The sequence below is a fragment of the Pararhizobium sp. P1_E7 genome, assembly GCF_056405855.1.
Genome location: NZ_JBFUBH010000002.1, coordinates 57,672 through 170,906 on the forward strand (window position 1 = coordinate 57,672; position 113,235 = coordinate 170,906).

General features: G+C 61.0%; 106 protein-coding genes (2 of these 106 running past the window's edge). 57 read left to right on the forward strand and 49 right to left on the reverse strand.

Annotated features, from left to right (window positions below; translation table 11 throughout):
• On the reverse strand, window positions 1-847 hold the 5' portion of the coding sequence (locus AC1D17_RS02765) for a lipopolysaccharide biosynthesis protein (RefSeq protein ID WP_477564246.1). 407 nt of this gene lie to the left of the window's left edge; 847 of the gene's 1,254 nt are visible here — the first part of the coding sequence; it begins with the start codon at window positions 845-847; the stop codon falls past the left edge of the window.
• Window positions 848-1,127: 280 nt separating this feature from the next.
• Between AC1D17_RS02765 and AC1D17_RS02770 the strand changes: the two genes are divergently transcribed.
• Together AC1D17_RS02770 and AC1D17_RS02775 are read left to right on the forward strand one after the other, a co-directional pair.
• The gene (locus AC1D17_RS02770; protein WP_477563913.1) at window positions 1,128-1,814 is read left to right on the forward strand and encodes a N5-glutamine methyltransferase family protein; all 687 of its coding nucleotides are present in this window, start codon (window positions 1,128-1,130) and stop codon (window positions 1,812-1,814) included.
• A 53-nt stretch (window positions 1,815-1,867) separates the two neighbouring features.
• Entirely contained in the window at window positions 1,868-2,983 is a 1,116-nt protein-coding gene (locus tag AC1D17_RS02775; protein WP_477563914.1) for a hypothetical protein, read from the forward strand.
• Window positions 2,984-3,016: 33 nt separating this feature from the next.
• Here AC1D17_RS02775 and nadE read toward each other — a convergent pair whose 3' ends face one another.
• The 5 genes from nadE to AC1D17_RS02800 form a co-directional block, all read right to left on the reverse strand.
• Window positions 3,017-4,030 (reverse strand): NAD(+) synthase, encoded by a 1,014-nt coding sequence (gene nadE / locus AC1D17_RS02780; protein ID WP_477563915.1) that lies wholly within the window; start codon window positions 4,028-4,030, stop codon window positions 3,017-3,019.
• On the reverse strand, window positions 4,027-5,571 hold the full coding sequence (locus AC1D17_RS02785; RefSeq protein ID WP_477563916.1) for a class I adenylate-forming enzyme family protein: 1,545 nt from the start codon (window positions 5,569-5,571) through the stop codon (window positions 4,027-4,029). Before AC1D17_RS02785 ends, nadE begins: the two co-directional genes overlap by 4 nt.
• 26 nt (window positions 5,572-5,597) lie before the next feature.
• Window positions 5,598-5,876 carry an acyl carrier protein gene (locus AC1D17_RS02790; protein ID WP_477563917.1) on the reverse strand — a complete coding sequence of 93 codons (279 nt, stop codon included), beginning with the start codon at window positions 5,874-5,876 and terminating at the stop codon, window positions 5,598-5,600.
• Between the two features lie 21 nt (window positions 5,877-5,897).
• Window positions 5,898-7,844, reverse strand: coding sequence for an asparagine synthase (glutamine-hydrolyzing) (gene asnB / locus AC1D17_RS02795; RefSeq protein WP_477563918.1), 1,947 nt, complete (start codon window positions 7,842-7,844; stop codon window positions 5,898-5,900).
• A gap of 377 nt (window positions 7,845-8,221) precedes the next feature.
• Window positions 8,222-8,518, reverse strand: coding sequence for a hypothetical protein (locus AC1D17_RS02800; protein WP_477563919.1), 297 nt, complete (start codon window positions 8,516-8,518; stop codon window positions 8,222-8,224).
• A 428-nt stretch (window positions 8,519-8,946) separates the two neighbouring features.
• Between AC1D17_RS02800 and AC1D17_RS02805 the strand changes: the two genes are divergently transcribed.
• From AC1D17_RS02805 to AC1D17_RS02815, 3 genes are all read left to right on the forward strand, one after another.
• Complete coding sequence (locus AC1D17_RS02805) at window positions 8,947-9,423, forward strand: GNAT family N-acetyltransferase (protein WP_477563920.1); 477 nt, start codon at window positions 8,947-8,949, stop codon at window positions 9,421-9,423.
• A gap of 19 nt (window positions 9,424-9,442) precedes the next feature.
• Complete coding sequence (locus AC1D17_RS02810) at window positions 9,443-11,467, forward strand: beta-N-acetylhexosaminidase (RefSeq protein ID WP_477563921.1); 2,025 nt, start codon at window positions 9,443-9,445, stop codon at window positions 11,465-11,467.
• A 661-nt stretch (window positions 11,468-12,128) separates the two neighbouring features.
• Window positions 12,129-13,916: a methyl-accepting chemotaxis protein gene (locus AC1D17_RS02815; RefSeq protein ID WP_477563922.1), complete on the forward strand. Its 1,788-nt coding sequence runs from the start codon at window positions 12,129-12,131 to the stop codon at window positions 13,914-13,916.
• Between the two features lie 74 nt (window positions 13,917-13,990).
• Here AC1D17_RS02815 and AC1D17_RS02820 read toward each other — a convergent pair whose 3' ends face one another.
• Both AC1D17_RS02820 and AC1D17_RS02825 read right to left on the reverse strand, forming a co-directional pair.
• On the reverse strand, window positions 13,991-17,218 hold the full coding sequence (locus AC1D17_RS02820; RefSeq protein ID WP_477563923.1) for an efflux RND transporter permease subunit: 3,228 nt from the start codon (window positions 17,216-17,218) through the stop codon (window positions 13,991-13,993).
• Between the two features lie 39 nt (window positions 17,219-17,257).
• A complete protein-coding gene (locus AC1D17_RS02825; protein WP_477563924.1) occupies window positions 17,258-18,478 on the reverse strand; it encodes an efflux RND transporter periplasmic adaptor subunit in 1,221 nt (406 codons plus the stop codon).
• A gap of 187 nt (window positions 18,479-18,665) precedes the next feature.
• Here AC1D17_RS02825 and AC1D17_RS02830 point away from each other — a divergent pair, with 187 nt between their 5' ends.
• Entirely contained in the window at window positions 18,666-19,265 is a 600-nt protein-coding gene (locus AC1D17_RS02830; protein ID WP_477563925.1) for a TetR/AcrR family transcriptional regulator, read from the forward strand.
• Window positions 19,266-19,319: 54 nt separating this feature from the next.
• On the opposite strand, the gene hutC (AC1D17_RS02835) is transcribed toward AC1D17_RS02830, so the two are convergent.
• Window positions 19,320-20,087 (reverse strand): histidine utilization repressor, encoded by a 768-nt coding sequence (gene hutC / locus AC1D17_RS02835; RefSeq protein ID WP_477563926.1) that lies wholly within the window; start codon window positions 20,085-20,087, stop codon window positions 19,320-19,322.
• A 212-nt stretch (window positions 20,088-20,299) separates the two neighbouring features.
• On the opposite strand from hutC (AC1D17_RS02835), the gene AC1D17_RS02840 reads away from it, so the two are divergent.
• The 6 genes from AC1D17_RS02840 to solA all read left to right on the forward strand — a co-directional run bounded on the left by AC1D17_RS02840 (window position 20,300) and on the right by solA (window position 26,198).
• Window positions 20,300-21,118: a transporter substrate-binding domain-containing protein gene (locus AC1D17_RS02840; RefSeq protein ID WP_477564247.1), complete on the forward strand. Its 819-nt coding sequence runs from the start codon at window positions 20,300-20,302 to the stop codon at window positions 21,116-21,118.
• 138 nt (window positions 21,119-21,256) lie between these two features.
• Entirely contained in the window at window positions 21,257-21,979 is a 723-nt protein-coding gene (locus tag AC1D17_RS02845) for an ABC transporter permease (RefSeq protein WP_477563927.1), read from the forward strand.
• Between the two features lie 15 nt (window positions 21,980-21,994).
• A complete protein-coding gene (locus AC1D17_RS02850) occupies window positions 21,995-22,705 on the forward strand; it encodes an ABC transporter permease (protein WP_477563928.1) in 711 nt (236 codons plus the stop codon).
• Window positions 22,706-22,737: 32 nt separating this feature from the next.
• Entirely contained in the window at window positions 22,738-23,508 is a 771-nt protein-coding gene (locus tag AC1D17_RS02855) for an ABC transporter ATP-binding protein (protein ID WP_477564248.1), read from the forward strand.
• A gap of 2 nt (window positions 23,509-23,510) precedes the next feature.
• The gene (locus AC1D17_RS02860) at window positions 23,511-25,004 is read left to right on the forward strand and encodes an HAL/PAL/TAL family ammonia-lyase (protein ID WP_477563929.1); all 1,494 of its coding nucleotides are present in this window, start codon (window positions 23,511-23,513) and stop codon (window positions 25,002-25,004) included.
• Between the two features lie 36 nt (window positions 25,005-25,040).
• The gene (gene solA, locus AC1D17_RS02865; protein WP_477563930.1) at window positions 25,041-26,198 is read left to right on the forward strand and encodes an N-methyl-L-tryptophan oxidase; all 1,158 of its coding nucleotides are present in this window, start codon (window positions 25,041-25,043) and stop codon (window positions 26,196-26,198) included.
• 83 nt (window positions 26,199-26,281) lie between these two features.
• Here solA and AC1D17_RS02870 read toward each other — a convergent pair whose 3' ends face one another.
• The 4 genes from AC1D17_RS02870 to AC1D17_RS02885 all read right to left on the reverse strand — a co-directional run bounded on the left by AC1D17_RS02870 (window position 26,282) and on the right by AC1D17_RS02885 (window position 29,741).
• On the reverse strand, window positions 26,282-26,545 hold the full coding sequence (locus AC1D17_RS02870) for a hypothetical protein (protein WP_477563931.1): 264 nt from the start codon (window positions 26,543-26,545) through the stop codon (window positions 26,282-26,284).
• 165 nt (window positions 26,546-26,710) lie between these two features.
• Complete coding sequence (locus tag AC1D17_RS02875) at window positions 26,711-27,829, reverse strand: nucleotidyltransferase family protein (protein WP_477563932.1); 1,119 nt, start codon at window positions 27,827-27,829, stop codon at window positions 26,711-26,713.
• On the reverse strand, window positions 27,786-28,889 hold the full coding sequence (locus AC1D17_RS02880) for a serine kinase (protein WP_477563933.1): 1,104 nt from the start codon (window positions 28,887-28,889) through the stop codon (window positions 27,786-27,788). The genes AC1D17_RS02875 and AC1D17_RS02880 overlap by 44 nt, the downstream gene beginning before the upstream one ends.
• 285 nt (window positions 28,890-29,174) lie before the next feature.
• Window positions 29,175-29,741: a HutD/Ves family protein gene (locus AC1D17_RS02885; RefSeq protein ID WP_477564249.1), complete on the reverse strand. Its 567-nt coding sequence runs from the start codon at window positions 29,739-29,741 to the stop codon at window positions 29,175-29,177.
• A gap of 84 nt (window positions 29,742-29,825) precedes the next feature.
• Here AC1D17_RS02885 and AC1D17_RS02890 point away from each other — a divergent pair, with 84 nt between their 5' ends.
• Together AC1D17_RS02890 and AC1D17_RS02895 are read left to right on the forward strand one after the other, a co-directional pair.
• Window positions 29,826-30,089, forward strand: coding sequence for a type II toxin-antitoxin system Phd/YefM family antitoxin (locus AC1D17_RS02890; RefSeq protein ID WP_477563934.1), 264 nt, complete (start codon window positions 29,826-29,828; stop codon window positions 30,087-30,089).
• Window positions 30,090-30,152: 63 nt separating this feature from the next.
• Window positions 30,153-30,356 (forward strand): PIN domain-containing protein, encoded by a 204-nt coding sequence (locus AC1D17_RS02895; RefSeq protein WP_477563935.1) that lies wholly within the window; start codon window positions 30,153-30,155, stop codon window positions 30,354-30,356.
• 3 nt (window positions 30,357-30,359) lie between these two features.
• Here the strand turns inward: AC1D17_RS02895 and hutU are convergent, their stop codons facing one another.
• Genes hutU through hutI form a run of 4 tightly spaced genes read right to left on the reverse strand, consistent with a single transcriptional unit; the run spans window position 30,360 to window position 35,684 of the window.
• On the reverse strand, window positions 30,360-32,033 hold the full coding sequence (hutU, locus tag AC1D17_RS02900) for a urocanate hydratase (RefSeq protein WP_477563936.1): 1,674 nt from the start codon (window positions 32,031-32,033) through the stop codon (window positions 30,360-30,362).
• Entirely contained in the window at window positions 32,030-32,848 is an 819-nt protein-coding gene (gene hutG, locus AC1D17_RS02905) for an N-formylglutamate deformylase (RefSeq protein ID WP_477563937.1), read from the reverse strand. Before hutG ends, hutU begins: the two co-directional genes overlap by 4 nt.
• The gene (hutH, locus tag AC1D17_RS02910; protein WP_477563938.1) at window positions 32,849-34,384 is read right to left on the reverse strand and encodes a histidine ammonia-lyase; all 1,536 of its coding nucleotides are present in this window, start codon (window positions 34,382-34,384) and stop codon (window positions 32,849-32,851) included.
• A 49-nt stretch (window positions 34,385-34,433) separates the two neighbouring features.
• Window positions 34,434-35,684, reverse strand: a complete 1,251-nt coding sequence (gene hutI, locus AC1D17_RS02915) for an imidazolonepropionase (RefSeq protein WP_477563939.1) — start codon at window positions 35,682-35,684, stop codon at window positions 34,434-34,436.
• A gap of 98 nt (window positions 35,685-35,782) precedes the next feature.
• Between hutI and AC1D17_RS02920 the strand changes: the two genes are divergently transcribed.
• Window positions 35,783-37,123 (forward strand): formimidoylglutamate deiminase, encoded by a 1,341-nt coding sequence (locus tag AC1D17_RS02920; RefSeq protein ID WP_477563940.1) that lies wholly within the window; start codon window positions 35,783-35,785, stop codon window positions 37,121-37,123.
• Between the two features lie 230 nt (window positions 37,124-37,353).
• Entirely contained in the window at window positions 37,354-38,115 is a 762-nt protein-coding gene (gene hutC, locus AC1D17_RS02925) for a histidine utilization repressor (protein WP_477564250.1), read from the forward strand.
• Between the two features lie 15 nt (window positions 38,116-38,130).
• On the opposite strand, the gene AC1D17_RS02930 is transcribed toward hutC (AC1D17_RS02925), so the two are convergent.
• From AC1D17_RS02930 to AC1D17_RS02955, 6 genes are all read right to left on the reverse strand, one after another.
• Window positions 38,131-38,271, reverse strand: coding sequence for a hypothetical protein (locus tag AC1D17_RS02930; RefSeq protein ID WP_477563941.1), 141 nt, complete (start codon window positions 38,269-38,271; stop codon window positions 38,131-38,133).
• Window positions 38,272-38,312: 41 nt separating this feature from the next.
• Entirely contained in the window at window positions 38,313-38,552 is a 240-nt protein-coding gene (locus AC1D17_RS02935) for a hypothetical protein (protein ID WP_264223185.1), read from the reverse strand.
• Between the two features lie 279 nt (window positions 38,553-38,831).
• On the reverse strand, window positions 38,832-39,416 hold the full coding sequence (locus AC1D17_RS02940; protein ID WP_477563942.1) for a sarcosine oxidase subunit gamma family protein: 585 nt from the start codon (window positions 39,414-39,416) through the stop codon (window positions 38,832-38,834).
• Window positions 39,409-42,366, reverse strand: a complete 2,958-nt coding sequence (locus tag AC1D17_RS02945; RefSeq protein WP_477563943.1) for a sarcosine oxidase subunit alpha — start codon at window positions 42,364-42,366, stop codon at window positions 39,409-39,411. Before AC1D17_RS02945 ends, AC1D17_RS02940 begins: the two co-directional genes overlap by 8 nt.
• On the reverse strand, window positions 42,363-42,650 hold the full coding sequence (locus AC1D17_RS02950) for a sarcosine oxidase subunit delta (protein ID WP_477563944.1): 288 nt from the start codon (window positions 42,648-42,650) through the stop codon (window positions 42,363-42,365). Before AC1D17_RS02950 ends, AC1D17_RS02945 begins: the two co-directional genes overlap by 4 nt.
• A gap of 42 nt (window positions 42,651-42,692) precedes the next feature.
• Window positions 42,693-43,943 carry a sarcosine oxidase subunit beta family protein gene (locus AC1D17_RS02955; protein WP_477564251.1) on the reverse strand — a complete coding sequence of 417 codons (1,251 nt, stop codon included), beginning with the start codon at window positions 43,941-43,943 and terminating at the stop codon, window positions 42,693-42,695.
• A 90-nt stretch (window positions 43,944-44,033) separates the two neighbouring features.
• On the opposite strand from AC1D17_RS02955, the gene AC1D17_RS02960 reads away from it, so the two are divergent.
• From AC1D17_RS02960 to dhaK, 20 genes are all read left to right on the forward strand, one after another.
• Complete coding sequence (locus AC1D17_RS02960; RefSeq protein ID WP_477563945.1) at window positions 44,034-45,011, forward strand: GlxA family transcriptional regulator; 978 nt, start codon at window positions 44,034-44,036, stop codon at window positions 45,009-45,011.
• 74 nt (window positions 45,012-45,085) lie between these two features.
• The gene (locus AC1D17_RS02965; RefSeq protein ID WP_477563946.1) at window positions 45,086-45,781 is read left to right on the forward strand and encodes a helix-turn-helix domain-containing protein; all 696 of its coding nucleotides are present in this window, start codon (window positions 45,086-45,088) and stop codon (window positions 45,779-45,781) included.
• A gap of 112 nt (window positions 45,782-45,893) precedes the next feature.
• A complete protein-coding gene (locus tag AC1D17_RS02970) occupies window positions 45,894-46,799 on the forward strand; it encodes a class II glutamine amidotransferase (RefSeq protein WP_477563947.1) in 906 nt (301 codons plus the stop codon).
• 37 nt (window positions 46,800-46,836) lie between these two features.
• On the forward strand, window positions 46,837-47,523 hold the full coding sequence (locus AC1D17_RS02975) for a GltB/FmdC/FwdC-like GXGXG domain-containing protein (protein ID WP_477564252.1): 687 nt from the start codon (window positions 46,837-46,839) through the stop codon (window positions 47,521-47,523).
• 15 nt (window positions 47,524-47,538) lie between these two features.
• Window positions 47,539-48,867, forward strand: a complete 1,329-nt coding sequence (locus AC1D17_RS02980) for an FMN-binding glutamate synthase family protein (RefSeq protein ID WP_264223168.1) — start codon at window positions 47,539-47,541, stop codon at window positions 48,865-48,867.
• A gap of 106 nt (window positions 48,868-48,973) precedes the next feature.
• Window positions 48,974-50,281, forward strand: coding sequence for a type III glutamate--ammonia ligase (gene glnT / locus AC1D17_RS02985; protein WP_477563948.1), 1,308 nt, complete (start codon window positions 48,974-48,976; stop codon window positions 50,279-50,281).
• A gap of 161 nt (window positions 50,282-50,442) precedes the next feature.
• Window positions 50,443-51,327 (forward strand): formyltetrahydrofolate deformylase, encoded by an 885-nt coding sequence (purU, locus tag AC1D17_RS02990; protein WP_477563949.1) that lies wholly within the window; start codon window positions 50,443-50,445, stop codon window positions 51,325-51,327.
• 431 nt (window positions 51,328-51,758) lie between these two features.
• Window positions 51,759-53,084, forward strand: a complete 1,326-nt coding sequence (locus AC1D17_RS02995) for an ABC transporter substrate-binding protein (RefSeq protein WP_477563950.1) — start codon at window positions 51,759-51,761, stop codon at window positions 53,082-53,084.
• A gap of 100 nt (window positions 53,085-53,184) precedes the next feature.
• Window positions 53,185-54,153 carry a carbohydrate ABC transporter permease gene (locus AC1D17_RS03000; RefSeq protein ID WP_113529447.1) on the forward strand — a complete coding sequence of 323 codons (969 nt, stop codon included), beginning with the start codon at window positions 53,185-53,187 and terminating at the stop codon, window positions 54,151-54,153.
• Window positions 54,150-55,103: a carbohydrate ABC transporter permease gene (locus AC1D17_RS03005; protein ID WP_477563951.1), complete on the forward strand. Its 954-nt coding sequence runs from the start codon at window positions 54,150-54,152 to the stop codon at window positions 55,101-55,103. The genes AC1D17_RS03000 and AC1D17_RS03005 overlap by 4 nt, the downstream gene beginning before the upstream one ends.
• Window positions 55,100-55,303 carry a hypothetical protein gene (locus AC1D17_RS03010; RefSeq protein WP_477563952.1) on the forward strand — a complete coding sequence of 68 codons (204 nt, stop codon included), beginning with the start codon at window positions 55,100-55,102 and terminating at the stop codon, window positions 55,301-55,303. The genes AC1D17_RS03005 and AC1D17_RS03010 overlap by 4 nt, the downstream gene beginning before the upstream one ends.
• A 3-nt stretch (window positions 55,304-55,306) precedes the next feature.
• Window positions 55,307-56,404, forward strand: a complete 1,098-nt coding sequence (locus tag AC1D17_RS03015) for an ABC transporter ATP-binding protein (protein WP_477563953.1) — start codon at window positions 55,307-55,309, stop codon at window positions 56,402-56,404.
• Complete coding sequence (locus AC1D17_RS03020; protein ID WP_477563954.1) at window positions 56,397-57,407, forward strand: ABC transporter ATP-binding protein; 1,011 nt, start codon at window positions 56,397-56,399, stop codon at window positions 57,405-57,407. The genes AC1D17_RS03015 and AC1D17_RS03020 overlap by 8 nt, the downstream gene beginning before the upstream one ends.
• A gap of 74 nt (window positions 57,408-57,481) precedes the next feature.
• The gene (locus tag AC1D17_RS03025; RefSeq protein ID WP_477563955.1) at window positions 57,482-59,128 is read left to right on the forward strand and encodes a dihydroxyacetone kinase subunit DhaK; all 1,647 of its coding nucleotides are present in this window, start codon (window positions 57,482-57,484) and stop codon (window positions 59,126-59,128) included.
• Window positions 59,125-59,757: a dihydroxyacetone kinase subunit DhaL gene (gene dhaL, locus AC1D17_RS03030; RefSeq protein WP_477563956.1), complete on the forward strand. Its 633-nt coding sequence runs from the start codon at window positions 59,125-59,127 to the stop codon at window positions 59,755-59,757. The genes AC1D17_RS03025 and dhaL overlap by 4 nt, the downstream gene beginning before the upstream one ends.
• Window positions 59,754-60,155, forward strand: coding sequence for a dihydroxyacetone kinase phosphoryl donor subunit DhaM (dhaM, locus tag AC1D17_RS03035; RefSeq protein WP_477563957.1), 402 nt, complete (start codon window positions 59,754-59,756; stop codon window positions 60,153-60,155). The genes dhaL and dhaM overlap by 4 nt, the downstream gene beginning before the upstream one ends.
• Before the next feature lie 29 nt (window positions 60,156-60,184).
• Window positions 60,185-60,496, forward strand: coding sequence for an HPr family phosphocarrier protein (locus AC1D17_RS03040; RefSeq protein WP_477564253.1), 312 nt, complete (start codon window positions 60,185-60,187; stop codon window positions 60,494-60,496).
• Window positions 60,480-62,069 carry a phosphoenolpyruvate--protein phosphotransferase gene (locus AC1D17_RS03045; RefSeq protein ID WP_477563958.1) on the forward strand — a complete coding sequence of 530 codons (1,590 nt, stop codon included), beginning with the start codon at window positions 60,480-60,482 and terminating at the stop codon, window positions 62,067-62,069. The genes AC1D17_RS03040 and AC1D17_RS03045 overlap by 17 nt, the downstream gene beginning before the upstream one ends.
• A 1-nt stretch (window position 62,070) precedes the next feature.
• Window positions 62,071-62,481, forward strand: coding sequence for a hypothetical protein (locus AC1D17_RS03050; RefSeq protein ID WP_477563959.1), 411 nt, complete (start codon window positions 62,071-62,073; stop codon window positions 62,479-62,481).
• Window positions 62,482-62,561: 80 nt separating this feature from the next.
• On the forward strand, window positions 62,562-63,557 hold the full coding sequence (gene dhaK / locus AC1D17_RS03055; RefSeq protein ID WP_477563960.1) for a dihydroxyacetone kinase subunit DhaK: 996 nt from the start codon (window positions 62,562-62,564) through the stop codon (window positions 63,555-63,557).
• On the opposite strand, the gene AC1D17_RS03060 is transcribed toward dhaK, so the two are convergent.
• Window positions 63,558-64,889: an NAD(P)/FAD-dependent oxidoreductase gene (locus AC1D17_RS03060; RefSeq protein WP_477563961.1), complete on the reverse strand. Its 1,332-nt coding sequence runs from the start codon at window positions 64,887-64,889 to the stop codon at window positions 63,558-63,560. It abuts the gene before it with no gap.
• 107 nt (window positions 64,890-64,996) lie between these two features.
• Window positions 64,997-66,031, reverse strand: coding sequence for a LacI family DNA-binding transcriptional regulator (locus AC1D17_RS03065; RefSeq protein WP_477563962.1), 1,035 nt, complete (start codon window positions 66,029-66,031; stop codon window positions 64,997-64,999).
• A 130-nt stretch (window positions 66,032-66,161) separates the two neighbouring features.
• Here AC1D17_RS03065 and AC1D17_RS03070 point away from each other — a divergent pair, with 130 nt between their 5' ends.
• From AC1D17_RS03070 to AC1D17_RS03100, 7 genes are all read left to right on the forward strand, one after another.
• Window positions 66,162-67,193, forward strand: coding sequence for a Gfo/Idh/MocA family protein (locus AC1D17_RS03070; RefSeq protein WP_477564254.1), 1,032 nt, complete (start codon window positions 66,162-66,164; stop codon window positions 67,191-67,193).
• Between the two features lie 16 nt (window positions 67,194-67,209).
• On the forward strand, window positions 67,210-68,112 hold the full coding sequence (locus AC1D17_RS03075; RefSeq protein WP_477563963.1) for a sugar phosphate isomerase/epimerase family protein: 903 nt from the start codon (window positions 67,210-67,212) through the stop codon (window positions 68,110-68,112).
• Between the two features lie 74 nt (window positions 68,113-68,186).
• Window positions 68,187-69,419, forward strand: a complete 1,233-nt coding sequence (locus AC1D17_RS03080) for an ABC transporter substrate-binding protein (RefSeq protein WP_477563964.1) — start codon at window positions 68,187-68,189, stop codon at window positions 69,417-69,419.
• A 155-nt stretch (window positions 69,420-69,574) separates the two neighbouring features.
• Entirely contained in the window at window positions 69,575-70,477 is a 903-nt protein-coding gene (locus AC1D17_RS03085; RefSeq protein ID WP_477563965.1) for a carbohydrate ABC transporter permease, read from the forward strand.
• Window positions 70,474-71,301, forward strand: coding sequence for a carbohydrate ABC transporter permease (locus AC1D17_RS03090; protein ID WP_477563966.1), 828 nt, complete (start codon window positions 70,474-70,476; stop codon window positions 71,299-71,301). The genes AC1D17_RS03085 and AC1D17_RS03090 overlap by 4 nt, the downstream gene beginning before the upstream one ends.
• The gene (locus tag AC1D17_RS03095; RefSeq protein WP_477563967.1) at window positions 71,298-72,365 is read left to right on the forward strand and encodes an ABC transporter ATP-binding protein; all 1,068 of its coding nucleotides are present in this window, start codon (window positions 71,298-71,300) and stop codon (window positions 72,363-72,365) included. The genes AC1D17_RS03090 and AC1D17_RS03095 overlap by 4 nt, the downstream gene beginning before the upstream one ends.
• Before the next feature lie 168 nt (window positions 72,366-72,533).
• Window positions 72,534-72,929, forward strand: coding sequence for a winged helix-turn-helix domain-containing protein (locus tag AC1D17_RS03100; protein ID WP_477563968.1), 396 nt, complete (start codon window positions 72,534-72,536; stop codon window positions 72,927-72,929).
• Here the strand turns inward: AC1D17_RS03100 and modC are convergent.
• From modC to modA, 3 genes are all read right to left on the reverse strand, one after another.
• Window positions 72,904-73,971 carry a molybdenum ABC transporter ATP-binding protein gene (gene modC, locus AC1D17_RS03105; protein WP_477563969.1) on the reverse strand — a complete coding sequence of 356 codons (1,068 nt, stop codon included), beginning with the start codon at window positions 73,969-73,971 and terminating at the stop codon, window positions 72,904-72,906. The genes AC1D17_RS03100 and modC overlap by 26 nt on opposite strands.
• Window positions 73,968-74,669 carry a molybdate ABC transporter permease subunit gene (gene modB / locus AC1D17_RS03110; protein ID WP_477563970.1) on the reverse strand — a complete coding sequence of 234 codons (702 nt, stop codon included), beginning with the start codon at window positions 74,667-74,669 and terminating at the stop codon, window positions 73,968-73,970. Before modB ends, modC begins: the two co-directional genes overlap by 4 nt.
• 84 nt (window positions 74,670-74,753) lie before the next feature.
• Window positions 74,754-75,548 (reverse strand): molybdate ABC transporter substrate-binding protein, encoded by a 795-nt coding sequence (gene modA, locus AC1D17_RS03115; protein ID WP_477563971.1) that lies wholly within the window; start codon window positions 75,546-75,548, stop codon window positions 74,754-74,756.
• Between the two features lie 187 nt (window positions 75,549-75,735).
• Here modA and ung point away from each other — a divergent pair, with 187 nt between their 5' ends.
• A complete protein-coding gene (gene ung, locus AC1D17_RS03120) occupies window positions 75,736-76,437 on the forward strand; it encodes a uracil-DNA glycosylase (protein WP_477563972.1) in 702 nt (233 codons plus the stop codon).
• On the opposite strand, the gene AC1D17_RS03125 is transcribed toward ung, so the two are convergent.
• The 3 genes from AC1D17_RS03125 to AC1D17_RS03135 form a co-directional block, all read right to left on the reverse strand.
• Window positions 76,434-77,342, reverse strand: coding sequence for a DMT family transporter (locus AC1D17_RS03125; protein ID WP_477563973.1), 909 nt, complete (start codon window positions 77,340-77,342; stop codon window positions 76,434-76,436). The genes ung and AC1D17_RS03125 overlap by 4 nt on opposite strands.
• Before the next feature lie 128 nt (window positions 77,343-77,470).
• Window positions 77,471-78,793: an HlyD family type I secretion periplasmic adaptor subunit gene (locus AC1D17_RS03130; protein WP_477563974.1), complete on the reverse strand. Its 1,323-nt coding sequence runs from the start codon at window positions 78,791-78,793 to the stop codon at window positions 77,471-77,473.
• A complete protein-coding gene (locus AC1D17_RS03135; RefSeq protein ID WP_477563975.1) occupies window positions 78,790-80,559 on the reverse strand; it encodes a type I secretion system permease/ATPase in 1,770 nt (589 codons plus the stop codon). Before AC1D17_RS03135 ends, AC1D17_RS03130 begins: the two co-directional genes overlap by 4 nt.
• Window positions 80,560-80,910: 351 nt before the next feature.
• Here AC1D17_RS03135 and cobF point away from each other — a divergent pair, with 351 nt between their 5' ends.
• From cobF to AC1D17_RS03160, 5 genes are all read left to right on the forward strand, one after another.
• The gene (gene cobF / locus AC1D17_RS03140; RefSeq protein ID WP_477563976.1) at window positions 80,911-81,681 is read left to right on the forward strand and encodes a precorrin-6A synthase (deacetylating); all 771 of its coding nucleotides are present in this window, start codon (window positions 80,911-80,913) and stop codon (window positions 81,679-81,681) included.
• 139 nt (window positions 81,682-81,820) lie between these two features.
• A complete protein-coding gene (gene cobG, locus AC1D17_RS03145; RefSeq protein ID WP_477564255.1) occupies window positions 81,821-83,194 on the forward strand; it encodes a precorrin-3B synthase in 1,374 nt (457 codons plus the stop codon).
• Between the two features lie 2 nt (window positions 83,195-83,196).
• Window positions 83,197-83,829 carry a precorrin-8X methylmutase gene (locus tag AC1D17_RS03150; protein ID WP_477563977.1) on the forward strand — a complete coding sequence of 211 codons (633 nt, stop codon included), beginning with the start codon at window positions 83,197-83,199 and terminating at the stop codon, window positions 83,827-83,829.
• On the forward strand, window positions 83,826-84,563 hold the full coding sequence (locus AC1D17_RS03155) for a precorrin-2 C(20)-methyltransferase (RefSeq protein WP_477563978.1): 738 nt from the start codon (window positions 83,826-83,828) through the stop codon (window positions 84,561-84,563). The genes AC1D17_RS03150 and AC1D17_RS03155 overlap by 4 nt, the downstream gene beginning before the upstream one ends.
• Window positions 84,560-85,324, forward strand: a complete 765-nt coding sequence (locus AC1D17_RS03160; RefSeq protein WP_477563979.1) for a precorrin-3B C(17)-methyltransferase — start codon at window positions 84,560-84,562, stop codon at window positions 85,322-85,324. The genes AC1D17_RS03155 and AC1D17_RS03160 overlap by 4 nt, the downstream gene beginning before the upstream one ends.
• Here the strand turns inward: AC1D17_RS03160 and AC1D17_RS03165 are convergent.
• The gene (locus tag AC1D17_RS03165; protein ID WP_477563980.1) at window positions 85,288-86,058 is read right to left on the reverse strand and encodes a cobalt-precorrin-6A reductase; all 771 of its coding nucleotides are present in this window, start codon (window positions 86,056-86,058) and stop codon (window positions 85,288-85,290) included. The two genes, AC1D17_RS03160 and AC1D17_RS03165, sit on opposite strands and share 37 nt — an antisense overlap.
• Between AC1D17_RS03165 and cbiE the strand changes: the two genes are divergently transcribed.
• Window positions 86,042-87,298: a precorrin-6y C5,15-methyltransferase (decarboxylating) subunit CbiE gene (gene cbiE, locus AC1D17_RS03170; protein ID WP_477563981.1), complete on the forward strand. Its 1,257-nt coding sequence runs from the start codon at window positions 86,042-86,044 to the stop codon at window positions 87,296-87,298. The two genes, AC1D17_RS03165 and cbiE, sit on opposite strands and share 17 nt — an antisense overlap.
• 25 nt (window positions 87,299-87,323) lie before the next feature.
• Entirely contained in the window at window positions 87,324-88,088 is a 765-nt protein-coding gene (gene cobM / locus AC1D17_RS03175; RefSeq protein WP_477563982.1) for a precorrin-4 C(11)-methyltransferase, read from the forward strand.
• Here the strand turns inward: cobM and mnhG are convergent.
• The 6 genes from mnhG to AC1D17_RS03205 are packed head-to-tail and all read right to left on the reverse strand — an operon-like array spanning window position 88,083 to window position 94,137.
• Window positions 88,083-88,475 (reverse strand): monovalent cation/H(+) antiporter subunit G, encoded by a 393-nt coding sequence (gene mnhG, locus AC1D17_RS03180; RefSeq protein ID WP_477563983.1) that lies wholly within the window; start codon window positions 88,473-88,475, stop codon window positions 88,083-88,085. The genes cobM and mnhG overlap by 6 nt on opposite strands.
• Complete coding sequence (locus AC1D17_RS03185) at window positions 88,472-88,753, reverse strand: K+/H+ antiporter subunit F (protein WP_477563984.1); 282 nt, start codon at window positions 88,751-88,753, stop codon at window positions 88,472-88,474. The genes mnhG and AC1D17_RS03185 overlap by 4 nt, the downstream gene beginning before the upstream one ends.
• Window positions 88,750-89,238: a Na+/H+ antiporter subunit E gene (locus AC1D17_RS03190; protein WP_477563985.1), complete on the reverse strand. Its 489-nt coding sequence runs from the start codon at window positions 89,236-89,238 to the stop codon at window positions 88,750-88,752. The genes AC1D17_RS03185 and AC1D17_RS03190 overlap by 4 nt, the downstream gene beginning before the upstream one ends.
• 4 nt (window positions 89,239-89,242) lie before the next feature.
• Entirely contained in the window at window positions 89,243-90,868 is a 1,626-nt protein-coding gene (locus AC1D17_RS03195) for a monovalent cation/H+ antiporter subunit D (RefSeq protein WP_477563986.1), read from the reverse strand.
• A 6-nt stretch (window positions 90,869-90,874) separates the two neighbouring features.
• Window positions 90,875-91,210, reverse strand: coding sequence for a Na+/H+ antiporter subunit C (locus tag AC1D17_RS03200; RefSeq protein ID WP_477563987.1), 336 nt, complete (start codon window positions 91,208-91,210; stop codon window positions 90,875-90,877).
• Window positions 91,210-94,137, reverse strand: coding sequence for a monovalent cation/H+ antiporter subunit A (locus tag AC1D17_RS03205; RefSeq protein WP_477564256.1), 2,928 nt, complete (start codon window positions 94,135-94,137; stop codon window positions 91,210-91,212). The genes AC1D17_RS03200 and AC1D17_RS03205 overlap by 1 nt, the downstream gene beginning before the upstream one ends.
• Window positions 94,138-94,529: 392 nt before the next feature.
• Between AC1D17_RS03205 and AC1D17_RS03210 the strand changes: the two genes are divergently transcribed.
• Complete coding sequence (locus tag AC1D17_RS03210) at window positions 94,530-95,243, forward strand: response regulator (protein ID WP_264220085.1); 714 nt, start codon at window positions 94,530-94,532, stop codon at window positions 95,241-95,243.
• Window positions 95,244-96,512, forward strand: a complete 1,269-nt coding sequence (locus tag AC1D17_RS03215) for an ATP-binding protein (RefSeq protein WP_477563988.1) — start codon at window positions 95,244-95,246, stop codon at window positions 96,510-96,512.
• Window positions 96,513-96,778: 266 nt separating this feature from the next.
• Here AC1D17_RS03215 and AC1D17_RS03220 read toward each other — a convergent pair whose 3' ends face one another.
• The 6 genes from AC1D17_RS03220 to AC1D17_RS03245 all read right to left on the reverse strand — a co-directional run bounded on the left by AC1D17_RS03220 (window position 96,779) and on the right by AC1D17_RS03245 (window position 105,250).
• Window positions 96,779-98,194 carry an efflux transporter outer membrane subunit gene (locus AC1D17_RS03220; protein ID WP_477563989.1) on the reverse strand — a complete coding sequence of 472 codons (1,416 nt, stop codon included), beginning with the start codon at window positions 98,192-98,194 and terminating at the stop codon, window positions 96,779-96,781.
• A 367-nt stretch (window positions 98,195-98,561) separates the two neighbouring features.
• A complete protein-coding gene (locus AC1D17_RS03225; RefSeq protein WP_477564257.1) occupies window positions 98,562-101,147 on the reverse strand; it encodes a bifunctional diguanylate cyclase/phosphodiesterase in 2,586 nt (861 codons plus the stop codon).
• A 187-nt stretch (window positions 101,148-101,334) separates the two neighbouring features.
• Complete coding sequence (locus AC1D17_RS03230) at window positions 101,335-101,523, reverse strand: DUF3008 family protein (RefSeq protein ID WP_477563990.1); 189 nt, start codon at window positions 101,521-101,523, stop codon at window positions 101,335-101,337.
• A gap of 42 nt (window positions 101,524-101,565) precedes the next feature.
• Window positions 101,566-103,215 (reverse strand): cisplatin damage response ATP-dependent DNA ligase, encoded by a 1,650-nt coding sequence (locus AC1D17_RS03235; protein ID WP_477563991.1) that lies wholly within the window; start codon window positions 103,213-103,215, stop codon window positions 101,566-101,568.
• Window positions 103,216-103,218: 3 nt separating this feature from the next.
• Window positions 103,219-104,229 carry a ligase-associated DNA damage response exonuclease gene (locus AC1D17_RS03240; RefSeq protein ID WP_477564258.1) on the reverse strand — a complete coding sequence of 337 codons (1,011 nt, stop codon included), beginning with the start codon at window positions 104,227-104,229 and terminating at the stop codon, window positions 103,219-103,221.
• Between the two features lie 52 nt (window positions 104,230-104,281).
• Window positions 104,282-105,250: a nucleoside hydrolase gene (locus tag AC1D17_RS03245; RefSeq protein ID WP_477563992.1), complete on the reverse strand. Its 969-nt coding sequence runs from the start codon at window positions 105,248-105,250 to the stop codon at window positions 104,282-104,284.
• Between the two features lie 353 nt (window positions 105,251-105,603).
• Between AC1D17_RS03245 and AC1D17_RS03250 the strand changes: the two genes are divergently transcribed.
• Window positions 105,604-106,461 carry a hypothetical protein gene (locus AC1D17_RS03250; protein ID WP_477563993.1) on the forward strand — a complete coding sequence of 286 codons (858 nt, stop codon included), beginning with the start codon at window positions 105,604-105,606 and terminating at the stop codon, window positions 106,459-106,461.
• Window positions 106,462-106,496: 35 nt separating this feature from the next.
• Here AC1D17_RS03250 and AC1D17_RS03255 read toward each other — a convergent pair whose 3' ends face one another.
• From AC1D17_RS03255 to gltX, 3 genes are all read right to left on the reverse strand, one after another.
• The gene (locus tag AC1D17_RS03255; protein ID WP_477563994.1) at window positions 106,497-106,670 is read right to left on the reverse strand and encodes a DUF1328 domain-containing protein; all 174 of its coding nucleotides are present in this window, start codon (window positions 106,668-106,670) and stop codon (window positions 106,497-106,499) included.
• A gap of 113 nt (window positions 106,671-106,783) precedes the next feature.
• A complete protein-coding gene (gene lysS, locus AC1D17_RS03260; protein ID WP_477563995.1) occupies window positions 106,784-108,277 on the reverse strand; it encodes a lysine--tRNA ligase in 1,494 nt (497 codons plus the stop codon).
• 110 nt (window positions 108,278-108,387) lie between these two features.
• The gene (gene gltX / locus AC1D17_RS03265) at window positions 108,388-109,845 is read right to left on the reverse strand and encodes a glutamate--tRNA ligase (protein ID WP_477563996.1); all 1,458 of its coding nucleotides are present in this window, start codon (window positions 109,843-109,845) and stop codon (window positions 108,388-108,390) included.
• Between the two features lie 281 nt (window positions 109,846-110,126).
• Here gltX and AC1D17_RS03270 point away from each other — a divergent pair, with 281 nt between their 5' ends.
• The 3 genes from AC1D17_RS03270 to AC1D17_RS03280 all read left to right on the forward strand — a co-directional run bounded on the left by AC1D17_RS03270 (window position 110,127) and on the right by AC1D17_RS03280 (window position 111,571).
• Window positions 110,127-110,462, forward strand: a complete 336-nt coding sequence (locus tag AC1D17_RS03270; protein WP_477563997.1) for an ArsR/SmtB family transcription factor — start codon at window positions 110,127-110,129, stop codon at window positions 110,460-110,462.
• Window positions 110,459-110,953, forward strand: coding sequence for an SRPBCC family protein (locus tag AC1D17_RS03275; protein WP_477563998.1), 495 nt, complete (start codon window positions 110,459-110,461; stop codon window positions 110,951-110,953). The genes AC1D17_RS03270 and AC1D17_RS03275 overlap by 4 nt, the downstream gene beginning before the upstream one ends.
• A gap of 81 nt (window positions 110,954-111,034) precedes the next feature.
• Window positions 111,035-111,571, forward strand: a complete 537-nt coding sequence (locus tag AC1D17_RS03280; protein WP_477563999.1) for an SRPBCC family protein — start codon at window positions 111,035-111,037, stop codon at window positions 111,569-111,571.
• A gap of 299 nt (window positions 111,572-111,870) precedes the next feature.
• Here AC1D17_RS03280 and AC1D17_RS03285 read toward each other — a convergent pair whose 3' ends face one another.
• Entirely contained in the window at window positions 111,871-112,620 is a 750-nt protein-coding gene (locus tag AC1D17_RS03285) for a TerC family protein (protein WP_477564000.1), read from the reverse strand.
• Between the two features lie 146 nt (window positions 112,621-112,766).
• A protein-coding gene (locus AC1D17_RS03290) for an AraC family transcriptional regulator (protein WP_477564001.1) crosses the window boundary here: on the reverse strand, window positions 112,767-113,235 show its 3' portion. 371 nt of this gene lie beyond the right edge of the window; the window shows 469 of its 840 coding nt (coding positions 372-840); the start codon falls outside the window, past its right edge; it ends in the stop codon at window positions 112,767-112,769.

The window sequence follows — 113,235 nt, forward strand, 5'->3', positions numbered from 1 at the left end:
GGTCCATCGCCTTGTGAAGGCCATTGGCTGCCGCCCGCGCGGAGCCCGGGTACATCAGCCGGTTCAAAGCCTCGACCGAGAGATAGCTGCTTTCGAGAATCCGGCGGGCGACGCTGTAGCTCGCGACGATTTCGGCCGTCGTGACAAGGCTCAGCGTCAAAAGGTCGGCATTCTGGCGGATGGCCCGCAGAATGAAGGGTATGCTGAAATACATGCCGAGCGGCAGTTCTTCCCTGACGATCCCGTACCTGGGCCGCCCCAGTTTCGCCAGCGCCCGGATGCAGAAGGCGGCGACCAGAACATGGCAGGCAAATTGCCAGATGGCCCATTCGGCAACGGTCGAAACGCCAAATGCAAGGCAGGCCAGCGCTGCTGCGATGGTGCGCGCCACCGCAAAACCGACCACCGTCATATTGGCCGAGACGAAATTGGAATGGCCGATGAATATCTGCTCGGTCAGGACAATGACGCGCACGAAAATGATGTTGGTGATCAGCATCAGCGTCATCGCGAGGAGATTGAACGAGGGGTCGGGCGAAAGCGAAAAGAAAAACGGCAATATAGCCACGCCGAGCAGGACCAGCGCCACGCCGCTTACGGCCGTCAGGATGATATTGTGGCCCAGCATGAGCGGATACATCGAGGGATCACGCGCGACACGCCGGACCAGGCACTCCATGCCGCCAAGTCCGCAGAGGTGAACGGCAATGTTGCAGACGGCAGTCACGGCGACGAAGACGCTGAACTCGTTGACGCCGAGCGACCGGGCCAGAATGGCGAAGGTGAGCAGCTGGGCAGCGGAACTCATGATCAGGCTGCCGCCGGAAGCCATGTAGGACATGACCATCGACATCAGCGTTCGCTGCTTGGGCGCATGAAAAGCGTCCGCTGTCACCTCAGGTTCTCTCCTCTTGCAGGTATAGCTGTTCCGGTTGATTACCTGGCCAACAATACGTTCATTCCCTGCAGAGGTCGTTAATTTCGCCGTGAATCTGGCGGTGCGGTATCGGCGAATTCATATTGAGGTTAACACTTGCCATTATGGAATCGATTTCAGCTTATGTTTACTTCGCTACGGTATTGATTGCAGAAGGTTTTGGAGATTGCAGGTTGGAGTTGCGCGGGTGATGGACAAGGCACGTGTTGAGGACCGGAACGGAACGCCGCTGCATCGTTTCATGGGTGTCGATCTTGAACTGGCGCCCGGCGTCCTCGTTCCAAGAGAGGAAACCGAGCTTCTGGGCCGCACGTCGATCGGGTTGATCGAAGGACGGGCCGAAAATCCGCTGGTGATCGACATGTGCTGCGGCTCCGGCAACCTTGCGCTGGCAATCGCCACCCACATCCCCAAAGCCCGGCTCTGGGCTTGCGATCTCACAGACGAGACTGTGAGCCTTGCGAGGCGGAATGCAGAACGCTGCGGCTTTTCCGATCGCCTGAGCGTGATCCAGGGCGATCTGTTCGGTGGGCTCTCCGACAGGGATCTTGAGGGCACGATCGACCTGATCGTCTGCAATCCTCCCTATATCTCCACCCAGCGTCTCGAAGGCGATAGCGCGCATCTGCTCGACAACGAGCCGCGTGAGGCTTTCGATGGGGGCCCCTACGGTATTTCCATTCACCAGCGCCTCGTCCGCGATGCGCTTGCCTTTCTGAAGCCCGGCGGCTGGCTTGCTTTCGAATTCGGCGAAGGGCAGCACCGGCAGGCCGCTGCGCTGCTCGCCCGGGCGCGGGGATATGAGCCTGCGGCCTTCGCCGAGGATGCGGCGGGCCTTCCGCGCGTCGCGTTCGTCCAGAAACGGTCCGACGCGTGACGCGTCTGCGCTGACCCTCTCCGAAAAACCTTCTGCCGGAACCCGAAAAGCCGATGAGTGAAATCCGCGCGTTGCAAAGCTCCGACATTCCGGCCCTGGCAGGGATGTTTCAACGCGTCTTCCGCGACCCGAAAGCTCCCGCAGGCAAGGGGTTGGTGGACTATCTCAAGCATTTCTATCTCGATGCCCCCGGCCAGGATATCGGCATTGCGTCTCTCGTTCATCTCAATGACGGCGGCGAGATGACCGGTTTCGTCGGCGCTACCGGATTGCCTATGACGTTTCAGGGCAGGCAATTGCGGGCGGCGATATGCGGTTCGCTGATGGTCGAGGGACGGGACGCCGATCCGCTCGCCGGCGCGCGCCTTCTCAAGGCATTTCTCGCCGGGCCGCAGGACCTGTCATTCAGCGAGACGGCGAGCGAGGTGTCCGCCTCGATGTGGATGAAGCTGCGTGGGCTCGCCTTGCCGCAATATAGCCTCGACTGGCTTCGCATCGTCCGGCCGGCAGGCTTTTTTACCGAACTTGGCGCGAGCCGCATCAGCGCTGCGCGCCTTCTGCGGCCGCTGGCGCGCAAGACCGATGATATCCTGCGCCGGCGCATGAACCCTGACGATCTGCGATGGTCCGGTATCCCGGCGTCGTGGAGTGGACAGGGGAGCTTCAAGACAAGCGCCGTTTCCGTCGAGGCTTTTGCAGAGCTTTTTGTCCGCCTGACGGCGCGATACCGGCTCCGCCCCGATTTCCCGGGTGCTCAGCTTGCCTACATCCTGAGGGATGCGAAGTATGCGAGGGCGGAAGGCGATGCCGTTTTCTGCAAGATCGAGGCCCGCACCGGTGCCGTTGTCGGTGCATTTGCCTATCACGGAAATGCAGGCCGCATCGGCCGGGTTCTGCAGATCCTGTCGATCCCCGGACAGGAACGACAGGTTATCGATTGCCTGATCGCGCATGCAGCAGAGCGGGGACTGGTCGCCCTGCGCGGCCGCACGCAGCCGGATCTTCTCGAAGCCATGCTCGGCCGGCGTATCTCGTTTACGCACATCGCCTCAAGCGTCATCCATGCCAAGGATCCGGAGATCCTGCAGGCCTTTCAGAATGGCGACGGGTTCTTCAACGGGCTGGCCGGTGAACACTGGAGCCGGCTGGCGGTGGGCGATATCGACTGATCCGCCCTCCGCTGCCGCTCAACGCACCGTGGCTTACTTCGGTGCGATTTCGTTGACCGGCTCGACCAACTGCGGTGCAAGATGCAGGTAGCGTGTCGCCTTGCGCTTGGCGGCGATATCGGCCCAGACGCGTGACATCTGGTCAGCGGTCAGGCCGGCGGCTGCAGCAACGGTCTCTGCCGGCAGATTGTTGTTGAGGCCGTAAAGGCAGAGATCCATCCGGTCGTAGGGCAGGGAGAAATAGAACTCCTCCTGCGTTTGCTGCAGCGAATAGGTATCGGTCGTTGGCGGGCGCCTGCAGATTTCTTCCGGCACGCCGAGATAGGCCGCAAGCTGATAAACCTGGGTCTTGTAGAGATGAGCGATCGGCTTGACGTCGGCGGCGCCATCGCCGTTCTTGACGAAGAAGCCCTGATCGTATTCCAGCCGGTTCGGCGTGCCGATCACGGCGAAGTTCAGCCGGTCGGCATGGAAATATTCGAGCTGCTTGCGGGTGCGCTGCTTCATGTTGGTCGCAGCAACGATGCCGAGATAGACCGACGGCGTCATGCGCAGCCTTGTCTGCTTGCCGTCCGGGTCCTGCACGACGAGGTAGGAAATATTGTAGCCATCGCCTTCGAGAGCGCTGGAAATAACGATCTTCGAGGCCCACTCGCTGGTGTATTCCGGCACCAGTTCGCGGATGAAGGCATCGCGCCGATCATAACAGCCCATGGCCTGCAGCGATGGGCCGATATCTTCGACAACGCTGTCGATACCAAAGGTTTCGGCAATGGTGCGGCCCAGGCGCAGGCTTTCCGGATCGGAATCGTTTTCCGGCATGAACAGCGCGTAGACGTTCTTGGCGCCAACGGCACGGGCGGCAAGGGCTGCGCAGACGCTGCTGTCGATGCCGCCGGAAAGGCCGAGGACAAGCCCGCGCTTGCGCAAGGGACCGCGCAGCTGCTCACGCAGGGCTGCGACGATCTTGTCGGTTTCCTTGGCCGGGTCGATTGCCAGCGTCGCTGGCGAGAATGCGGCGGTGGTATCGGCTTTGTGCATGTTCATTCGGCAGCCTCCAGTGTTTCTGCGGCGAGCCTGCGGCTGACCTTGCCGGTATCTGTCTTCGGCAGTTCGTCGCGAAACTCGATGAGACGCGGAACCATGAAATCTTCCAGATGGGCGGCGCAGTGTTTGATGATGTCCCGCTCAGTCAACGCCGGGTCGGAGAGAACGACGATGGCTGCAATCGCCTGGCCGAGGACAGGATCGGGCAGGCCGATGACAACGGCTTCGGCAATGCCGGGGTGGCCGTGCAGCACAGTCTCGACTTCCTTCGGCGCGACCTTCTCGCCGCGTGTCTTGATGATGTCGTCCTTGCGGCCGACGAAATAGAGGAAACCTTCGTCGTCGGTGCGGAAGAGGTCGCCGGTGTAGAGCACTTTTTCCCAAGGATTGGGGCCGGGACGAAGCATCTTGCCGGTCGCCTCGTCGTTGCGCCAGTAGCCCTGCATCACGTGAGGCCCGCGGATCACCAGTTCGCCGGAGACGCCAGGCGCGACGCGCTGGCCGTTGTCATCAACAACGAAGGCTTCGGTATTGGGGATGGCGATGCCGACCGAACCCGGCCGGCGGTCGAGCTCGGCGGGAGGCAGGTAGGTGCAGCGCTTGCATTCCGTCAGGCCGTACATCGAATAGACGGTCGCGCGTGGAAACAGTTCGCGCAGGCGGGCGATATGGGAGGGTGGCAGCGCGGCGGCGGTGTTGGTGATGTAGCGCAGGCTCGGCAGGAAATCCGGCGCAAGGTCGCGCATCTGCAGGATCATCGCTGCCATGGTCGGCACCAGCGGGAAGCCGGTGACGTTTTCTTCGCGGATACGGTCGAAAATCGCCTGCGGGAAGGCGAAGGAGGCTTCGAGGACGATGGTCGCGCCAAGCTTTACCGCCATCAGCAACTGGTAGAGGCCATAGTCGAAGGCCAGCGGCAGGACGTTCAGGATGATGTCGTCAGCCGTATTTTCCAGATAGGTGGTAATCGAGGTGGCGGCCGCCTCGACATTGCGATGGGTCATCATGACGCCCTTGGGGCGCCCGGTCGAACCCGAGGTGTAGATCAGAAGCGCCAGATCGACATCGATACCGTGATGCTTCACGCTGCTCTCTGGAGCTGCAAGGCAGGTTTCGAAATCGGCGACGCCTTCCGCGGCGCCGGCGCCTCTGAATTTTGTCGATGCGACGAACAATGGCCGTGGTTCGACCGTCCGCGCTTCGGACACGACCGGCAAGAGCTTGCCTTGCGTGAGCATGCCCGCCGCCTCGCAGTTGCCGATCATGTAGGCGAGCTTGTCGGCCTTGGTCGATGGGTTGACCGGGACGGCGGTGGCGCCGGCCTTCAGGATCGCGAAGAGCGAGACCGCAGCCTCCCAGCAATTGTTCATGAAGACGAGGACGCGATCGCCGCGCACGATACCGCCTGCGGCAAGCGACGAGGCCAGCCGGGCGGCTGCCGCGTCAAACTCCGCATAGGTGAAGCGCTTGCCGCCGGCGACCAGGGCCATTTTTGCACCGTGTATACGGGCGCTGTTGTGCAGAAATTCCTCGACGCGCATCGTCTGTCTCCCGTCGCCCGATCGTGTCAGGCCGACATCTTCTTGAGTGCGGGCTCCTCAGCGTGCTTTGCAACGAAAGCCGTTATGCGCGCTACGGAATCGAGATTGGCGGGCACGATATCCGCATCGGCCATGACGAAACCGAACTGATCTTCGATGAAGGCGACGAGTTCGAGAACGCCGGTGGAATCGATGACTTCGTTTTCGATCAGCGATGCCTCGTCCTGAAGGTCGTAGGACGTGTCGCCGAACAGGAAGTTCTCGATGATGAAAGTCTTGATGCTGTCCTTGATGGGCTGGGTCATATGTTTTTCCTCAGATGAAGCTCAGGCCGCCTGGGCGCCAAGCGCCTTGGTGGCCGAAAAGGTCTCTTGCCAGAGCTGGGTTGATAGGATGCCGACGAAGGCGACATTGTCGCGATAGCCGGACGCCGGCTTCTCGCTGCATTTCTCATAAAGCTTCGAAACGGCCTTCGGATTGAAAAGGCCGGTTTCGGCGATGCTGCGCTCGCTGAACGCGTCGCGGACATAGTCCCGTTCGTTCATGCCGACGAAGGACTGGCTGTCTGGTGCCCGGTAGGGCTGCTTTGTCCGGCGTCCGATGGAGTCCGGAAGAAGGTCTTTCGTTGCCTCCCGCAGGATATGCTTTTCGACAAGCCCTTTGAGCTTCATCTCTGGCGGCAGACGGGTTGCGAATTCGACGAGACGATGGTCGAGGAACGGGAAACGTCCTTCGACGCCATGCGCCATGGCCATGCGGTCGCCCTGGCTCGACAGGATGTAGCCCGGCAACAGGAAGCGGCTTTCGAGATATTGTGCCTGATGCAAGGCGTGCCAGCGGCTGAAATCTTCAGGCAGCCGCGAGACGAGCTCGGCGGCTGCGTCATAGCCTTGAAGAGCCTGGCGAAGGTCGCCGGAGAAAAACAGCTTGGCGGCTGCCGTCCCCCGCAGCCGCGGCCGGTGCGAGAACAGCGGATCGTCCGGACTGTCGTCGCCGGCGCCGAAGAAGGCGGCCAGATACTCGGCCGATTGCTGTTTCAGCCCGGGCAGGTAGGCATAGAGCTTGCGAAACAGGTGTGGCCTGATCCGCGAACCGGGCTGGCGCGCGCAGAAGCGGCGAACGCGGGCTTCCTTGAAGATATCGTAACCGGCAAACACCTCGTCGGCACCTTCCCCGGTCAGCACCACTTTCAGGCCCTTTTCGCGAACAAGACCGGACAGCTGATAGAGCGGCGCCGGGGCCGTGCGCAGAATGGGGCGCTCGGTGAAGCGGATCACGTTAGGAAATGCGCTGGCAATATCGCCTTCACCGCAGGCAACCGCGTGATGATGCGTGCCGAGAGCCTGAGCCATCTGCTGCTGGAAAGCGCTTTCGTCGTGTTCTGCGCTGCCGAAAGTGACCGAAAACGTCGAGAGGCCATCGGGTGCCATGGGCGCTGCCAGCGCCGAGACGATCGATGAATCGAGGCCGCCGGAGAGGTAGGAGCCGACCGGAACATCGGCCCGCATCCGGATGCGTGTCGCATCGGTCAGAAGGGCGCGCAATTCTTCTGCCGCGGCGCGTTCGTCCGTATATGTGGCAGCCTCGCCCATATCCGGATATTGCAGCTGCCAGTACGGCTTGATCGAGACGCTGTTTTTCTCGGCGATAAGCAGATGCGCTGGCTCGAGCTCAAATATGTCGCGGAAGGCTGTGCGGGGTGCAATCGGCGCCCAGAGGGTGAAAATCTGGTCCAGCGCCAAGGGGTCCATCTCAGCCCGGACGCCCGGCACCTGCAGCAGAGCTTTTACCTCCGAGGCGAAATAGAGGGTCTTGCCGACCGTGGTGTAGAAGAGCGGACGAACGCCCGTGCGGTCGCGGGCAATGATCATGCGTTGCCGGGGTGCATCCCAGATCGCAAAGGCAAAATCGCCGTTGAGCAGGGACACGCAATCCGGTCCCATGCGCTCATAGAGATGCAGGATCACTTCGGTGTCGCTGCCGGTGCGGAACACGTGGCCCTGCGCCTTCAGGGTCTCCCGAAGTTCGACATAATTGAAAATCTCGCCGTTGAAGGCGATGGTGAAATTACCGCTGGAATGCGTCATCGGCTGCTGGCCATCGCCCAGGCCGACGATCGACAGGCGTGCATGGCCAAGGCCGATGGAAGGAGCGGTGAAAACACCCTGCTCATCCGGTCCCCGGTGCGCTATCGCGGCAACCATGCGCTGCAGCAACGGCTGCGCATCATGGGGCGCGACGCCATCTCCGAAGTAACCGCCAAATCCACACATGCAGCAAAATCCCCGACTTGCCCTTGACGGCCGCATAATGCCTGAAAAGCATCGGGGATGTGTTAATCTGGATCAGGATTCCGGAGCAAATTCCGGTATTTGGTCTCACGGTAAAGATTTGTTTAAGAATAATTTCGGCTTTTTACTAAAGTTTTAAGCAATGGAAAGATGGCCCTTGTTCTCTTATGGAATGCGCTTCTTCCCGCTCTGCCGCGCGCTTTCAGGGCGATAAAGATTATCGAGCGGGCGAGGCCATCTTTAAGTCCATGCAATCTTGGATGGATTTTGGTGGATACCGGGAGAGCTTTTGTCTGGCGCCTTCGCCCGGCGTCATGGTTAATCATTCCTGAATCGGTGGCAACGCGGTGCGTGTCTGCTCAATCAGGAGATCGGCCAGGAGATCTGCGAGCGGCGCTGCTTGGGACCGCAACGGTCTGATCGGCAAAAACGAATTTTGTTTTGGAGGCGCCGGATGTGACTTTATAGACGAACACGGCCGTCAGCAGAGGCCAGAAGGCACAGAAAATCATGCCCGCTACGCGGTGGGTGGACCACCGGCCACCATCTTTCTCGCCCTCGATATAAGTTGGTGCGAGATAAAGCAGGGCGATAGCGCCATAAACCAGCGCTGCAATCTGCAAGTTCGACATGATGGCGCGCTCCTCTTGTTTCATGTGTACGTTCGCAGGCCTATTCTGCAATTTGCGCGAAAGCGGGAGATAAGTCACTGCCGCAATAGGGGAAATTAACGATTTCTTAACTTAAGGTAAATTTCCATTCCCAGGCACGTCCCGTGCAGGCTTAAGCAGCGATTGCCCGCCATGTTTTGAAGCGCCTCACTTTGGCCTTGCCTTCGGCGATCACGAAATCCGGCCCGTTGACAGGTCTTCCCTTCTCAACCTAGGTTAAGTCAAATAGCTTGACTTAATGGGCGCTCAGCGAAACCTGAGGAGGAGTTCGTCATGGCTGCGATTGGGGAAGCTGTTGTCTTGGCGCGAACACGCGCGGTCATCGGTCCTGACTATGCAGAGGGAGAAACCGCCCAGACGTCCCGATGAGGTTTGGCGTTTTCCCGCGGCTCGAAAATCACACAGGGTTTCACATGGATTATCTGGTCAATCTTTCGCTGGTTAAGCCAGTCCCGGAACTTGATGCGCGCATGGAAAACGCCGGCGTCACCATCAGGCGCGCGCTTGCGCCGGAGTTCGAACTGGTAACCGGCTGGGTGCGGGAGAAATTCGGATCCGGCTGGGCGAGCGAGACTGCGGTGACTTTCGCCCGCCAGCCGCCCACCTGTTTTCTGGCAACCCGGGCGCAAAAGCTGATCGGCTTTGCCTGTCATGAATCGATCGCCCGCGGCTTCTTCGGGCCGACCGGGGTCGATGAGGCAGCGCGGGGTGAGGGTATCGGCCATGCCCTGCTTCTCGCCAGCCTTATGGATTTGAAGGTGATGGGCTACGGCTACGCGATTATCGGCGATGTCGGGCCGTCCGCCTTTTACGAGCGGACGGTGGGCGCGACGCCGATCCCGAACTCAGCACCCGGCGTCTATGCCGGATTGCTCAACAGCGCCGAATGACAGTTTTCTGGAGGAAATGATGACGATTGCGGCCAAGACCAAATATCAGCTGGAAACATTCTGGGTGCCTGCCGGACAGGATGAAAGTCCTGTTTATACGCTGACCTTGACCAACAATTCAGACCAGCCGCTTTCCGGCTTCAAGCTCTGCGTTTCCGGTCCGGCACGCATCGATCCGGAAGCCACCGTCGAAGGTGGCAGGCTGCTGAAGCGGCTGTCGAACCACTCGGAATTTGCGCCGCCGGAAGGTTTTGTGCTCAAGCCGGGCGAGACCTGGACCATCAAGGCGCATGGCATGAGCTATCATCCCAAGCATTGGACCGATGGCGCCAATGCCGGTTATGTCGTGCTCGCCGACAACAATACGGTGCCGGTCAGCGTCGCTCCGACCCGGGCGAAGGGCGACAATGCGGCCCTGACGCGCGGTGCCGTTGTTTACCCGGTTCCGAAGGTCGCGCCGGTGACGGTTTCCATCGTGCCGTGGCCGGGTGCCGTATCTGTCTCCGGCCAGTTGGCGCCTCCCGCCGGGCTTGCGCTCCGGGCCGATGGGGGCGAGGCGAACGCTGCCGCGCAGGCTTTCAAGGCGCTCGCAGACGGTTTGTTTCCCGTCGAGGGGATAGTCCGTCCGGTGTCCGAAGGCGGTTTGCCCGTTTCGTTAGCATCGGCGGATGGCTTTGCACCCGAGGCATACGGCATCAGGTTCTCCATATCCGGGGTGACGGTGTCGGCGAGCACACGCGCCGGCTTCCTCTACGGATTGATCACGCTTGGCCAGATCCTGCGCGGCGCACGGCTTCATCCCGAGACCTTCCTGTTTCCTGCATCCGGAGAGATCACTGACGAGCCGGCACTCAGCTGGCGCGGCGTGCATCTTGATGTTGCCCGGCAGTTTTACGGCACGGCGGAAATCGGACAGTTTCTGCGGATCATGGCCTGGAACAAGCTGAACCGGTTCCATTGGCATCTCTCCGACGATGAAGCCTGGCGCGTCGAGATCGATGCCTATCCGGCCCTGACCGACATCGGCGCCTGGCGCGGGCATGGCCTTAAAATCCCACCGCTTCTGGGGTCCGGCCCGCAAATCACCGGTGGCTATTATACCAAGGCGGCCATTCGCGACGTCGTGGCCCTGGCCGGAGGCCTGGGTATCGAAGTGGTTCCCGAAATCGACGTGCCCGGCCATTGCTACGCGATGCTGCAGGCGATCCCGGAGCTTCGCGATCCGCGGGAAGAAGGCAGCTATTTTTCCGTCCAGGGATTTCCCGACAACTGCATCAATCCGGCGCGTGAGGAAACCTACCGGGTTCTCGAGACGATCTTCGACGAGTTGATTGAGCTGTTTCCGTCGAAGATCATCCACATCGGCGCCGACGAGGTGCCGCTCGGCGCATGGTCCGGCTCGCCCGAAGCGTTGGCGCGCTTGCGCGATATCAGCGGCGAGGCCATGGCAACCGCCCATGCCGCGCGGCTGAACGTCATCACCAACACGCATGGCGCCGACGAGATCGACGGGTCGGGGGCAGCCGTGCTGCAGGCGGAGTTCCTGGCACGCATCCAGGCTTTTCTCGCCTCGCGCGGCTGCGTCACCGGCGGCTGGCAGGAGGCGGCTCATGGCAACGTCATCGACAAGGGCCAGTCGCTGCTGTTCGGCTGGCGGACGGTCGAAGCATCTGCGGCTTTGGCAGGCGAGGGTTACGACATGGTCGTCTGCCCGGGACAGGTCTATTACCTCGACATGGCCAACAGTCAGGCATGGTCGGAGCCCGGCGCCAGCTGGGCCGGATGGTCCGACCCGGAAAAGCTCTACACGTTCGATCCCGTCGAAGGCTGGACTGAGGCGCAGAAGAAGCACCTGCTCGGTGTGCAATGCTGCATCTGGTCGGAACCCATGACCGATCGCGGCGTGTTCGACCGGCTGGTCTTCCCGCGCCTGTCGGCGCTTGCCGAAACCGGCTGGACACTGCCGGGCCGAAAATCCTTCGCCCGCTTTGAGGCGCTGGTCGGGTTGATGCCGATTCTTTATGGGGTTTACGCCGAGAGCTAACATCTGCATTTTGCGGGAAGGCCGCGCCGGCCTTCCCAATCTCCCGAAGAATTTCGCAAGCAGATTACAGCCGCGCGGCCCTATCGGCCGCCACCTGCCTTTATTGCGCAAGGGCAATGCGGAGGTCATGAATATGACAAGATGCAAAAGCAATTAAAGGGTGTATTTTCTCGCCGGTTTTGGTGAAAAACGTTCCTGGTGAAGAATTACATATTGCGCCTTTTTTGGGTGTTTTTCGAATTTTAATCGATGTGGCAATCGAAACGAGAAGATAATCGAGGCGAAATTGTTTTTCATGCGCGGATACTTGGCGTTTTTTCGAGTGCGCATGCCGGAAATGGTATTCTTAAAAAAATGTCGCTAATATTAATTCTTCCTTTAGGACTAACACCAATAGTTGTGTTTATGCAGCCGGGTGACAGCCCGGGCATGATGCGGATGCATGGGGCCGGCGAATACCCGGCATGTCCTTATTCAGAAGGCTTGATCGGCTAGCGGGTGGTCCTGTGCGGGCGACGATCGCAGCCTTCAGGTTTCATAGCCATAAGAGACAACAACAAGAACACACCGACATTCGGGGCTCCGACTGGGCCGACGCATGCGCTTGTTGCTGCGCCCAAATGGCGCGAGAAAATTGATCAGATGCCCAAGGAGGCGTTTCATGAGCAAGCTTTTCCCATTTTTTGGTAGCGATGCAGCGGCTGTTCTGGCTGCGATGCACAAGTCACAGGCGATTATCGAGTTCGATCTCAACGGCAATATCCTCAATGCCAATCCCAACTTCTGTACGGCATTGGGCTATGATCTCGCGGAGATCAAAGGCAAGCATCACCGCATTTTCGTCGATCCGGCGGAAGTGGCCAGTTTGGAGTATCGCGAATTCTGGGCTCGGCTCGGCCGCGGCGAATTCGACCGGCAGCAATACAAGCGCATCACCAAGAGCGGCCGGGAAATCTGGATCGAAGCCTCATACAATCCGGTTTTCCGCGGCGGCAAGCCTTACAAAGTGGTGAAGTTCGCAACCGATATTACGGCGACCAGGCAGAAGGCGATGGAAGATGCCGGCAAGCTGAATGCCGTCTCCCGCTCGCAGGCGGTGATCGAATTCACGCCAACCGGTGAAATCCTCACCGCCAACGAGAATTTTTGCGGCGCACTGGGCTACCAGCTGTCGGAAATCCAGGGAAAGCATCACCGCATGTTCTGCGATCCCGCCTATGCTCAGACAGAGGAGTACCGGCAGTTCTGGGAGGGGCTCGGACGGGGTCAGTTCACTGCCAACGAGTTTCTGCGCTTCGGCAAGGGCGGCAAGGAGATCTGGATCCAGGCAGCTTACAATCCGATCGTCGATGGCAAAGGTAAGGTGTTCAAGGTCGTCAAGATTGCAACGGATGTGACCGAGCGCATGGGGGCGGTCGGCAGTCTGGCCAAGGCGCTGAAAAACCTGTCTGATGGTGACCTGACACAAAACCTCGACAAGCCCTTCGTTCCGACCATGGAAAAGGTTCGTCACGATTTCAATGACGCCGTGAGCAAGCTCCGCGCGGCGATGCATTCGGTTGGCTTGAATGCTCAGGCCATTGCAGCCGGTTCGACGGAAATCCGGTCGGCTGCCGACGATCTGTCCAAGCGGACGGAACAGCAGGCCGCCTCAGTGGAAGAGACAGCGGCAGCGTTGGAGGAAATCACCACCACTGTCGCCGATTCCAGCCGCAGGGCCGAGGATGCCGGCAATCTCGTGGCGGCCACGCGAGCAAATGCTGAACGCTCCGGCGCTGTGGTCCGCAACGCGATCACGGCGATGGGAGAGATCGAGAGTTCATCGCGCGAAATCTCCAATATCATCGGCGTCATCGACGATATCGCCTTCCAGACCAACCTTCTGGCGCTGAATGCCGGTGTGGAAGCAGCGCGTGCCGGTGATGCCGGCAAGGGTTTTGCTGTCGTGGCCCAGGAAGTGCGCGAACTTGCCCAGCGGTCTGCCAAGGCTGCGAAGGAAATCAAGGCATTGATCAACACCTCCGGCGAACAGGTGAAAAGCGGCGTTTCGCTGGTCGGTGAAACCGGCAAGGCCTTGGAAGAAATCGTCAAGCAGGTCCAGGAAATCAACACCAATGTCGTCGCCATTGTCGAAGGCGCACGGGAGCAGGCGACTGGCTTGAAGGAGATCAACCAGTCGGTGAACGCCATGGACCAGGGCACACAGCAGAACGCGGCGATGGTGGAGCAGTCGACGGCCGCCAGCCACAGCCTGGCCCGCGAAGCGGAAGCTCTGTTCTCGCTGATTGGCCAGTTCCGGGTTGGGCAGCAGGCGAATGCACCCCGGGCGGTGGATGCCGGGCATCATGCCCAGCCGGTTGCATCGCCGGCACGCAAGATGGCGGGTCAGGTTATCCGCGCCTTTTCCGGCAATGCCGCCGCCGCGCAGGAGAACTGGGAAGAGTTTTAAGCCGGCCGGTCTCGGCTGAAATGAAAACGGCGCCGCTGGTTGCGGCGCCGTTTTCTGTTGTATTGGCCGGTAATTCACTCGGCGGCTTCAAGCCCCGGCAACTGCGGCTGGGTATGCAGTTGCGTGACCGTCGCTGTTGGCGGGGCAGTATGGACACCGTTCTTCTTCAGCGGCCGGTTTCCGGTCATCGCACGCACCAGCGTGTAGAAGACCGGAGTGAGGAAGAGGCCGAACAGCGTCACGCCGATCATACCGGAGAACACGGCGACACCCATTGCGTGGCGCATTTCAGCACCTGCGCCGGTCGAGATGACCAGCGGCACAACACCCATGATGAACGCCATCGATGTCATCAGGATCGGGCGCAGGCGCAGGCGGCTGGCCTTGATGACGGCGTCGAAGGGTGTCGCCCCTTCGAACTCGAGCTCCCGGGCGAACTCGACGATCAGGATGGCGTTCTTGGCCGACAATCCCACCAGCACGATCAAGCCGATCTGGGTGAAGACGTTGTTGTCGCCCGCCGTCAGCCAGACCCCGCCCAGTGCAGCCAGAAGCGCCATCGGGATGATCATGATGATCGACAGCGGTAGCGTCAGGCTCTCGTACTGCGCTGCCAGCACCAGAAAGACGAGCAGGATCGACAGCGGGAAGATCAGGATACCGGTATTGCCGGCAATGATCTCCTGGTAGGTCAGCTCCGTCCACTCGAAGGTGACGCCTGCAGGCAGGGTTTCGGCAGCGATCCGTTCGACGGCTGCGCGGGCCTGGCCGGATGAATAGCCGGGTGCCGTGTTGCCGTTGATATCGGCGGAAAGGAAGCCGTTGTAGCGCATGGCGCGTTCCGGACCGGCACTCGAGGTGACGTTAAGCACCGCCGACAGCGGGATCATCTCGCCGGAGTTCGAGCGGACTTCCAGTTTGCCGATGTCTTCGGCCTGGGCGCGGTAGTTGGCATCGGCCTGCACACGCACGGAATAGGTTCTTCCGAACTTGTTGAAGTCGTTGACATAGACCGAACCCAGATAGATCTGCAGCGTGTTGAAGATCTCCGTCAGCGGAACATTCAGCTGGCGCGCCTTGGCCCGGTCGACGTCGGCATAGAGCTGCGGAACGTTGACCTGATAGCTGGAGAACATGCCGACCAGTTCAGGCGTCGTATAGGCCTTGGCCATGAAACCCTTCACGGCGGCGTCGAGCGCCTCGTAACCAAGGCCGGCCTTGTCTTCCAGCTGCAGCTTGAAGCCGCCGATCGCACCGAGACCCTGGACCGGAGGCGGCGGGAAGATGGCGCTGAAGGATTCCTGGATGACGCTGAGTTCCTGGTTGAGCCTTCCTGCGATTGCACCAGCCGAAAGATCCGGCGTCGTGCGTTCTTCAAATGGTTTCAGCGACAGGAAGACGATGCCGGCATTGGAGGAGTTGGTGAAGCCGTTGATCGATAGACCCGGGAAGGCGATGGCGCTTTCAACGCCTGGAACCTTCAGGGAAATATCGCTGATGCGGCGGATCACCTCTTCTGTGCGGTCGAGCGAGGCGCCGTCCGGCAGCTGGGTGAAGCCGACCAGATACTGCTTGTCCTGCGGTGGTACGAAACCGCCGGGCACGGCCTTGAAGAAGAACACGGTTGCGCCGACGAGCAGCAGATAGACGCCCATCATCAGGGTCTTGCGCGAGATAACGCCCTTGACGCCTGAGCTGTAGGCCCGCGATCCGCGCGAAAAGACGGCGTTGAAACCACGGAAGAACCAGCCGAACAGGACGTCCATGATCCGCGTCAACCGGTCCTTCGGCGCATCATGGCCGCGCAGAAGCAGAGCGGCAAGCGCCGGAGACAGGGTGAGCGAGTTGAAGGCCGATATGACGGTCGAGATGGCGATCGTCAGGGCGAACTGCTTGTAGAACTGGCCGGTCAGGCCGGAGATGAAGGCGAGCGGTACGAACACGGCGACCAGCACCAGCGCGATCGCGATGATCGGGCCGGAGACTTCGGTCATGGCCTTGTAGGTTGCCTCGCGCGGAGAAAGCCCATCCTCGATGTTGCGCTCGACGTTTTCGACGACGACGATCGCGTCATCGACGACGATACCGATCGCCAGAACGAGGCCGAAGAGGCTGAGTGCGTTGATCGAAAAACCCAGCATCTGCATCACCGCGAACGTGCCGATGATGGAAACGGGAACCGCGATCAGCGGAATGATCGAGGCGCGCCATGTCTGCAGGAAGATGATGACGACGATGACGACCAGCGCGATGGCTTCGAGCAGGGTATCGACGACCGCCTCGATCGAGGCGCGGACGAATTGCGTCGTGTCATAGACGATCTCGTAGTCGACATCCTGCGGCATCGACGCCTTGATTTCCTGCATGGTTGTGCGGACCTGATCGGCGATCTCGATCGCGTTCGATCCGGGAGCCTGGAAAACCGGAATGGCGACAGCCTGCTTGTTGTTCAGCAGCGAGCGCAGCGAGTATTCGGCCGAGCCGAGCTCGATGCGGGAAACGTCCCGCAGCCGGGTGATCGCTCCGGTCGGGCTCGTCTTGATGATGATTTCGCCGAACTCTTCCTCGCTCTGCAGGCGTCCCTGCGCGTTCACCGAAAGCTGAAGATCGACGCCCTGCTGGTTCGGCGACGAACCGATGACGCCGGCGGCAGCCTGGATGTTCTGAGCGCGGATTTCATTGACGATATCGGAGGCGGAGAGGCCCAGCTGCGCCATCTTCTGTGGATCGAGCCAGATGCGCATCGAGTAGTCGCCGGAGCCGAACAGCTGGACCTGGCCGACGCCGTCGATGCGGGCGAGCCTGTCCTTGACGTTGATCAGCGCGTAGTTGCGCAGATAGGTCATGTCGTAGCGGCCTTCGGGCGATGTCAGGTGCACGACCATCATCAGGTCGGGGGAGCTCTTGATGGTGGTGACGCCAAGGCGGCGCACCTCTTCCGGCAACCGCGGCTCGGCCTGGCTGACGCGGTTCTGGACAAGCTGTTGCGCCTGGTCCGGATCGGTGCCGAGCTTGAAGGTCACGGTCAGCGTCATCAGGCCGTCGGTGGTCGCCTGGCTGCTCATATAGAGCATGTCCTCGACGCCATTGATCGATTCCTCCAGTGGCGTCGCCACGGTCTCGGCGATGACTTTCGGGTTTGCGCCTGGATAGTTGGCGCGCACGACGACCTGCGGAGGCACGACGTCCGGATACTCGGAAATCGGCAGGATGGTCATGGCGATCAGCCCGCCAAGGAAGATGATGAAGGACAGGACGCCCGCGAAAACCGGGCGATCGATAAAGAACCTGGAGATATTCATGGCGTGATCCGCCCTTGTGCTGAAGTGCCGGAGAAAGGCTTAGTTGGTTATCGAGGCTTGCTGCCCGGGATTTGCCGCCGGGTTCATGGAGACCATTTCAGGCGCCACGAGCGCGCCGGGCCGGATGCGCTGCAAGCCGTTGACGATGATGCGTTCCTGAGCTTTCAGGCCAGCCGTAACGACCCGAAGTCCATCGGATTTCATGCCGACGGTGATTTCGCGATATTCGGCGGTATTGTCCGGCTTGACGACCATGACGAATTTCTTGTTCTGGTCGGTGCCGATCGCCCGTTCATGCACAAGCACGGCGTCTTCGGATTTCGCCTGGCCCATGCTCAACCGGGCGAACTGACCCGGCATCAAGGCGCCATTGGCATTATCGAACACGGCGCGCACGCGGATCGTGCCGCTTTCAGGATCAACGCTGTTATCGACGAGCTGAAGCTTGCCGCTCACGCCCGGCAGCCCGGCGACATCCATGCGCACCGGAACGCGGTCGATAAAGTTGCGGGCGTTGACCCCTTCCGGCAGCTCGGCGAGAATGCCCGAGACGATGCGCTCGTCCGCGTCGAAGCTTGCATAAATCGGGCTCAAGGACACCAGCCGGGTGAGGATTGGCGATGTGGGACCAGCAGCGATCAGATTGCCGGCGGTGATCTCGATCTTGCCGACGCGGCCGGTGATCGGGGCGCGGATTTCGGTGTAGCCGAGATTGAGCGCTGCCGATTGCAACACTGCGCGCGCCGCGCCGACTTCGGCTTCGGCACTCGCAAGGCCGTTCATGCGCTGATCGACTTCGCTTTGCGACACAGCATTGGACGCTAAAAGCTGGGTGCCGCGCTTGAGTTCGATGCGGGCAAGCGAAGCCCGTGCTTCGGCTGCGGTAACACTTGCCTGCGCGCGTGCCACTTCCGCTTGGAAGGGGGCGGGATCGATGGTGACGAGCAGATCGCCCTTGTTAACGATCGCGCCTTCCTGGAAATGGACCGACTGGATGGCGCCGGCGACGCGGGAGCGCAGCTCGACATGATCGACCGCTTCGAGGCGACCTGAGAATTCGCTCCATTGGGTCACGGATTTCGCCTCGACGACCGCAACGGAGACAGGCACCGCAACAGGCGCTGAAGTCGATGCGTCGGCCGCGTTGCCGCTGCCGGCCGGGCTGCCCTGCAGTTCGAAGTAGACTGTCGGCGCGATGGTCGCGACCGCAAGGACGAGGCCAGTGGTAAGAAGCTTGGTTCTGAAAGTTCCAAATGACATGGCGGCTATCCTGAATTTCTGCCCCGGGTGGTGGGCTGCCTTGTGCCCTTCGTGGGAGGTGAAGGATTTGGGCAAGGGTTGCATTGACGTTCAATACCGTTCGGTATAGAAATAAGTTCTTCAGCCGATCGATGTCAATCGAATTGTATACCGATCGGTATAAAAAAATTCGGGAGGGCCCACCCCCATGGGACGGCCAAGAGAGTTCGATGTCGACGATGCCCTTGAAACGGCGATGGAGTTGTTCTGGCGAAAGGGCTATGAAGGCACGTCGTTGACCGACCTGACGGAAGGCATGGGCATCACCAAGCCGAGCCTCTATGGCGTCTTCGGCAACAAGGAAGGCCTATTTCTCAAGGCATTGGAACGCTACGAGCGTACCAAGATGAACTTCTTCCATGAAGCCCTGAACGAACCGAAGGCACGCGATGTTGCCGAGAAAATCTTAAGGGGCTTTGCCGATTCCCAGACCGCGGAAACCAGCCCGAGCGGGTGCCTTGGCATCAATGGCGCGCTCGCCTGTAGCGAGGCTGCCGCCGAAATCCAGAAATGCCTGATCGAAAACCGGCAACGCGGTGAGCGGGAGCTGGGCAAACGGTTCGAGCAGGCCGCAAAAGAGGGTGACCTGCCTGCCGGGCACGAGCCCTATGATCTTGCCCGCTATATCATGACCATCTCGCAGGGGACCGCAATTCAGGCGGCCTCCGGCGCGGATCGCTCTGCGCTGTACCGCGTCATCGACATGGCGCTGCAATTCTGGCCCGAACCTGGCGCATCGCAGAACTGAATCAAGCGGTTACCTAAGTTCCATATACAACATAGTCAGTGTTTGCGGTCGGAATCACTCATCCGTCATCTTTCCGTTGCGTGATTCCAGCCGGTACCGGTTGCCGGGGTAGACCAGTCGCGCAAAGGATACGGCACGTTTCGATGACCATGTGCGGCGGCGAATGAGCAGGCACGGCTCCGTGCGCAAAATGACCAGAAGCTTGCATTCCCAAGGTTGCGGCATGGCGGCTTCGACGATGTGTTCGGACCCGCTCAAGGGCGCTTCGGCCGTCAAATAGACATTTGGTGTCTGGACCGTAAAGTCCTGTTCCAGGTAGCCGGGCGCTGCTTCCGGGTTGACGAAACGGTCTTCGATCTGGACCGGAACGCCGTTTTCGCTGTGCACGATCAGCGAATGAAACACCGACGCTCCGATCGGCAGACCAAGCGCATCGGCGACATCCGGGGCCGCGGTTTCCCGGGCCAAAACGATCACGGAAGCCTGATGTGTATGGCCTCGCTCATCGATCTCCTCGGCAATGTTGCGCACTTCGAACAGTTCGGAATAGCCCTTGCGCTCGGCGACGAAGGAGCCGACGCCCTGGATGCGCACAAGTTCGCCTTCGCTTGCCAGTTCGCGTAGCGCCCGGTTGGCGGTCATCTTGCTGACGCCCAGTTCCGCGACCAATTCATTCTCCGAGGGGACGCGATGTTTCGGCGGCCACTCGCCGCTCTGGATTCGGTCGAGGATCATCTGCTTGACGCCGGCATAAAGCGGCGAGCCGTCATTGTCGCTGGAGTCCCACTTTAACGGAGCGTTCTGGTCATTGCTTCGTTTCATATGCTTATTCCTTGGGCGGAACTAATTTTGCATTCAAATGCGGCCGCCCACTTGCATACCATAAAAATTAGCATATGGTACCATATACAACATGGATGTTCAGAGGCATTTTTCAGTCTCCCGTCCATCAGCTATTATAAAGCCGGCGCAAGATCGGTGGACGTCGAAAATAAACCCAGAGGAACGTGAACATGAATCTGTCAAAATTTCTGATGGCTGGTGCCGTCGCATTTGCAACGCTGTCCGCTCCGTTGGCGCAGGCCAAGGACTGGAAGACCGTTACCATTACCCTTGAAGGCGCCTATGCGCCCTGGAACCTGACCAATCCGGATGGCACGCTCGGTGGTTTCGAGCCTGAACTGGCCAAGTATCTCTGCGACCACATGAAGGTCGAGTGCAATCTCGTTGCTTCCGATTGGGATGGCATGATCCCGGCGCTCAACGCCGGCAAGTTCGATGTGATCATGGACGCACTGTCGATCACCGAAGAGCGCAAGCAGATCATTGACTTCACCATCCCCTACGCTGCCACCCATGCGGCTTTCGCGACCGCCAAGGATAGCCCGCTGGCAAATGCAGCCGGCACCGGAACCGTCGTCAAGCTCGACCCGGGCCAGACCGGCGTCAAGGAAATCGACGCGATGAAGGAAGCGTTTGCCGGCAAGACCATCGGCATCCAGGCCGCCACCGTCTATTCCAAGTTCATCTATGACAATTTCGGCGAAATCGCCACGGTGCGCGAATACAAAACGGGTGCAGAGCGCGACCTCGATCTCGAGACCGGCCGTATCGACCTTGCTTTCGACGATGCCGTCTACCTGATTGCCGCTTTCGAAAAGTCCGGCGGCGCTCTCGCCTTTACCGGTCCTGAAATCGGCGGCACGATCTTCGGCGTCGGCGAAGGCCTCGGCGTCCGCAAGGCCGATACCGATCTGCGCGACATGCTGAGCAAGGCCATCGAGGCCGCCCTCGCTGACGGCACGATCAAGACGCTGTCGATGAAGTGGTTCAAGACCGACGTCACGCCGTGATCCCAAGGTGGCCGCCGCTTGCTATTTTGCAAACGGCGGCCACACTTGCTGCGGCAGGCCGCCTTTCAGTGCGGCCTTCCATTATCCACTTGAAGATCGGGAATCCGGCCTTGCCGGGAACGACGGGACGCCTGCGGCATGGCATTACTTCAAATGATCGGATTTGGCCCCACCGGCTGGGGCGGGCTCCTTCTTGTGGCGGCCCTGATGACGCTTTGCGTCACCGCCGTGGCACTGTTGATCGGCGCTATTCTCGGCTCGCTCGTCGCCTGGGCCAAGCTCTCAGGCAGCCGGACACTGAGAGCGATTGGCGGCACCTACACCACGGTGTTTCGTGGCGTTCCCGAGCTGTTGATCATCTATCTCGTCTATTTCGGCGGATCGAGCGCCGTCACCGCCATTGGCACGGCGATGGGCTATGAGGGCTTTCTTGGGCTTCCGTCCTTTGCAGCCGGCGCGCTCGCGGTCGGCATCATCTCGGGCGCCTATCAGGCCGAAGTGTTTCGCGGTGCCTACCTTGCCATTCCGAAAGGGGAGCTTGAGGCGGCGCAGGCGATCGGCATGAACCGCGGCTTGCGCTTCCGCCGCATCATCGGCCCGCAGGTCTTCCGTTTCGCCATTCCGGGGATCGGCAATGTCTGGCAGCTCAGCCTTAAGGATTCCGCCCTCGTCTCCGTGACCGGTCTTGCCGATCTGATGCGCACCAGCCAGGTCGCGGCCGGCTCGACGCGGCAGCACTTCCTGTTCTTCATTGTCGGCGGCTGCCTCTATCTGATCCTGACCAGCTTCTCGGATCGTTTTTTCACCAGCGCCGAAAAGCGCGCCAATCGCAGCATGCCGACCAGCCTCGGCCAGGCCTGATCAAGGAGACGCGCGATGGACATCGCCTTCATGTTCGAGACCATGAAAACGCTGCTGGCTGCTCTGCCGATGACGCTGGCGCTGTTTTCCCTTTCCGTTTTCTTCGGTGGAATACTGGCGCTTGTCATTGTCTGGATGCGTGTCAGCGGCAACGCCGTCGCCCGCAACTTTGCCAAGGGCTACATTTTCGTTTTCCGCGGCTCACCGCTGCTGATCCAGATGTTCCTGATCTTCTACGGTCTGGGTCAGTTCGGCTTCATCCGCTACAGCTTCCTGTGGCCGGCATTGCGTGAACCCTTCGTCTGCGCCGTTCTGTCGCTGGCGCTCTGCACTGCTGGCTATTCGGCTGAAATTTTCCGCTTTGGCCTGCGCGCCATTCCGGCCAAGGAGATCGAGGCGGCGCGGTCCATCGGCATGTCCGGCTTCCTTTTGACACGCCGCATCCTCGCACCGATTGCCTTTCGCCACGCGCTGCCGGCCTATTCGACCGAAGTGGTCATGATGGTGAAATCGACGGCGCTGGCCAGCCTTGTCACCGTCTGGGAAGTGACCGGCGTCGCCCAACGGCTGATCTCGCAAACATACCGCACGATGGAAGTCTTCCTCTGTGCGGCCGCCATCTATCTCATTCTCAACTTCATCATCCTGCAGGCGATGGCGCTGCTTGAATACAAGCTGACCCCGCACCGCCGCGCGGCGCCCCTCTTTCCGGTGCCGCAGCGATGACCCCTACGACCCTCAACCAGACTGGAACGACCATGGCAGGCACGACCCGGCTTTCCGTCCGCAATATCCGCAAGAGCTTCGGCTCGCATGAGGTGCTGCGCGGCATCTCGCTCGAGGCCCGCGATGGCGACGTCATATCGCTTCTCGGCGCCAGCGGCTCGGGAAAATCCACCTTCCTGCGCTGTATCAATCTTCTGGAGATCGCGGATCACGGCGATATTTCCGTCGATGGCGAACTGATCCAGATGCAGCAGCGCGGCGGAAAGAATGTCCCGGCCGATCGCCGCCAGGTGGACCGCATCCGCTCCGAGCTGGGGATGGTGTTCCAGTCCTTCAATCTCTGGTCCCATATGACGATCCTCGAAAACGTCATCGAGGGGCCGGTGCATGTGTTGAAGCGTCCGCGCGCCGAATGCATCGCCGAAGCCGAAGCGCTGCTGGAAAAAGTCGGCATCGCCGAGAAACGCCATGCCTATCCGGCGCATCTGTCGGGCGGTCAGCAGCAGCGCGCCGCAATCGCCCGCTCGCTGGCCATGAAGCCGAAGGTGATGCTGTTCGACGAGCCGACCTCGGCGCTTGATCCGGAACTGGTCGGTGAAGTGCTGCGTGTCATGCGCTCGCTTGCCGAGGAAGGCATGACCATGCTGGTCGTCACCCACGAAATGAGCTTTGCCCGCAATGTCTCCAATCGGGTTATCTTCATGAAATCCGGCGAGATCGACAGTGACGGTGCGCCGGACGAACTGTTCGGCTCGGGCGGTTCGCCCAGCTTCCGTCAGTTCATCGGCAATTTCGGAGGCTGATCGTGCAAGACATTGTACTCGACGCGGCGCTCGACTGGCGCGCCGTGGTGGCGGTTGCCGATGGCGCAACGCTTTCTCTCTCCGGCAACGCCAGGCAGAGGGTGGAAACGGCCAGCCGGATCGTTTCGGCGATCGTCGAAAGCGGCGTGCGGGCCTACGGGGTGAATACCGGTGTCGGCGCACTCGCTGATACGGTTGTCGATCGTCCTTCGCAGAGCCGCCTGTCACGCAACATCATTCTCAGCCATGCCTGCGGCGTTGGGCCGTTGCTCGATGCCCGCGAGGTGCGCGGCATCATTGCGGCACAGATCGCCAATTTTTCCCACGGCCATTCCGGAGTGCGCCCGGCAATCGTGGAGCTGCTGCAGACCTTTCTGCGTCAGGACTGCATTCCCGAGGTGCCATCCAGGGGGTCGGCCGGTTATCTCAGCCACAATGCCCATATCGCACTTGTGTTGATCGGCGAAGGCAAGGCTCGGCTGAAGGGAAAGCCCGTTTCCGGTGCCGAGGCTTTAAAGACGCTTGGCGTCGCGCCGCTGGTTCTGCAGGCCAAGGAAGGCTTGAGCCTCGTCAACGGGACTGCCTGCTCCACGGGGCTTGGATCCGTGGCCCTGGCCCGGGCCGAACGGCTTCTTGATTGGGCAGATGCCATTGCCGCACTGTCGATCGAGGCACTCGGCTGCCAGATGACCGCTTTCGATGCGCCGGTGCTTGCCCTGCGCAAGTCGGCGGGAATCGAGAAGGTCGGCAAGACCCTGCGCGAGCGTCTCGCCGGTAGCGGCCTGATTAAAGCTGCCAAGGGTGCGCGGACGCAGGACGCCTTGAGCCTTCGCTCGGTTCCGCATGCCCATGGCGCCGGATGGGATGTGTTTGATTTCGCAAGCATAGTGGTGAATCAGGAACTGGCTTCCGTGACCGATAATCCGGCGGTTTCCGGTACGCCGGACGCGCCGGTTGTCTCGTCTGAGGCGCATGCTGTGGCGCCGGCTCTCGGACAGGCGCTGGATAGTCTCGCCATCGCACTCGCCCAGATATCGATGATGAGCGAACGCCGCATCGACCGCCTGGTCAATCCGCTGGTGAGCGGCCTTCCGGCCTTTCTCGCCGCCGATCCGGGCGCAGGCTCCGGCTTCATGATCGCCCAATATACGGCAGCCGCGCTTGCTGCGGAAAACCGGCGCCTCGGCGCACCCGCAAGCCTTGATGGCGGTATCACATCGGCGCTGCAGGAGGATTTCCTCGGTCATCCGACGGCCGCGGCCAACAAGCTTCTGGCGGTGATCGACAATGCCGAGCAAATACTCGGCATTGAATTTGCAGTCGCTGCACAGGCGCAGGATTTCAAGGCCAGTGTCGCGCCGCGGGCCAAGGGGACCGATGCGCTCTATCGCCATATCCGTCACGATGTGCCAACCTATGCCGACGACCGGCCGCTCGGCTGGGATCTGGAAAAGGCCCGCGATCTCCTGCGCGGATCGCCTCCTCCCAGTATCTAAAGCGCTCGCATCTGAAACTCCCGAAAGGATACTGCCATGACCGCCCATTTCGACGTTGCAGTTGTCGGCCTTGGCGCCATGGGAAGTGCTGCCATCGCCCATCTGGCTGCCCGAGGCGTGAAGGCGATCGGCATTGACGCCTATTATCCGGCGCATGCGCTGAGCTCGTCGCATGGCGATAGCCGGTTGATCCGGCTCGGCTATTTCGAGGACCCGTCCTATGTGCCGCTGTTGCAGCGCGCCTATGCCAATTGGCGGACGCTGGAGGCACGACTGCGCGAGGACGTCCTGACGACCACCGGCGTCCTGCAGATCGGCAAGCCTGACAGCAAGATCGTCAGCGGCACGAAGAAAAGCTGCGCCCTTCACAATCTGCCGCTGGAAATGCTGAGCCCGGACGAGATGCGCCGCCGTTTTCCGGTGTTTTCTCTGGACAGCGACGAAGTCGCATTGCTCGATCCGCAGGGCGGGTACCTCCGGCCGGAAGTGGCCGTCATGGGCCACCTGAAGCTTGCGGCGGCAGACGGCGCGACTTTGCATTTCGGCGAGAAGGTAACGGCGATCGAGCCGGGCGAGGGCGGGGTTGCCGTCGTTTCGGACACGGGACGCTATCGCGCTAGCAAGGTGATCGTAGCGACAGGCTCATGGATCGGTGAACTCGTGCCGTCGCTGCGCGATCAAGCGGTGCCGATCAAGCAGGTCGTTTCCTGGTACCAACCGGCCGATGGTTTCGTCACCATGCCGCAGCGCATGCCAGTGTTTATTCGCGACGAGGGTGAGAACGGCTCTTTCTTCGGCTTCCCGGCCATCGGGGTCGATGGCGTCAAGGTCGGCCGTCACGCGCATTTTCGCGAGCCGATCGACCCGAACCAGCCCAATCCGCCTGTCAATGACAGGGATACCGGTCTGCTCGACAGTTTCATCAAGCGCCGGCTTCCGTCCGCCGCAGGATTGCGGGTGCGCTCTGCCACCTGCCGCTACACGATGCTGCCGAGCGAGGATTTTCTGATCGACCTTTTGCCGGGCGACAAGCGCATCGTCGTGGCATCGCCCTGTTCTGGCCACGGGTTCAAGTTCACCAGCGTCGTGGGTGAAATTCTTGCCGATCTGGCGCTGGACAGCGGCACAGACCTGCCGATTGGCGCCTTCTCGTTTGCCGCAATGGACCGGTTTCTGGCAGCGCGGGCGGCGTGAGCATAGCCCATGGCGCTCGCGACCGCATCCGAAACGCGGACGCCATCCGTCGCGCCATAGGCGCGACAGCTGCTAAAACTCAATCAGCGCTTATAATCAGTTTTCCCAGTTTTCGCAGAATGTCCCGGAATACCGTCGCCACCGCCATTGCCAAAGCCGTTGTTGCCCTTGGGTTTGCCACCGCCACCGCCGCCGCCACCGGACTTGGCAATCGCATTCGATGTCAAGCTGGTCGACAGAAGCATAGTGATCGCCGGCGGCGTTACGGCTGCAAAGCGTCCACAGCTTTTTAGGAACTCACGGCGGCCATCCGTGTCCTCGTAAGCGTCGTTTACCTTCTTTTGCATATTTGCCTCCCCCCAATCTATGAGTTTATCTTTGCCAGGTAGCTACTGCAAAATGCATGTTCTTAAATGTGCAATCGCTAATGTACATCATAAGTACCCGCGCCGCCAGATACCAAATGGATATATTTGTGCGCAGTGTCGGTAGCGCCCGACATTGGCAAGCGCTTACGCCTTCCCCAGAGGCTTCGGCCGAAAGACCCGGCGAAACTCACGGGCGACGCGTTTCAGCTCTTGCCGGCGGGACGCATGAGATATGCCACCGTAGCGATCCCAGGATGGGTAGCTTACAATCTCGGATAGAAATGCTGCAATCGTCAGCGGATGCCGAAGGTAGCCCCTACCGAGCTGGAGTTTTCGGCGAAGGAATTGAAATCGCGGCAAAATCCCGATCTTCAACCTGGCGATATCGGGTATGCCAAAAAGAGCGTTGACCGTCAGAATCTGGGTATCCGTGGCGTTCTGCTCATATCCCGCCGCAAAGAGCGACCGGATTCCGGACCAATCGATCTCATCCGCCGACCTGGCGATGGAGACGATATCCAGAAGATGGCGTAGGTCGATGAGACCACGCCAATAGTCCCCGTCCTGGAATTGGTCATGCAGGATCAGATAGACGATCTGGGCAAATCCGGAGGGAATGTAGGCGTGGCCTTTTCCGAGATCCGACCTTGTGGAATTCTGGTAAAGCCATTCGATGTCCTTGAACGACGCTGGACCCTTGGGCCGGCAGTGCAGGTCGATGCTGCCCGCGTCGGAACCGCGCCCTAGCACCGTAGGCAGATGGGCTTCCGGGTCGCCCGGCCAAGTCCGGGCTCCGCCGTCGATGCTGACATCGTAGCCGATCGCCTGAAGCGCCTGGATGGCCTCTTGCATTTTCGGTGGCCGTACCATGAGATCCAGGTCGATCAGGATGCGGCCGCCAAAATTGGGTGTTGCCTGGCTCAGAAGGACCGCTGCACCCTTCATGATGACGGGCTCGATCCCCGCTTCGTTGAGACATGCCACCGCTTCTTCAAGCTGAGAATGCAGCATTGCATTGCGCTTGGCGTTGGACGTGTAGATGACGTCCAGATAGTCCCGCACTTCGTCGGGAACACCTGTTGGTTCGGCCGAATGGACGGCTGCGGCGAGTGAGGTGATCGTCATCGTCTGGTTTGCAAGAGCAATCACGCAGTCCCAGTCAACGTCGTCAGGAAACCTGCCGACCAGACATGAAGCGAGGCTGCGAAGACCCTGGAAATCAGCCCGCATCGTGGAACCGAGCCAGGGCTTGGGCGCCGTCATCCAGTTGTGAGTAGGTCAATTCGATCCCCCGCGCCGCATTCACCACGCCCAACATGCTCTCGAACTGCATCGTGCTCAACCGACGCTGCGGGTTGCTGGCTTCTGAAATAATCTTCGCGAGGACCTGCAGTGGCTCCACCGGTAATGTCCTTGCCTTGCCACTCCGCGTGCGGTTGAGGAGAACGATGGTCTTCAATGTCATTCCCCGATTGGCCTCGTGAGGCGTAAGCGGCAGGTAGCGCACCAGCTTGCCATCCAAACGCAGATGCACGGGATGCGAAAAAAGACTTTCGCGAATCTGTGGCAGCAGTTTCCATGAATGCGCCTTCACGGCCGACGCGAACGCAACCCCGCTGATCGTTCCGCCGGTGTGCAGCAGCGCGATGTCGTCCGCATAGACTTGAAAGCCGCATTGCATGAGCGCGAGGGCCAAAGTCGTCTTGCCGGCGCCGGGTGAGCCGCAGAGAAAAACCGCCCCAGAACCGTTTGCGAGAAGCGCCCCGTGGAGCGCCGTATTCATGTCGAGGTTCGCGATGAGCTCGTCGGTCAGAAGACCTTTCAGCGCCGGCACCGCTTCCCGCCGGCTGACGATCAACGCCTCTTGCCCCGGCCCTGCGATGCACACGCCGTTGCCGAATCTGGCCAGGGTATAATGTTTCGGCGCAGAACTGTTACGTGGACTGCTTGGAGGCAGCATAGGGCGCACCAGTTCCATCAGCGCCTCGTCGTAACAGCTTATGCGGATATCCCCGCCTGTGATGTCAATGAGTTCAGAGCGAGGCGGCGATCCATCACTCTCCTCGAACTCGACTTGCAGTAATCCTTGCCGGGACCAGAAGCGCAAATATTGTGTCAAATAGGCGCGCGCCGAGGGTCTCCTCATGCCTTCGCCGGCAAGGCTTGCCTCCAGCGTTTCGAACGATACTGGCCGGGAAAGTTCGGAGGTAATGAAGGCCGTGATTTCGTCGATCTCGAAGAGTTGTTGTGATGCCTCGACGAAAATCGTTCTGCGATTGCCGACGGAGCAGGGATGTCCACCGGCGGCGAGCCGAAATCTCATTGAGACGTTCCCTCGACCGGGGCAAAGCCTGCTTTCACATTCCGCACCCTCAACGAAGCGGCAGGATGGCGAGGATCTTCAAACTGAACTGCTTGCGCCCCCCAGAGGAGCCGCGCTTCCCGACTCGCTCAATCAGCACCGTATGTTAGCAGCATTCGCGGGAAGCACCACAGCATTCGCGGGAAGCACCACAGCATGATGCAGAGCCAATCAGAAATCTCGCCGGCGTTCTGCCGGACGTGTGATCTGCCATGTGCTGGGGCTCGTCGCGGCGGAGTGCAACTCTCAGCTCGCGGCGATGCGGATGAGGTAAGCCTCTGCCGGCATGTCGGAGGTGATCAGGACGACGCCCTTAAGAACGGCGCAATCGAGCCGGCCGAGCTCTTCGGCATGGTCTCCACCTTCGATCCGCATATTGCCGAGCGAAAGAAGCATCGTGACGCCGCCCTCGGCGTCCAGATGGTGCTGCCCTTCGACGATCCGCTTTTCCACCTGATGCGTCCATTGTCCGCGCCGGGTCATGACGTTCAGATCGACGATGGTACCTGATACCAGCCGCGCGGATGTCGCCGCATCGGCCGGGAAGGGCAGCGGCGCGGATGCTCTGGTCAACACGACGGGTTTGCGCCCGGCAATATCGAGTTCCATGCCTTCACCTTCGATGATCGACAGGGTGCGGTCGATGCCGGCAAAGACGGAGAACGGGCCGTCGCTTGCCACCGTTGCCATGCTGATGCGCCAGCCAAAGGTGGCGAGATCGGCCTCCGGTGGAAAGACCGCAATCTCGACTGTTTCGCCGCCGCCGTTTTTCCATGGCATGCGGCGATGGTCAGCGGCTCTCAAAACTCTGATCCGGGCGTGCGATTGTTCGTCGTGCATTGTAAACCTCATTGCTGTGGACCAAGTTTAGTGGACTAAGTCCGAAGGAGGGCGGTGATGGAAACGATCAATGTTCACGAAGCCAAGACACATTTGTCCCGCCTGATGGAAAAAGTGTCAAAGGGCGAATCCTTCATCATTGCCAAGGCCGGAAAGCCGATCGGAAAGCTTGTGCCCCTCGATGAGGCGGAAACACCAAAGAAGCGCCGGATCGGCTTCATGAAAGGCGAAATCGTCGTACCGGACGACTTCGATACGGTGATGGCCGATGAAATCGAAGAGATGTTTTACGGCAATCCCGACAAATTCAAACACCGATGAGATTTCTGTTCGATACACATATCCTGATCTGGGCAGCTGGCGATATCGATCTTCTGTCGACAGGTGCCAGGCTGCTCATTGAAGATACGAGCAACCACGGAGCTTCCCATTAATAGCAAACACGCAATTGCGATTGCGGGTCTGCCTTTGCTTCACAAAGACCTCTTCGATCGAATTTTGATCGCGCAGGCCGTTAGTGAGGGGGTGTCCCTTCTCACCTCGGATAAGACCGTCGCAAAATACGGCGGTCTTATCCGGCCGGTCTAGGCCTTAGTTGCCGAGAATACCCGGCAGGCGCAGGCCCTTTTCCTTGGCGCAATCGAGGGCGATGTCATAGCCCGCGTCGGCATGGCGCATGACGCCGGTTGCCGGATCGTTCCAGAGCACGCGTTCCAGACGGCGGGCAGCATCGTCGGTGCCGTCGGCGCAGATGACGACGCCCGAATGCTGGCTGAAGCCCATGCCGACGCCGCCGCCGTGGTGCAACGATACCCAGGTGGCGCCCGATGCGGTGTTGAGCAACGCATTCAAAAGCGGCCAGTCGGATACGGCGTCCGAGCCGTCCTTCATGGCTTCGGTCTCGCGGTTCGGCGAGGCGACGGAGCCTGAGTCGAGGTGGTCGCGGCCGATGACGACCGGGGCGCTGAGTTCGCCATTCTTGACCATCTCGTTGAAGGCGAGGCCGAGACGGTGGCGATCACCGAGGCCGACCCAGCAAATACGTGCAGGCAGGCCCTGGAACGCAATGCGCTCGGCGGCCATGTCGAGCCAGTTGTGCAGGTGCTTGTTGCCGGGTGTGAGTTCCTTCACCTTGGCGTCGGTCTTGCGGATATCTTCCGGATCGCCGGAGAGCGCTGCCCAGCGGAACGGACCGATGCCGCGGCAGAACAGCGGGCGGATATAGGCCGGCACGAAACCCGGGAAAGCGAAAGCGTTTTCGAGGCCCTCTTCCTTGGCGACCTGGCGGATGTTGTTGCCGTAGTCGAAGGTCGGGATGCCCATGTCCTGGAAGGCGATCATCGCCTCGACATGTTCGCGCATCGAAGCGCGGGCGGCCTTTTCGACAGCTTTCGGATCGCTTTCGCGCTTTTCCTTCCACTGAGCCATGGTCCAGCCCTTCGGCAGGTAGCCGTTGATCGGGTCGTGGGCCGAGGTCTGGTCGGTGACCATGTCGGGGCGGATGCCGCGGCGAACCATTTCCGGCAGGATCTCGGCGCAGTTGCCGAGCAGGCCGACGGACTTGGCTTCACCGGCAGCGGTCCAGCGCTCGATCATGGCCATCGCCTCATCGAGTGTTTCGGCGCGCGCATCGACGTAGCGGGTGCGCAGGCGGAAATCGATCGAATCGGGATTGCATTCGACGGCGAGGCAGCAGGCGCCTGCCATGACGGCTGCGAGTGGCTGAGCGCCGCCCATGCCGCCGAGACCGCCGGTCAGGACCCATTTGCCCTTGAGGTCGCCATTGTAATGCTGGCGGCCGGCTTCGACGAAGGTTTCGTAGGTGCCCTGCACGATGCCCTGCGAACCGATATAGATCCACGAGCCGGCGGTCATCTGGCCGTACATGGCGAGACCCTTCTTATCCAGCTCGTTGAAATGATCCCAGGTCGCCCAGTGCGGTACGAGGTTGGAGTTGGCGATCAGCACGCGCGGCGCATCCTTGTGGGTGCGGAACACGCCGACCGGCTTGCCGGACTGCACCATCAGGGTTTCGTCCTCGTTGAGATCGCGCAGCGTCTCGACGATCTTGTCGAAATCCGCCCAGGTGCGGGCGGCGCGGCCGATGCCGCCATAGACGACCAGTTCGTGCGGGTTCTCGGCCACTTCCGGGTCGAGATTGTTCATCAGCATGCGAAGCGGCGCTTCGGTCATCCAGGACTTTGCGGTCAGTTCGGTGCCACGGGCGGCGCGGACGTCGCGGATATTGTGACGAGGATTGGTCATTTGGTTCCCCTTTTGGTGTGTGCCAGTGTCAGCGCAGATGTTTCGATGCGCGCAAGAATGTCTTTCAGGTGAATGCGAAGTCTGGCCGCCTTGGCTTCGTCGTAGGCGAATGGCGGCGTCTCGGTCGTCAGATGGGTGGACTGCGCCAGCTCCATCTGGATTGCATGCACGCCGGTTTCCGGCCTGCCATAGTGTCGCGTGGTCCAGCCGCCTTTGAAGCGGCCGTTGAGGATGCTGGTATGGTCCGGTGCGCTGAGGACGACATCGACGGCTGCGTTCTGGATGGCCAGATCGCAGGTCTTGCCGCTGTCGGTGCCGATGTTGAAATCAGGCAGCGTGCCTTCGAACAGGAACGGAATATCCGAGCGGATCGAATGGCAATCGTAAAGCACTGCGATACCATGGATCGCTTTCACACGCTCGATTTCGGCTGATAGTGCCGCATGATAGGGCGCATGGAAATCGGCGAGCCGGGCGGCAATGTCGGCCTCAGCCGGTTCTTCGCCATCCTTCCAGATCGGGACGCCGTCGAAATCGGTGCCCGGAACGAGGCCGGTCGTGTTCTGGCCGGGATAGAGGCTGACGCCTTCCGGATCGCGATTGGCGTCTATGACGTAGCGATGGAAGGTGGCGCGCACCGTCGTCACGTCGGGCAGCAAACCATCGTAGAGATGGTGGATGTGCCAGTCGGTGTCGGCAAGGATGCGGCCATTGTCGTTCAGCTGCTCCCAGATCGCCGGTGGAACATCGGTGCCGGTGTGCGGGAAGCCGAGAATGACGGGTGATGACCCCTGTTTGACTTCAAAGACGCTCACTCAAGCCTCCAGAACCGGAAGGATGGCGGTGGACACTGCGGCGTTCAGCGCGCCGGTGGCGATAAGGTCGCTCGCTGCCTTAAGATCGGTCGCCATGTAGCGATCGATCTCCAGCGTCGGTACGACCTTGCGGACCGCACTGATGGCGCTCATCAGTTCCGGGCTGGTGATGAGTGGTGCGCGGAAGTCGATGCCTTGAGCGGCTGTCAGCGCCTCGATGCCGATGATGGCGAACAGGTTGTCGGTCATCTGCAGCAGGCGGCGGGCGCCGTGGCATGCCATGGAGACGTGATCTTCCTGATTGGCCGAAGTCGGCGTCGAATCGACCGAGGCCGGATGCGACATCTGCTTGTTTTCGGACATCAACGCGGCCGAGGTAACTTCGGCGATCATCAGGCCGGAGTTGAGGCCCGGCTTCTTGGCGAGGAACGCCGGCAGACCATAAGAGAGTGCCGGATCGACCAGCAGCGCGATGCGGCGCTGCGAGATGGCACCGATCTCGCAGATGGCAAGCGCGATCTGGTCGGCGGCGAAAGCCACCGGCTCGGCGTGGAAGTTGCCGCCGGAGACGACGGAATTGTCCGAGAGCACCAGCGGATTGTCGGTGACGGCGTTGGCTTCGATTTCGAGCGTGAGGGCAACGGAGCGCAGGAGATCGAGGCAGGCGCCGTCGACCTGCGGCTGGCAGCGGATGCAATAGGGATCCTGAACCCGCTCGTCACCTTCGATATGGCTTTCGCGGATCACCGAACCCTTGAGCAGGCCGCGCAGGGCGGCGGCAGCGTCGATCTGGCCCTTGTGGCCGCGCAACGTATGGATATCCGGATGGAACGGGGCTGACGAGCCCATGGCGGCGTCGGTCGACAGCGCGCCGGTGATCAGTGCGGACTGGGCCGCACGGTGGGCGCGGAACAGGCCGGCCAGCGCCAGAGCGGTGGAGGTCTGCGTGCCATTGATCAGCGCCAGGCCTTCCTTGGCGGCAAGCACCACCGGGGTGAGGCCGGCGCGCTCAAGGGCGGTGCGGCCATCCAGCTGCTCGCCGTTGAAGAAGGCTTCGCCTTCGCCCATCATCACGGCTGCCATATGGGCAAGCGGGGCGAGATCGCCCGATGCGCCGACGGAGCCCTTTTCCGGGATAACCGGGATGACGCCCTTTTCGAGCATGCCCTCGATCAGGCGGACGAGTTCGAGCCGGACGCCGGATGCGCCGCGGCCGAGCGAGACGAGCTTCAGCGCCATGATCAGGCGGACGATGTTTTCAGCCAGCGGCTGGCCGACGCCGCAGCAATGGGAAAGGATCAGATTGCGCTGCAGGATGGCGACGTCGGCGGCATCGATCTTGATGCTCGCCAGTTTGCCGAAGCCGGTGTTGATGCCGTAGACCGGCGCGTTGCCGGCGGCGATCTCGGCGATGCGGGCAGCGGCCTTCTCGATCCCCTTGTCGAAGGAGGGATCAAGACGGGCGGGCTCGCCGGCCCAGTAGATGGTTTCGAGGGTCGAAAGCGGGACCGAGCCCGGCTGAAGAATAAGTGTCATCAAGAAGTCCTCACCAATGCGCGGAGCCAGACTCACGCGTCTTTAAATTTCAATGTCCGTTGCGGACGCGCGCATGCAGCGGGTTAAAGCCCATGCGGTAGACGAGTTCAGCGGGCCGCTCGATATTCCATATGGCGAAATCGGCCCATTTTCCGGGTTCGAGCGTCCCCACTTCGTCGACGAGCCCCAGCGCGCGCGCCGCCTCCCGCGTCACGCCGGCGATGCATTCGGTGACCGTCATGTCGAACAGGGTCGCCGCCATGTTCATGGTCAAAAGCAGCGAGGTCAGCGGCGAGGTGCCGGGATTATTATCGGTGGCGATCGCCATCGCAACGCCCGTTTTGCGGAACAGATCGACCGGCGGCTTCTTCGTTTCGCGGATGAAATAGAAGGCACCGGGCAGAATGACGGCGACAGTACCACTCTTTGCCATTGCTTGCGCGCCGGCTTCATCGGTATATTCGAGATGATCTGCCGAGAGCGCACCATATTCGGCGGCAAGCGCTGCACCGTGAAGATTGGAGAGTTGGTCGGCGTGGAGCTTGACCGGCAGGCCATGTGCCTTTGCAGCGTCGAACACCTGCCGCATTTCGTCGGTCGAAAAGGCGATACCTTCGCAGAAACCATCGACTGCATCGGCCAGTCCTTGCGCCGCAATCGCGGGCAGCATCTCGTCGACGACCTTGGCGATATAGCCGGCCTTGTCGCCCTTGAATTCCGGCGGCAGTGCATGTGCGCCGAGGAATGTGGTGCGCACAGCGACATCGCGTTCTTCGCCGAGACGGCGGGCGGCGCGCAGGGCTTTCGCTTCGTTCTCGAGGTCAAGGCCGTAGCCGGATTTGACCTCGACTGTGGTGACGCCCTCGGCCATCAATGCGTCCAGCCGGGGAAGTGTTTGCCGCACAAGCTCGTCTTCGCTTGCTTCGCGTAGCGCGCGGACGGAGGAAACGATGCCACCACCGGCACGGGCGACCTCTTCGTAGGTGGCGCCCGCAAGCCGCATTTCGAATTCGTTGGCGCGGTCGCCGGCATGAACCAGATGCGTGTGGCAGTCGATCAGGCCGGGCGTGATCCAGCGGCCGCCGCAGTCGATGATCTCGCCAGTGTCGTCAACGGAGAACGGCAAGTTTGCTTCGTCGCCGGCGTAGAGGATGCGGCCGTCCTGAACGGCGATGACGCCATTTTCCACAAGGCCGAGACCCGGCAAGGCCGGGTTCAGCGTCGCAAGCCGGGCATTTCGCCAGAGGCGATCGCAAGCGGTTGACCGGTCGCTGTCTCGCGTTGATTTTATGGAAGACATCGTTTTCTAGCCTTTCCTTTTCGTGTTGTTATGTATAGACATAAAGAAAATGAACGCAAGTGTTTTTTTAGCTTATGTAGTCAGGAAGGGATGAGACCTTGACCAGCATTTATGTAAAATCGGCTCTGACGCCGGCGGGATGGCAGAAGGATGTGCGGCTGACGATCGCGGGTGACCGGATCGCCTCCGTCGAAGCGGGTGCTCAGGCCCAGGCAGGCGACGAGCGGCACGATATTCTGGTGTCCGGCATGCCGAATTTGCACAGCCACGCATTCCAGCGCGGCATGGCCGGCCTTGCCGAAGTGCGGGGCCCCGGCGCTGACAGCTTCTGGAGCTGGCGCAACGTGATGTACCGTTTTGCCCTGTCGATGACACCGGACCATGTGGAGGCCGTTGCCAGCCAGCTCTATATGGAAATGCTGGAAGCAGGTTTCTCGCGTGTCGGCGAATTTCACTATCTGCACCATGATATCGACGGTAGCCCGTATGCCGATATTGCCGAAATGGCGCAGCGGATCGCTTCGGCGGCTTCCCAGACCGGTATCGGACTGACGTTGCTGCCGGTTTTCTATGCGCATTCGACTTTCGGGGGGGCTGCGCCGAACGAGGGACAGCGCCGGTTTATCAATAATGTCGAGAGCTTCGGGCGGCTGCTCGATGGTTGCCGCTCCGCGGTCAAGGAATTGCCGGAAGGCCGTGTCGGCGTGGCGCCGCACAGCCTGCGGGCGGCGACACCGGATGAACTGGCTGCCGTCGTTGCCATGGCAAAGGACGGGCCGATCCATATTCACGTGGCCGAACAGGTCAAGGAAGTGGAAGATTGCATCGCCTGGTCCGGCGCACGTCCGGTCGAATGGCTGCTCGACAATGCCGGGCTCGATGGCCGCTGGTGCCTGATCCATGCAACCCACATGACCGACGACGAGACCCGCCGGATGGCTAAGAGCAAGGCGATTGCCGGTCTCTGCCCGATCACGGAAGCCAATCTCGGTGACGGCACGTTCAATGCAGTCGTGTTTGGCGAGGCGGGCGGCAAGTTCGGTATTGGTTCGGATTCCAATGTCCTCATCGGTATTCCCGATGAGCTTCGCCAGCTTGAGTATTCGCAACGTCTGGCGCATCGCTCTCGAAACGTTCTGGCGGCTCCGGGCCAGTCGACCGGCCGCGCCCTATTCGACGGTGCGGTCGAAGGCGGCGGTATCGCCCTGGCGGCTAAAACGGGGATCGCCGCTGGCAATCCGGCGGATTTCGTCAGCTTTGCGGCGCCGGATGGCGATCTGGCAGAAGACGCCGTCCTGGATTCCTGGCTGTTTGCCAACGGCACGAAACCCGACAGCGTTTGGGTGGCGGGCCGTAAACAGGTCGAAGGCGGACGGCATCACAGGCGGGACGAGATAGCGGCCCGGTTCCGCAGCGTGCTGCGCGAGCTGTTGGCCTGAGCACCCCATTCGCTACCACGTTTTTTCCAGATTGGCCGTGCCGAACACTTTCTGGTAGAGCCCTTCCGTTTAACCCGGAAGGGCTCTACTGCATAATGCCTTAGATCGGAATCGATTTAAGGAAAACTATGCAGCAGATTTAAAGTGCTACAGCGACCTTTGCGCGTCATGAATGACGCGCGGCGCTATAGAATCGGACAGGATTCGTTGAAGGTGAGAACGTGGTGAAATTGCAGGATACCGATCGGGCCGTTAAGGTGCCGCTTGCGGAAAGCACAGGTGACCTGTCGCTGCATCAGCGTATCCTCGGCGATATCGAGGATCGCATCCTGTCTGGCGAATGGCCGCCCGGTTTCCGTATTCCGTTCGAAGTCGAACTGGCCGAGCAATATAAATGCTCGCGGATGACCGTGAACAAGGCGCTCACCCAGCTTGCAAAAACGGGGCTGATCGAGCGGAGGCGCAAGTCGGGCAGTTATGTGACGCAGCCGCGCGCGCAATCGGCGGTGCTGGAAATCCGCGACATCAAACTTGAAGTTCAGTCGCTTGGTTTTACCTACGACTACAGGCTGACCGGGAAAACCCAGCGGCGCAGCAGCGCAGATGACAGATCGAGGCTTGGTCTGGCCGCGCCTGCTCCGGTTCTCGAGGTCACGTGCACGCATTTTGCGGGCAACAGGCCGTTTTGTGTCGAGCAGCGTTTGATCAACCTGGCGGCGGTTCCGGATGCGGCGGCGGAGACTTTCGAGGAGGTTGCACCCGGCCCCTGGCTTTTGAACCGGGTTCCATGGAGCGCTGCCGAACATACGATCCGTGCGGTGGCCGCGGATGCGCCGGTGGCGGCGGCTCTCGGTATAGCCGCGGGGACTGCGTGCCTGACGGTTGAGCGGCGCACGTGGAGCAATGGTGCGCATATTACCCACGTGCGCCTGATCTATCCCGGCGAACAGCATGCGCTGGTCGCCAATTTCACGCCATCACAGCCGAAGTGACGGGAAGCTTCCTGGTTACTTCTTCGGCTTTGCGCCGGAAAGCTTGGGAACTTCCTTCTGAGTGGTTGCCGCGAAAGGGGTGGCCACCTTGGCAGCAACCTTGTCCTTCTTCGGCTTCCTGACTTCCTTGTTGCTCTTTGCCTGTCCCTTGGCCATGTGCGGTCCTTCCTCGTTATGGAGGGTGAGCACTTGCGGCTCTACCCTCTGGCATCTTCCAGATTGTCTTCCGTCGTTACCCGTTCGTAGGTCTCGCCTTCGGTGCGAATCCGATATTGCGGCGAACCATCCCTTATGGGCAATGTTGCGAGAATGCGAAAAATCGTTTCGCCGCGCAATGACAAACCGACGGTGCTTTTCATCCGCACCTTTTGCCCGATCGAAAAGCGGTGCAGACGGGACTTGGGCTGTCCTTTGGGCGGGGCGGAGTTGGTAGGCATGGCCGTTCTCCTTGACATCAACAATGGAAATGAAAAACGGAGCCTGGCCCCGTTTGGTCATATCCGCTTTTCTCAAGGAGCGTCTGCCGGGTCGGGAACTGCCAGTCCATCCGTGGTCGTTCCCTGCCGGGCGCCGGCGGGAACGTTCATAGCGCTTATAATAGACGTCCCTGATCCCCATGGCGATACCAACGGTGGGTCAATCGAAAATATGGGTTGAGATGGGCGGGCCAGAGGCGTCTGGCCTGCTGCATAATTTTTCCTTAAATCGATTCCGATTTAAGGAATTATGCCGTCGTTGGTGCGCGCATCGATACCGAATTCGAGGCTCATCTGGATGAGTTCATCCCAGAGACTTTCGGCAAAGCCGCGCAGCACCAGAAGCTCGAAGCTTGCCGCTTCCGTCCGGGTAATGAGAGCCGAGATATGGCCGATCAAGGTCATTGCGGAATGGCCAACGGGGAATTCCGAGACAGCGAGATCGACCGCCGTACCCTTGGCGAGGACCGCTTCGACCGACGCGCCGCTGATGCCGATCCGGATGCGGCCATGGCCCTGATCGGAAATCGAGGCCTTGCCATCCAGATGCGGTGTCTTGGCAAAAATTTCCGCCGCGGCAAGAGGCTTGTCGCCGATGACGAACCATTGTCCGGGGCCATAGGGCCGCACGGCATGCGGCGTACCATCGCCAATCCGTGGGATCAGGCTTTGCAGGTCGCCGCTGTCGTGCGCGGCGAGAACCTGCAGCACATGACCTTCCGGCAGGGCCATAAGCGTGACCCGCTTGCCGGTTGACGGCGCGCCGAACGAGCCGGACTTGGCATCGGCAAGGGCAGGGCGGTGAAGGAGCGCAAAATCAACCATGGAGCTTTCCGTTTTCCGGATCGAAGAAGACCGGGCTGCACAGCACGGCCCTGGTGTATTCGTTTTTCAGATCATTCCAGACAGTGACGTGCTCGCCGTGGCGTTTGGGGCCGTGCTTGACCAGGGCCAGGCCGATGGTCGAGCCAAGGTTCGGCGAGTAGCAGCTGGAGGAGACGTAGCCCTGATCGTTTTCGAGCGACGGCACGGCACCTTCCGAGAGGATATGCGATCCGGTCTTGAATGTCGTCGCCGGATCGAGCGGCTTGACGCCGACGAGCGACAGCCGGTCCTCTGCCGTCAAACCTTCCCGTAAAAGCATCGCCTTGCCGATGAAGTCCGGCTTGGCCGTCGATACCATTTTCGCAAAGCCGAGATCAGACGGGATGACCGTGCCGTTGATCTCGGAATGGGTGACATGGCCTTTCTCGATGCGCATGACGCCCAGCGCCTCGACGCCGTAGGGGCAGATGCCATGCGGTTTTCCTGCTTCCATGATGGCATCGGCGATCGCTTCGCCATAACCCGCTGGAACGGCCAGTTCATAGGCCAGCTCGCCGGAGAAGGAGATGCGGAACAGCCGACCGGTCAGCTTGCCGCCGCAAAGCGAGACCTCCTTTGCGCCGAGGAATGGGAACGCCGCGTCGGAAATGTCCTCGTCCACCAGCGCCTGCAGGATCAGGCGGGATTTCGGTCCGGCAACGGCAATCTGCGCCCATTGGTCGGTCGAGGAGGCGAACTGCACGTCGAGCTCGGGCCACAGGGCCTGGGCGCAGAACTCCAGATGGTTCATCACGCCTGCCGCATAGGCTGTGGTCGTCGTCATGAAGAAATGGGTTTCCCCAAGGCGGCTTGTCGTGCCGTCATCGTAGATCATTCCGTCTTCGCGCAGCATCAGGCCGTAGCGCGCTTTGCCGACGGGGAGCTTCAGGAAGGCGTTGCAATAGACCCGGTTGAGGAACTCGGCGGCGTCCTTGCCAAAAATCTCGATCTTGCCGAGGGTGGAGACATCGCAGATACCGGCGTTCTTGCGAACGTTCAGCACTTCGCGATCGACGCTTTCGCGCCATGTGGTTTCGCCGGCTTTCGGGAACCACGAGGAACGATACCAGAGGCCGGTTTCGACGAAGACGGCACCGTTCTTCTTTGCCCAATCATGCAGCGGCGACTTGCGCACTGGCTGGAAATGCTTGCCCTTGGAAGCGCCGGTCAAGGCACCGAAGGAGAGTGGCGTGTAAAAGGGACGGAAGGTGGTGGTGCCGACATCGGCCGGCGAGACTTTTCGCGCTTCGGCCAGAATGCCGATGGCGTTGATGTTGGACAGCTTACCCTGATCTGTCGCCATGCCATTGGTGGTATAGCGCTTGGCAAGCTCGACATGGCCATAGCCTTCGCTGGCGGCGAGGCCGAGATCCTTCAAGTGCACATCGTTCTGGTAGTCGACAAAGGCCTTGCCTTTCGATCCATGAACCCGCCAGAGCGGCTTGGCGACCGTTGCCGTATCGGCCACCGGGACAAAAGCAGCGGTGGCATTCGAGAAACCGAGAGCCTTCAGGGCCGATGCGGCTTTTCCGGCGCCGTCTGCAAGGCAGGTTTCGATGCTGCCAACACCTGCGGCGGCGCCTGCGATGGTCAGCCCTTCCTGACTCTCCGGTGCGAGGAAGGCGGCCTTGGCATCCGACCAGACCGGTTTTGCACCGCGATGGCAGGCAAGGTGGATGATCGGGCTCCAGCCGCCGGACATGGCAAGGGCGTCGGCGTGGATCGTTACCGGCGCGCCGCCTTTGAGGACGGTGACACTGGTGAGCGCCTTGCCGCCCTTGGCATCCTGAACGAGGGCGCCCGGGAAGACGGGGGCGCAACCGCGCCAGGATGAAACGTCACCGGCGCGGGCATCGACGATGGCCGCGACTTCAAGGCCGGCAGCTTCCAGATCGGCGGCGGTCGCGTAGCCCGAGGCGTCGTTGGTGAAAATGACCGTGCTTTTTCCAGGCGCGATGGCCTGCCGGTTGAGATAGGAGCGCATGGCGCCCGCCATCATGACGCCCGGAATATCGTTGCCACCGAAAACCAGCGGACGCTCTTCGGCTCCGGAGGCGAGGATCGCGTGTTTGGCGGCGATGCGCCAGATGCGCTCGACCGGCCGGTTTGGGTTAACCGTGGCCGTGTTCTTCTGCACGCTTTCGACCGCGCCGAAGACATTGCCGTCGTACCAGCCAAAGACAGTGGTCCGGGAGAAAATGCGGACGTTGGGCATATCTGCCAGCTCAGCCAGCGTCTTTGCCAGCAGGTCGGCTGCGGATTTGCCGCCGACGGGCGCCGTTTCGGACAACAACGAACCGCCGGGTTCAAAGCCCTCGTCGGCGAGGATGACGCGGGCACCGGCGCGGCCGGCCGTCAGTGCGGCCGCGAGCCCAGAAGGCCCGGCGCCAATCACCAGCAGGTCGCAATGCGCCCAGCATTTTTCGTAGGCATCGGGATCGGGTTCGTAGGTGGCGCGGCCAAGGCCTGCTGCCTTGCGGATGATCGGCTCATAGACCTTTTCCCAGAACGCGGCAGGCCACATGAAGGTCTTGTAGTAGAAGCCGGCGCCGAGGAAGGGCGAGAGCAGGCTGTTGACGGCTCCAAGGTCGAAATCGACCGACGGCCAGCGGTTCTGGCTCTTGGCCGCAAGGCCGCTGTAAAGTTCGATCAGCGTGGCGCGGGTGTTGGCCTCGGTGCGTCCGCCTTCGCCGATCGTCACCAGTGCATTGGGTTCGGCAGCGCCCGCCGTCAGGATCCCGCGCGGGCGGTGATACTTGAAACTGCGGCCAACGAGCTGGCGGCCGTTGGCAAGCAATGCCGAGGCCAGCGTATCGCCGGCAAAGCCCTGCATGGGCTTGCCGTCAAAGGTGAAATTCAGCGGCTTGGCGCGGTCGATGCGGCCGCCTTTGGGAAGACGGTAGGAACTCATGCGGTCTCTCCCCGAGTGCTGGCATCCTGCGTGCTGGCGTCTGATACGGCATAGATTGCGTGGGTCATCGTATCGCGCTCGACCACCAGCCAGCGGCGGCAGCCGGATGTATGGTGCCAATGTTCCTTGTGGCGTCCGCGCGGATTGTCGCGCAGGTAGACGTAGGCGTACCAGGCATCCTCACCGGCATCCGGCTCCGGGCGGGCAATGCCCGCGTCGCCGCGAACGGTGAATTCTTCCTTGGGGCGCGGCCCGCAATGGGGGCAGGCGATCAGGCTGGCCATGTAAATTCCTCAGTGAAGATTGGGCCTCAATGCAGATTGGCCTCAATGCAAATTGGGTTGCGAGCCGACACCCTTTTCATCGATCATCCGGCCGCGCGCGAAGCGGTCGAGCCGGAAGGCGCGACCCGTCTCATGCGGCTCGTTTTTCGCGATCAGATGGGCGTAGCAGAAGCCGGAAGCGGGCGTGGCCTTGAAACCGCCGTAGCACCAGCCGGCATTCAGGTAGAGATTGTCGATAGGCGTGCGGTCGATGATCGGCGAGCCATCCATGCTCATGTCCATGACGCCGCCCCAGGAGCGCAGAACCCTGACGCGCGACAAGGCCGGGATCATCGCCACACCGGCCTCGGCGACATGCTCGACGGTCGCCAGATTGCCGCGCTGGGCATAGGAATTGTAGCCGTCAATATCGCCGCCGAAGACAAGGCCGCCCTTATCCGACTGCGAGACATAGAAATGCCCGGCGCCGAAGGTGACGACATTGTCGATGAAGGGTTTCAGCCCCTCCGAGACGAACGCCTGAAGCACATGGCTTTCGATCGGCAGCTTCATATCGACCATATCGGCGACAACAGTGGAATTGCCCGCCGCCGCCAGCGCCAGCTTGCCGCAGCCGATGAAGCCCTGGCTGGTCTCGACGCCGACGACGCGGCCATTGTCGCGCCGGATGCCGGTGACCTCGCAGTTCTGGATGATATCGACGCCGCGCGAGTCCGCGCCACGGGCGTATCCCCAGGCAACGGCATCGTGGCGCACCGTGCCGCCGCGTTTCTGCATCAGCGCGCCCTGGATCGGGAAGCGGGCATTGTCGAAATCGAGAAAAGGCAGCATCTGGCGGACAGTGTTGCGGTCGAGCAGGTCGGCATCGACGCCGTGCAGGCGCATGGCATTGCCGCGCCGCGTATAGGCGTCGCGCTGGGCGTCGGAATGATAGAGGTTGAGCACGCCGCGCTGGGAGACCATGGCGTTGAAATTGAAATCCTGCTCCAGCCCTTCCCAGAGCTTCATCGACAGCTCATAGAACGGATTATTGCCCTGCAGAAGGTAGTTGGAGCGGATGATCGTCGTGTTGCGGCCGACATTGCCGGAGCCGATATAGCCCTTTTCCAGCACGGCCACATTGGTGACGCCAAATTCCTTGGCCAGGTAATAGGCGGTGGCCAGGCCATGACCGCCGCCGCCGATGATGATGACGTCATAGTGGTTCTTCGGAACCGGGCTGCGCCATGCAGGCTTCCAGTCCTTGTTGCCGCGCAGGGCATTCAGAAAAACGGAAAAGGCAGAATAGCGCATGGCAATGGAATCCCGGTGAACCGTGGCGATCATGACAGGATTGCGCTTTAGTACTTGCAAAAAAGAGACGTTTTCCGCCATGATTGGGACATGGTGTCAGAAGACCTGAAAAACCTGCAGAAGATCGGCTTTATCCTCATCCCGGGATTCGCGTTGATGTCCTATGCCTCGGCGGTGGAGCCGTTGCGCGCCGCCAATCTTCTCGCGGGCAGGGACATCTATACGCTGTCGGCGCATGTCGCCGAAGGGAATGCGGGGCTGACGTCTTCGGGCATTCCCGTTCCCGCACTGCCGCTGCCGGGCCGTGGCTCCGGCTTCCATACCGTCTTCGTCTGCGCCGGCGGTACGCCGGTTGACTGGAATGTCCCGGCGGTTATGGCCTGCCTGCGCCAGCTTGCCCGCGACGGCGTGCGCATTGGCGGCATTTCCGGCGGCCCTTATCTGATGGCAGCAGCCGGATTGCTGGAGGATCGCGACTTCACCATTCACTGGGAGCATGCGCCGGCGCTGATGGAGGCCTTTCCGGGTCTTCTGCCGCGTCAGGCGCGCTATGTCCTCGACGGCAACCGCATCACCTGCGGCGGCGGGGTGGCGCCGCTCGACATGATGCACGCGCTGATCTCCGAGCGGATGGGATCGGATTTCGCCCGCCGGGTCAGCGATTGGTACCTGCATACCCACGTGGAAAGCTCCGGGGCGCCGCAGCGGGCGTCGCTGGCCGAACGATACGGTGTCAACCATCCCGGCCTGCTGACCGTGCTTGAGAAAATGGAAGCAACGATCGAAGCGCCGCTGGATCGTCAAACCATGGCAGCCTTGGCGGGCCTGTCGCCGCGCCATCTCGACCGGCTTTTTTCGAGGCTGATGGGGTCGTCCTTTCTCCTCGAATACCGCAAGCTTCGGCTGGACCATGCCCGACGCCTTCTGCAGCAGAGCCCGCTCTCCATCTCGGAGATCGCCTTTGCCACGGGCTTTTCCAGTGCCGGGCATTTTTCACGCAGCTATCGTGCCGCATTCGGTGAGCCGCCGCGCTCCCAGCGGCAAGGTGGCGGTGCGGACGCGCGTTGAGCAATATTCTTCCTGGTTGAGAAAATTTCACTGTCAGGATAGATTGGCCGTATTGCAAGCAGGGGGAGCGCCGCATGGCGAAGAAGCAGCCAATCACCGATATCGGCCGCGTGACGGATGACGAGAAGCCGGCGCTGAAGGCTGCCTTTTTGCAGGACCCGCATGCGCTGCGCGAACCGAAGGAAAACAATCTCGAAATCGCCATCGGCCACGAGGTGCGCGCCTTCCGCAAGAAGCTCGGCATCACCGTTACCGACCTTGCCACCGCCACCGGTATTTCGCTCGGCATGCTGTCGAAGATCGAGAACGGCAATATCTCGCCGTCGTTGACGACGCTGCAGTCTCTGTCGCGGGCGCTCGGCGTCCCGGTCACAGCCTTCTTCCGCCGCTATGAGGAACCGCGCAACGCCGTGTTCGTCAAGGCTGGCGAAGGCGTCGAGCTGGAGCGGCGCGGCACCCGTGCTGGCCATCAGTACAACCTGCTTGGTCATATCGACAACAACACGGCCGGGGTCGTCGTCGAGCCCTATCTGATCACGCTGACGGCGGATTCCGATACCTTCCCGGCTTTCCAGCACGAAGGCATGGAGTTTCTCTATATGCTGGAGGGCGAAGTGGTCTACCGCCACGCAGACCGGCTCTTCACCATGCAGCCGGGCGACAGCCTGTTCTTCGACGCCGATGCGCGCCATGGCCCGGAAGAACTCGTGAAGCTGCCGATCCGCTACCTCTCGATCATTTCCTATCCGCAGACGGGGACCAATATCTGATGATGCATTCCTTCAAAAATATTGCCTGATAAGAAAAAAACTTTCTTCACAGTTGAAATTGAAAACGGCAACTGCTATCCATCCTTCATCAACGAAACGAAGGATTGTCCCCATGTGCGGAATTGTCGGATTGTTTTTGAAGGACAAGAGCCTGGAGCCGCAATTGGGTGCCATGCTGTCCGATATGCTTGTCATCATGACCGACCGCGGCCCCGATAGCGCCGGCATCGCCATCTACGGCGCGCCCTCGGCCGGCCGCGCGAAAATCACCGTTCAATCGGCTGACCCCAAGCAGGATTTTGCCGGCCTTGAAGCGCTGCTGAAGCCGGTTGATTCAAGCGTCGCCGTGGAGCTGAAAAGCACGCATGCGGTCATCGAGACCAGTGCTGCCAAAGCCTCGGCGGTGCGGGATCTGCTGGCCCAGGAACGGGGCGGCATCCGGGTCATGGGGTCTGGCGACAGCGTCGAGATCTACAAGGAAGTCGGCCTGCCGAAGGATGTGGTTTCCCGGTTCGGCATTCGCCAGATGGGCGGAACGCACGGCATCGGCCATACCCGCATGGCAACCGAATCTGCCGTCACCACGCTTGGCGCCCACCCGTTTTCGACCGGCGCCGATCAATGCCTGGTGCACAACGGCTCGCTCTCCAACCACAACAACTTGCGCCGCGAGCTGGTCCGCGAAGGCATGACCTTCGAGACGCAGAATGACAGCGAAGTCGCCGCCGCCTATCTGACGGCCGAAATGGCCAAGGGCAAGGATCTCGGGCAGGCGCTGACCAGCGCGCTCGATGATCTCGACGGCTTCTTCACCTTCGTCGTCGGCACCAAATCAGGCTTCGGCGTGGTGCGCGACCCGATCGCCTGCAAGCCGGCCGTGATGGCCGAAACCGATCAGTACATCGCCTTCGGCTCGGAGTACCGCGCGCTCGTCAACCTGCCGGGCATCGAGAATGCGCGTGTCTGGGAGCCGGAGCCGGCAACTGTTTATTTCTGGGATCACGAGAAGGCGGCGTAACATGGACCTCAGCGTAAAACGAGAAAGTCTGGAAGCAATGCGGGTATTCGACCTTGCAAAAATGCCGCTGCGCGACCTGAACAGCGCCCTGCACGCGATTGCCCCCGGCACCAATGACACAAACTTCGAAGTCGTCAATCCGCGCGGCAGCCATGCCGTTGCCGTCGGCATCGACCAGCCTGTCACCGTCGACGTGCGCGGCAGCGTCGGTTATTATTGCGCCGGCATGAACGACGGCGGCGCCGTTACCGTTCATGGTTCCGCAGGCCCGGGTGTCGCGGAAAACATGATGTCGGGGACAGTTGTCATCGAGGGTGATGCCAGCCAATATGCCGGGGCGACGGGCCGCGGTGGTCTTCTGGTCATCAAGGGCAACGCCGCCTCGCGCTGCGGCATCTCGATGAAGGGTATCGATATCGTCGTTCAAGGCAATATCGGCCACATGTCGGCCTTTATGGGCCAGTCGGGTCACCTGGTCGTGCTCGGCAATGCCGGCGACGCGCTGGGGGATTCGCTTTATGAGGCCAAGCTGTTCGTGCGCGGCGAGGTCAAGAGCCTCGGTGCCGATTGCATCCAGAAGGAGTTGCGTCCCGAGCATATCGAAAAGCTCGCCGATTTGCTGGAGAAGGCAGGTATCACCGACGTCAAGCCGCAAGAATTCAAGCGCTACGGCTCGGCCCGCACACTCTACAATTTCAACATCGATAACGCTGACGCGTACTAAGGCAGGGAACCGTACATGAGCTATCACAACCCCTATACCCCGCCGCGCAAGTCAGCGACCTTCGACGATTATACGCTCGCAGAAATCCGCCGTGCCGCAGCAACCGGCATCTACGACATTCGCGGCGCCGGCACCAAGCGCAAGGTTCCGCATTTCGATGACCTTTTGTTCCTCGGCGCGTCGATCTCGCGTTATCCGCTCGAAGGCTACCGCGAGAAATGCGACACATCCGTCGTGCTCGGCGCGCGTCATGCCAAAAAGCCGATCGTTCTCAAGACACCGATCACCATCGCCGGCATGAGCTTTGGTGCTCTGTCGGGCAATGCCAAGGAAGCGCTCGGACGGGGAGCCTCCATCGCCGGAACATCGACGACCACCGGTGACGGCGGCATGACGGATGAGGAGCGCGGCCACTCACAGACGCTGGTCTACCAGTATCTGCCGTCGCGTTATGGCATGAACCCGAAAGACCTGCGGCGCGCCGACGCGATCGAGATCGTCGTCGGCCAGGGCGCCAAGCCCGGTGGCGGCGGCATGCTGCTCGGCCAGAAGATTTCCGATCGGGTCGCCAACATGCGCAACCTGCCCAAGGGCATCGATCAGCGCTCGGCCTGCCGCCATCCCGACTGGACCGGCCCGGACGATCTGGAAATCAAGATCATGGAACTGCGCGAAATCACCGATTGGGAAAAGCCGATCTATGTGAAGGTCGGCGGCGCGCGTCCCTATTACGATACAGCGCTTGCGGTCAAAGCCGGTGCCGACGTCGTCGTGCTCGACGGCATGCAGGGCGGCACGGCGGCGACGCAGGACGTCTTCATCGAGAATGTCGGCATGCCGACGCTCGCCTGCATCCGTCCGGCCGTCCAGGCGCTGCAGGATCTCGGCATGCACCGCAAGGTGCAGCTGATCATCTCCGGCGGCATCCGTTCGGGTGCCGATGTCGCGAAAGCACTGGCGCTCGGCGCTGACGCGGTTGCCATCGGTACGGCAGCGCTGGTTGCCATCGGCGATAACGATCCGCACTGGGAAGCGGAGTATCAGAAGCTCGGAACGACGGCCGGTGCCTATGATGACTGGCATGAGGGCAAGGACCCGGCCGGCATCACCACGCAGGACCCGGAACTTTCCAAGCGCCTCGATCCCGTCGCAGCCGGACGCCGCCTTGCCAACTACCTCAAGGTGATGACGCTCGAGGCCCAGACCATCGCGCGGGCCTGCGGCAAGAACCATCTGCACAATCTGGAGCCGGAAGATCTCGTTGCGCTGACGCTTGAGGCGTCGGCCATGGCGCAGGTGCCGCTTGCTGGCACCAGCTGGATCCCGGGCAAGGGAGGCTTCTGACCCGAATATGCCTTCGGCCGTTGCCCGATCTCCCAAGACTTGATGTTAAAGGTCAGGCAGCGGCCTTCTTACGAAAAAGTGTCTGAATAATCCAAAGGGGAACGCAGTGACACTCGATCTTGCTAGCTTTGCCAAAGACCGTGGCATCAAATATTTCATGATCAGCTATACCGACCTGTTCGGTGGCCAGCGGGCAAAGCTCGTTCCGGCTGAAGCGATTGCCGACATGCAGAAGAACGGTGCGGGCTTCGCCGGTTTTGCCACCTGGCTCGACCTCACCCCCGCCCACCCGGACCTGTTCGCGATTCCGGATGCGTCCTCCGTCATCCAGCTTCCCTGGAAAAAGGATGTTGCCTGGGTCGCGGCCGATTGCGTCATGGAAGATCAGCCGGTGGACCAGGCGCCACGCGTCATGCTGAAACGGCTGATTGCCGAAGCCGCCAAGGAGGGCCTTCGCGTCAAGACCGGCGTCGAGCCGGAATTCTTCCTGATTTCGCCGGATGGCGGCAAGATTTCCGACGAGTTCGATACGGCCGAAAAACCCTGCTACGACCAGCAGGCCGTCATGCGCCGCTACGACGTGATCGCCGAGATCTGCGACTACATGCTTGAGCTCGGATGGAAGCCCTACCAGAACGACCACGAGGACGCGAACGGCCAGTTCGAGATGAACTGGGAATATGACGACGCGCTGCAGACGGCCGACAAGCACTCGTTCTTCAAGTTCATGGTGAAAACGGTTGCCGAAAAGCACGGCCTTCGCGCCACCTTCATGCCCAAGCCCTTCAAGGGCCTGACCGGCAACGGCTGCCACGCCCACATCTCCGTCTGGGATCTGGAAGGCAGGACCAATGCCTTTGCCGACAAGGAAATGCCGTTCGGTCTTTCGGCCAAGGGCAAGACCTTCCTCGGCGGCATCATGACCCATGCCTCGGCGCTTGCTGCGGTTACCAATCCGACGGTCAATTCCTACAAGCGCATCAACGCGCCGCGCACCATTTCCGGTGCCACCTGGGCGCCGAATACGGTCACGTGGACCGGCAACAATCGCACCCATATGGTCCGAGTACCCGGCCCAGGGCGTTTCGAGCTGCGCCTTCCGGATGGTGCGGTCAATCCGTATCTGCTGCAGGCGATCATCATCGCGGCGGGCCTGAACGGCATCCGGAAGAACGCTGATCCGGGCCGCCACTATGACATCGACATGTACAAGGAAGGCCACACCGTCACCGGTGCGCCGCGCCTACCGCTGAACCTGCTCGACGCGCTCCGGGAATACGACAAGGACGAGGAACTGAAGGCCACGCTCGGAAAGAGTTTCTCCAGCGCCTACCTGAAGCTCAAGCATCAGGAGTGGAATGCCTACGCGTCGCATTTCACCGAATGGGAGCGGCAGACGACGCTCGATATCTGAGCGCCGGGCTTCGTTCTCGCACCAGAAGAGACGGTATGGCCTGTTCCTGCTATCCGATGTCGCGAAACGGATGGACGGGCAGGCCAGCGCCGCGCTAGCTTCCGTTTCACGATGCTGGGCCGGGAGGGCCAGCCAGGACCCAAAACGAAAGACTGACACCGATGAAGAGCTATGTTCTGACCGTATCGTGCAAATCCACCCGCGGCATTGTTGCGGCGATCACCGGCTATCTGGCGGACGAAGGCTGTTACATCACCGACAGCTCGCAGTTCGACGACATGGAAACCGGCCTGTTCTTCATGCGCCTGACCTTCATCAGCCAGGAAGGTGCAACGCTCGACAAGCTGAAGGCCGGCTTTGAGGCGGTGAAGACCCGTTTCGGAATGGAAGCCGATATCCTCGACAGCGAGCACCGCATGAAGGTGCTGTTGATGGTGTCGCGTTTCGGCCATTGCCTCAACGACCTGCTCTATCGCTGGAAGATCGGGGCGCTGCCGATCGAGATCGTTGGTGTCGTCTCCAACCATTTCGAATACCAGAAGGTCGTCGTCAATCACGACATTCCGTTCCACCACATCCCGGTGACCAAGGCCAACAAGCCGCAGGCCGAAGCCCGGATCATGGACGTGGTCGAGCAGACCGGCACCGAACTGATCGTGCTGGCCCGCTACATGCAAATCCTGTCCGACCAGATGTGCCAGAAGATGTCCGGCCGGATCATCAATATCCACCACTCGTTCCTGCCATCGTTCAAGGGCGCCAACCCCTACAAGCAGGCCTATGAGCGCGGCGTCAAGCTGATCGGCGCGACGGCGCATTACGTCACCGCCGATCTCGATGAAGGTCCGATCATCGAGCAGGACATCGCTCGCATCACCCATGCGCAGTCGGCCGAGGACTATGTTTCGATCGGCCGCGATGTCGAAAGCCAGGTCCTGGCGCGCGCCGTGCACGCCCATATCCACCACCGCACCTTCATCAACGGCAACCGCACCGTCGTCTTCCCGGCAAGCCCGGGCTCCTATGCCTCCGAGCGCATGGGCTGATTGCAGACGGTCTGACGGATTTTCCATCGCCTGTTCAAAACACCGCCGAAAGCTTCGCGCTTTCGGCGGTGTTTTTATTTTGAGCAATCCCTCGGGGATGGCCGGGGTGAACACTTTGTTTAGTTAAACATAATTCTTCTTGACGCAGATCCTGCTTGTTTGTGGTGCAGTGCAGCGGTTGCAGTGCAGCAACGATTGTCTCTTGTCATGTTGAGTAAAATGGATATCACTAAACATATTGCTCAACACGGCGGAGGTTAGGCCGATGGGCGAAGGGCGGGAGCTCAGCAGAATTTTGTGAGTTTGATGCCGTCCCCGGCAGGGGCAATGGCGCCGGTGATGTTTCCTGTGACGGAGACATGCAGCCGGGAAAATGCAGTCGGAATTCCCGAGGACGGCGTGGTGCCGGCCTCTGTATCTGGGAGGAATACATGCGGAGAATCACCAAGGCCCTTTTGGGCGCGACAACGGTTCTGACGATCTCGACGGCGCTGCCGTCCGTATCGCAGGCCGAACAATTGACCCTGTGCTGGGCAGCCTGGGATCCGGCCAACGCGCTGGTCGAATTGTCCAAGGATTTTACGGCCAAGACCAAGATCGACATGAAATTCGAATTCGTGCCGTGGACGAGCTATGCAGACCGGTTCCTCAACGAACTGAATTCGCACGGCAAGCTCTGCGACCTGATCATCGGCGACAGCCAGTGGATCGGTGGTTCGGCCGAGAATGGTCACTACGTCAAGCTCAACGAGTTCTTCGACAAGGAAGGCATCAAGATGGATGACTTCGTGCCGGCGACGGTTGTTGGCTATTCCGAATGGCCAAAGAACACCCCGAACTACTGGGCATTGCCTGCCATGGGCGACGTGGTCGGCTGGACCTATCGCAAGGACTGGTTCGAAAAGCCGGAACTGCAGAAGGAATTCCAGGAGAAATACGGCTGGAAGCTGGATGCGCCGAAGACTTACGACCAGCTGAAGCAGATCGGCGAGTTCTTCCAGAACCGCAAGATCGACGGGCAGACGGTCTATGGTGCCTCGATCTATACCGAGCGCGGCTCGGAGGGCATCACCATGGGCGTCACCAACGTCCTCTACGACTGGGGCTTCCAGTACGACAATCCGAAGAAGCCCTACGAGATGGAAGGCTTCGTCAACTCTGCGGATGCCGTCAAGGGTCTCGAATTCTACAAGTCGCTCTATGACTGCTGCACACCGCCCGGCAGCTCCAACGTCTACATGACGGAATCGGCCGACGCCTTCAAATCCGGCCAGGTGGCAATGCAGATGAACTTCGCCTTCACCTGGCCCGGTCTCTACAAGGATGAAAAGGTCGGCGGCGACCGCATCGGCTTCTTCCCCAATCCGGCCGAGAAGGCGCATTTTGCCCAGCTCGGCGGCCAGGGTATCTCGGTCGTTGCCTATTCCGACAAGCAGGAGCAGGCGCTGCAGTACATCAAGTGGTTCGCGCAGCCTGACGTTCAGGCAAAATGGTGGGAGCTTGGCGGTTATTCCTGCCTCAAGGCGGTCGTCAATGCACCGGGCTTTGCGGCCAGCCAGCCCTATGCGCAGGCATTCCTGGATTCCATGGCGATCGTCAAGGATTTCTGGGCTGAGCCGAGCTATGCACCGTTGCTGCAGGCCATGCAGAAGCGGGTCCACAACTACGTGATCGCCGGTGACGGAACGGCCAAGGAAGCCCTTGATGGGCTTGTCCAGGACTGGACCGAAACCTTCGAGGACGACGGCAAGATCTGAAAACGACCTTGGCGCAGGGGACACCTCCCCGGATGGCGGCCCGGACCGGCAATTGGCTGGGCCGCCAACTTGATCATGTCCATGAAGACCAGGTGACGCTTTGACACTTTCCCATTCTTCCATTGTCGACAAGGCGGCCGAAACGGCCGCGAAAGCGACGCCAGCGCCGATCGCGGTTCGCGTCAGGGGATTGTCCGACAGGGCAATCGCCTGGCTGTTCATCGCACCGGCCATCAGCCTGCTGCTTGCGATCAACATTTTTCCGTTGCTCTGGGCGGTGTACCTCTCCTTTACCAATTATCGTGCCAACCGGCCGAATGCGGTGGTCGAAGGGGTTGGTTTCCGCAACTACCAGCGTGTCCTGACCGATCCGGATATCTGGCAGGCGATGCAGACGACGGCGCATTTCGTCTTCTGGACGATCCTGCTGCAGATGCTGATCGGTTTTGCGCTTGCCTATCTGATCGACCGGAAATTCCGTGGCCATGCCTTCTGGACGACCATCGTGTTGATCCCGATGATGCTGTCGCCCGCCGTGGTCGGCAATTTCTGGCGCTTTCTCTATGAGCCGCAGATCGGATTGTTCGCCTATGCTGTGTCGTTCCTCAGCGGCATCCCGACATCGCAGATCCAGATGCTCGGCAATGTGTCGCTGGCGCCCTGGGCCATCATCATCGTCGATACCTGGATGTGGACGCCCTATGTGATGCTGATCTGCCTTGCGGGCCTGCGTTCGATCCCTGACTATATCTATGAAGCGGCGGAGGTCGACCGCGCCTCGGCCTGGCGGCAGTTCTGGTCGATCACCGTGCCGATGGCGCTGCCGTTCATCATGCTGGCCGTGCTTTTCCGCGGTATCGAAAATTTCAAGATGTTCGACATGGTGACGCTTCTGACGGGCGGCGGACCGGGGTCGGTGACCGAGGTTGCCTCCATAACGCTGAAGCGTGAGGCGTTCGAGACATGGGCGACCGGACGATCTTCAGCCTTTGCCATCGTCCTCTTCGTCGCCGTGTTCGGTCTCGCCAATATCTATGTCAAGGCACTCAACAAGGTGAAGCAGCGATGAGCGCGATCAATTCAGCCCATTCGGTTGTCGAGCCGAGCCCCACCAGCAAGCGCATCGCCGGTGCGATCGTTATCCTCTACGCGCTGATCACCATGGTGCCGCTTGCCTGGATTTTCTTGACCAGCATCAAATCGCCGCCGGACTCGATCAGCTATCCACCGAAGGTGCTGTTTTCGCCGACGCTCGAAGGTTATTGCAACCTCTTTACCACCCGGACCCGGCAGACACCCGACTATATCGCAGCCTTGCCGGCGCCGACGAGCACCTGCGACGAGGTGACCCGCAAGCGCAACATGGTGATCGCCGGTCCGTCGAACTTCCTGCCGCGCTTCGTCAATTCACTGGTGATTGCCTTCGGCTCGACCTTTCTTGCCGTCTTCCTCGGCACGTTGGCGGCCTACGGGTTCTCGCGCTTCAAGGTGCCGCTTGCCGATGACCTGCTGTTCTTCATCCTGTCGACCCGGATGATGCCGCCGATTGCGGTCGCCATCCCGATCTTCCTGATGTACCGCGAGCTCGGCCTGTCCGACACGGCGCTGGGGATGATCCTGCTCTACACCGCCGTCAACGTCTCGCTCGCCGTCTGGCTGCTCAAGGGCTTCATCGACGAGATCCCCCGGGAATACGAGGAGGCGGCGATGATCGATGGCTATACGCGGCTTCAGGCATTCTGGAAGGTCGTGCTGCCGCAGGCGACGACCGGCATCGCGGCCACGGCAATCTTCTGCCTGATCTTTGCCTGGAACGAATATGCGTTCGCCGCCCTGTTGACCTCCGGCTCGGCCCAGACAGCTCCGCCCTTTATCCCGACGATCATTGGCGAAGGCGGGCAGGACTGGCCGGCGGTTGCTGCCGGAACGACGATCTTCCTTGTACCGATCCTCGTCTTCACCATTCTTCTGCGCAAGCAGCTGCTGCGCGGCATCACATTCGGAGCGGTGCGCAAATGACCACGGACACGACGAAAATCGCCAGGAAGCGCCCCTTCTTTTTGCGCCGGGGGCCAATGGAAAACATTGCAACGGCATTGATCGCCATCGGCTTCCTGATGCTGTTCCAGCCGTTCGCGCTGATCCTCTACACCTATTCGCTGGTGACGCTTCTGGCGGGCACTGTAATGTTCATCATCGTTTCGAAATTTCCGGAGTGACCCATGGCTGAAATCCGGATTGAAAACCTGCGCAAGCAATTTGCCGACTTCACTGCAGTGCAGGATTCGAGCTTCACGGTCGGCGATGGCGAGTTTCTGGCATTGCTCGGTCCCTCCGGCTGCGGCAAGACCACAACTCTCAGGATGATTGCAGGCCTGGAACTGCCGACCAGCGGCAAGATCTATCTCGACGGCGAGGATGTGACCTTCAATCGGGCCAGCGCCCGCGACATAGCCTTCGTGTTCCAGCTCTTTGCGCTTTATCCGCATATGAACGTCCGCAAGAACATCGGCTTTCCGCTTTTGTCTCAGGGGTTGCCGAAGGCAGAGATCAAGGCGCGTGTCGAGGAGACGGCAAAGCTCCTGCAGATCAGCCATATCCTTGAAAAATCCGTTTCCGGCCTTGCCGGCGGCGACCGCCAGCGCGTGGCGCTCGGACGGGCGATCGTGCGCCGGCCGAAATGCTTCCTGATGGACGAGCCGCTCGGCACGCTCGATGCGGAATTCCGCGAGGTCATGGTCCATGAGCTCAGGGAGTTGCATAACCGCATCCATGCGACGACCGTCTACGTCACCCATGACCAGCATGAGGCGATGGCGATGGCCGACAAGATCGCGGTGATGAACCACGGCATCATCGAGCAGTTCGGGACGCCGCAGGAAATCTACAATTTGCCGGCCTCGATGTATGTCGCCGATTTCATCGGCTCGCCGCCGATGAATTTCCTGAAGTTCACGGCCGGTGTCCAGAGAGGCTCGCGCACCGTCTCGGTCGAGGGTGTCGAGATCGCGCTTCCCGAAGTGCATCAGGATATTGCCGTCGGTGAACTGGCGCTTGGCGTGCGGCCGGAGCATATCCGCATCAATGACAGTTCCGCCCTGCGCGGCTCGGTCTATGGTGCGGAATATCTGGGCACCAACCAGATTGTTGCCGTCGAGACCGGCAAGGGCCTGCTCAAGGCGCGCGTGCCGGCCGATCACACATTCCGGATCGGCGAGACAGTCGGGCTTGAACTGGATAGCGAAAAACTTTCCTTGTTCGACTGCGCCTCGGGCCGGGCGGTGAAATCATCCCTTTATACGGAGGCCCGTCATGGCTGAGGTGTCGTTGCAGAACATCAGCAAGTCTTTCGGCGAATCGGAGGCCGTGCGGAACCTGACGCTGACCATCCGCGACGGTGAATTCGTCGTGCTGCTCGGCCCGACCGGTGCCGGCAAGACGACGACGCTCAGGCTAATTGCAGGCCTGGAGAAGCCGGACACGGGGCGGGTGACGATCGGCGGACAGGATATGGCGGGTTCAGCGCCCGCTGGTCGCGACGTTGCCTTCGTCTTCCAGCAATATTCGCTCTATCCGCATCTGACGGTTTACGAGAACCTCGCCTTTCCACTGCGGTCGCCGGCCCGCCGTCTGGGCGCGGATGAAATCGATCGCCGCGTCCGCGAAGTGGCCAGGATGGTAAGGATCGATCACAAGCTCGAAAACCGCTCGACGCGGCTGTCCGGCGGCGAGATGCAGCGTGTCGCCATCGGCCGGGCGCTGGTGCGTAAACCGTCGATCTACCTGATGGACGAGCCGTTGTCCTCGCTCGATGCAAAACTGCGGGGCGAGTTGCGGCTGGAGCTGAAGCGCATCCAGCGCGAACTTGGCTCGACGCTGCTTTACGTCACCCATGACCAGATCGAGGCGATGACGATGGCCGACCGGATCGGCATCCTCAACGACGGGCAGCTCATCCAGCTTGGGACGCCGCGCGAGATCTACAGCAACCCCGTCAACCTGCATGTGGCGGCGCGTCTCGGCCAGCCCCATATCAACCTCATACCGGCCGGCCTTGTCCCCGGCGGGCGGGCGCCCAGCGGAACGAAGACCGTCGGCGCCCGCACCGAGCATCTGGAAATCCATGCCGGCAACGGCTCTGCCAATGCGGAGATCGACTGGATCGAGCATCTCGGCGATCAGAGCCATCTGCATCTGCGCATCGCCGGCCACAAGCTGGTGACGCTTGCCAATCCGTATGTGCCGGTCAGACCCGGCGACAAGATTACCTTGACGCTCAAGGATCCGCTCTATTTCGGATCGGACGGACAACGGCTTGTATAAACGACGCAGGAGGTTGCATCGCTTGCGCCATGGCGGAAGGATGCGGATCAGTAAAGAACTGGATGAGTAGTGCCATGAAACATTTCTTCAATCGCAGGGAAAACATCGTCACCGAGGCGCTGGACGGCCTGTTGCGAACCGCGCAGCCTGGAACGCTCGCCCGTCTCGACAGCTATCCCGATATCAAGGTGATCGTGCGGGCCGATTGGGACAAGTCCCGTGTTGCCGTCATTTCCGGCGGCGGGGCCGGACATGAGCCCTCGCATGCCGGGTTCGTCGGGCGGGGCATGCTGACGGCGGCAGTCTCTGGCGAGATTTTTGCGTCTCCCAGCGTCGATGCCGTGCTGACCGCGATCCGCGCCGTCACCGGCAAACCGGGCTGCCTGCTGGTGGTCAAGAACTATACCGGCGACCGGCTGAATTTCGGTCTGGCGGCGGAAAAGGCACGGGCCGAAGGGTTCGCTGTCGAGATGGTCATCGTCGCCGACGATATCGCCTTGCCGGAGATCAACCAGCCGCGTGGCGTCGCTGGCGCGCTGTTTGTCCACAAGATCGCCGGGCATCTGGCCGAAAGCGGCGAAAGCCTTGCCTCGGTCGCCGCGGCCGCCAAGGCGGTGGCGGCGGATATCGTTTCGCTCGGCGTCTCCTACTCGTCCTGCTCCATTCCCGGCCAGGCCTATGAGGAGCGTCTGGGAGAAAACCAGGGCGAGCTCGGGCTTGGTATTCACGGCGAGCCCGGTGTGGAGAAGATAACCGTTCAGGCTGCCGACAGCATCGTTTCGATCATGACCGAACGGTTGTCCACAGCGATGAAGCCGGACGGGCAATATGCGTTGCTGATCAACAATCTCGGGGCCGTTCCGCCGGTGGAGATGACGTTGATCGCCAATGCGGTGCTCGCGTCGTCCTTTGCCGCGCGGGTCGCACTGACGATCGGGCCGGGCCCGATGATGACCGCCCTGAACATGAACGGATTTTCGCTGTCTCTGGTCCGGCTGGACGCCGAGCGCGAGAAGGCGCTGCGTTCCGCCGTCGCGCCGCATGCCTGGCTGCCGGCGGTGGTGCCGCATGCCGTCGATATCCTGCCTGCTCCGAAGGTCGAAGCCATGGGAAAAGCCGCCCCGGCAAGCCATGATGCGGAAGCGGAGCGCGTCCTTGCGGTCATCTGCGAACGGCTGGTTGCGCTTGAGCCGGAGTTGAACCGGCTGGACGCCAGGGCGGGTGACGGCGACACCGGATCGACGGTTGCGACGGGTGCGCGCAGCATCCTTGCCCAAACCAAAAGCCTGCCATTTGCCGACCGGGCTGCCCTTTTTGCCGTGATCGGCGATACGCTGGCGACGGCGATGGGTGGTTCGAGTGGCGTTCTCCTGTCGATCTTCTTCACGGCGGCAGGCAAGGCAAGCGGGGATGGGGCAAACCTTGGCGCGTCTCTTCTGGCTGGCCTTGATCGCATGACCTTTTACGGCGGAGCCCATCCGGGCGATCGCACCATGGTCGATGCTCTCTCTCCAGCGCTGCATGCGCTTGGGATCACCGGTATCCGTGGCGCCGCCGATGAGGCACGCAAGGGTGCGCAGGCGACCAAGGCGATGCGCAAGGCGAAGGCCGGCCGGTCGGCCTACATCGGAGAGAGCGACCTTGACGGCGTCATGGATCCGGGCGCCCATGCCGTGGCCGAGGTTTTCGCTGCAGTTGCCGGTGTCCTGGAGCCCGCATGATCGTTATCGAACCCGGGCATGCCCATGATTGCGCAGCCTGGATGGGCCGCGTGATCGAGGCGTGCAGGGATGCCGTCGCCACCGAGGAAAACCGTCTCTGTGATCTCGACCGTGCGATCGGCGACGGCGATCACGGCACCAATATGCGCCGCGGACTGGAAGCACTGGCGTCTGAGCGCCAACGGCTCTCCGCGATGCCACTTGCCGAAGCGCTGATTGCCGCTGGCACGATCCTGGTGATGAACATCGGCGGTGCCGCCGGACCTCTTTACGGCACGCTGCTGCTGGAGATCGGCAAGGGGCTTTCAATCGACGGCCTGGAGTTTCCCCAGGTCTTTCGGCAGGCGGTCACCGCCGTGGCGCAACGTGGCAGGTCATCTCCGGGCGACAAGACGCTCTTGGATGTGCTTTATCCACTTAGCGAGGAATTGACAAAACACGCGCACCCGCAGCGTCTTGCCGAGAAAATTCAGGGTTTTGCCGATATGACGATTGAGATGAAGGCCTTGCGCGGGCGCGCTTCTTTCCTGGGGGAGCGTTCGGTGGGGCACATGGATCCGGGAGCTGCCAGTTGCGCGCTGCTTGCAGCGACGGTCTGCCGCGAATTGACAGAGGTGGGGGCAACATGACGGGCGGACGGGAAAATGTCGGGATCGTCATCGTCTCGCACTCGCCGCTCGTGGCGAGGGGAGCCGCCGACATGGTGCGCCAGATGGTCGGTGACACTGTGCCGCTTGCCTGGTGCGGCGGCAATCCGGCCGGCGGACTGGGAACCGATACGGGGGCGATCCTGAAAGCGATTGAAGAGGCCTGGTCCGAAGCGGGGGTTGCCATCTTCGTCGATCTTGGCGGCGCGGAAACCAACAGCGAAATGGCGGTCGAAATGATCGGCAAGGAGCGGGCGGGGCGGATTGTCATCTGCAACGCGCCTATTGTCGAAGGCGCTGTCATCGCAGCGGCGGAGGCTTCCGGCGGCGCATCGCTGGCAAAGGTGGTGGCAACGGCACAGGAGCTGTCTCCGACATGACCGACAAACGGCACGGTGTTTTTGGGGCAATGAGTTCGGTTGATGGCAATGCATCCGTCGAGCTGTTGATCACCCATGGCGTCGGCCTGCATGCCCGCCCGTCGGTGGTTTTCACCCGGCTGGCAAAGTCATTTCCCTGCACCATCGAAATCGAGGTCAACCGGTCCGGGCTGTGGCTGAATGCGAAAAGCATCGTCAAGGTGATGGGTGCGCGCATCCGCCAGGGATCGACGCTCAAGATCAGGGCCCATGGTCTAAGGGCCGAGGAGGCGATTGCGGTCCTTGAAGCCTTGTTCGTCAATGATTTTGCCGAGGAAAGACCGCATGTCCGGGGCGCTTAGGCTACAAGGGCAGGGCAATGGCTGCGGTCATGCGACCGGGCCTGCCCATGTGGCGGAAGAACCGCTTAGCCCTCACGGGGGCCGGGCTTCGCCATCGCTGGAGTTCGAAAACCTCGACCGGGCGATTGCCGGATCCGTCGCGGCACTTGAGACCCTGATGGCGGCAACCGATCCGGATAGTGCCGATATCCTTGAATTCCAGATCGAAATGCTGCGCGATCCGGTGATCGGCGAAATGGCTGCCGAGCAGATCGGCAAGGGACAGAACGCCGCCTTTGCCTGGGTTGCGGCACTGGAGGAGTACATTGCCGGGTTCGAGCAGTCGGAGGACGAGGACATAAGGGCCCGGGCCGCCGATATGATCGATATCCGCGACCGCGTGCTTCGCGCGCTCGAAGGCATACCCGCCGCTGATTTCCCGGCGGGGTCGATCTTCATCGGCCGGGACATGGCGCCCAGCCTATTTCTCGCGCATGACTGGACGGATGGCGGCGGAATTGCCCTTGAAGCGGGAAGCACTGCCAGCCACGTGGCGCTGCTCGCGCGTGCCAGAGGCGTGCCGATGGCCGTGGGCATCGGCAGTTTTTCTGTCGAGTCCGCAACGCCGGTTCTGGTCGATGGGGACAGCGGCCTTGTTGTCGTGCATCCGAACAATGCGGACATTGCAGCTCTGTCGGGGCGCGCTAAAGCGGCGGCCGAAATTGCGCCCGTCGTTGAACCTGCAGTCTCCGGGGCAGTGTCCGCCGGAGCTGTCGAGCTTCTGGTCAATATCAGCGGCATCGCCGATATCCGCAGTCTCGATGCCGGCGCTTGCGACGGTATCGGCCTTTTGCGGACCGAGTTTCTGATTTCGTCGGCCGCAGACCTCGCCAACGAGGAAAAGCAATTCCAGCTCTATTGCGAGACGGTGAAATGGGCGGCCGGCCGGCCGGTTACCGTCCGTCTTTTCGACCTCGGCGGGGACAAGCCGCTTGGTGGTTTCGGTGTCGGGGAGCGCAATCCCTTTCTCGGCCAGCGTGGTATTCGCCTGCTTTTGTCCATGCCGGTCATGCTGAAAATTCAGGCGAGGGCGCTTTTGCGCGCTGGAGCGTTCGGGACGATCAAGGTCTTGCTGCCGATGGTCACCGTCGCCAGTGAGGTCGAGGATACCAGGCGCCTGTTTGAGGAGGAGGCAGCCGCTCTTGCCCAAAGGCATATCGCAATCGGCATGCCTGCTATCGGCATGATGGTGGAGGTGCCGGCAGCGGCGATCATGCTCGATACGTTCGAACAGGCCGACTTCTTTTCGCTTGGAACCAACGATCTGGCGCAATATCTGAGTGCGGCTGCACGCGACAATTCACAGGTTGCCGATCTCCATCGGCAGACCGCTCCCGCCCTGCTGCGGTTGATTGCGCAAACAGTGGCCGTTGCGCAGGGCATGGGTAAACCGATCGGCATCTGCGGTGACCTGGCTGGTCAACCGGAGCACCTTCCATCGCTGATCGCCAGTGGTATTAGGCAGATTTCCGTTGCCCCTTCGCAGCTTGCAGCCGTAAAGACGATGCTTGCGCAGGCAGGGATGGGCGGCTGACATGGCACGCGATGCAAATGAAGATGCCATTGTGGCCTATAAGGCAATCCTTGCCTCGATAATCGACAACCGGCCATCCGGCACGCGGCAAAGGCTTGCGGTGGCTCTTGGCAAACACCGCAGTTTTGTCACGCAGATTACCAGTCCCGGATATGCGACGCCGTTGCCCGCCCGGCATCTGGCGACGATTTTTCAGGTCTGCCACGTCAGCAAGGCAGAGCAGGACCGTTTCCTGCAAGCCTATCAGCTGGCGCATCCGGGCAAGCTGCCCGATCTGGGCAATGCCGGAGGCCTGCGGCAGCTGACGGTCATGGTCGCCGATTTCGGCGACGAGAAAAAGAACCGGCTGCTCGACGAGGCGATCCAGGATTTCATTCAGAAGGTCGTGCTTCTTTCCGGGGAGGCAGACTGAATGGACTCCGTCACCAACCCGTTTCCCACGGCACTGGAAAATTCGTCCCGCTCGGATACGATTGCCGCCGGGAGCCGGAGATGAAGAAATTCATGAACAGCGCCGGGACGCTGGCGCAGGACAGTCTGGAGGGTTTTGTTGCGGCGCATGGCGATATCGCCATGTTCGGCGCGGAGCAAAAATACGTCCGGCGCCGGGAGCTGAGCCCGGGAAAGGTCGCGATCATTTCCGGCGGCGGTGCCGGCCACGAGCCGATGCACACCGGCTTCGTCGGGCACGGCATGCTGGATGCCGCGTGCACGGGCTACGTCTTTACCTCGCCGACACCCGATCAGATCCTGGCTGCCATCCGCGAAACGGACAATGGCGCTGGAACGTTGTTGATCGTCAAGAACTACGACGGCGACGTCATGAACTTCGAGATGGCCGCCGAGATGGCGATATCGGGCGGAAGGCATCGCATCGAGACCATCATCGTCAATGACGATATCGCCGTGGAACGCTCCGCAAGAGGGACGGGCCGGCGCGGGGTGGCAGGCACGCTCGTCGTCGAGAAAATTGCCGGAGCGGCCGCGCAGGCCGGGGCTCCGTTGGAGGAATTGAAGCTTCTGGGAGATGCCGTCGTTGCCGCAACCCGGACGATGGGGGTTGCGTTGAAGGGCACGACGGTGCCGCAGACGACGCGCGAGACATTCCTGCTTGGCCCGGATGAGATGGAGGTCGGTATCGGCATCCACGGGGAACCGGGCCGTTCGCGGGACAAGGTGACGGATGCTTCATCGATTGTCGCACTGATCTGTGGGCACATTCTCGATGACTTCGGCTCGCTTGACGGGCAACCGGTGCTGCTGTTCGTCAACGGTCTCGGCGGAACGCCGCTGTCGGAACTCTATCTCGTCTTCGGCTTGGCGCGTGCCTTTCTCGAGGAGCGCGGCGTCGTCATAGCCCGCAGCCTTGTCGGCACCTATGTCACATCGCTCGATATGGCCGGCATTTCCATTACCGTCACTCAACTGGACGAGCGCCTGACCCGTCTATGGGACGCGCCGGTTTTGACGGCGTCCTTGCGCTGGTAATCAGACCGGCGGTGCGATTTCGATCGGTGTGCCATCCGAAAAGCGGCTGAACCGGAAGGGCCTGGGATCGACGATCGGCGTGGTTCCCATCGCCAGATCGGCAGCGAGATGGCCGGCGCCCGGACCGATGCCGAAGCCGTGGCCCGAAAACCCGGTCGCAATAACCAGGCCGGGAAGGCTGTCGAGGGTGGAAATGACCGGGACCGCGTCCGGCGTGACATCGATCAGGCCCGCCCAGATCTGCTCCACTTTCGCATCGCGCAGCACCGGCAGTGCTTCCGTGGCCGCCCGCAACGCGTTCAAGGCGGCTTTGCCATCCGGAACAGGATCGAGAATCCGATGCCGTTCGAATGCGCCGGGGCGATCAAGGGGCACGGCGGAGATTTCGAACAGTTCCTGCCAGCTTCGGGCGCTGAGACCGAGCTGCACCGAGTCTCCCTCGGCTTTCCTTGCGGGTTGGAAATCGCGGAAGAAGGCAAAACTATCCGGCACCAGCGCATGCATGTTGATGCCGCCATTGGCGATGGTGTAGCCACCGTCCAGCCGTTTTCGGTAGGCATAGGTCGCGGTGGCGCCTGCGCCGTCGGGACCTCGGTTCACCGCGCTGGTTCGCAAAACCGAGTTGCGCACTTTCAATTGCGGCAGCCGGATATCGAGCCCCTTGCAGAACAGACGCGACCATGCGCCGCCGGCAAGCACGACAGCGGAGGTCTCGATACGGCCCTTTTCGGTGATGATGGCGCTGATCCGGCCGGCGCTTTTCTCGATACCGCGCACGGCGCAGCCTGTCAGGATGCGGGCGCCCGCCCGGCGTGCGCCCATCGCAATCGCCGGCACCGCCTTTTGCGGTTCGGCGCGGCCGTCGCTTGGCGTGTAGAGCGCCCCCCTGTATCGCTGTCCGGCGTCCAGCATCACGGCAGCCGTCTCTTCGGGTCCGATCTGGCGCGTGTCGAGCCCGTGCGCCTGAGCCAGTTTCAGCCAGGCGTCGCGGTTGGCGATATCCGTTTCGTTCTCGGAGATATAGACAATCCCCGAGCGGTGAAACCCGGTCTGGCCGGCAACGCGCGCGTCCAGCCCGTCCCAGATTTTCAAGGCCTCGATCGCCAGCGGAATTTCGCGCCGGTCGCGGCCCATGACCCGGACCCAGCCCCAATTGCGGCTGGACTGTTCGCCGCCGAGAACACCCTTTTCGCAGAGCACGACATCGACGCCGCGTTCGGCAAGGAAAAGCGCCGTGCTCACCCCGATGATGCCGCCGCCGATGATGACGACGTCGGCTTTTTGCGGGATGGCGTGGTCGGTTTCCGTGTGGTCGAGGGTGGGGCCGGGCATAGACGATGGTTCCGAATGTCAAAGAAACACATGTCCGATGTGCACGGTATATTGCCGTTGTTCAAGTCGCCAAGACTGGCTGGGGCACCGGAGCCATGTGCGTACAGTCAGGCAGGTAGGGAAAAGGCGTCGCTCTCGCCTTCGACAAGGTCTTCCGGCCAGATTTTTCGAAGATCCGCGTCCGGATAGAAATGGCTGAAGGCCGGCATGGTGGCGAGCAATGCTTCCGCGAGTGCGATGCCCAGATCGCGCCGCGACAGCGTGAAGCCGGTCAGGCTTGGCGACAGGAAATGTGATTGCGGGCTCTGGCGCCCGATGACGGCAATATCGCGGCCGGGTTTGAGGCCGGCTTCGCTAAGGCCACGATAAAAACCAATGGCAATCGTCTCGTTGACCAGCAGGATCGCGGTTGGCCGGTCCTTCTTGGCCAGCAGTTGCTGGGCGACATGGTAACCACCTGCCTCGTTCGGCTTCGAACTGAAGATGAGATCGGGATCGAGCGTCAATCCGTGCGCCGCAAGCGCCTTGGCACTTTGATCGACGAAGAGATGGCCAAGATTGATGTCGTCATGCGGCCTTGTCACGGCAATCCGGCGATGACCTTTCGCCACCAGCCGGTCGATCGAGGTCTGCGCCATGCCTTCGAAATCCAGATCGAGCCATGGCTGGCCGACGTCCGTCAGGCTGCGCCCGAGCGTGACAAAGGGAATCTTGCGCTTGGCTAGAAACTCGAAACGCGCATCGTGCCGCTGCGTTGCCGACAGAATGAGACCGTCCGCAAAGCCGCGGGCAACGACGCGGCGGAGATAGTCGTCGGGGTCTTCTTCGGATGAGCAGAGCAGGGCGACCAGATCGAGATGATGACGGGCAAACACCGTCTGCACGCCGTCGAAGACGCTCATGAAGAACGTATCGCCCTGGCCGGTGATCTCTGTGCCGGTCTGCATCATGAAGCCGATAATATTGGTGGTGCCCTGGCGCAGGCTACGGCCGGACTGGTTGGGCACGTAGCCGAGTTCGGCGGCGGCTTCGAGGACCTTCCGGCGCGTTTCCTCGTTGACATCGGGCCGCCCGTTCAGGGCCCGCGAAACGGTCCCGATGGAAATATCCAGATGTTGCGCAAGTCTGCGTATGCCCGTCATTCCAGCCGCTTCCATGGTGTGATTTCGGTTTCCCGATGTCCATCTCTTGACACGTTTCAAAAATCGATCATAGTACCGTAAACGTTTACGGTGATCGAAAAGGAGCGAAAACCGTAGATTTAAGGAGGAGATTTCCATTTTGCGTGCAGTTTTGTGCGGGTGCGGAGCCATGGCCAAAGGCTGGCTCAAGGCGATCGCGGATACCCCTGAAATTCGATCGGCGGTCACGGTCGTCGGGCTCGTTGACGTCAATCCGGCGGCAGCGAAATCGCTGGCCGACGAGTTCGGATTGGCCGATGCGCTCATCGGTTCCGATCTCGGCGATGTCGTTGCAAAAACATCGGCTGACGTCGTCTTCGACGTCGTCATTCCATCGGCCCGTCATGACGTGGTCTCAACCGCGTTGGCGCATGGCTGCCACGTGCTGAGCGAAAAACCAATGGCGGCGTCGATCGAGGCCGGCCGTTCGCTGATCACTCAGGCGCAAGCTGCCGGAAAGGTCCACGCCATCGTCCAGAACCGCCGGTTCATTTCCGGCATCCGCCGCATCCGCCGTTTGGTCGAAAGCGGTGCGTTGGGCGAGTTGACGGCAATCCACTGCGATTTTTTCATCGGCGCGCATTTTGGCGGCTTCCGGGAAGAAATGGACAATGTGCTGCTGCTCGATATGGCGATCCACACATTCGATGCTGCCCGTTTCGTAGCCAACAAGGTGCCGGTGGCGGTTTATTGCCATGAAAGCAATCCGCGCGGTTCCTGGTATGCGCATGGTGCAGCCGCCAACGCGATCTTCGAATTTTCCGGCGATGTGACCTTCACCTATCGCGGCTCCTGGTGCGCCGAAGGAGCCAATACCAGCTGGGAAAGCCAGTGGCGGATCATCGGAACCAAGGGCACCTTGCTCTGGGATGGTGCGGACGATTTCAAGACAGGTGTGGTCGCGGGTTCGGAAGGTTTCCTCCGTCCTATCGGGGCCATCGACATGCCTCAACCGGCCGACGAAGCACAGACCCACGGTCATGCCAGTGTCATTGCCGATTTCCTCGCAGCCATCAAAACCGGTGTTCAGCCGGAAACGGTCGGAAACGACAATATCAACAGCCTTGCCATGGTGTTCGCGGCGATCGAAAGCGCTCGCACCAGGCAGCGCGTGACCCTATGAAGAACAGGACAGTTTGATGAGCAATCCGGCAAAAGCCATCCGCATCGGCACCATGATCAGCGCATCCCCAGGTAAGGCGGCGGAGCGTATCGGTAAGGTCGCAGACATGGGCTTTGAAAGTTTCGAGCCCTTCTTCTGGCAGACGACCAACGGCCAGAACCTTGCCGAGCTCGGCAAGCGCTGTGTCGAGGCGATCGGCGACCGCGACATCACCATTTCGACGCTCGGCATGTTCGGCAACCCGCTGGAAACCTCCGACATCGACCGCGATACGCTGCAGGGCTGGAAGGACTGCATCGACAATGCGCATCATTTCGGCGCCAGCTGCGTTGCGGGCTTTACCGGCCGCATCCGCAACAAGCCGCTCACCGACAGCCTGCCGCGCTACAAGGAAGTCTGGAGCGAGCTTGCCAAGCGTGCGGCGGATAAAGGCGTGAAAATCGCCTTCGAGAATTGCGCCATGGATGGCAACTGGGCAACCGGCGACTGGAACATCGCCCATAATCCGGATGCCTGGGAGCTGATCTTCAATGAGACGCCGGATGACAATATCGGGCTCGAATGGGAACCCTGCCACCAGATGGTCTACCTCATCGACCCGCTGCCACAGATCCGCAAATGGGCAAGCAAGATTTTCCACGTGCATGGCAAGGACGCGACGATCCGTTGGGACGTCATTCGTGAGCACGGCATTTTCGGCAAGGAAAAGTTCGTCTTCATGCGCACGCCGGGCTTTGGCGATACCAACTGGACGGATGTGATTTCCGAACTGCGTCTTGCCGGCTGGTCCGGGTCCATCGACATCGAAGGCTGGCATGATCCGGTCTATCGCGACGCGCTTGAGATGACCGGGCAGGTGCATGGCCTCAATTATCTGAAGGCTTGCCGGGGCGGCGAATTTGTCGTTGATCCCGACTGATTGGGACTGAAATGGACTGAAGAAGGCCGGCATGGAGGATGACGGCCAAAATGGGTAACCAACAGGAGGAAACTATGGGTATCCGCAAATATGCAGTCATCGGTGCGCTGGCGCTTGCAGGCGTATCGATGTTCGGTCTTTCCGCGAAGGCCGAAGACGTGAAATTGACCATTTGGTCGCTTGACCGGCCCGAACAGCCGACGCCAAATCTGGTGGCCGAGTTCAACAAACTCAACAATGGCATCCAGATCGAGTATCGCCAGATCCAGTTCGACGATGTGGTGAGCGAAGCGATGCGAGCCTACTCGACCGGCCAGGCGCCGGATATCATCGCCATCGACAATCCGGAACATGCGCTGTTTTCGTCGCGCGGCGCCTTCCTCGATCTCACGGACATGATTTCGAAGTCGACCGTGATCAAGCCGGAGAACTATTTCCCCGGTCCGTTGAAATCGGTCGAATGGGACGGCAAATATTACGGCATGCCGAAGGCGACGAACACGATCGCGCTCTACTACAACAAGGACATGTTCAAGGCGAAGGGGCTCGACCCCAACAAGCCGCCGCAAACCTGGGACGAACTGGTCGAGGATGCGCGCAAGCTGACCGATCCGGCTGCCAACGTCTATGGTCTCGCCTTCTCGGCCAAGGCCAATGAAGAAGGCACGTTCCAGTTCCTGCCCTGGGCGCAGATGGGCGGCGGCAGCTACGAGAACATCAATTCCGAAGGTGCCGTGAAGGCGCTTACGGTCTGGAAGACGATCATGGACGAGAAGCTTGCCTCGCCCGATACGCTGACCCGTGGCCAGTGGGATTCGACCGGCACGTTCAACTCCGGCAATGCCGCCATGGCAATTTCCGGTCCGTGGGAACTCGACCGCATGACGCAGGAGGCGAAGTTCGACTGGGGCGTGACGCTGCTGCCGGTTCCGAAGGAAGGCGCCGAACGCTCCTCGGCCATGGGCGACTTCAACTGGGCGATTTTCGCTTCGTCCAAACATCCGGCAGAGGCCTTCAAGGCGCTCGAATTCTTCGCCTCGCAGGATGACAAGATGTTCAAGAACTACGGCCAGCTTCCGGCCCGCTCCGACATCTCGATCCCTGAGACCGGCCAGGCGCTCAAGGACGCGGCCCTTAAGGTGTTCCTCGAACAGCTGAAATACGCAAAGCCCCGCGGCCCGCATCCGGAATGGCCGAAGATCTCCAAGGCGATCCAGGATGCCATTCAGGCCGCCTTGACCGGTCAGGCAAGCCCGAAGGATGCGCTTGATCAGGCAGCTGAAAAGATCAAGGCTGTCCTGGGCTGATCTCATCGGGATAAGCAAGCCGCGGTCTCCTTCTTCTCCCCGCTGGGGAGAAGGGGTTTCACCGGATGGCTCCTGCCATCCAACTTTTCCTCCCGGAAGGGGTTGTCTCCCGCGCGAATGCGTCAGGCAGCCCCGTTCGGAGCATCGGAGGCCCCATGAAGAGGCTCCTTTCCAGCGTCAGGGATGGCAGCGGTTTCGATATCGTGCTGGTCGCCTTCCCGCTCGGCTTTCTGTTCCTGATGGCAGGGCTGCCGCTGCTCTACAACGTCCTGATGAGTTTTCAGGAGGTTGACATGTTCAGTCTCGGCACGTTCCTGCGTCCCTTTGTAGGCTTCAAGAACTACACCGATCTGTTCGCCCAGCCGGAGACATGGCCGATCCTTGGCAACACTGCGATCTTCGTCTCCGGTTCGATTGCCGGGCAGTTCCTGATCGGCTTCGGGTTGGCGCTGTTCTTCTGGGTGAATTTTCCAGGCGCCTCGTGGCTGCGCGGCCTGTTTCTCGTCTCCTGGGTCATGCCCGGCCTGGTCGTCGGCGCCATCTGGAACTGGATCCTGTCGGGCGATTTCGGCGTGCTGAATTTCATTCTTCGGGAAACCGGCATCATCAGCGGCAATATCTTCTGGCGCTCCGATCCGAACTATTCGCTCTATGCCGTCATCATGGCCAATGTCTGGCTGGGAACCGCCTTCAACATGATCCTCCTGTCTGTCGGCCTGGCGAGCATTCCCGGCGATCTCTATGAGGCAGCCGAACTCGACGGCGCCAATGCCTGGCAGCGGTTCTGGACGATCACGCTGCCGATGATGCGCTCGACCATTGGCGCCATCATTTCGCTCGGCTTGATCTTCACCCTGCAGCAATTCGACCTCTTTGCCGCGATCACGTCAGGCGGGCCGAACAATTCGTCCAACGTTACGCAATATTGGGCCTGGGACCTGTCCTTCCGGCAATATGACTTCGCCAAGGGCGCAACGATCTCCGTCATCATGATCGTCTTCGTGATGTTCGCCTCGATCGTCTATGTCCGCTCCACACGTCATGAGGTGCGCGGATGAGCGATACCAGCCGCAACCGCCTGATGCTGGCGATCGCCCTCGTCATGGCGGCGATCTATCTGTTTCCGCTCTACTGGATGTACATCACCGCCTTGAAGAGCGGCTCGGAGATGTTTGCGACGCCACCGAGTTTCTGGCCGTCTGAGCCGCAATGGGCCACCTATGCCTTTGTTTGGGAAAGCCGCGGCATGGGCCGCTATCTGTGGAACTCGCTGGTCATAGCGTTGGGTTCAGTCACCCTCATCACGGTGCTCGGCGTCGGCTGTGCCTATGTGCTGGCGCGCTATCGCAATGTCTGGGTCGATGTCGGGCTGTTCCTGATCCTGATGCTGCAGGTCCTGCCTGCATCGCTGATGATCACGCCGATCTTCGTCGGCTTCTCGCAGCTCGGCATGCTGAGCTATCCGCGTTTGGCGGTGATCATCGCTATTGCCGCCAAGAGCATGCCGTTCTTCGTCGTTCTGGTGCGCGCCACTTTCATGGCCGTCCCGCAGGAGCTGGAGGAGGCGGCATTGGTCGATGGCAATTCGCGGGTCGGCGCCTTCTTCAACATCGTTTTGCCGCTTGCCCGCAACGGCATTCTCGTCAGCGCCATTCTGATCTTCATGCAGGCCTTCGGCGAATTCGTCTACTCGAAGTCGATCATCCAGGCAGTGGAACTGCAGCCCGCCAGCGTTGGCCTCAACTCGTTCATGGGGCCCAACACCAATGAATGGAACAACATCATGGCCTATGCCACGATCTACGTGACCCCCATTCTCGCCATCTTCGTGCTGCTGCAGCGGCGCATCGTCTCCGGCCTTACTTCGGGAGCCATCAAATGACCAAACAGATCGAGCTCTCGGGCGTCAACAAATACTACGGCGCTTTCCATGCGCTGAAAAACATCGAACTCAGCATCGAGAAGGGCAGCTTCGTCGCGCTCGTCGGGCCGTCCGGCTGCGGCAAGTCCACGCTGTTGCGCTCGCTGGCCGGGCTCGAAAGCATCTCGACGGGTGACCTGAAGATTGCCGGCGAGCTGATGAACAACGTGCCGCCGCGCAAACGCGACATCGCCATGGTGTTCCAGTCCTACGCGCTCTATCCGCATATGACGGTGGAGCAGAACCTGACCTACAGCCTGCGTATCCGCGGTGTTGCGAAAGCCGAAGCCAGAAAGGCTGCGGCAGAGGTGGCGGCCACGACCGGGCTTTCGCAGCTTCTCGGGCGATATCCGCGCGAACTTTCCGGCGGCCAGCGTCAGCGCGTGGCCATGAGCCGGGCGATCATCCGCCACCCCAAGGCGTTCCTGTTCGACGAGCCGCTGTCCAATCTCGATGCGGCGCTGCGCGTTCATATGCGCAAGGAAATCCGCACCCTGCACGACCGGCTCGGCGCGACCTCCGTCTACGTGACGCATGACCAGATCGAGGCTATGACCATGGCGGATCATGTCGTGGTGATGAAGGATGGTGTCATCGAGCAGCAGGGGGCGCCGCTGGAGCTTTACGACCGGCCGGCCAACAAGTTCGTTGCCGGCTTCATCGGCTCGCCGGCGATGAATTTCGTGCCGGCGGTGGTCGGCGAAGACGGCCGTACTCTAGCGGTTGATGTCGGTGAAAAGCAGACAATCGTTCTCGACCGGCAATTGCAGCCCGGCCGCAAGGTGACGGCGGGTTTGCGGCCCGAGCACCTGCACTTCGTCGAACCGGGACAGGGTGTCTTCCGCCTGCCGGTCGGCATCGTCGAGAGCACCGGCTCGGCGACCTATATCACCACATCGACTGCTGCGGAGGTGACGATCGTCGAAACCTCGCGCAGGGCGGTCAGGACCGGTGATGTCATCGACGTATCGATCCGCCCCGCCGACGTGCATGTGTTCGATGGCGAGACCGGGTTGAGGGTATGATGCTGGTGAGGCACTTGAGAACGGCCGCCATCTGAACGCGGCCGCGCTTCTCCTGGCCGGAGAACAGGATTATCCGGTGGCTTGATGGGGCGGCGTCCAAGGCGCCGCTATACATCGGCAGGCGGGCGCGATAGTCTTTAGCGATCAAGCCACGGCGCCCTAAACCGCATGACACAGACAGAATCCAATGGTCTTCATCCCGTTTTGCGGGTCGATTTCCCCCATGCCGAGCGGCTGGGTCGGGGCAAGATCGCATTGCTTGAACATATCCGCGAGACCGGATCGATCTCTGCGGCGGGCCGCGCGATGGACATGTCCTATCGGCGAGCCTGGCTGCTGGTGAGTGCACTCAACGGCATGTTCAGGCAGGATGCGGTCGAATCGCAGCGCGGCGGCAAGCAGGGCGGCGGCGCGGTCTTAACACCGTTCGGCGAGGAGCTGATCCGTCAATTCCATGCGATGGAGGAAAAGACCCACATTGCGCTGGCATCCGAACTGGCCTGGCTACAGGACAATCTGAATTCCAGCGCAGCGCCGGTCAGAGATCCAGAGCCACACTCTTGACGATGGCGTGAACCGATTTGCCGGCATGCAGTCCGAGCATGTCGCGCGACAGGATCGTTATGCGCGAAACGATCGTCACGCCGCCGCAATCGAGCCGGACATCCACCATGCCTTGCGCCGCTTCGCCGATCTCGATGATCGTCGCCGGCAGAATATTGAGCGCGCTCAATCCCTCCGGCCGGCTGGTCGCCAGCATAACGTCGCGCGCGGCAATCTGCATCCGCACGCCCTTGCCGATGGCGGCATCAAGGTGCGGCACGCGGATTGCGGCCGTTCCGGCCCGCACAAGGGTGATTTGATGCTCGGCACCGGTTTCTTCGACGATGCCGTCGATCACGGCGCCGGCCTCGCGGCGGCTGATGGTCGAAGAGGGCTGGCTGAGGATGGTTGCTGCGTCCCCCGATGCGCTGACGCGGCCGTTTTCCAGGATGATGACCTTTGTCGCCAGCCGGGCGACTTCGGCGACCGAGTGGCTGACATAGATGATCGGAATGTCCGCCTCATCGCGCAGCCGCTCCAGATACGGCAGGATTTCCGCCTTGCGCTCCTCGTCGAGTGCGGCCATGGGCTCGTCCATCAACAGCAGCCGCGGATTGGACAACAGTGCCCGGCCGATGGCGACGCGCTGCTTTTCTCCGCCGGAAAGGTTTGAGGGCGCGCGGTCAAGCAATGCTTTGACGCCGAGCAGATCGACGATCCGGTTGAAATCCGCTCCGTCCTGGCTGTGCCGGGCGAACCACCGGCCATAGCCGAGATTGTGCCGCACACTGAGATGCGGGAAGAGGCGTGCCTCCTGAAAGACATAGCCGAAACGGCGTCGATGCGCGGGTACGAAAACCCGGTTGTCGCCTTCGAACAGAACGTCGCCGTTGAATGCGAGCCGGCCACTTTGCGGCCGCATCAGTCCGGCGATGATATTGATCAGCGAGGTCTTGCCGGATCCCGAGCGGCCGAACAGGGCCGTCACGCCCTTGTTTGCAGAGAATGCCGCATCGATCGAAAAAGCGCCCAGGCGATGGCGGATATCGACCTCAAGGCTCATGCCGCATCAACCTTCTTCGCCGCTAGGTTTGCGAGAACCTCCGAAACCATCAGGGCAGCCATCGAAATGACGATGGAGATGACGGTCAGGCGAAACGCACCGGCATCGCCACCGGGAACCTGCGTAAAGGTATAGATAGCCGAGGACAATGTCTGGGTTTCGCCGGGAATGTTGGAGACAAAGGTGATGGTCGCGCCGAACTCGCCCATCGCCTTGGCAAAAGCGAGAATCATGCCGGCGATGACGCCCGGCAATACAAGCGGCAGTGTGACGGTGAGGAACACCCAGACCGGCCCCGCCCCCAGCGTTGAGGCGGCTTGTTCCAGCCGGCGGTCCACGGCTTCGATCGACAGGCGAATGCTGCGCACCATCAGCGGGAAAGCCATCACGGCGCAGGCAAGGGCGGCGCCGGTCCAGCGGAACGAGAAGACGATGCCGGTATATTCGGCGAGAAACGCGCCGACCGGGCCGCGTTTGCCGAACAGGACCAGAAGGAGGAAGCCGGTGACAACGGGCGGCAGAACCAGGGGCAGGTGAACCACGCCGTTCACAATGGATTTTCCCCAGAAACGGCCGCGCGCCAGAACCATGGCGATGGCGATGGCGAACGGCAGGCTGACGAGCATGGCGACGAAGGATACGCGCAGGCTGAGGCGGATCGCCGTCCATTCCGCATCGCTTAATACCAACCAGTCCAATGTGTATGCTCCGTCCCCGACGGTCAGACGATAGGCGCTCGAATCATTCGCGGATAGAGCGCCTATCGTCTTATTTGAGGCAGTCTATTTAAGGATGGTAAAGCCCTGGGCTTCGAACAGGGCGGCTGCCTTGGCCGACTTGACGAAGTCGACATAGGCTGTTGCGTCCGGGTTCTTGCTGTCGGCGGTGATCGCGATCGGGTAGACAATCGGCGGATGGCTGTCCTCCGGGAAGATACCGGCAACCGTCACGCCTTTGTCGGCGGCGGCGTCCGTCTGGTAGACGATGCCGTAGGGGGCCTCACCCTTGGAGACCAAAAGAAGGGCGGCACGGACATTTTCGGCGCCGGCGACATTCTTTTCAACCGAAGACCAGATGCCGAGCTTTTCAAGCGCGGCCTTGCCGTATTTGCCGGCAGGAACGGAATCGACGGCGCCCATGGCGAGTTTTTCGTCGCCGAGCAGTGTCTTGAGATCAAGCCCCTGCTTGATATCGACGGGAGCTGCATCCTTCTTGCCGGTCACAAGCACGATGCGGTTGCCGAGCAGGTTGGCCCGGGTATCGTTCTTGATCAGCTTCTTTTCGGCAACATAGTCCATCCAGGCGAGGTCAGCGGAGATGAAGACGTCGGCCGGTGCACCGGATTCGATCTGCTTGGCCAGTGCCGAGCTTGCCGCATAGGACACGGTGGTTTCCTTGCCCGCTTGCTTCTGCCATTCGGCATTGACGGCATCGAGCGCATTCTTGAGGCTTGCCGCGGCAAAGACCGTGACCTTTTCGGCCGCGGCCGCAGGCTGGGAGAGCGGCGCGCCGCCGATCCAGAGTGCGATGGCGGCAGTTCCGAGAATTTTCAACAAGGCTCGACGTTCAGTGCGCATGCGGTCCCCCATTTGGCTTCGAGATATTCCTTTAGATATAACGGTATAATTCGATTGACCAGCGTTATATTATCCAAAATATATTGAAACTCATTCGTCCCGGCCCGCGGCTTGCTGCTTGCCATCGACAGGGCTGAGGTTAAATTTGGCGGCGCAGGATTGACCGGAATGGACGAGGCAGGACGCGATGGAATCGAATGTGAAGATCGAGGAGAGCTGGAAGACAGCTTTAAGCGCGGAATTCTCCAGCCCCTACATGACTGAGCTGAAAAAATTCCTCTTGGAGGAGAAAAGCAGCGGCAAGCAGATTTTCCCCAAGGGGCCTGAGTATTTCCGCGCCCTGGACCTGACGCCGCTCGACAAGGTGCGCGTCGTCATCCTTGGGCAGGATCCCTATCATGGCGAGGGGCAGGCGCATGGGCTATCCTTCAGCGTCAAGCCGGGCGTGCGCTCGCCGCCATCCCTGGTGAACATCTACAAGGAGCTGCTTGGCGACCTTGGCATTCCGCCGGCGCGCCACGGTTTCCTGGAAAGCTGGGCGCGGCAGGGCGTGCTCTTGCTCAACAGCGTATTGACGGTCGAGCGAGCGATGGCAGCATCGCATCAGGGCAAGGGCTGGGAAAAGTTCACCGACGCGATCATTCGCGCCGTCAACGATCAGGCGCACCCGGTCGTCTTCATTCTCTGGGGATCCTATGCGCAGAAAAAAGCGGCCTTTGTCGATCCGTCGCGCCATCTGGTGATCCGGTCGCCGCATCCGTCGCCGCTCTCGGCCCATAACGGTTTCTTCGGCACCAAACCTTTTTCCAAGACCAACGATTTTCTCGTCTCGAAAGGCCGCGAGCCGATCGACTGGGCACTGCCTGCCAATCCGGAGGTGCCAACCTAGGGCAGCGTCTGGGAGGAGGGCGGTTCGGGTTGCTTGGCCTTGCGCCGGGCGACGACGCTTTCGCGCCAGACGGTGAAAATGCCGGCGCAGACGACGATCACTGAACCGAGGATCATGTTGAGGTTCAGCGTTTCTCCGAAGATGGAGACGCCGATGATCGAGGCGAAGACGAGCTGAAGATAGGTCAGAGGCTGGACCTCCGAGGCGTCGAGCAGTTCGTAAGCCTTGATCAGGAAGAAATGGCTGGTCGTCCCGGTGACGCACAAAAGCAGCATCCACGCCCAGTCCTGCGGTGCGAGTGCCGTCCAGTAGAACGGCCCGGCAAGCGTGATCGCAATGGCGCCGGCGACGCCGGTGTAGAAAAAGCTGGTGACCGAGCTGTCGTCCCGGCTGACCAGCCGCGTCGAGATCACATAGATCGCAAAGATCAGAGCCGATGAGATCGGGATCAGGAAGTTGATGTCGAAGCCGCTGTCGTCAGGCTTCAGGATGAGCAATACGCCGAGCAATCCGACGATGATCGCTGTCCAGCGCCGCCAGCCGACGCGCTCGCCGAGCAGCGGCATGGAGAGCAGCGCCACGAAAAGCGGTCCGGACGAAAAGATCGCCTGCGAATGAGCAAGGCCGACCCGCGAAAACGAGATGATGACGATGACGATCTGTACGACCAGCAGGATGCCGCGCAGGACCTGCAGCACTGGCCTCTTGGTCCGGACCGCCGCCGCAAGGCCGCTGCGTGATCGCGCCGCCAGCGCCACGGCAAAGGCGGCAAAGGCCCAATACCGGATCATGGTGATGAAGACCGGAGGGTAGAGGCCGCCCAGATGCTTGGATATCGCGTCCTGTATCGAAAAGATTACAAGGGCAAGCAGGACGAAGATATAGCCGGCGCGCTTCGAGGTCATGACAATGGTCATACACCGGCTGAGCGGGAAGCAGCCACGCGATTTTCGCGATGCAGCAATGTTTGTTTCAAACCGGCGTTTTCCGGCAACACGGTAGTTTCGAATGCCACAGTGTTGCCGGTCCTATATCAATCTTCGCGGAACGTATGCTGTATCTGTTCCGTCAGCGGTTTCGCGAGATAGGAGATCACGGTGCGATCGGCGATCTTGATGAAGATTTCGGCCGGCATGCCGGGATAGAGGGTCAACCCCTTCAGGCCTGCAAGGCTTTCCGGCTTCGGCTTGATACGCAGCGGATAGTAGGTCATGCCCGTGCGCTGGTCGGTAACGAGGTCGGGGGCGATGGTCACGACTTCCGCTTCGACAATCGGCGTGGTGCGCTGGTTAAAGGCGCTGAAGCGGACTTCAACCGGCTGGCCGAGGCGAATCTGGTCGATATCATGCGTGGCGACCTTGGCCTCGACCGTCAAGCCGTCAGCCCCGGGGACGACGAGCATCAAGACTTCGCCAGGGTTGATGACCCCATTCACGGTGTGCACGGCCAACTGATAGATGCGGCCGTCCAGCGGCGCGCGAATATCGATGCGCTTGAGCTGGTCCATGGCGGCGATGCGGCGGTCTTCGTATTCGGCGATCTTGCCTTCGACGTCCGTCAGTTCCTTGGCAATCTCGGTGCGGCGGTCCTCGTCGAGCTGCAGGATCTGCAGGTCGATTTCGCTCGACTTGCCGGCAGCCTGTGCACGCGCAGCGATACGGGCGCCGCGGTCGCCTTCTAGCTGGGCGCGATCGCGCTTCAGCTCGGTCAGGCGCTGCATGGAGACGAGGCCCTGACCGTAGAGCTTGTCGAGACCCGTGAGTTCTTCGCCGATCAGCTTCAGCGCATCCTCGATGGCAGCCAGCTGAACCGTCAGGCCCTTGGTTTCATCCAAAAGCTGGTCCTTGCGTGACGCAAGCTGGCTTTTCATACCGGCGAGTGCGTTCTTGCGGCTGATAAACAGCTTGCGCTCGCTCTGTTCCAGAACCTCGCCCGGCGTACTGGTGCCGGATGTCAGTTGGCTCAAATCCTCCGGGATGGTGAAATCGTCCGATCCAAGCTGCTCTGCAAGCAGGCGGGCCCTGCGCGCATAAAGCTGCGCCAGCGTATTTTGCACGATCGACAGGTTGGCCCGCACGGTGGTGCCGTCCAGGGTGATCAGGATCTGGCCTGCCTTGACGGTATCGCCTTCCTTGACCAGTACTTCATGGACGATGCCGCCGGTCAGGTGCTGGATCTTCTTGACGTTGTTTTCGACCACGACGGTGCCGCCAGCGACAATCGCGCTCGACAGTTCGGTGGTCATCGCCCAGCCGCCGACGCCGGCGACAAGTGCGATGCCGAGCATCGTTACGGCGGTGATGTGCCGGCTGAGCGAACGGTGCGAGCTTGCCGGGTTTGCTGCAGTATCGGTCACGATGCGGACTCCTGTCCTTCACCCACGACTTTCAACGATGCGGGGCTGGCAATTTGCGGCTGGCGGCTATCCTTGCGCAGGATCTGCGCAAGGACTTCGTCTTTCGGCCCAAAGGCCTGCATCCGCCCCTCGTTCATCATCAGGACCATGTCGGCGGCGGCGAGCGCACTTGGCCGATGGGCAATTACGACGACGATGCCGCCGCGTGCCCGCACGCTCATGATCGCTTCGCTCAGCGCCTGTTCGCCCTCGGCATCCAGATTGGAGTTGGGTTCGTCAAGGACCACGAGGAAAGGCTCGCCGAACAGGGCGCGGGCAAGGGCGACACGCTGGCGCTGGCCGGCGGAAAGGGCGGCTCCGCCTTCACCGATCTCCGTCTCATAGCCGTTGGGTAGCTTGAGAATGAGGTCGTGGACGCGGGCAGCCTTGGCGGCGGAAACGATGGTGTCCGGCGATGGATTTTCGGTCAGGCGGGCAATGTTCTGCGCCACCGTGCCGGCGAAAAGTTCGACGTCCTGCGGCAGATAGCCGACGTAGCGGCCGAGCCGGTCGGTGTCCCACTGATCGAGCGCTGCACCGTCGAGGCGAACCGAGCCGCGAAAGGCAGGCCAGATGCCGATGAGGGCACGCGCAAGCGAGGACTTGCCGGAGGCGCTGGGGCCGATGACGCCGAGCGCGCTACCGGCCTTCACCGTGAAGTTCACTTCTGCAAAAGTCAGGCGCTGCGCGCCGGGAGGGCCGCCAGCAAGGCCTTCGGCGCTCAATTTCTCGTTCGGTACCGGCAGCTCCAGCGGCGCTTCGCGCTCCGGCAGCGCCTTGAGCAATTCCTTCAGGCGCTGCCAGCTCTGGCGGCAGGAAACGTAGCCGCGCCAGTTGCCGATGGCCAATTCCACCGGCGCCAGCGCCCGTGCGGTCAGGATCGAACCGGCGATGATGATCCCCGGCGAAGCCATGCCCTCAATGACGAGGACCGCACCGGTTGCGAGAACGGCGGATTGCAGCGCCATGCGGAAGACCTTGGACAGAGCGCCATAACCATTGCCGACGTCGGAGGTCTCGCGGTTTTGTTCACGGTAGCTGTCGTTGCGCTGTTCCCAAAGCTGCGACATGCGGCCGAGCATCCCCATGGCCTGCATGACTTCGGCATTGCGCTGCGAAGCTTGAGCAAACGCGTTGCGATGGTTTCCGGCCTCCGATGCCTTTTTCGACGGGCCTTGCGTGCCGCGGTTGGTCAGGAAAGTCAGGGCGATGAGGATGATCGACCCAACGATCGCGACGATGCCGATCAACGGATGGAACAGGAAGCAGATGCCGATATAGAACGGCAGCCAGGGCAGATCGAAGAATGCGGCCGGGCCGGTGCCGGAGAGGAAGGCGCGAACCTGATCGAAATCGCGCAAGGCTTGCAGACCGTCGCCCTGGGTGCGCAGTTTCAATGGAGCCTGGACCACGGCGCGGTAGATTCGCGCGCTCATGGCTTCGTCCAGGGCACCGGCAACGCGCACAAGCATGCGGCCGCGCACCATTTCGAAGGCGCCCTGGAACGCATAGAGCAGCAGTGCAAGCAGGCAGAGTGCGATCAGCGTCGGGATGCTTCGGCTCGGCAGGACCCGGTCATAGACCTCCAGCATGAAGAAGGAGCCGGTCAGGTAGAGAATATTGACAAGCGCACTGGCGAGAAAGATGCCGATGAAGCCCGCCTTGCAATTCCATAAAGCTTCGGCCGGGTCGGATGCGCTGACATTCTTCTTCGATGGATTCGTCACTGTAAAATTCCTCGCGAGACGCTCCCCGTCTCAAATAGAATACGCAATGTGCCACAACTTCTCTAAAGTCGCATTACCTGGGACACTGTCACCTGGGGTACAGGTGAACTGTAGTGGCGCATCGCATCGCCGGGCGCCAGATTTGTGGCCTGTGTAAATGATTTTTTGTTAATTGAAACGGTTTTGTCACCGTTATAGTGGAATTACCGGAGTACTGCCATGGCTGTTTCTGTATTTCGGCGAAGTATTTGTTGTTTTTTGCCAGATGCTTAGGCCTGATCAGTGTCGTTCTGCCTTGCGCTCTCCCGGTCAATCGGCCAAAGACCCCGATATGTTGGAAAAGGTTGAGAAATGCGAAGCGTTTTGATCGTGGGGATCGGTGCCGGAAACCCGGAACACATGACGGTGCAGGCGATCAATGCGCTCAACAAAGCCAGCGTTTTATTCATCCCTACCAAGGGCAATGCGAAAGCGCAGCTTGCCGATGTCCGCCGTGAGATCGTGTCGCGTTATGTCACCCGTGCGGACAGCCGGGTGGTGGAATTTGAGGTGCCTGTGCGCCAGGTCGCGGATCGATCCTATCATCGCAGCGTCGACGACTGGCATGCCGCAATCGCCACCACTTACGAGCGGCTGCTGGTCGAGGAGCTTGATGATGACCAGACCGGCGCCTTTCTCGTCTGGGGCGATCCGATGCTGTATGACAGCACGATCCGCATCGTCGAGCGGGTCCGCGCCTTGGCGACGGTTGCGTTCGACTATTCGGTCGTTCCCGGCATCACCAGCATTCAGGCGCTTGCCGCCAGCCACAGGATACCGCTCAATCTCGTCGGCAAGCCGGTCGAGATCACCACCGGCCGGCGCTTGGCTCAGAGTTTTCCGCAGAAAAGCGAAACGGCCGTCGTCATGCTCGACGGCGAACAGGCTTTCATGAAAATCGACGATCCGGAAGCGCGGATCTATTGGGGGGCCTATCTCGGCACCGAGCAGGAGATCGTCATTTCCGGCAGGCTTGCCGATGTGAAGGACGATATCCTCAAAACCAGGGCGGCGGCGCGGGCGCAGTACGGCTGGATCATGGATATCTACCTTCTGCAGAAGGGCGCGGATTTCGAAGAGTAACGCCAAACGTGATGCTCCGCCTTGGCTTGCAACACGGCATGGCAGCCCGCTCCCCGGTGTTGTAGAGTGGGACGGGCCAGCGATGGCCCGGAGCATTGGATTTGCATTTATGAAGACTGGAAATGGCCAGCTGCCTGTCATGACGTTCTGTGCTGCACCATCCGAGGGATCAGGGGAAACACCGCATCTGCCATCGATGCGTCGCGGTGCCTGTCCGTCCCTGTCAACGCCGATGATGACGGGAGATGGCCTTCTGGTGCGCCTGCGGCCTGCAAAGCCCGGATTTTCGCTTCGTGAACTGATGGCGGTAGCGGATGCGGCTGCCTTGTGTGGTAATGGCATTCTCGAAATCACGGCGCGCGGCAATCTGCAAATCCGCGGGTTGAAGGCGGAAACCGTTCCGCTCCTGTCCCAGAAGATCGCCGATGCCGGCATAGAGATCGCACAGGGGCTGGCGATTGAAACGCCGCCTCTGGCCGGACTGGATCCGGCTGAAATTGCCGACGCCGTTTGCGTCGCCGAGCGACTGCGTCGGGCGGTGGCTGCGCATCAGCCGCCGTTGCAGCTGGCGCCCAAGCTGTCGGTTGTCATCGATGGCGGCGGCCAGCTGCATTTGGGCGCGGTCACCGCCGATATCAGGTTGCGGGCGGTGCGCACCAACGGCAAGCTGCTCTGGCTGCTGGCTCTTGCCGGGACGGAAACGACGGCAAGGCGTATCGCGGCGCTCGAGGACGTGGCCGTCGTGCCGGCGGTGATGGACCTTCTGGAAAGTCTTGCCGCGATTGGCAGGGATGCCCGTGCCCGGGATATCGCCGGCGTTGTTTCAACCCACTGGGCGGTGCCGGCCGATGTCGACGATGTCGTGCCAAGGATAGCGGCGCCGAATTCTGCCGGCATCCATGATCTCGGCGGGGACTGCTTCATTCTGGGCGTTGGTCTTCCCTTCGGGCAAACCCGAACGGACAATCTTGTGCCGTTGCTTGAAGCACTGGAAATTCTGGGGGCCACGGAAATTCGCCTGGCGCCCGGTCATGCGCTGATGGTTCTGGGTATTGCGCCGGACCGGGTGGGTGCGGCGCAGGCCCTGGCCCTCGGGCACGGTTTGCGCGCGTTTCCGCGTGATCCCCGCAATCACATTGCCGCCTGTGCCGGTGTCGGGGCGTGTGCGTCGGCACGGATCGATACCAGAGCCGTGGCGCAAATGGTTGTAGACAGGGCACCAGCGCTGCTCGACGGGTCGCTGACGGTCCACGTTTCCGGTTGCGCCAAGGGCTGCGCCAAGCCATCCGCCTCGGCGCTGACGATCACGGCTGCGCCAATAGGCTATGGGCTTGTCGTAAATGGCCCTGCCTCGGCGGCACCAACCGCCTACATCGAAGAAAACAACATAAGAACCGCGCTTGAACACCTCGACAAGCTCGTGTCCAACCGGAAACAGGGTGGCGAATCGGCCCGGTCCTGCCTTACACGGCTCGGAGCGGATATGATCACCGCCGCGGTTCAACAGGGATAGAGATGCCTGAATACGATTACATCCGGGATGGCGATGCCATCTACGAGCGCTCGTTTGCCATCATTCGCAGCGAAGCCGATCTGTCCCGCTTTTCCGAGGAAGAAGCTGATCTTGCCGTCCGTATGGTGCATGCCTGCGGACTGGTGGATGCCGCGCAATATTTCGAATTTTCTCCCGGCTTCGTTACGGCCGCCCGCCAGGCCCTGAAGAATGGGGCGCCGATCTTCTGCGATGCCTTCATGGTCTCCCACGGCATTACCCGCGCCCGCCTTCCGGCAGACAACGATGTGATCTGCACATTGCGCGAACCGCAGACGGCCGAGATAGCCCGTAAGATTGGCAATACCCGTTCTGCCGCTGCGTTGAAGCTGTGGGTCGAGCGCCTGGCCGGATCCGTGGTTGCCATCGGCAATGCGCCGACGGCGCTGTTCTTCCTACTGGAACTGCTGCGTGACGGCGCGCCAAAGCCGGCGGCGATCATCGGCATGCCGGTCGGGTTCGTCGGAGCGGCGGAATCGAAGGACGCGCTGGCTGAAAATTCCTATGGCGTGCCCTATGCCATCGTGCGCGGCCGTCTCGGCGGCAGCGCCATGACGGCGGCTGCGGTCAATTCGCTGGCGAGGCCGGGACTTTGAGCGCGGCAACCACAGGCCGGCTGATCGGTGTCGGCACCGGTCCGGGCGATCCGGAGCTTTTGACCCTCAAGGCCATCAAGGCGCTGGAGGCAGCCGACGTGCTCGCCTATTTCGCCAAGGAAGGGCGGCGCGGCAACGGGCGCGCCGTCGTCGACGGGTTGCTGAAGCCCGGTCTGCTCGAATTGCCGCTCTACTATCCGGTGACCGTCGAGATCGACAAGGACCACGACGACTACAAGCGCCAGATCACCGCTTTTTACGATGCCTCGGCTGCTGCTGTTGCCGAACATCTGAACGCCGGCAAGACCGTCGCGATCCTCAGCGAAGGCGATCCGATGTTCTACGGTTCCTACATGCACCTGCATGTGCGGCTGGCCGGACGTTTCCTGGTCGAGGTCATTCCGGGGATTACCGCCATGTCGGGTTGCTGGTCGCTGGCCGGTCTGCCGATCGTGCAGGGCGACGATGTTCTCTCGGTGCTTCCGGGCACGATGGGCGAGGAGCAGCTGGCCCGCCGTCTCGGCGATACCGAAGCCGCCGTGATCATGAAGGTCGGCCGCAACCTGCCGAAGATCCGGCGGGCGCTGACGGCTGCCGGCAAACTTGGCCGGGCCGTTTATGTCGAGCGCGGCACGATGGCGAATTCCGCGATGATCCCGCTGGCCGAAAAAACCGACGACATCGCGCCCTATTTCTCGCTGGTGCTGGTTCCCGGTTGGAGCGGCAGGCCATGAGCGGTACGCTATATGTGATCGGCACAGGCCCCGGCGGTCCACAGCAGATGACGCCCGAGGCCCTCGACGCGGTATCGAAATCAACCGATTTCCTTGGCTACGGCCCTTATCTCGACCGGCTGTCGCTGCGCGCCGGCCAGAACCGGATCGCCTCGGACAATCGCGAGGAACTCGATCGGGCGCAGGCCGCAATCGTTCGCGCCGTTTCCGGCACCAATGTCTGTGTCGTTTCCGGCGGCGATCCCGGCGTCTTCGCCATGGCTGCCGCCGTCTGCGAGGCGATCGACAACGGACCGGACGAATGGCGCGCAATCGACCTCGTCATCGTGCCGGGTGTCACCGCCATGCTGGCGGTTGCCGCGCGTATCGGCGCCCCGCTCGGCCATGATTTCTGCGCGATTTCGCTGTCGGACAATCTGAAGCCCTGGGATGTAATCACCCGGCGTTTGAAGCTGGTGGCGGAGGCCGGTCTGGTGATCGCGCTTTATAATCCGATCAGCAAGGCGCGGCCGTGGCAACTCGGCGAGGCCTTCGATATCCTGCGCAGCGTGCTGCCGGCCGAAACGCCGGTTATTTTTGGCCGTGCAGCTGGCCGTCCCGACGAGCGCATGCTGGTCATGCCGCTTGGGCAGGCGGATGCACAGAAGGCGGATATGGCGACCTGCGTGATCATCGGCTCGCCGGAGACCCGGGTCATCCCGCGTCCGGGCAAGCCCGATCTGGTTTACACGCCGCGTTTCATCTCCGGGGAGAAAAGGTGATCGACAAGACCGAGCGCGTCTTTGACAGTTTCAACTGTACGGACATCGTCCGGTTGCTGACGCTCGACCATGATCACCCCGGTGCCGAGCGCACGGGCGGCGGCAATTTTGCCATAGGTGGCCGTGCCGCCACTGTTCTTCGCGACGATCACATCGATCCGGTTCTCGATCAAGAGGCCGCGTTCGGCCGTTTCTTCGAACGGTCCAGTCGCACGAATGTAATGCGCATGGGGAACATCGAGCTGCGGCGTGACGGGGTCGACGCTGCGGATCAGGTAGCTGTGCTGCGGAGCGCTTTCGAAATGGAAAGCCTCCTGTCTGCCGATGGCGAGGAAGACGCGTTTCGGACCAGTGCCGAGGGCTTCAGCTGCGTCTGTGACCGAGCGAACACTGGTCCAGCGGTCGCCGGGCTGCTGTTTCCAGGCGGGACGGCGAAGGGCAAAAAACGGGAGAACGGTCGCGCTCGCCGCAATTGCCGCGTTGCGCGAGATGCGCGCCGCAAAGGGATGCGTGGCATCGATCAAGAGATCGAAATTTTCACCCTTGAGGAAATCGGCAAGCCCGTCGCTGCCGCCGAAGCCGCCGCTACGGGTGGGAACCGGTTGGGCCATGGGCTCCGCCGTTCGTCCGGCGAGCGAAAGCAGAACCTCACACTCCGGGCGCAGCGCCAGGGCGGCCGCCAGTTGCCGTGCTTCGGTCGTGCCGCCAAGGATCAGGATGCGGTGTTTGCCCATGGGTGACAATCAGGTCTTTTCGAGTGGTGACAACGCGCCGTGGCTGACGATCGTCGGCCTTGGCGAAGATGGTTTAACCGGTCTCGGAGACGAGGCCAAGCGTTGCATCGCCAGCGCCTCGGCGGTTTTCGGCGGGGCTCGCCATCTGGAGCTTGCTGCGGCGCTGATTGCCGGTGAGCAGCATAGCTGGTTGAGCCCGTTCGAGCGTTCTGTCGAGGCTGTGATTGCGCTGCGCGGAACGCCTGTCGTGGTGCTCGCTTCCGGCGATCCGTTCTTCTTCGGTGCCGGAGTGACGCTTTCGCGGCGGATCGATCGTTCGGAGATGCGCGTCCTTCCTTCCCCGTCCTCGTTTAGCCTGGCAGCCTCTCGTCTCGGTTGGGCGCTGCAGGATACGGTGACCGTTTCGCTGCACGGCCGCCCGCTCGATCTGATCCGGCCACATCTGCAGCCGGGGGCCCGTATTCTGGCACTGACATCCGATGAGCACGGACCGGGTCAGCTTGCGCACTTGCTTGCTGCGAGCGGATTTGGGCAGTCCCGATTGACGGTGCTTGAGGCGCTGGGCGGTGACCGGGAGCGTCTGACATCACACATCGCGGCGGATTTTTCGCTGACTGACGTCAACCCGCTCAACATCTGCGCCGTCGAGGTCGTGGCTGAAGCAGGCGCTCGTGTCTTGCCGTTGGCATCCGGTCTGGACGACGGACTGTTCGAGCATGATGGCCAGATCACCAAGCGCGAGGTCCGCGCGCTGACGCTGTCCGCGCTGGCACCGCGGCGGGGTGAAATGTTGTGGGATATCGGTGCCGGCTCCGGTTCGATCGGGATCGAATGGATGCTGTGCGACCCGGCAATGCGCGCGATTGCCATTGAAGGTTTAGCCGAGCGCTTCGAGCGCATCGAGCGGAACGCTGCAAATTTTGGCGTGCCGGGTTTGACCGTCGTTCACGGCACAGCACCCGAAGCCCTTGCAGGATTGCCGTCCCCGGACGCGATCTTTATCGGTGGCGGCGGCAGCGAAGATGGCGTGATGGATGCGGCGATCGCTGCATTGAAGTCCGGTGGCCGGTTGGTCGCCAATGCTGTTACGACCCAGATGGAAGCGGTGCTTCTGGAGCATCATGCAAGGCTCGGCGGTTCGCTGATCCGCATCGATATCGCCCGCGCGTCTCCCGTTGGCGCCATGACCGGCTGGCGCCCCGCGATGCCGGTGACGCAATGGTCGTGGATCAAGCCATGATGCCGGAATTTCAAAAGGAAAGAGCATGACCGTCCATTTCATCGGAGCAGGCCCGGGTGCCGCAGACCTGATCACCGTGCGCGGCCGCGATCTCATCGCCCGCTGCCCGGTCTGCCTCTATGCCGGTTCGATCGTCTCACAGGAACTGCTGCAATATTGCCCTGAGGGTGCGCGTATCGTCGATACCGCGCCGATGTCGCTCGACGAGATCGAAGCGGAATATGTGAAGGCCGCGCAGGCGGGTCACGATGTGGCGCGGCTGCATTCGGGCGATCTCTCCGTCTGGAGTGCGGTTGCCGAGCAAATCCGCCGGCTGGAGAAGCATGGGCTCGACTACACGATGACGCCCGGCGTGCCGGCTTTTGCGGCGGCGGCTGCGACCCTTGGCCGGGAACTCACCATTCCCGCCGTCGCCCAGAGCCTTGTGCTGACCCGTGTTTCCGGCCGGGCCTCGCCGATGCCGAATGCCGAGACTTTGGCCGGGTTCGGCGCCACCGGCGCGACCCTGGCGATCCATCTGGCGATCCATGCCCTGGGGCAGGTTGTCGAGGAACTGACGCCGCTCTACGGCGCGGATTGCCCGGTCGCGATCGTTGTCAAGGCATCCTGGCCGGATGAGCGGGTGATCAGGGGAACGCTTGCCGATATCGAGGCAAAGGTTGCGGCCGACCCCATCGAGCGGACGGCGCTGATCTTTGTCGGCCAGACGCTTGGCGCCACCGATTTCCGTGAAAGCTCGCTTTATGACGCGGCCTATCAGCGGCGGTTTCGCGGCCGCGAGGGGCTATAGAGCCTTTCCGCTTTTCTCGTCCGCTGCGTCCGGCTGCTCGCCGGTCGATTTGCGCGGCACGCCGTTCTTGCCTTCGATCCGGTCGCGGTGGAGTGCGGATTGACCAAGCAGCATCAGCGTGACCGGTGTCGTCAGGATGACGAAGACGATAATCAGGATTTCGTGGAAGATCCACCGGTTCTGCAGGACGGCGAAGGTGATCATCGAGGCGATGCAGATCAGGATCGTGCCGGCGCTGGCGCCAAGCGTCGGCGCGTGCAGGCGCCCATAGAAGGTCTTCAGCCGGATCAATCCCATCGAGCCGATAAGGGTGATGGCCGATCCGAGCAGAAGAAGAATGCAGACCGGCATCGCCGCCCAGGCCGGAAGGTCGGTCAGATGGCTCATTCGATCACCTCACCGCGCATCAGGATCTTGGCAAAGGCGATCGACGAGACGAAGCCGAGCAGGGCGATGATCAGCGCCGCTTCGAAATAGATCGAATTGGCGGTGCGGATTCCGAATGTTAGAAGCAGTAGCATGGCGTTGATGTAAAGCGCATCGAGGCCGAGAATGCGATCTTGCGCGCGCGGCCCCCGGACCATCCGGAACAGCGCGCACCCCATGGCCAGTCCTAAAAGAATCTGGGACGCCAGGATCGACCAGATGATGAAGAGCTCGTTCATTCGAATATCTCCTTCAACGGGGTTTCGTAGCGGCGTTTGATCAGGTCGGACCACGCCGCGCCGTTTTCCAGATCAAGGACGTGAATGAGCAGAATACCCGTCTGGCGGTCGAACTCGAGCCAGGCCGTGCCGGGCGTTGCCGTCAGGATGCAGGCAAGCAGTGCCAGCGCATTCTCGTCACGCAAGCTGATGTCGATTGCCACGAAACCGGAATTCGCCGGGCGTCTTCCGGCACGCAGGATCACGCTCATCACGGCAATGTCCGAGCGCAGCACATCCACGGCGACATGGCCTGCGAGCACGGCGATGCGGCCGAAATTCTTCAGCCGTGTCTTGTCGGGCTGAAGGTTGACCATGATCCAGGCAAAGACGACGCCGAGCATGGTGCCGAGCACGATGTGGCCCGGCGAAACGGATTGGTTGATCAACAGCCACAACATCAACAGTGAAAGCGACAGCAGCGGATAGGGGAACCAGTAGCGCATGGTACTATTGCCCTCCCGCCGGCCCGGCACGCGGAGCCTGCATCACGCGCCCAATATAGTTCTGCGGTTCACCCAGCGATTTCGCTGTCGCGTCCATGTAGCGCATCGCGGGTCCGGCCTGGAAACTCAGCAAGACACAGGCGGCCAGCAGCAGAAGAACCGGCGTGATCTCGATCAGGAAGACACGTGGAATGGTGCCTTCGATCGACGTCCAGAAGGTCCGGATGCCGACGCGGTTCATGGCGATCATGGCTGCAAGGCCTGACAGGATGAGCAGTGCGGTATAGGCCCATTCGGCGCCGGAAACCGGGGCCTCGCCGCCAAAGCTGCCGGGATTGAAAAGCCCGTGCAGCATGGCGAATTTGGCAAGAAACCCCGAAAGCGGCGGCAGGCCGGACAAAAGGATGGCGCAGGTGCAGAAGCAGAGGCCAAGAACGGCCATGGTGCCTGGCACGGCGACGCCGGCCTCCTTTTCCTCCTCGTTCTCATCGAGGTCGCCATAGGCTTCCATCGTCACCGCCAGAACGTCGGCACCGGCATCGCGGGCGCGTTCCACCAGCTCGATCAGCAGGAAGAAGGCGCAGATCGTCAGGGTCGAGCTGACGAGATAAAACAGCGCGCCGCCGATGATCGCGCCATTGCCGAGCCCGACCGCCGCCATCAGTGTGCCGGAGGAGACCAGTACGCAATAGCCGGCGAGCCTGCCCATCGCCTGTGAAGCCAGCACCCCGATCGCGCCGAAGCCAATCGTGAGGAGCCCGCCATAAAGAAGAATGGGTTGCCCAAAACCGAGGGAGCCGCCGGCATCGCTGCCGAACAGCAGCATCGAAAGCCGCAGAAGAATATAGATGCCGACCTTGGTCAGAATGGCGAAGATCGCAGCAACCGGCGGGGTTGCGGCGGAATAGGTGGCGGGCAGCCAGAAGCCGAGCGGCCACATGCCGGCCTTGACGAGGAAGGCAATGCCGAGAAGGGCGGCACCCGTCTCCATCAGCATCCGGCTTTCCGGTCCGATGGTGGTGATCCGCATCGCGAGATCAGCCATGTTGAGCGTGCCGGTCGCGCCATAGATCAGGCTGACGCCGATCAGGAACAGCGAGGACGCGGCAAGGTTGACGGCGATGTAGTGCAGGCCCGCCTTTACCCTCATCGGGCCCGAGCCGTGCAATAGCAGGCCGTAGGACGCGGCCAGCATCATTTCGAAGAAGACGAACAGGTTGAACAGGTCGCCGGTCAGGAAGGCGCCGTTGAGGCCCGCTAGCATGAGCTGGAACAGCGAATGGAAATGATGGCCGGCACGGTGCCATTTCGCCATCGCGAACACCTGCGTCGCCATCGCCAGCAGTCCGGTCAGCACCAGCATCAGGGCCGACAGCCGGTCGAGCACCAGAACGATGCCGAAGGGTGCAGGCCAGTTTCCGAGCAGATAGACGCTGGCGCCGGCTTCGCCTTCTCCGGGGGCGGCAGCGTTCTGCATCAGCAGAACGCTGATGAGGAAAACCACGACGGTCGATGTGAAACCGATCACGCCTTTCAGCGTCCGATTGCGCTCATCGACAGGAATGAGGCCGGCCGCCGTGATGATCGGCAGCAGGATTGGCAGGATGATCAGGTGGTGAAACCAGGTCATGCCGCGCTACTCCCTGCCGTCCACATGGTCGGTGCCGGTAAAGCCACGAGAAGCGAGAAGAACGACGAGAAACAGTGCCGTCATGGCAAAGCCGATGACGATGGCTGTCAGCACCAGCGCCTGGGGAATGGGATCGGTGTGGGTCAAGAGCCCGCCGCTGCCGCCGGGTTCCAGAACAGGCGGCGCGTTCACTCTCGGGCGGCCCATGCCGAAGATGAAGAGATTGACGGCATAGGAGAGCAGCGACAGGCCGATGATGACCTGGTAGGTGCGTGGCCGGAACAGAAGCCAGACGCCGGAGGCGGTCAGTACGCCGATGCCGGCGGAGAGAACCAGTTCCATTATGCGGTCTCCTTCGCAGCCAGCTTTGCGGCCCTGATCTGGGCGCGGGGCGCGCGCACCGATTGGTGGGCAAGTGCGATCAGGATCAGCACGGTGGCGCCGAGAACCAGCGAGAACACACCGAGATCGAACAGGATCGCGGTTGCGAGCGGGATCTTGCCGATGACCGGCAGGGATACATATTGCGCATGCGAGGTCAGGAACGGATAGCCGAAGATCCAGGATCCCAGCCCGGTCGCGGTGGCGACGAGCAGACCGATCGCCATCCAGCGCAGCGGGTGGATCCGCAGCCGTTCCTCGACCCAACGCGTGCCGCCGGCCATATACTGCAGGATGAAGGCGATCGACATGGCGATACCGGCCGCAAAGCCGCCGCCGGGCAAATCGTGACCGCGGAAAAACAGGAAGGCGGCCAGCATGCCGATGACCGGGAACATCCAGCGCATGATGACCGAGGGAACCAGCAGGTATTCGGCGATGCTGTCACCCTTCTTGCGGTCCGGGTGATCGTCGTCGAAGGCGTTCTGGACGCGCTGCTGTTCCGGCGTCTCAAGGCTTTCGGTGGCGGGGCGGAAGCGCAGCAATAGCGCAAACACCGTCAAGGCGACGATGCACAGGACAGCAATCTCGCCCAGCGTATCGAAACCGCGGAAATCGACCAGAATGACGTTGACGGCATTGGTGCCGCCGCCTTCGCTATAGGCGCGTTCGAGGAAATAGCTCGAAATCGTTTCCGGCATTTCCCGGCTCATCATCGTGTAGGAGATAAGCATCATCCCAAGACCGGCAAACATGGCGAACGCGAGATCGCGCAGGCGGCGCAGGCGCGTGGACATCGTCATCATTCCCCGATCGTCCGGATCTTCTATTCGCTTCGGCAGCCAGCGCAGGCCGAGCAGGATCAAAACCGTTGTGACGACCTCGACGAACAATTGCGTTGCAGCGAGATCAGGTGCGGACAGCCAGACAAAGGTGAGGCAGGTGACAAGGCCCGCGCCGCCGAGCAGGACCAGAGCAGCCAGGCGGTGGAATTTGGCCTGATAGGCCGCACCGACGGCGCAGACCATGCCGATCAGCCAGATCAGCGCGAAAGCCGGATCAATGTTGCGCAGGACGATGGTTGCGGGCTTGAAACCCTGCGACAGAAGCGTGATCGCACCGGCGATGAGGGCGACCGCGACCAGGATGCGCATCTGTGGCTGCAGGCGGCGGGTGCCGGCGCGCATTTCGATCGACCGCGCCCATTTCCACGACAGGGTCACCAGCACGCGCTCGAAGATGCGCTGGCCCTCCAGGCGGCGGAAGAAGGGCGGCCCCTCGATGCTGGTGGCGAGATAGGGGCGCATGATGAAAAACAGCCCGACGCCTCCAACCAGCGCGATCAGGCTCATGAACAGCGGCAGGGTCCAGCCGTGCCAGACGGCTAGGCTATAGACGGGCGTTGCGTCTCCGAGCACCGACTTGACGGCCGTGTGCAGGAAGGGGCCGATGGTCAGGGCCGGAAGGATGCCGACGACGAGGCAGGAGAAGACCAGGAAGTAAATCGGCGCGAGCATCCAGTGCGGCGGTTCGTGCGGTGTTTTGGGCAGGTCCTGCGGCGGCGGGCCGAAGAAGACGCTGTAGATGAAGCGCAGCGAATAGGTCACGGCGAACATGCTGGCGAGCGTCGCCACGTAAGGCGTGATCGTGTCGAGACGATTGTATTTATGCGTTTCGATCGCCTCGGCAAAGAACATTTCCTTCGACAGGAAGCCGTTCAGCAGCGGCACGCCGGCCATCGCGGCACTGGCGACCATCGCCAGCGTCGCGGTGATCGGCATGTATTTGAACAGCCCGCTTAAGCGCCGCATATCGCGCGTGCCGGTTTCATGATCGATGATCCCGGCGGCCATGAACAGCGAGGCCTTGAAGGTCGCATGGTTCATGGTGTGGAAGATCGCCGCGACCGCCGCCAGCGGGCTTCCAAGGCTCAGCAGTACGGTGATGAGGCCGAGATGACTGATCGTCGAATAGGCAAGCAGCCCCTTCAGGTCCTGCTGGAAAATGGCGAAATAAGCGCCGAGCAACAGGGTGCTGAGGCCGGCCAGGCCGACGAGCCAGAACCACTGATCGGTGCCGGCCATGACAGGCCAGAGCCGGATCAGCAGAAACACACCGGCTTTCACGAGCGTGGCGGAGTGCAGATAGGCCGATACCGGTGTCGGCGCCGCCATGGCATGCGGCAGCCAGAAATGGAATGGAAACTGCGCGCTTTTCGTCAACGCTCCGAGCAGGATGAGGAGCAGCACGGCAGTATAGAGCGGATCGTTGCGGATCAGGTCGCCGGATGAGAGCACGACGTCGAGATCGTAGCTGCCGACGATATGGCCGATCAGCATCAGCCCGACGAACATGCACAAGCCGCCGGTGCCGGTCACCGTCAGTGCCATGCGGGCGCCGTCGCGGGCATGGGCATTGTGATGCCAGTAGCCGATCAAAAGGAAGGAAATGATGCTGGTCAGTTCCCAGAAAATCGCCAAAAGAATCAGGTTGCCGGACAGGACGACGCCGAGCATCGCCCCCATGAAAGCGAGGAACAGCGCGAAAAACCGCGGCACAGGGTCGTTGGCCGACATGTAGTAGCGCGCATAGATGACGACGAGCAGGCCGATGGCGGTGACCAGGCTCGCAAACATCCATGCGAACCCGTCCATCCGTAGCGAGAAATTCAGACCCAGCTCGGGAAGCCAGCTGACATCGTAACGAAGCACTTTGCCCGATGCGACGATGGGATAAAGAGCGGCCGATGTGGCCAGACAAAAAAGGGCGATCGATCCGGAAAGCCAGGCACTGGCGGTGCCCTTGTGGGCCGGAATGCAGATTGCAGCAAGGCTTCCCGCGAAAGGCGCAAGAACCAGAATCAGAAGCAATGTCGCTGCGATCTCTATGTGCCCGTTTCCTTTAAAGCTTTCCGAATGACAGGACCGCTGGAGGTCCGTGAATGCTGCAGCATTTGCGCGCCACGGCGGGTGCCCGAAGCGCACCGGGAAACGGCACGGGAGCACCTTGTTTTTATGTCTGCTTTCGGCTGCCGTGCCAACCCGCAACCGTGATAAAATCGGCCGCCTGCGGCAATTCGTTGCTCGACGTGCCGCCAAGCCACAGTTCTGAAAGGTTCAACCGGGGGGTGCCCAGCGCCTCATGTGTTTGGAAACATCCGGGCACGATTTTTGTAACGAAATGTAGGATCGGTGTGACGGGAAATATTTCGACACCGAATACGGCTGATGGCACCGGGCGCGTCGCGTGCGTTTTTCCCTGCTGCTGATATAAACACGGCATGGATACAACACCGCACATTCTCGTCGTTGACGATGATCCCGAAATTCGCCGCCTGCTTGGAAAATATCTCGACGGGCAGGGCTTCCGCATCAGCCTGGCCGGAAGCAAGGGCGAATGCGAGGCCAAGCTGGCCGAGCTGAAGATCGATCTTCTGGTTCTCGATGTCATGCTGCCGGATGGCTCCGGGCTCGATCTTTGCCGTTCGCTGCGGGGAAGGATGCCGCAGCTGTCGATCATCCTTCTGACGGCGCTGAAGGAAGATGTCGACAGGATCATCGGGCTTGAATTCGGTGCCGACGACTATCTGGGAAAACCGTTCAATCCGCGCGAGCTGTCCGCCCGTATTCGCGCCGTGCTGCGCCGTGGCCGCGCCGAGCCACAACCCACGGGCAGCCGGCAATATGTCTTTGCCAACTATGTCGCCGACATCGAAAGCCGCACCCTGCATGCCCCTGACGGCAGCGCTGTCGATCTGACCGGCGGTGAGTTCGAGCTGCTGGTGGTCTTTCTCCAGCGTCCAGGCCGTGTGCTGTCGCGTGATTCCTTGCTTGACCTGACGCAGGGGCGGACTGCCGATCCGTTCGACCGGTCGATCGATATCCTGGTCAGCCGCCTGCGCCGCAAGCTTGGGGATGCCAGCGTTTTTGCCATGTTGAAGACGGTGCGCAACAAGGGCTACCAGCTTGCTGTTCCTGTCGAGCGGAGCAACTAGATGCTGTCGCTTCGCACGCGGTTCACGGCGCTGCTGATCATCTCCGTCGTCTTGGTGCTGGTGATCGCTGCCGTCGTGACGGCCTGGCTTCTGCGAAAGCCGCCGGAGGTCATGTACGATCGGGTTCTTGCTGAAAAGGCCGAATTCGCGCTTCTTTTGCTGCGCGCCGATCCCTCGGCGGCGCAGACCCTGCATATTGAAATCCGGGCCAAACCGGAAGAAGATCGTATCGATCAGGAGCGGACCGACAATATTCTGACGGAGGGCCGGCGCCAGGGTTACACGGCCGATGTCGTCGTGCTCAAGAGTTTCAATCCGCATCGCTGGGATATCGCCGTTCAATTGGACGATGGCCGCTGGGCCTATCTCGATTTTCCGGAGCCCGGCCCTTTTCCATATCTGCCGCTGGCAGCCTATCTGGCGCTGGTGGCGATCGGCATGACGGGCGTTGCCACTTACGCCAGCAATGTGATGATGAGACCTTTGCGCATTCTGGACGAAACGATCGCCAAGATACGCCCCGATGGGATCATTCCCGAGCTGCCGGAGACCGGACCTGTGGAAGTCCGCGCCACCGCCAAGACCATCAACCGGCTGGCAACGCGGCTCAATGCGGCAGTCTCCAGCCGCATGCGCATGATCGCGGCTGCAGGTCACGACATGCGCACGCCGATGACCCGCATGCGGCTTCGCGCCGAATTTGTCGGTGATGGCGACGACCGGCAATCCTGGCTGAAGGATCTCGACGAACTCGACCATATCGCAGACAGCGCTATCCGGCTGGTGCGCGAGGAGGTCAGTCCGGCAGCGCAGGAACAGGTGTCGCTGGATGCGGTTCTGCAGTCCGTTGCCGAAGAGATTCGTGAGACGGATCTGCCCGTCGACGAAGGGGCGATCACGCCGGTGCTGGTCGAGGGTTCGCCGTTCGCGTTGAAGCGTGCGCTGCGCAATCTGGTGGTGAACGCCGCGACCCATGGTCTGGGTGCCCGCATTTCGCTATCCAGCTATGGCGAAGAGGCCATCCTGACGGTTATGGACAGCGGCCCCGGTATTCCGCAAGACTTGCTCGATCGTGTGTTCGAGCCGTTCTTCCGCGTCGATCAGGCTCGACGCCAGCTTGTGCCCGGTGCGGGGCTTGGCCTCGCCATTTCGCGCGAGATCATCGAAAACCATGGCGGCACGATCACCATCGTCAATCGCCGGGAAGGCGGTCTCTTGCAGACCGTGCGCCTGCCAAAGTGTCAGCCGGCACCGGTTTCACCGAAGTAAGAAGTAAGTGGTGTTTTCCGTTTATCCAGAAGCCAAGCGGGTCTGATTGCCCTGCCGGTCCTGCTGGTGTGTGGGGCGGCCTGGCGTTCCCCGGTTGACCCGGTGGAGACGCGTCCTGCCTTGCTCGCTGCAAGAGGCTTCGTTGGTTTGGTCATTCTCCGCTCAGCAAAGACCTCCGGACGTAAAAAAAGCGCGGCCGATCAATGTCAGCCGCGCTTCGTTTTTCGTATGAGCCCGCCGACAGCAGCGAGCGCATCCTGTGGTTTTTACTGCCCCACCGCTTCGATGGCTGCGCCGCCACCGATGGCGACGTTCAGGTTAACGTAGTTGTTGGACAGGTTGCGGATGCTTGCTGCCAGCGCGATGCGCGAGTTCGCAAGGTTGCGTTCGGCATCGAGAACGTCAAGCAGCGAGGTTGCGCCGCCCTTGTAGCTTTCACGCGCCAGGCCCAACGCCTCTTCGTAGGAATCGACCACTTTGCGCAGCGCGGCAACGGTCTGGTAGTTGTTGCGGAGCGCGACGAGCGAGTTTTCGACTTCCTCGACAGCGTTCAGGACCGTCTGCTTCCAGGCGAGATACTGCTGCTGCGCGCCGGACTTGGCGATATCGACATTGGCCTTCAGGCGCCCGCCGTTGAAGATCGGAACATTAAGGCTTGGGCCGAAGGACCAGGCACCCAGGCCACCGGAGGCCGCAGAGGCAACGATGCGCGAACCGTCGATCGTGCCGCTGAGGCTGAGGCTCGGATAGAGCTGAGCCTCGGCAACGCCGATGGCTGCAGTGGCCGCGGCCAGCAAACGTTCAGCCCTGCGAATGTCCGGACGGTTGCGTATCAGGTCGGCTGGAACGCCGATCTTGGTGTTGTAACGTGGCGTGGGCTGGAAAGAGCCGTTTCTCAGGCCGGCCGTCACGGTCGTTGCCGGCAGGCCAAGCAGGGTAGCGATATGGTTTGCGGCCTGGTTGAAGCCGGTCTGGTAGCCGGGCAATTCGGCAAGCGTGGTGTTGACCAGGCCTTCAGCCTGAACGACGTCGAGGCTGGACGCTGCACCGGCTGCCTTGATGTCATTTGTCAGCTTGAGCGTTTCGCGCCGCGAGGCAAGGCTCTTCTGCTGCAATGCATAGGCTTCCTGATTGTAACGCGCCTCGATGTAGGACGTGGTCAGGTCGGACAGGTAGGCGAGGCGGGCAACGTTGACGTCAGCATAGGCGGCGTCAAGCGAGGCGTTCGCCGATTCCTTGGCGCGGGCATATTGGCCGAACAGATCGATCAGCCAGGAAGCATCGCCGCCGCCGCCAATCGTCTTGGTTTCGGTATGGTCGCTTTGGCCGCCATTGCGCCGGAAGGAGCCATCCTGGCCAGAAACGCTGGCAGAACCGTTAGCATTGATTTGCGGCAAACCGCCGGATGCTGCGACGATCACGTTGGCCCGGGCCTCGACGATGCGCTCGAGCGACTGTTGAACGTCAAGGTTTTCGCCCATGCCCTGGCCAACCAGGCTGTTCAGCTTCTTGTCGCGGAAGGCTTCCCACCACGGCTTCAGCGTCACATCTTCTGCTTCAGCGTGGCCACCCTCTGAGAATTTTGCAGGCAAGGCCGCGTTCGGAGACTTATAGTCGGGGCCGGCAACGCAGCCCGAAAGAAGAACGAGGCTCAAGGGAAAGAGCACTTTAGCAATTTTCATCTGGGTCCCCATCCGGCCCGCCTGGGTCGGTAACAAACGATTCACTTGTTTCGTCTTTAACATTTTCCGCGCCGCTTGCGAGGGGACAATTGCAAACTTGTGCCCAAAATGGGCTATCCCCAGCTTTGGTGTTCCCCAAGTGCCACGGCTTGGGCATTCCGGCAGTGATTTCAAGAGTGGTTTATAGAATATCCGTGCAGCGATTGATTTTCGCTTAACCACCCGCTGGCGTGAAATCAGCAGCCACCTCAACCCACTAACGGCTGCGCGTGTCCGGCGTTTGTCGTCCCGGTGTCGAATTGTTTCCAGAGTGCGGAAAGTCGCACTGTCTTGAGTGCGAATGGGCTTGTTGGGGATGCTGCGGCAATCAGGCCGCGAGCCAACGGCGTTCGCGGGCGAAGTTTGCCAGGTCTGTGGCACTCATCGGCCGGGCGAAAGCATAGCCTTGCAGCCCATGACACCCCAGGTCTTTCAGGATGCGGGCGTGCTCCATGGTTTCGACACCCTCGGCGATGACTTCGATGCCGAGCGAGGTTCCGATGTCGATGATGGAGGCGACCAATTGCCGTTGCTTGGTCGAGGTCAGGATCGGGATGACCAGCTGCCGGTCGATCTTGAGACGGCGCGGGGTGAGCTTCAAAAGGCTGACGATGGAGGCGTATCCGGTGCCGAAATCGTCGATTTCGATATCGATGCCGAGGTTCTTGATCTGCTCGATATTGGACAACACGGTCATGTCGCTTTCGTCGAACGAGATCGATTCCAGCAGTTCGAATGAGATTTTGCCTCGAGGAATAACCATCTGATTGAGCCGATCGATCAGCTTTTCATCATGCAGGCGGTGATAGGAAAGATTGACGGATATTTTCGGAATATCGATCCCGATCGCCTCCCAGCGCATCGACTGGAACAGTGCTTGCTCAAGGATTCGCTGGTCGATCTGCGAAAGCACGTTGATGTCTTCGGCCGTCTTCAAAAACGCGTAGGGCGCGAGCAGCCCCTTGGTTGGATGGTCCCAGCGCGCCAAGGCCTCCACACCGATGATCTTGAGGGTGTTGGGACAAAACTGCGGCTGGAAATGGGCGATGAACTCGTTCTGTTCGAGCCCCCGCAGGATTTCGTCAGCCGTCTGCTTTGTCTTGAAAACCGCTGTCTTCAAGGAATGCGTGAAGAATTCGTAGCGATTGCGGCCGCGGCGCTTTGCTTCGTAAAGCGCAATATCGGCATTGACCAGAACATGGCTCAGTTCCTCCTCCGGCCTTGCCTGCCGGGCAATGCCGATACTGACACCGATACGGCACTCCAGTTCCTTGTACCTGACCGGTATGCTCATCGCGTCGATGATGCGCTGGGCAAGCGCGGCGTCATGGCCCTCGATCTCGCCATTGCGTGAGATGATGACGAATTCATCTCCGCCGATTCGGCCAACGAAATCGTCGTCGCTGGTATTGGCGCGGAGGATCTGGGCGGCATGCCTGAGGATTTCGTCTCCAGCCGCATGACCGAGCGTGTCGTTGATTTCCTTGAACCGGTCGAGATCGATGTGAAAGATGCTGGCAACGTCCTGCTTGCGACCGTTGGCATCCTGTTCCGCCAGGATTTCGTCGAGGTAGCGCCGGTTCGGTAGTGCTGTCAAAGGATCGTGCAGGGCATTGAATTCCATTCGGTGCCGGGCTGCTTCCAGTTCGGCACTATGGGCTTCAGCCTGTCCTTTGGCGGCTTCAAGCCGCTCGGTCTTTTCGACATCGGCTGTTACGTCCCAGTTGACGCCCACGATTTTCTCATTGCTGCCTGCGCCGATGTATTTCGAGCCGACCGCGCGGATGTGCCGGATGCGGCTGCCGGGGAGGCGGATGCGAAATTGCGAGACGTAGCTCGCCCCGTGCCGCAGGGCCTTGCTGAATTCCTGTTCGGCCCGCTGCAGGTCGTCCGGATGCAGTGCGTCGCGCCAGTCCTCGTAGACTTCGCGCGCGTCCTCCCCAATGCCGTACAATTCCTTCATGCGGCCGTCCCACAGGAGCTTGCCGGAGGCGATATCGAGTTCCCAGATGCCGATCTGCGAGGCATCGAGCGCGATCTTCAGCCGGTGGGACAGTTCCTGGAGTTGATTCTTGTTGCTCTCAAGAACCTGAATATTGCGTTTGCGTTCTTCGATCAGCCGTCCACTGATGAACATCGGAACAACGATGAATAGGCCGCCGATGAGGATGAGGGTGCGGATGAGCCCAGCGTTTGGAGGGGTGCCGACCCAGCCGCCTTTCGGAACGGCGCTGATCACCCAGGATCCGCCTGGCAGAAAGACGCTGACCTCGACGGGATCGGCTGCCTTGACGCTGCCATCCCCATAGAACAATGCGCCGTCTTCGCCCAAACCGTCACGGCCGGAAATCGCCACGTCGATATCAAGCATCGGAGAAAGAAGGCCGCTGTCCTGGTACAGCCGCCCCACATCGATGACCGCGGAGACCAGCCCCCAGTACCGGTTCGATTCGCCGCCATTGGAAATCGCTACAGGAAAGCGGCCGACAAGGCCTTGGCCGCCCTGGACCAGGTTCAGGGGACCTGCCAAAACCATTTTGCCGAGTTCACGAACCTTGAGTGCCGCTGCCCGCTGATTGCTGTTCTTGCGGTAGTCGAGGCCAAGAACCTTCTCGTTGCCTTCCAATGGGTAGACGAGGGAGACGACAAGGTCGGGGGCGGCGGCGATATTGCGCAAACGCGAACGCTCATTGAAGATGTTGCGCGCCAGATCGGAGAACCGCTTCTGGTTCATGCCCGGTTCCGTGGAGATGGCAGCAATCAATCCGCGCACCAGCTGAATGTCGCCGTTAATGTTGGCTTCGAGCTTCGAGCGGATCGGGTTGAGCTCTGCGATAACCGCCGCCCGCATCTTTGCCGCGTGAACGGCGCGGTTCTGCTGTTCGGCAAACAGGCCGGCCGCGATCACCACCATGAGCGCAATATAGGTCGGCAGATAGTTCGGTTTGATAAACCGAACTATTGTTGATTTTCTCAGCGCACTCGACAGTCCCGAAAACACGAAATCCCCCACGCTGTTCGCTATTCGACAGCAATTGGTTCGCATTGTCGCAAGGGCGTCTTAACAAGATGTTCTTCGCAGCTCTATCAATTCTGGTGCTCTATTCGGATTTCTTCTTTTTCGGCAGGTTCTTGCGGTCGGTCTCCGCAAGCTCTTTCAGCTCTTTTTCCGACATGGATTTTTCCATGTTCTTCGAAGCGCCCTTCAGTTCGGATTTTCTCATGTCGCCGCGCTTGGCTGATAGCGCAGCACCGGCAGCCTTTTGCTGGGCTTGGGATCTTGCGGGCATCGCCTTTCTCCTTCGGTCTGATGCCTCCTTAACAATCCTTCCCTAGATTGGTTCCCCGGGCTGGGCCGAATTAGTTTCAGGCTGGCCGATCATCGCCAGCAATGTTTCCAGCCGATCGGCGTCTTGCGGCAATTTGTCGGTTCGCAGCCGCGATATGCGCGGAAAGCGCATGGCAACGCCGGATTTGTGCCGGCTGGAGACGTTGATGCCTTCGAACGCGACCTCGACCACGAAACCGTGGCCGGCTTCGGCCCGGATCGAGCGCACCGGGCCGAAACGTTCGACGGTATTGTTGCGCACGTAGCGATCCAGAACTTCGAGCTCGGCGTCGGTAAAACCGAAATAGGCCTTGCCGACCGGCACCAGCACGTCCTTGCCATCATCTTTGGTCCAGACGCCGAAGGTGAAATCGGAATAGTAGCTCGAACGCTTGCCGTGGCCGCGCTGGGCATACATCAGCACTGCATCGACATTATAGGGTTCACGCTTCCACTTGAACCACGGCCCCTTCGAGCGCCCGGACGTGTAAGGCGAATCCAGGCGTTTCAGCATAATGCCCTCGATCACCGGATCCGGCGGGGCGGTACGCAGGCGGTCGAGTTCTTCCCAGTTGGAAAAGGGTACCAGCGGCGAAAGATCGAAATGCGAGGGGGCGGCCTTTTCGATCAGGGCTGAAAGCGCGCCGCGCCGGGTCAGGAAGTTTTCCGGACGCATATCGCGGTCGCCGGAAAACAACAGGTCGTAGCCGCGAATGAAGGCTGGATATTCCTCCAGCATTTTTCGCGTCACGGTCTTGCGGTTCAGCCGTTGCTGGAGATCGGAGAATGTCCGCGTCGCGCGGTTGGTGCGCATGGTGCCGCCGACGAGAAGCTCGCCATCGATGATGCCTTCGAAATCCGCCACCTCGAGGATATCCGGGAAGGCGCCGGAAATGTCGTCGCCGCTGCGCGAATAAAGCCGTCGCGTCCCGGCCAGATTGGCAAGCTGGACGCGAATGCCGTCCCATTTCCATTCGGCGGCAAAATCCTTTGGGTCGAGCGAGGCAAGATCATTGTCGCCCACCGGCGTTGCCAGCATCACCGCGTGAAAAATCGCCGGCATGTCCAGTTTGGGCTTGCCGGCCTTTCCGTCAAGCCATTGGAACAGCGGAACATAGGGCATCGACAGGCCATGCCAGAGCGTTTCGATCTCGGTGATATCGACATTGCCCATGTCGGCAAGAGCCTGTTTCACCAGCCGCGCCGAGACCCCGATGCGCAGCCCGCCGGTGATGAGCTTCAGAAAGGCAAACCGGCTTGAGCCTTCGAGTTGATCGAGCAGATCGCGCACAAGGCCATGGACATTGGTCCGCCCGGCCGTTTCAAGCTGATGGACGACGGTCCCGAGCGACAGATCGCCGGTCGTTGTTTTGCTTTCGGTCGGCGGCTCCCAGACGAGCGAGATCGTTTCGGCGAGGTCGCCGACATAGTCGTAGGAATAACGGAACAGGACCTCGTCCATGCGCTCGAGCACCAGTTGCCTGAGCACGTTCGGCTTGACGGTCTTCAACGTCAACGTGCCGGAGATGGCGGCCAGCGCATAGCCGCGGTCCGGATCGGGTGCCGCGCGGAAATAATCCGTCAGCAGCTTGATCTTGGCGTTGCGCTGCGGCGTGAGAACCAGCCGGTCGAGCAGTTCAGCGAAGGCGCGCATCGGCTATTCTCCTTCGTCGTCATAGCCGACAAGATGCAGTGGCCGGGCGGCGATGCCCTGCAACTGACACCAGCGCACCAGTGCCTCCTCCCGGCCGTGCGTGACCCAGACCTCTTCCGGCTTGATCTCGTCGATCGTTGCGATCAGTTCCGGCCAGTCCGAGTGATCCGAGATGATCATCGGCAGTTCGACGCCGCGCTGCTTGGCGCGCTGGCGCACCAGCATCCAGCCGGAGGCAAAGATCGAAACGGGATCGGGAAAGCGTCTTGCCCATTTGTCGGCAAAGGCCGAAGGCGGACCGACGACAACGGCGCCGGCGAAGGACTGTTTGTCGCTTGCATCAATCGTGGCTGGCCGGAGATCACCCAGTTCGATGCCTTCGCTTGCGTAATAGTCGCAGAGTTTTGCCAGTGCGCCGTGGATGAAGATCGGCGCGCTGTAACCGGCTTCACGCATCAGGGCGATGATCCGCTGGGCCTTGCCGAGGGAGTAGGCGCCGACCAGATGGGCGCGCTCGGGGAACTGCGTGAGGGAGGTCAAGAGCTTGGCAATCTCGCCTCGGTCGTCGGGATGGTGAAACACCGGCAACCCAAATGTCGCCTCGGTGATGAAGACATCGCAGGGCACCGGCTCGAAGGCGAGGCAGGTCGGGTCGCGGCGGCGCTTGTAATCGCCCGATACGACGATGCGGGTGCCGTTGGCTTCGACGGCAATCTGCGCGGAACCGAGCACGTGGCCTGCCGGATGGAAGCTGGCGGTGACATCGCCGATCGAGGTGCGCGTACCCAGCGTGGCCTCCTGCGTGCTGGTGCAGAAGGCATCGCCATAGCGAATGCGCATGATGTCAAGCGTCTCACGCGTCGCCATCACGTGGCTATGGCCGGCGCGCGCATGATCGGCGTGCCCGTGGGTGATCAACGCCCTTTCGACGGGCTGGACGGGATCGATATAAAAGCCGCCCTTCTCGCAAAAGAGACCCTTGGGCGTCGGATAGAGCAGCGTTTCCGGTTTCATGGAAACGAAGATAGCTGGCAATTGCACAACTGCCAGCTATCGGGGCTAATTTTTACTTGCTCAGGCTGCCTGGCGCTGTCCCGAGCGTTTTCGCGATCAGATCAAGCACACCCTCGGCATCCACGCCGACGCAGACATTCTGGCTGGGCAGGTTGTCCCACGCGCTCGGCGGAAAGAGATGATCGTCGGCTTTCTGGATGGTCTGGCCATCGGCGATGCCGCCGCAGACGACGCGGATCGCACCGCTGCGCAGCGTGAAGAGTTCCGGGGCGACGACATAGACGCAGGCGCAACTGTCATGAATGACCATCCCGTCCTCGACGTGCTGCTCGTAGAAGTCGATATAGAATTGCGAAATGTCGGAGAGCAGCTTTGCCCGCTTGCCGCCGCTCGCGACAATGCCAGCCAGCCTGTCGCGTGTCATGACCGTCTGTTCCGTAACGTCGAGGCCGACGACGACGACGGGCCATGGCGCCGTCATCACTGCGTCTGCGGCTTCGGGATCGCCGTGGATATTCGCCTCTGCCGCCGGCGTGATGTTGCCGCGCATGTCGAACGCGCCGCCCATGATGATGACGTCCTTGACCAGCACCGCAATGTCCGGATCGTCGCGAAGGGCAAGCGCCAGATTGGTCATGCGGCCGACGGCGACGATGGTCACTTCGCCCGGGTTGGCGCGCACGGTGTCGATGATGAAGCGATGTGCAGGCAGCGGATGGCAGGGCAGATCCACAGTTTTCGGCGCGCCGATATTGCCGAGACCGTCATCGCCATGGATGAAGGTCGGCCAGTCGACATGCGGGCGCGACGGGTCGAGTGTTTCGCCGTGCCCCTTGGCAACCGGGGCTGGGATATCCCATTGCTGTTTCAGATAAAGCGCGTTGCGCGTCGTCGTTTCGATCGAGGCATTGCCGAAGACGGAGGTGATGCCGATCAGGTCGATATCCGGGTGATTGTGCAGGAAAAGCAGGGCCATCGCATCATCGACGCCGGGATCCGTATCAAAAATTACCTTATGCATGATGTGTTCTTTTCGTTGATTAAAGGCTGTCGCGGTTTGGCGAACTGGCCCGGCTGTGAGAGCCAACCACGCTGTTCTTGCCCGCCGAATGCCGAAGGGTGCACCATCCGACGGTCCGCCACTTTTAGCGGCACGGCGGTCAAGAGCAACCGATTTTGCGCGCAGATCCCGGCGGAGTGTCAAAACTGGGCAAATCCGCTTTCCCGCGGCGCAAAAGCGGTGGCAGGCTTAAACTTTCCGAAACGTCGCCAAGGTAGGGTCGGAAACTGATTTCGAGATGCGGGCAAGTCCCGCGCCCGCGCGGATGCCGGGTGGCAAGTCAGGGAGTTGAATCTGATGACGGAGCAGCGCACGTGAAGCCGGTCTTCAAGACGATACGTCTTCCCCGCAAGGTGATGTTTCTCATCACCGGCGTTCTTGTGCTGTCCGGTGCTTCCGGCGCCTATGCTGTCTATTCGGGCAAGGACACGTTTCTCGGCATGGCCGGGCCGGAAAAGCCTTCGCTCTCCGGTCTCGCCTGCACCACCATCGAAACGCTTAAAATGCGCCGTAACGGCCAGCGCTGGATCCGCAAGTATGTGAGCACGGAATCTGCCGCCGGCGTCGATCGCGTCCGCACTGCGTTGCGCATTGCCGGCCTGCTCGCCAAGGAAGAAAAGGCCGATCTCTATCAGGTCGTCGTGCTCGACGCCGCTGGGCCGTTGGACCGTGCTGCGCGCCGTGGCGCTGCCATCGGTGCCGAGGTTCTGTTTGCGCCGGATCCGTCCAATCTGCCGGGAATGAGCACGCCTTTCGTCGCCCGCTACAATGAAGGCAAGGCCAACACTGCCGGTCTGTTTTATGGCCGCGAAGTCGCCCTCTCGACCGATGACGTCAAGACCACGCTGACGGCAATGGACGACAAATCGGATTGCTTCGATCCGGTCGCCGCCGCTGCCGCGGCAGAAGGTGGAGCCGCTGGATCAGAGAGCGGCGGTCACGGTGAAACATCGCCTGCCGAGCAGGAGACAGAAGCTGCTGCACCAGAGCATGGCGCCGGGGCTCCGGTTGAGCAGAGCGAGGCACAGCCTGCAGAGCAAGGGTTCTTCGGCTCCATGCTGGCGATGGTTCTGGGCAGTGACAGTGAAAAGCCCTCGAACGAAGGCCACGCCGCTGAACCTATAGCGGAGCATCCCGCCGAGAGCCCTCTCGAACAACCAGCGGAACACTGACGAGATTTCAAACTGCGCTGCAGGTTCCATCCAGATCAGACGACGGCGCTGCCGGCGATGACTGCGAGAACCAGGAAGATCAGGAAAATGATCAGCGCGATGGCGAACAGCACGCGCGCGATCGTCGCGGTTGCGGCCGAAACGCCGGAAAAGCCAAGAAAACCGGTAATCAGCGAGATGGCCAGGAAGATGAGCGCCCATTTCAGCATGGAAGGGTTCCTTTCATGTTCTGTGCGGATTGACGCGCAGGACTACGAAAAGTTCCATTGGCTGAGGGAAACGCGCCATCGGTTGAGAATGGCGCGCCGGTAACCCAATCCGGTTAGTCCGCCTTATTGCGGCGGGCCGGGAACAGGATGATGTCGCGGATCGACGGTGCGTTGGTCAAAAGCATGATCAGGCGGTCGACACCGATGCCGAGGCCGCCGGCGGGCGGCATGCCCTGGTCGATGGCATCGAGGAATTCGTCGTCCAGCTGCTTGTCCTTTTCGCCGCGCGCATGGGCTTGTTCCAGCTGCTCGACCATACGCTTGCGCTGCTCTTCCGGGTCGTTCAGTTCCGAAAACGCGTTGCCGAGTTCCCAGGCATTGCAATAGGTCTCGAAGCGCTCGACCAGGCGCGGTTCGCCCGGCACTTCCTTGGCAAAGGGCGAGATGTCCTTCGGGAAATGGGTGACATGCGAAGGCTGGATCAGCGTGCCCTCGACCTTCTCTTCAAAGATGAAGGCAAGGCATTCACCCCAGGTCCAGTCCTTCTCGACTTCGAAACCGGCAGCCTTAGCGGCGGCTCTGGCTTCCTCGTCCGTCTTCATCGCGATGAAGTCGATGCCGGTCGCTTCCTTGACGGCATCGGGCATCGGCACGCGCTTGAACGGACCCTTGAAGGAGATTTCCTTGTCGCCGAACATGAATTCGGTGGTGCCGTGGATCGACAGGGCGAGCTTGGAGAAAAGCCGCTCGACGAGGTCCATGATGTCCTCGTAATCGGCATAGGCCCAGTAGCATTCCATCATGGTGAATTCAGGATTGTGCCTTGTGGAAACGCCTTCGTTGCGGAAGTTGCGGTTGATTTCGAAGACCTTGTCGGTCAGGCCCGAAACCAGCGTGCGCTTCAGGAACAGCTCCGGCGCGATGCGCAGGTACATGTCGAGCTTCAGCGTGTTGTGATGCGTCTTGAAGGGTTCGGCGGTGGCGCCGCCATAGACCGAATGCAGCATCGGCGTTTCGACTTCCATGAAGCCGTCGTCTTCCATGAAGCGGCGGATACCGGAGACGATCTTCGAGCGCTGCTGGAAGCGGAGCTTGGATTCCTCGTTGGTCATGATGTCGAGGTGGCGCTTGCGGTAGCGCTGCTCGATGTCGGACAGGCCATGCCACTTTTCCGGCATCGGCAGCAGCGACTTGGTCAGCATGGTGATTTCTTGCGCGTTGATCGACAACTCGCCGCGTTTGGTGCGACGGACAACACCGGTCACGCCGATGATGTCGCCGAGATCGATCATCGGCAGCAGCGCGCGGGCTTCCTCCGGCGTCGTATCCTTGTGGGAGAAGATCTGGATCTTGCCGCCGGCATCATGGATGTCCATGAACATGCCGGAATTGCGCGAGGAATAAACGCGCCCGGCAACCGTGACGACATCGTCGGTCACCACGTCCGCCTCCAGGCCCTCATATTTGCTGGCCAGCTCCGCATTGGTGATGGTGCGGTGGAAATGCGCCGGATAGACGTCGCCGATCTTCTCGCGCAGCATTTTCAGCTTCTGGGCGCGGACTTCGGTAACGTCGGAGGAGAGGGCGGTTTCGGTCTTTTCGGTCATAGGGCTCGCCTTATCAATGCGGCATATCTTGAAATTGTCTCATTCGCAGCCGGTGCGGCTTGCTCGGTCTGGCCCTCCCCACGAGGGGGAGGGAGTTTACCGCGCAAGCGTCATTTCCCGCTGCCCGCCATCGACGCCGCCACCTGGCCGGCAACCTTGAGACGCTGGCGGACGACCGAGCGGCCGAGGATCGCCATCGAGTCGAACAAAGGCAGGGAGCGGGTCGAGCCGGAGACCGCAACAAACAGCGGTGCGACGATGACCTTCAGCTTCTTGCCCATGCGGTCGGCAATGGCGCGCAGTTCAGCCTCGATCGACTCGACGTTCCATTCGAGGATCTTTTCCAGATCCGGCTGGACCGTGTTGAAGATCTCGACCAGTTCTTCCGGCGTCGATTTGACCTTGGCGAAGGATGAGGCGTCGAGCCCGAGGTCGGACTTGAACAGGAAGCCTGCCAGATCCGGCAGTTCGCCAAGCTTGGAAATGCGCGACTGCGAGAGCTTGAGGCCCTGTTTGACGCGGTCGTTTTCCATCGCCCAGGCGAGCACGCGGGCGGCGAATTCGTCTTCGCTCAAACCTTCGCGCAGCCAGCGGCCGTTCAGCCAGTCGAGCTTCTGCACATCGAAGATCGCGCCGGCCTTGGAAAGGTTGGCCGGATCGAACTTTTCGGCCAGCTGATCCATGGTCAGCATTTCCTCGCCTTCGGCGATCTGGATGAAGAACAGGCCGAGGAAGTTCATCAGCGCTTCCGGCAGGTAGCCGAGTGCCGTGTAATAGGAGATCGAGGTCGGGTTCTTGCGCTTCGACAGCTTCGACTTGTCGGCATTGCGCATCAGCGACAGATGCATGAACACCGGCGGCTCGAGACCGAGATACTGGTAGATCAGGATGTGCTTCGGCACCGAAGACAGCCATTCCTCGCCGCGCGCCACATGGGTGATCTTCATCAGATGGTCGTCGACGACATTGGCCATATGATAGGTCGGCATGCCGTCGGCCTTGAGCAGAACCTGCATGTCGACGGCATCCCACGGAATATCGACTTCGCCATAGACGCCATCGACGAACTTGCAGGAGCCCTCGGTCGGGATCTTCATGCGCACGACATGCGGCTCGCCGCTCGCGACGCGGGTCGTTACTTCTTCCGCCGACAGGTGCAGGCAGAGACCGTCATATTTCGGCGGCTTGCCGGCAGCGCGCTGGGTCTCGCGCATTTCCGTCAGGCGTTCGGGCGTGCAGAAACAGCGGAAGCCATGGGCGGCCTCGACGATCTTTTCGACATACGGCTTGTAGAGGTCCTTGCGGTCGCTCTGGCGATAGGGACCATAGGGGCCGCCGATATCCGGTCCTTCCGACCATTTCAGGCCGCACCATTTCAGCGCGTCGAGCACCTTGGTTTCAAACTCAGGGGTCGAGCGGGTCGCGTCGGTATCTTCGATGCGCAGGATGAACTCGCCACCCTGTTTCAGTGCAAAGAGGTAGTTGAACAACGCGATATAGGCGGTGCCGACATGGGGCTCGCCGGTGGGGGAAGGTGCAATGCGCACCCGGACTGGTCTGTCTGTCATGATCCTGGCCCGTGCTTTACGTGCTTTCGGCCTTCCCGCCGGCAAGGAGACGTCCGGATGTGAAGGCGCATGCTTTTAAGGGAAGGAAGTGCCCGATCGATGCCTGAAACGGCGGAAAATACCGGAAATTCCATATGGCTGGCGTGAGACCATATTCAAAAGGGCGCGTCAAGGAAAACTGCGCTTTCAGCAGCGGACACGGTCCTCGAAAAGGCAGTTGACAAATGTGCCTGTCCAATCTATTTAACCCAAAAGTTAATTAACTTTCTGGTTTAATACGAATGCCCCAGGATCAGCTCAGCACCACCCTTTCGGCACTGGCCGATCCGACGCGCCGGGCGATCCTGGCGCGGTTGGCTTTGGGGGAGGCATCGGTCAACGAACTGGCCGAACCTTTCGCGATGAGCCTGCCTGCCGTTTCCAAGCATCTGAAGGTGCTGGAGAAGGCTGGCCTGATCAGCCGCGGGCGCGAGGCGCAGTGGCGGCCCTGCAAACTGGAAGCCGCGCCGTTGAAGGACCTCAACGCCTGGCTCGATAACTACCGGCAATTTTGGGAGGAGAGTTTCGACAGGCTCGATCTCTACCTGCAGAGACTTCAAAAGGGAGATGGAATATGACCGCAAGAGCTGACATTGTCCCGGCCGGCAAGGCCAATCTTGTCTTGACCCGGACATTCAACGCCCCGGCGGCGCTGGTCTATAAAGTCTGGACCGACCCGTATCATCTGGCCCAGTGGTGGGGGCCGCATTGTTTTACCAATCCGGTCTGCGAGGTCGATTTGAGGCCCGGCGGTGTCATCCGCATCCACATGAAAGGGCCGGACGGGCAGATGTATCCATCGAACGGCACCTTCAAGGAGATCGTCGAGAACGAGCGCTTGGTCTTTACCAGCACCTATGACGGCGAAGACGGCATCCCAATGCTCGAAGCGCTCAACACGGTGACCTTCACCGAGAAGGACGGCCAGACCGTTTTGACCCTGCATGCACAGGTGCTCAAGGCCACCGAAGCCGTGCTGCCTGCCCTTGACGGCATGGAAGAAGGCTGGAGCCAGAGCCTCGAAAAGCTTGCCGCTGTCATTGCCACTGTCACCGGGATGGCCGGCTGACACTCTTTCTACAGACATTCCCCGGAAGGATGCGAGACGCTTCTTCAGGGGCTTATTCCACACCCCAACAGGAACCCGAATATGTTGAAAATTTTGCTGATTATCGTTGCCGCTATTGTTGTCCTGCTGCTCGCCGTCGTCGTCTTCGCATCGACCAAGCCTGACACATTTCATGTCGAGCGCAGCGCGACCATCAATGCGCCGCCGGAAAAGATCTACCCACTGCTCAATGATTTCAATCAGTGGCAGTCCTGGTCGCCTTACGAAAAGAAAGACCCGGCCATGAAGCGCACATTCGCCGGCGCGACGAGCGGCCAGGGCGCTGTCTACAGCTGGGACGGCAACAGCGATGTCGGTGCTGGCCGCATGGAAATCACCGAAGCGACGCCGTCGTCGAACGTGCAGATCAAGCTCGATTTCATCCGTCCGTTCGAGGGCCACAACGTCGCAACCTTCACGCTGTCGCCGGCACCGCAAGGCACGACTGTCACCTGGGCGATGGATGGACCGGCCCCTCTTATCGCCAAGGTCATGGGCTTGTTCTTCAACATGGATACGATGATCGGTGGCGACTTCGCTCTAGGGCTGGAAAACCTGAAGGCAATCGCCGAGAAATAAGTCAAAAAAACGGGAACCATTGTTGGCCTGATCCGTTTTTCTCACGAGGAGTGCGGGCCGTGCCAACCGGACTTGAAGGAGATGAAGAACGCGGAGATTTTTCCGGTTTCTCTTCGCGGCCAACGAAATGGCAGACGAGCTTCTTATCCTTTCGGCTTCGTATCCTCACATGCACACACCTTAAATTGCCCCGGGACCGTCGTCCCGGGGTTTTTTGATGTTCGTCTTGCCGTCACAAAAAAAGGAGCGCAGCCAGCCGGATGCGCTCCTTATTACTCTATGACCAGGCCAGAGCCCGACTAGTGCTTGGCAGCCCTGTCCCTCTGCCGCTTGCTGCGCGACAGCATGTTGAGCACTTCGACAAGCGCGGAGAACGCCATTGCCGCGTAGACGTAGCCCTTGGGCACATGCAGGCCCATGCCTTCGGCGATCAGCGTCGTGCCGATCATCAACAGGAAGGCCAGCGCCAGCATGACGATCGTCGGGTTCTTCTCGATGAAACGTGCGAGCGGGCCGGAGGCGACCAGCATGACGGTCACGGCGACGACGACGGCGACGACCATGATCGGCAGATGCGGCGTCATGCCGACGGCGGTGATAATGCTGTCGACCGAGAAGACGAGATCGAGCAGCAGGATCTGGCCGATGGCGGCGCCAAAGCCCGTGGCGACGGAGCTGGCGATGAAATCCTCATCATGGTCGGCCGGATCGACATTGTGATGGATTTCCTTGGTCGCCTTCCAGACGAGGAACAGGCCGCCTGCAATCAGGATCATGTCCTTCCATGAGAAGCCGTGACCAAACGCCTCAAAGACGGGTGTCGTCAGCTGGACGATCCAGGCAATGGTTCCAAGCAGCGCCAGACGCATGACCAGGGCCAGGCCGATGCCGACGCGGCGTGCCTTTTCCCGGTGTTCCGCCGGCAGTTTGTTGGTCAGGATCGAAATGAAGATGAGGTTGTCGATGCCGAGCACGACTTCCATCACGATCAGGGTGATCAGGGCAATCCAGGCAGTCGGATCTTGCATCAGGAGCAAAATATCCTGCATCGGGGCGGTTCCTTCCTCGATATCAAGGTGCATGTGGGGGAACCCGCGCCGCCGGTGGGCAACGCGGGTGCAATGGATGTTTCCTATGTATGCGGAAATGGCGGCAAGGCAAGCGCCGGCGGCCGCTCAAATGGGCCGCGATACCGTTAACTCTTCACCGGAATCCAAATTTCGGTCAGCCCCATCCCAGTCTTCGGGTCGAACCGCTCGTCGTAACGCTCCATCAGGTCCGGTATGCCGGCATGGCTGTAGCCGGATGAGGGCAGCCACTCGGTAAAGATCGCGTTGCAGGTCGTCTGGATGCCGGAGATATGGCCGCGATGGGAAAAGATCGCGTAGGTCTGGGCGGGCAGCTTCAGGCTTTCAAAATCTTCGGGCAGGTCATCCGTGTCGCGAACCTGCACGGCGGTCATGTATTGAAAGCTGCTGTCCTGTCCGTCTTCCTGCGTGCAGATGCCATAGGCAACATTGCCGATCTGGCCGGGAATGCTGCCGGAATGTGCGTTGAAGCGCTGCCACTGCGAGGGAATGCCGGCGTTGCCGCCGTAGTCGTAGGTCTGCTGCAGGCCCGCCATCAGCATGGCGGGCGTGGTTTCAAATCGCGGTTCGTCCAGT

Bases quoted from the DNA above. Each gene is read 5' to 3' on its own strand.
- AC1D17_RS03190 (WP_477563985.1), bottom strand. From the start codon at position 89,238: ATGCGCTACTGGTTCCCCTATCCGCTGCTGTCGCTTTCACTGTTGATG.
- AC1D17_RS02960 (WP_477563945.1), top strand. From the start codon at position 44,034: ATGGTGTCAGAAGACCTGAAAAACCTGCAGAAGATCGGCTTTATCCTC.
- cobF (WP_477563976.1), top strand. From the start codon at position 80,911: ATGCGAAGCGTTTTGATCGTGGGGATCGGTGCCGGAAACCCGGAACAC.
- AC1D17_RS02945 (WP_477563943.1), bottom strand. From the start codon at position 42,366: ATGAGTTCCTACCGTCTTCCCAAAGGCGGCCGCATCGACCGCGCCAAG.
- AC1D17_RS03200 (WP_477563987.1), bottom strand. From the start codon at position 91,210: ATGGAACTGGTTCTCTCCGCCGGCATCGGCGTACTGACCGCCTCCGGC.
- AC1D17_RS03040 (WP_477564253.1), top strand. From the start codon at position 60,185: ATGAGTTCGGTTGATGGCAATGCATCCGTCGAGCTGTTGATCACCCAT.
- AC1D17_RS03080 (WP_477563964.1), top strand. From the start codon at position 68,187: ATGGGTATCCGCAAATATGCAGTCATCGGTGCGCTGGCGCTTGCAGGC.
- AC1D17_RS03050 (WP_477563959.1), top strand. From the start codon at position 62,071: ATGGCACGCGATGCAAATGAAGATGCCATTGTGGCCTATAAGGCAATC.
- AC1D17_RS02970 (WP_477563947.1), top strand. From the start codon at position 45,894: ATGTGCGGAATTGTCGGATTGTTTTTGAAGGACAAGAGCCTGGAGCCG.
- AC1D17_RS02965 (WP_477563946.1), top strand. From the start codon at position 45,086: ATGGCGAAGAAGCAGCCAATCACCGATATCGGCCGCGTGACGGATGAC.
- AC1D17_RS02940 (WP_477563942.1), bottom strand. From the start codon at position 39,416: ATGGTTGATTTTGCGCTCCTTCACCGCCCTGCCCTTGCCGATGCCAAG.
- AC1D17_RS02845 (WP_477563927.1), top strand. From the start codon at position 21,257: ATGGCATTACTTCAAATGATCGGATTTGGCCCCACCGGCTGGGGCGGG.
- modA (WP_477563971.1), bottom strand. From the start codon at position 75,548: ATGCGCACTGAACGTCGAGCCTTGTTGAAAATTCTCGGAACTGCCGCC.
- solA (WP_477563930.1), top strand. From the start codon at position 25,041: ATGACCGCCCATTTCGACGTTGCAGTTGTCGGCCTTGGCGCCATGGGA.
- AC1D17_RS03235 (WP_477563991.1), bottom strand. From the start codon at position 103,215: ATGCGCGCCTTCGCTGAACTGCTCGACCGGCTGGTTCTCACGCCGCAG.
- AC1D17_RS02950 (WP_477563944.1), bottom strand. From the start codon at position 42,650: ATGGCCAGCCTGATCGCCTGCCCCCATTGCGGGCCGCGCCCCAAGGAA.
- cbiE (WP_477563981.1), top strand. From the start codon at position 86,042: ATGCGGTGTTTGCCCATGGGTGACAATCAGGTCTTTTCGAGTGGTGAC.
- AC1D17_RS02820 (WP_477563923.1), bottom strand. From the start codon at position 17,218: ATGAATATCTCCAGGTTCTTTATCGATCGCCCGGTTTTCGCGGGCGTC.
- AC1D17_RS03245 (WP_477563992.1), bottom strand. From the start codon at position 105,250: ATGCATAAGGTAATTTTTGATACGGATCCCGGCGTCGATGATGCGATG.
- AC1D17_RS03230 (WP_477563990.1), bottom strand. From the start codon at position 101,523: ATGCCCGCAAGATCCCAAGCCCAGCAAAAGGCTGCCGGTGCTGCGCTA.
- AC1D17_RS02880 (WP_477563933.1), bottom strand. From the start codon at position 28,889: ATGAGATTTCGGCTCGCCGCCGGTGGACATCCCTGCTCCGTCGGCAAT.
- AC1D17_RS03185 (WP_477563984.1), bottom strand. From the start codon at position 88,753: ATGAACGAGCTCTTCATCATCTGGTCGATCCTGGCGTCCCAGATTCTT.
- AC1D17_RS03015 (WP_477563953.1), top strand. From the start codon at position 55,307: ATGGCTGAAATCCGGATTGAAAACCTGCGCAAGCAATTTGCCGACTTC.
- AC1D17_RS02840 (WP_477564247.1), top strand. From the start codon at position 20,300: ATGGCTGGTGCCGTCGCATTTGCAACGCTGTCCGCTCCGTTGGCGCAG.
- ung (WP_477563972.1), top strand. From the start codon at position 75,736: ATGGAATCGAATGTGAAGATCGAGGAGAGCTGGAAGACAGCTTTAAGC.
- hutI (WP_477563939.1), bottom strand. From the start codon at position 35,684: ATGTCTTCCATAAAATCAACGCGAGACAGCGACCGGTCAACCGCTTGC.
- AC1D17_RS03125 (WP_477563973.1), bottom strand. From the start codon at position 77,342: ATGACCTCGAAGCGCGCCGGCTATATCTTCGTCCTGCTTGCCCTTGTA.
- AC1D17_RS02775 (WP_477563914.1), top strand. From the start codon at position 1,868: ATGAGTGAAATCCGCGCGTTGCAAAGCTCCGACATTCCGGCCCTGGCA.
- dhaM (WP_477563957.1), top strand. From the start codon at position 59,754: ATGACGGGCGGACGGGAAAATGTCGGGATCGTCATCGTCTCGCACTCG.
- AC1D17_RS02830 (WP_477563925.1), top strand. From the start codon at position 18,666: ATGGGACGGCCAAGAGAGTTCGATGTCGACGATGCCCTTGAAACGGCG.
- hutH (WP_477563938.1), bottom strand. From the start codon at position 34,384: ATGACACTTATTCTTCAGCCGGGCTCGGTCCCGCTTTCGACCCTCGAA.
- lysS (WP_477563995.1), bottom strand. From the start codon at position 108,277: ATGACCGAAAAGACCGAAACCGCCCTCTCCTCCGACGTTACCGAAGTC.
- AC1D17_RS02870 (WP_477563931.1), bottom strand. From the start codon at position 26,545: ATGCAAAAGAAGGTAAACGACGCTTACGAGGACACGGATGGCCGCCGT.
- hutC (WP_477563926.1), bottom strand. From the start codon at position 20,087: ATGAAACGAAGCAATGACCAGAACGCTCCGTTAAAGTGGGACTCCAGC.
- mnhG (WP_477563983.1), bottom strand. From the start codon at position 88,475: ATGAGCCATCTGACCGACCTTCCGGCCTGGGCGGCGATGCCGGTCTGC.
- AC1D17_RS02980 (WP_264223168.1), top strand. From the start codon at position 47,539: ATGAGCTATCACAACCCCTATACCCCGCCGCGCAAGTCAGCGACCTTC.
- AC1D17_RS03240 (WP_477564258.1), bottom strand. From the start codon at position 104,229: ATGAAACCGGAAACGCTGCTCTATCCGACGCCCAAGGGTCTCTTTTGC.
- AC1D17_RS02855 (WP_477564248.1), top strand. From the start codon at position 22,738: ATGGCAGGCACGACCCGGCTTTCCGTCCGCAATATCCGCAAGAGCTTC.
- AC1D17_RS02875 (WP_477563932.1), bottom strand. From the start codon at position 27,829: ATGACGGCGCCCAAGCCCTGGCTCGGTTCCACGATGCGGGCTGATTTC.
- AC1D17_RS03005 (WP_477563951.1), top strand. From the start codon at position 54,150: ATGAGCGCGATCAATTCAGCCCATTCGGTTGTCGAGCCGAGCCCCACC.
- AC1D17_RS02975 (WP_477564252.1), top strand. From the start codon at position 46,837: ATGCGGGTATTCGACCTTGCAAAAATGCCGCTGCGCGACCTGAACAGC.
- AC1D17_RS03150 (WP_477563977.1), top strand. From the start codon at position 83,197: ATGCCTGAATACGATTACATCCGGGATGGCGATGCCATCTACGAGCGC.
- dhaK (WP_477563960.1), top strand. From the start codon at position 62,562: ATGAAGAAATTCATGAACAGCGCCGGGACGCTGGCGCAGGACAGTCTG.
- AC1D17_RS03275 (WP_477563998.1), top strand. From the start codon at position 110,459: ATGACCGCAAGAGCTGACATTGTCCCGGCCGGCAAGGCCAATCTTGTC.
- AC1D17_RS03255 (WP_477563994.1), bottom strand. From the start codon at position 106,670: ATGCTGAAATGGGCGCTCATCTTCCTGGCCATCTCGCTGATTACCGGT.
- AC1D17_RS03025 (WP_477563955.1), top strand. From the start codon at position 57,482: ATGAAACATTTCTTCAATCGCAGGGAAAACATCGTCACCGAGGCGCTG.
- hutU (WP_477563936.1), bottom strand. From the start codon at position 32,033: ATGACCAATCCTCGTCACAATATCCGCGACGTCCGCGCCGCCCGTGGC.
- AC1D17_RS03085 (WP_477563965.1), top strand. From the start codon at position 69,575: ATGAAGAGGCTCCTTTCCAGCGTCAGGGATGGCAGCGGTTTCGATATC.
- AC1D17_RS03270 (WP_477563997.1), top strand. From the start codon at position 110,127: ATGCCCCAGGATCAGCTCAGCACCACCCTTTCGGCACTGGCCGATCCG.
- AC1D17_RS03225 (WP_477564257.1), bottom strand. From the start codon at position 101,147: ATGGTGGTGATCGCGGCCGGCCTGTTTGCCGAACAGCAGAACCGCGCC.
- AC1D17_RS03100 (WP_477563968.1), top strand. From the start codon at position 72,534: ATGACACAGACAGAATCCAATGGTCTTCATCCCGTTTTGCGGGTCGAT.
- AC1D17_RS03065 (WP_477563962.1), bottom strand. From the start codon at position 66,031: ATGACGGGCATACGCAGACTTGCGCAACATCTGGATATTTCCATCGGG.
- AC1D17_RS03165 (WP_477563980.1), bottom strand. From the start codon at position 86,058: ATGGGCAAACACCGCATCCTGATCCTTGGCGGCACGACCGAAGCACGG.
- AC1D17_RS03285 (WP_477564000.1), bottom strand. From the start codon at position 112,620: ATGCAGGATATTTTGCTCCTGATGCAAGATCCGACTGCCTGGATTGCC.
- AC1D17_RS02785 (WP_477563916.1), bottom strand. From the start codon at position 5,571: ATGCGCGTCGAGGAATTTCTGCACAACAGCGCCCGTATACACGGTGCA.
- cobM (WP_477563982.1), top strand. From the start codon at position 87,324: ATGACCGTCCATTTCATCGGAGCAGGCCCGGGTGCCGCAGACCTGATC.
- AC1D17_RS02850 (WP_477563928.1), top strand. From the start codon at position 21,995: ATGGACATCGCCTTCATGTTCGAGACCATGAAAACGCTGCTGGCTGCT.
- AC1D17_RS03010 (WP_477563952.1), top strand. From the start codon at position 55,100: ATGACCACGGACACGACGAAAATCGCCAGGAAGCGCCCCTTCTTTTTG.
- AC1D17_RS03220 (WP_477563989.1), bottom strand. From the start codon at position 98,194: ATGAAAATTGCTAAAGTGCTCTTTCCCTTGAGCCTCGTTCTTCTTTCG.
- AC1D17_RS02955 (WP_477564251.1), bottom strand. From the start codon at position 43,943: ATGCGCTATTCTGCCTTTTCCGTTTTTCTGAATGCCCTGCGCGGCAAC.
- modC (WP_477563969.1), bottom strand. From the start codon at position 73,971: ATGAGCCTTGAGGTCGATATCCGCCATCGCCTGGGCGCTTTTTCGATC.
- cobG (WP_477564255.1), top strand. From the start codon at position 81,821: ATGACGTTCTGTGCTGCACCATCCGAGGGATCAGGGGAAACACCGCAT.
- AC1D17_RS03090 (WP_477563966.1), top strand. From the start codon at position 70,474: ATGAGCGATACCAGCCGCAACCGCCTGATGCTGGCGATCGCCCTCGTC.
- AC1D17_RS03280 (WP_477563999.1), top strand. From the start codon at position 111,035: ATGTTGAAAATTTTGCTGATTATCGTTGCCGCTATTGTTGTCCTGCTG.
- AC1D17_RS03210 (WP_264220085.1), top strand. From the start codon at position 94,530: ATGGATACAACACCGCACATTCTCGTCGTTGACGATGATCCCGAAATT.
- AC1D17_RS03060 (WP_477563961.1), bottom strand. From the start codon at position 64,889: ATGCCCGGCCCCACCCTCGACCACACGGAAACCGACCACGCCATCCCG.
- AC1D17_RS02770 (WP_477563913.1), top strand. From the start codon at position 1,128: ATGGACAAGGCACGTGTTGAGGACCGGAACGGAACGCCGCTGCATCGT.
- AC1D17_RS03095 (WP_477563967.1), top strand. From the start codon at position 71,298: ATGACCAAACAGATCGAGCTCTCGGGCGTCAACAAATACTACGGCGCT.
- gltX (WP_477563996.1), bottom strand. From the start codon at position 109,845: ATGACAGACAGACCAGTCCGGGTGCGCATTGCACCTTCCCCCACCGGC.
- AC1D17_RS02890 (WP_477563934.1), top strand. From the start codon at position 29,826: ATGGAAACGATCAATGTTCACGAAGCCAAGACACATTTGTCCCGCCTG.
- AC1D17_RS03160 (WP_477563979.1), top strand. From the start codon at position 84,560: ATGAGCGGTACGCTATATGTGATCGGCACAGGCCCCGGCGGTCCACAG.
- AC1D17_RS02800 (WP_477563919.1), bottom strand. From the start codon at position 8,518: ATGAAACAAGAGGAGCGCGCCATCATGTCGAACTTGCAGATTGCAGCG.
- AC1D17_RS03075 (WP_477563963.1), top strand. From the start codon at position 67,210: ATGAGCAATCCGGCAAAAGCCATCCGCATCGGCACCATGATCAGCGCA.
- AC1D17_RS02825 (WP_477563924.1), bottom strand. From the start codon at position 18,478: ATGTCATTTGGAACTTTCAGAACCAAGCTTCTTACCACTGGCCTCGTC.
- asnB (WP_477563918.1), bottom strand. From the start codon at position 7,844: ATGTGTGGATTTGGCGGTTACTTCGGAGATGGCGTCGCGCCCCATGAT.
- AC1D17_RS03020 (WP_477563954.1), top strand. From the start codon at position 56,397: ATGGCTGAGGTGTCGTTGCAGAACATCAGCAAGTCTTTCGGCGAATCG.
- AC1D17_RS02815 (WP_477563922.1), top strand. From the start codon at position 12,129: ATGAGCAAGCTTTTCCCATTTTTTGGTAGCGATGCAGCGGCTGTTCTG.
- AC1D17_RS02935 (WP_264223185.1), bottom strand. From the start codon at position 38,552: ATGCCTACCAACTCCGCCCCGCCCAAAGGACAGCCCAAGTCCCGTCTG.
- nadE (WP_477563915.1), bottom strand. From the start codon at position 4,030: ATGAACATGCACAAAGCCGATACCACCGCCGCATTCTCGCCAGCGACG.
- AC1D17_RS02790 (WP_477563917.1), bottom strand. From the start codon at position 5,876: ATGACCCAGCCCATCAAGGACAGCATCAAGACTTTCATCATCGAGAAC.
- AC1D17_RS02810 (WP_477563921.1), top strand. From the start codon at position 9,443: ATGACGATTGCGGCCAAGACCAAATATCAGCTGGAAACATTCTGGGTG.
- AC1D17_RS03045 (WP_477563958.1), top strand. From the start codon at position 60,480: ATGTCCGGGGCGCTTAGGCTACAAGGGCAGGGCAATGGCTGCGGTCAT.
- dhaL (WP_477563956.1), top strand. From the start codon at position 59,125: ATGATCGTTATCGAACCCGGGCATGCCCATGATTGCGCAGCCTGGATG.
- purU (WP_477563949.1), top strand. From the start codon at position 50,443: ATGAAGAGCTATGTTCTGACCGTATCGTGCAAATCCACCCGCGGCATT.
- AC1D17_RS02995 (WP_477563950.1), top strand. From the start codon at position 51,759: ATGCGGAGAATCACCAAGGCCCTTTTGGGCGCGACAACGGTTCTGACG.
- AC1D17_RS03195 (WP_477563986.1), bottom strand. From the start codon at position 90,868: ATGACCTGGTTTCACCACCTGATCATCCTGCCAATCCTGCTGCCGATC.
- AC1D17_RS02930 (WP_477563941.1), bottom strand. From the start codon at position 38,271: ATGGCCAAGGGACAGGCAAAGAGCAACAAGGAAGTCAGGAAGCCGAAG.
- AC1D17_RS02805 (WP_477563920.1), top strand. From the start codon at position 8,947: ATGGATTATCTGGTCAATCTTTCGCTGGTTAAGCCAGTCCCGGAACTT.
- AC1D17_RS03215 (WP_477563988.1), top strand. From the start codon at position 95,244: ATGCTGTCGCTTCGCACGCGGTTCACGGCGCTGCTGATCATCTCCGTC.